The sequence below is a fragment of the Massilia sp. genome (assembly GCF_031995545.1).
Classification (GTDB): Bacteria; Pseudomonadota; Gammaproteobacteria; order Burkholderiales; family Burkholderiaceae_D; genus Telluria.
The window spans coordinates 168,157-283,499 of record NZ_DAMAGA010000003.1; the positions used below are offsets into that span (position 1 = coordinate 168,157).

The window sequence follows — 115,343 nt, forward strand, 5'->3', positions numbered from 1 at the left end:
GCGCGGATCTGCTTGGCCTGCTCGTTGGCCTGGTCGATGCGCGCCTTGTCGCCTTCGGTGACGGCATCGGTCAGGGCGCCGGTGACGGCGGCGACGTCGAGCGACAGGGCCTTGGCGGCATCGAGCACCGGATAGTCGACGCTCTCGGTGGTGGTGATCGAGTCCAGCGCGTCGCTGGCGATATAGGCGCTGGCGCCGGCCCCGAGGCCGAAGATGATGGCGGATATGACGGGCAGTGCCCAGATCCTGCGCTTGATGCTCATGCTTGTCTCCAGAATGTGCTTGCCGCGGCCGGCATGGTCACCGGCCGCAGGCGCAAAAATGCGCCGCTTTCGGACAACGCTGGTCCGGAAGCGGCGCACGGCGTGGTATTACTGGACGGTGTAGACGACCTTCACCGTCGCGTCGACCGCGCTCTTGTCGATGTAGCCGATCGCCTTCGGATTGGCGGCGACCGCGGCCTTGACGGCGGCGTTGTCGGCGACTTCCTTCGGCATCGTGGCCTTGCCGGTGAATACCAGCTTCGACCACAGGGCCTTGGCCTGGGCCGGGTCCTTGTCGGCCACCTTCTTGTAGAACTCGGCACGCACGGCGGCGCTGTCGGCCTGGTCGATCGGCGTCAGCGCCGTCGATTTACCCAGGAACAGCTGGGCCACCTGGTCCTTGGTCAGCGACGATTCGGCGGCCTTGGGATTGACCACCACCGCCACTTCGGCCAGCGCCGGCAGCGAGAACGCGGATGCCGCGAGGGCAGGGATGAACAGCGTGAACAGCTTCTTCATGCGGCGCTCCTCAGAACACGAAGTCGAGGGCGACGGCGCCCACGGTGACCGGACCGGCGAAGCCGGGCTGGGCATTGATGAACAGGCCATTGCCGCGCGGCTTGACGCGGTCGATCTGCACCTTCAGCGCCACCGAACGGTAGAAGTCCCAGCGCACGCCGATCGTGTCGGTGGTCTGTTCGCCCTGGCCGATGCCGGTCACCGAAACGCGGCGCACGGCGTTGCCGAGCTGCTGCAGGGTAGCCGTGCAGGCGGCCGGATAGCCGGCCGGGCAGGCGCCCAGTGCCGCGGCGCTGACGGCGCCGTCGATCTTCAGCTCGGAACGGGTGTAGTAGGGCAGGAACTTGCCGATACGGTAGCCGCCCATCACGTACCACGAGGTGGTGTCGTTGATGTAGGTCTCGGTCTTGCGCTTGGCGTATTCGGTCTGGACCACGAAGTTGTTCCAGTCCATCGCCAGGCCGAGCGAGCTGAAGGTGCCCTTGGCATCCTTGGCTTCGATCTCGTCGGCCAGGGCATTCACCTGCGGCAGGCGGTAGCCGGTGCCGGCGGCGCGCAGCGAACCGACCAGGGTGTTGAGCGATGCCAGGTCGTCGATCGTGATCTTGGTGCGGGCATGGCCGGCGCGCAGCGTAAACGGACCGTTCTCGGCCACCAGGTTGAGGGCCACGATTTCCTTGCCGCGGGCATGGAAGCCGGTCAGCGGCGTCTTGATCTGGCCCACGGCCAGCTGCGAGGTCAGGCTGGTGTTGCCGAAATCACGGCGCCAGGTGACGTCGGCGCCGTCGACGCTGTTGAACGGCACCTGCGAATACAGTTCCGACGGCGGACGCAGCATGGTGTTGGCGTAGCCGACGTTGCGGTAGTCCGAGATCATGAACACCGGCAGGCCGATACGGCCGGCGCGCACGTTCAGGTTGTCCGAGATGCGGAACTTGGCGAATGCCCAGCTCAGTTCGGCGCCATAGTGTTCTTCGCCGTCCTTGCGTACCAGACCCTGGGCGGTCAGCGACAGCCAGTCGTTGACGGCGTAGTCGGCCTGCAGGCCAAGGTTGGAATCGACGCCGGTGCGGAAATTGTCGGCGGCGCCGCTGGGCTGGTTCGGGCGGGCGAATTCAGCGCGGTCGTCGTCCGTCCAGGTCAGGGCGGCAGTGCCGAAACCGCTGATCTTGACGGTGTCCTGCGCCATGGCTACAGGCGCGACCAGGGGGAGCGCCAGCAGGCTGGCGAGCATGGTTTTATTCATGATGGAGGATCGTTGCGTGGGCTGCTAAGAGTCGAGGCGGCAAGGGCAGCAGGCAGGCGTGCCGGTATTTACATGGGATTTATTCTATCCACATGGAAATGTTTCACACAACAAATTTATGACAATTGGTGACAGTCGTAGACGAATTGCGATGTCATGTAGTGAGAATGTCACATTACGTTGTCAAATTTAGTTCCACCAATGACAAGTACTGCCGGCAGTTGGCAAGCGTGCCTGGATTGCCTGGTGGATGATGCCCGCACTTTCTGCTTCCTCGGCGGTGAAGATGCGCGCATTGCCGGTCAGATGGTGACGGATATCGGTGGCAGTACCGGCCGCGCGCGTCGCTTCCAGGAATATGCTGGCGTAGCGCTCGGCATCGAAGTCGAGGCAGTCGCGCCACTCCGATACCCGTGCATGGTCGGCTGCCACCAGGTTGCCGAAGCCCCAGTGCAGCGGGTGGATCAGGAAACGCGTGCCGGGGCAGGCCAGGCGCCGCTGCCCGGCCAGGAAGATCACCACGCCGACCGATTCGACGCTGCCGATATTGTGGGTCGTGAGCGGAATCGGCAATGACTTCAGGAAGAAGTACAGCGCGAAGCCGGCCGTCATGTTGCCGCCCTCCGTGGACATGTGCAGATCGATCTCGGTCGCGCCTTTCTGCAGCGCTTCCAGACAGCAGTTGCGTACCGTGCAGGCGGAATTGTGGTTGATCGGTCCGATGAAATGAACGATGTGCAAGGCCATGGGTGCTCCGTGCGGCAGACGTCGATGCGGCCAGGCGCAGAATAGCAATTTCCGCTATTCGGCTGCGCTCCCTTCGGCGGACGCCGCGACTTTGCATGCCAGCCGGTCTGGCTCGTTCCTGAACGTAAGCCGCTGGCCGTCGACTTCCAGGTCGGCCACCAAGGGCGCCACCGGGCGCAGCCGGCCCTCGCGCATCGCCTGCAGCAGGGCCGGACAATCCGGCGGCAGCGACAGCTGGCCGGCGACGTCCCAGGCACCGGCGTCGTCCTGGCGCAGTACCGCGTTCTCGCGCATGTTGCTACCCAACAGGATGACTTCGGGCCGGGTGTCGCCGCCCAGGTCGAGCACGAAGGCGTCGCACGGCGCATTGCGCTGGCGCAGGCAGGCCGGCAGGCGGTAGACGGCGCCGTTGCGAGCCCAGTCGGTAGCAACGAAGCCGGGCGGGAGCGGTGTTCCGGCCGGCCAGACGCGCAGGTTGTCGGCCACCTTCAGGGCCGGGTCGGCCTTATTGGGATCGGGCGGCGTGCGCAAGCGCTCCAGTTCGCCGCGCAGCCAGGCAGCATCGGGACCGGTCACGCGCCGTTCCAGTCGCGCCAGCGCGGCCTGACCGTAACGCGCGCCGTGGTGGTGCAGGTAGGCGAGGTCGAGCTGGCGCAGCGTGATCCGGCCGGCGTCCAGGCGCGCCATCTGGCTGTTCACCGACAGCCGTGCCGGATCGAGCAGCGGCGAGAACAGCAGCGCCAGCACGGCCAGCACCACGCAGGCGGCGGCGACGTTGACCCCGGCCAGCGTCGGCAGCCAGCCGCGCCGCAGCGCCGCCGCCGCGTAGCCGCCGGCGTAGCAGGCCGCCACCGCCAGGCAGGCGCAGGCGACGATGCGGTCCACGCTCCAGCCATGCTCGATCACGCGCAGCGCCAGCGCGTAGCCGGCCAGCAGCACCAGCGGCACCAGCAGCAGGGCGGCGATGCGCGCGGCCAATGCGACCGGGCGCGCCACCGGCGTGGCCCCATCCTGCCACGCTGCATTGATCAGGATGACGAAGGCGCCGGCCGCCGTGAGCAGCAGGCCGGCGGCGCTGCGCGTGGCCCACAGCGGCGCCAGACCCGTGAAGACCAGGCTGGCCAGGAAGCCGGCCACCAGCACGGTGAGTACCGGCAGGATCCACGACAGCAGCACGTGCGCCAGGTTGCGGATGCCGCGCACGATGCCGGGCTTGACGTCGGTCAGGTGCATCGCGCTCGAGAAGGCGAAGGCGCTGACAGGAATCGCGAACCAGGATTGCTCGATCGTCTTGCGCAGGAATCCCAGCTTGACCAGGTCGAACAAGGTCGCGCCCAGCTGCAGCACCAGCCAGGTCGCGCCCACGAACAGGCCGCAGAAAGCGGTCTGCAAGCCGAGCTTCCAGGCGACATCGTAGTAGCTGGCATAAGACGCGATGCGGCGCCGCTCGCGCGCCCCGGCCAGCACCAGCGCATGGGCAATGAAGAAGCCGGCCACGCTGCACACCGCCAGCGCACCGGACGGCGCGCCCTGGCGCCATGCGTGCAAGCCGAGCGCGCGCCAGGCGTCGTAGGCGCCCAGCGCGGTCAGTACGGCGGCGGCAACGGCGGCCCACGCCAGCAACTGGCGCCGTGTCGTGTGACCGAGTCCATTGATGACGATGACCGGCACCAGCACCGCGACCAGCACCAGCGGCGTGAACAGGGGCGGCGCGGTCGCCGGCCACAGCTTGTTCTGCGCCGCCGTGTACAGCAGGTAGAGCAGCAGGCCCTGGGCCAGGCCGATGCCGATGCGGGCCGGGCCGAGCCAGGCCGGGGCGATGGAGGTGTCGGGGTCGAACGGTGTCAGGTCTGGAGCGTGCATGGTGCCCGGTGGTGTGGCGGCTTAGCTGCCGCGGTAGGTCGAGTACGACCACGGCGTCATCACCAGTGGCACGTGGTAGTTCCGCGCGGCGTCGGCGATGCCGAAGGCGATCACGATGCGGTCGAGGAAGCGCGGCGCCGGCAGCGCGACGCCGCGCGCCGCGTAGTAGTCGCCCGCGTGGAACACCAGTTCGTACTGGCCCGCGCGCATCGCCCCACCTTCGAGCAGGGGCGCGCCGCAGCGGCCGTCGTCGTTGGTGGTGCCGGAGGTGACCAGCGTGCGGCCACAGGCATCGATCGCATACAGATCGACCTTGATGCCGGCGCCGGGGCAGCCGTGCGCGGTGTCGAGTACGTGGGTGCTCAGTTTTGCCATTGCCTCTCCTGGACGCTACCATATTGACCGGTCGGGAAATCATAACCCGGATCGCCGCTGCCGCTGCACGGGCATGAGGGGCAAGAGGAGAGTGCGCGATTTCGTGATGCGATGCTGCGCTTCATCTTCACGAAATATTGCTTGTTTAGGCTATTGCTTTGTCAACGCCGGCCAGCCTTTTGGTGAGCCGCGTGACAGCCTATTACCAACTCCAAGAGTCGCAATGAACTTGAAACGAAGCCAGATCGCCAGCGCCGCCGCGCTGTGCGCATGCCATGCACTGGTTGGTGTGCATGCCCAGAATATCCCCCCATCTTCGGCGCCGCTCGCCGGCGAAGCGCAGGCCGTGATCGTCACCGGCACCCGCGCCGCCAACCGCACCCAGTTCGATACGCTGGCCCCGGTCGACGTCTTCACCCGCGAAGAAATCGCCGCCGTCGAGTCAAGTGACCTGAACGACGTGCTGGCGCAGCTGGTGCCGTCGTATGTGGTGCAGCGCCTGCCGATGGCCGACGGCCAGGTGTTCGTGCGTCCCGCCACGCTGCGCGGCCTGTCGCCCGACCAGACCCTGGTGCTGGTCAACGGCAAGCGGTTCCACCGCAGCGCCTTCCTCGGCGCGCGCGGCTCGCAGGCGGCCGACATGGCGCAAATCCCGACCAGCGCCATCAAGCGCATCGAAGTGCTGCGCGACGGCGCCTCGGCCCAGTACGGGTCGGACGCGATCGCCGGTGTGATCAACATCATCCTCGACGACAGCGTCGGCGGCGAGATCAACGCCCAGCATGCGCAGTACAAGGAAAACGACGGCAAATCGAACACGCTGCGCGCCAGATACGGCTTCGCCTTCGGCGACAGTGGCCGCCTGAACCTGTTCGCCGAAGCGGCCGAATCCGACCCGACCTCGCGCACCCGCCAGCGTCCTGACGCCATCGCCTTCCAGAACGCGCACCCGGAGCTGCAGGTGCCCAACCCGGTGCAGCGCTGGGGCCAGCCCGAGCTGGAAAGCCAGCGCCTCGGCTTCAACGCGAGCGTCGGCCTGGCCAACGACATCACGGCCTATGGCTACGGCCTGTTCAGCCACAGCGACGGCACGTCCGACTTCAACTGGCGCAATCCCGACACCAGCGGCAGCGTCTACAACCGCGTGGCGCTGTTCCCCGGCTGGGACGTGCGCAGCATCTATCCGCTCGGCTTCAGCCCGCAGTACGGCAACGAGCAGGACGACCTGCACCTGCTGGGCGGCGTGCGCGGGCACTTCAGCGACGACCTGTCGTGGGACCTGAGCGCTTCCTACGGCCGCAATCGCATCGACTACCGCCTGCACAACTCGATCAACGCGTCGCTCGGACCGCAAAGCCCGACTGCCTTCGACCTGGGCCGCCTGAGTCAGGAAGAAAAGCTGGTCAACGCCAACTTTAACTACACCTGGGGCGTGGCGGCGCTGGCGCAGCCGGTCAACGTCGGCTTCGGCCTCGAGTACCGCAACGAGCGCTATGGCGTGCGCGCCGGCGACCTAGCCTCCTATCAAGTGGGTCCGGGCGCCGCCTTCGGGCTGGATCCGGCTGCCAACGGCGCACCGGGCTTCAGCGACCGCCAGGCCGGACGCTGGGACCAGGATAGTTACGCCGCCTACGTCGACGTCGAGGTGCCGCTGACCGAGCGCCTGTCGATCGGCGCCGCCGCGCGCTACGAGGACTATTCGGAGTTCGGCGACAGCACCACCGGCAAGCTGTCGGCACGCTACGAAGTCTCGCCCGACGTCGCGCTGCGCGGCTCGTACTCGACCGGTTTCCGCGCGCCGACCCCGGGCCAGCTGAATACCAGCAGCACCAGCCAGGGCCTCGACACCCGAACCCTGCTGGTGTTCACGAGCGGCCGCCTGTCGACGGGCGACCCATTGGCGCTGGCGCTTGGCGCCCAGCCGCTGACGCCGGAAAAATCCAACAACCTGTCGCTCGGCCTGACCTTCAAGAGCAGCATGGGTCTCTCGGGATCGGTCGATCTGTACCGCATCAAGCTGCGCGATCGATTCAGTACGTCAGCCTCGTTCGCGGTGCCGGCCGGGATGGACAACCCGCTGCGCTACACCACGGTCAACTACTTCACCAACGACTTCGACACCACCACCCAGGGCATCGACGTCGTCGCCAGCCACCTGAGTTGGGTCGCGGACGGCAAGCTGAATCTGACCCTGGCCTACAACTACAACAAGACCGAAGTCGATGGCGGCCGCACCAGCGTCGCCGCCAACGAAACCCAGCGCACCATCTTCGAAGACCGCCTGCCGCGCCAGAAGGCGACGCTGAGCGCGGTCTACGAGCGCGGCGCCTGGAGCGGCATGGGCCGCATGCGCCACTACGGCGCCTGGACCGACAGCACCGGCAACGCGACCGGCGACATCTTCCAGCGGTTCGGCGCCATGCGCTTCTTCGACGCGGCGCTGAGCTACAAGGTCACGCTAAAGCAGACCTTGCGCTTCGGGGTCGACAACCTGTTCGACAAGTATCCGGACGAAGCGGTGTTTCAGGCCAGCCGCGGCCTGATCTACTCGCGCAACGCGCCATACGATACCGACGGCCGCAATCTGTACGTTGACTACACGGTGAAGTTTTGAGCGAGCCTGATGTGAAGCGGCGCGCCTGGCTGCGCGGGGCGGCCGCGCTGTCGCTGGCACCGGCCGGCGCAATGGCGGCGCCAGCCCTGCCTTCCTTGCCGGCGCTGCTGGCCGATCTGGCGCCGCCGGCCATGCCACCCGCCGCGCTGGCCCTTGATAACGGCTACTGGCGCCGCGTCGCGGCCCAGTACGACGTCACCGACCAGGTGGCGATGTTAGATAACGGCTACTGGGGCTCGATGGCGCGTCCAGTGCTGGCGGCGTACCAGCAGCACGTGGCGACGGTCAACCATGGCAACGCGTATTACGGCCGCCTGCAGTTCCCGCCCGAGTACGAAGCGGCGCGCGTCGCGGCAGCGCAGGCGCTGGGCGTGGAACGCGACGAGATCGTGCTCACGCGCGGCGCCACCGAGGCGCTGCAGGCGCTGATCGGCGGCTACAACCGCCTGCGTCCGGGCGACACGGTGCTGTGCGCCGATGTCGACTACGACAACATGATCACGGTGATGGGCTGGCTCAAGGCGCGCCGCGGCGTCGACGTGGTGCGCATCGCGCTGCCGGAGCCGGCCACGTACCAGTCGCTGATCGACACCTATGCGCAGGCCATGGCGCAGCATCCCAAGCTGCGCATGATGCTGCTCACTCACGTCAACCACCGCAACGGCATGGTGTTGCCGGTGGCCGAGATCGTCCGCATGGCTCGCTCGCGCGGCATCGACGCCATCATCGACACCGCGCACGGCTTCGGCCAGCTCGACATGAAGCTGCCGGATCTCGACGCCGACTTCGCCGGCATCAATCTGCACAAGTGGATCGGCGCGCCGGTAGGCGTCGGCGCGCTCTATATCCGGCGCGGGCGGGTGCGCGACATCGATCCCTACATGGGTGAGCCGGACGGCGACGACATCCGCACCCGGGTGCATACCGGCACCGTGAACTTCGCCGCGTATCTGGCATTGCCGCTGGCCCTGCAGATCCACGAGCGCATCGGCGTGGCCAACAAGGCAGCGCGCCTGCAGCGCCTGCGCAACCGCTGGGTGGAGGCGGCGCGCGGCATCGACGGCGTGCAGGTGCTGGCCTCGAACGACCCGCGCCTGACCAGCGCGATCGCGTCATTCCGCTTGCGCGGCAAGATTTCGTTGGCCGACAACGTGGCACTGTCCAAGCGGCTGCTGAAGGAACATGGCGTATTTGCTGTGCTGCGCGACGGCCTGGCGTCGGGCGCCTGCGTGCGGGTGACGCCGGCAATCTTCACCTCGGAACAGCAGGTCGATCGGTTGGCGATGGCGTTGAAAGATACAGTCGGATAATCAAACGAGGCATTGCCGGGTGAGGAGAAGCCGACGCACGATTCCGTTGTTGCAAAGGCAAAGTGCAAAACTCGGCGCATGAAATAGACTGGCATTCAGCCAGCTGCAAAATTCGCGAGGTAGTTGGGCTGAAAACGACAAACCCGCCGAGAGGCGGGTTTGTTCTGTATTCGGGGTGGTCCCGCAGTGCGGGACCAAAACTGACCTAGCGTCATCACCAGTATGGAGGTTGGGAGAGGACAGAGCCTAGGGCTGCATGTGGAGTATATCATCATCGTTCATCCGATCAAAGCTGACCTGCAATGAACTGGAGCGAACTCGAGCAACATTTTTCTTCTGCCCGGCTTGGGCGCTACCGTGCAGCCTACGGTGGCGACGAGGCGTTGGCGGCACAAGCCTACGTAACAAACATGCTCGTGGCGGAAGCGATGATGCCAATGCTGAGCGTCCTCGAAATCGCGCTGAAGAACGGGATACACCGGCGCCTTGGCATGATGTACAAGCGCGACGATTGGTGGGAGAGCTGGATAGGAGACCCTTCCTTCAGATGGCAGCTGCATGAGGTTTCTAATGCAAGCGCGAAATTGAAACGGCGCATGGAAGCGGTAACGCCGGACAAGATCATCGCGGAATTAGCTTTCGGTTTTTGGAGTTCTCTGTTCAACGTGCATTTTCAGGGATTGTTGTGGAAAGAACTTCGACTGGTTTTTCCACGATGTCCAAAGCCGCAACGCCAACGACACACTATTTCGTCTTCGCTCAATCAGATCCGTGATTTAAGAAATCGCGTGTTTCATCACGAGCAGCTCCTTTGGCTTCATCCTTCCTTGATTGAGCTGCACAGTAAAGGTATCGAGGTCATCGGTTGGCTCGATCCCCACCTGCCTACCTGGTTGGCGCCAAACGATCGGCTTCCCGCGATTTGGGCTACGATACGGCCGAGTCTCGCTGCAGCTTCCACGACTGGATGATCGCTATATGTAGGATGCGCATTGTCGTATGCGCCAGTCGATATACCGTTGTGATTTCTACAATATATGATCGGACCTATCGTCACTACAGGCGGCTGCCATGGACTCCTCTTATCCGCGCGACCTGGCCGGCTACGGCCGCAACCCGCCCCATGCGCGCTGGCCGGGCGGGGCGCGCATCGCGCTGCAGTTCGTGCTGAACTACGAAGAGGGCGCCGAGAATTGCGTGCTGCATGGCGACGCCGCTTCCGAAACCTTCCTGTCCGAGATCGTCGGCGCGGCCGCCTTCCCGATGCGGCACATGAGCATGGAGTCGCTGTACGAGTACGGTTCGCGCGCCGGACTGTGGCGGCTGCTGCGCGTGTTCGAGGAACGCCGTTTGCCGCTGACCGTGTTCGGGGTGGCGCAGGCGCTGCAACGCAATCCTGACGCGGTGGCGGCGTTTCGCGAACTGGGTCACGAGATCGCCTGCCACGGCCTGCGCTGGATCTCGTACCAGAACGTGGACGAGGCTACCGAACGTGCCCATATGGTCGAGGCGGTGGAGATCATGCGTGCGCTCACCGGCGCCGCGCCGCAGGGCTGGTACACCGGACGCGATTCGCCGAACACACGCCGCCTGGTGGTCGAGCATGGCGGTTTCGCCTACGACGCCGATCACTATGGCGACGACCTGCCGTTCTGGCAGCGCGTCGAGGTCAAGGGAGCGGATGGCTTTTCACGCACGGTCCCGCACCTGGTGGTGCCGTACACGCTCGACACCAACGACATGCGCTTCGCCACCGCCCAGGGTTTCAACTCGGGCGCCCAGTTCTTCGAATACCTGAAGGATGCCTTCGACGTGCTGTATGCCGAGGGCGACCCGGATGGCCTGGACCGGCCGAAGATGCTGTCGGTCGGCTTGCATTGCCGCCTGGCGGGACGGCCGGGACGTACCGCCGCGCTGGCGCGTTTTCTCGATTACGTCGCCAGCCACGAGCACGTCTGGGTAACGCGCCGCATCGATATCGCCAACCACTGGAAATCTATCCATCCGTGCGTAGAATGAGAAGCGCCGGGTTCCTATGCTGCCATCCGTGATATTGTAAATTGATGATGAGCGATATAAGAATGCGATTATAAGAGGGGCGATCGGAAGTGGTAGCCTTCCGCCCTTGGCCGATCGCCACCGTAGCGACTACAGCAGACCCCAACGACATGTCAGAACCGATCCGTTTCCTCCACCGCGGCCAGGTGCGCGAACTGCGCGACACCGAGCCGACGCAAACCATCCTGCAGCACCTGCGGGAGGATGTGCGCTGCACCGGCACCAAGGAAGGCTGCGCCGAGGGCGACTGCGGCGCCTGCACGGTGGTGGTCGGCTCGCTCGAGGATGGTGAGGTCAGGCTGAAAGCGGTCAACGCCTGCATCCAGTTCACGCCCACGCTCGACGGCAAGGCGCTGTTCACGGTGGAAGACCTGGCGCAGGCCGACGGCAGCCTGCATCCGGTACAGCGGGCGCTGGTCGAGTGCCATGGCTCGCAATGCGGCTTCTGCACGCCGGGCTTCGCGATGTCGCTGTGGGGCATGTACCTGAAGCAGGAAGGCCAGGCGCCGTCGCGCTGCCAGATCGACGACGCGCTGTCGGGTAACCTGTGCCGCTGCACCGGCTACCGCCCAATCATCGACGCCGCGCGCCGCATGACCGAGCTGCCGCCGGCACACTTCGACCGCGCCGCATTGGCGCAGCAGCTTGAAACGCTGCAGCGCGCGCAGGGCTTCACTTACAGCGCGCACGGCCGGCGCTTCCACGTGCCGCGCACGCTCGACGAACTGGCGCGCGTGCGCGCCGAGCATCCGGACGCGTTGCTGCTGGCCGGCTCCACCGACGTCGGCCTGTGGGTTACCAAGCAGCTGCGCGACCTGGGTGACGTGATCTACCTGGGCCAGGTGAGCGCATTGCAGACCGTGCGCGAGAGCGACGGCGCGATCGAGATCGGCGCCGGCGTGTCGCTGCAGGACGCCTACGCCGCGTTGTGCCACCACTATCCCGACGAATTGTCCGAACTCTGGCAGCGCTTCGCCTCGCTGCCGATCCGTAACGCCGGCACGCTGGGCGGCAACGTCGCCAACGGTTCGCCGATCGGCGATTCGATGCCGTGGCTGATCGTGCTCGGCGCGCAGGTCGTGCTGGGCAGCGCGGGCGGCACCCGCGAGCTGGCGCTGGAAGACTTCTACCTCGGCTACCAGCAAAAGGATCTGCAGGCCGGCGAATTCGTGCAGGGGCTGCGCGTGCCGCTGCCGCGCGCGGACGTGCACTTCCGTACCTGGAAGTTGGCCAAGCGCTTCGACCAGGACATTTCGGCCGTGTGCGCGGCGTTCGCCGTGACGCTGGACGGCGACACGGTCGTGGACGCGCGCATCGCCTTCGGCGGCATGGCCGCCACCCCGAAGCGCGCCACGCAGGCCGAAGCCGCCTTGACCGGCCAGCCGTGGAACGAAGCCACGCTTCGCGCCGGCATGGACGCATTGGCGCGCGACTATGCGCCGCTGAGCGATATGCGCGCCTCCAGCAGCTATCGCATGCGCACGGCGCAGAACCTGCTGCGCCGCTTCTGGCTCGAGACGCGTCTTGAAAATCCGCTGTCGGCCGGCGCGGTCAACGTCTTCGCCGGCGCTTGAGGAGAACCGCATGAACGACGCAGGCATCGCACGCGCAAGGGGCCAGATGGCCGCTCCGGTCTCGGACAACTGGGCCGAAGTAGGGCGCGCGCGCAAGCACGAATCGGCCGAGCTGCACGTGCGCGGCCAGGCCACCTACACCGACGACATCCCGGAACTGGCCGGCACGCTGCACGCCGCCCTCGGCCTGTCGGCGCGCGCGCATGCGCGCATCACGGCCATCGATGTCGCGGCAGTGAAGGCCGCGCCTGGCGTGGTGGCGGTGCTGCTGGCGCGCGACATTCCCGGCACCAACGATTGCGGCCCGATCATCCATGACGATCCGATCCTGGCCGATGGCCTGGTCCAGTACGTCGGCCAGCCGCTGTTCATCGTCGTCGCCGACAGTCACGATAACGCGCGCCGCGCCGCGCGCCTGGCCATCGTCGACTACGACGAGCTGCCGGCGATCCTGACCCCACAGGCGGCGCGCGCCGCCGAATCCTACGTGCTGCCGCCGATGCGCCTGGCGCGCGGCGATGCGGCCGGCGCCTTCGCCCGTGCTGCCCACGTGGTGCAGGGCGAATTGTCGGTCGGCGGCCAGGAACAGTTCTACCTCGAAGGCCAGATCGCCTACGCGATCCCCGGCGAAGACCGTGGCATGCACGTGTACTGCTCGACCCAGCACCCGAGCGAGATGCAGCACGTGGTGGCGCACGCGCTCGGCCTGCATTCGCACCACGTCAGCGTCGAGTGCCGCCGCATGGGCGGTGGCTTCGGCGGCAAGGAATCGCAGTCGGCATTGTGGGCCGCGGCCGCGGCGATCGCCGCCGTGCGTACTGGCCGCCCGGTCAAGCTGCGCGCCGACCGCGACGACGACATGCTGGTCACCGGCAAGCGTCACTGCTTCCACTACCTGTATCAAGTCGGCTACGACGACGACGGCCGCATCCTGGCCGCGAAGGTCGACATGGTCACGCGCGCCGGCTACTCGGCCGACCTGTCCGGGCCGGTGGCCACGCGCGCCGTCTGCCACTTCGACAATGCGTATTACCTGTCAGACGTCGAGATCCGCGCCGCCTGCGGCAAGACCAACACCCAGTCGAACACCGCCTTCCGTGGCTTCGGCGGACCACAGGGCGCGATCGCGATCGAGTACGTGCTGGACGAGATCGCGCGCAACCTGGGACGCGACCCGCTCGACATCCGGCGCCTGAATTTCTACGGCACCCAGGAACGCAACGTCACGCCGTATGGCCAGACCATCGTCGACAACGTGATCGGCAAACTGGTGGACGAGCTGGAAGCGTCGAGCGACTACAGCGCACGGCGCGCCGAAGTCGCCAGCTACAACCGTACCAGCCCCGTGCTGAAGAAAGGCCTGGCGCTGACGCCGCTGAAGTTCGGCATCGCCTTCAACGTCACCCACCTGAACCAGGCCGGCGCGCTGGTGCACGTGTACGTGGACGGCTCGGTGCTGGTCAACCACGGCGGCACCGAGATGGGGCAGGGCATCAACACCAAGGTGATGCAGGTGGTGGCGCACGAACTGGGCGTATCGCTGGAACGGGTGCGCGCCACCGCCACCAATACCTCCAAGGTCTCCAATACCTCGGCCACCGCCGCCTCCACCGGCGCCGACCTGAACGGCAAGGCGGCGCAGGATGCGGCGCGCACCATCCGCGAACGGCTGGCCGGTTTCGCCGCGCAGCAGTACGGTGGCGCGGCCAACGAGGTGCGCTTCGCGGCCGGCACCGTGTTCGTCGCGGGTCTCGCGCTGCCGTTCGAGGAACTGGTGGCCAAGGCCTATCTGGCGCGGGTGCAGCTGTGGTCGGACGGTTTTTATGCCACGCCCGGCCTGTCGTGGGATCCGAAGACCATGACCGGCCATCCGTTCTCGTACTTCGCCTACGGCGCGGCGGTGTCGGAAGTGGTGGTCGATACGCTCACCGGCGAATTCAAGCTGCTGCGCGTCGATGCGCTGTACGACGCCGGCCGCTCGCTCAACCCGGCGATCGACATCGGCCAGGTGGAAGGCGCCTTCATCCAGGGCATGGGCTGGCTCACCACCGAGGAACTATGGTGGAATGCTGCCGGCAAATTGATGACGCATGCGCCGTCGACCTACAAGATCCCCGGCGTCTCGGACTGTCCCGAAGACTTCCGCGTGCGCCTGTTCGACAACGCCAACGTCGAGGACAGCATCCACCGCTCCAAGGCGGTGGGTGAGCCGCCGCTGCTGCTGCCGTTCTCGGTGTTCTTCGCGATCCGGGACGCCATCTCGGCGGTGGGCGAGCACAAGGTCAATCCGCCGCTGCGTGCGCCGGCGACCTGTGAAGCGATCCTGGATGCGATCGACTTCGTCGAAGCGGCGGCGCGCGCATCATGAACGATTGGCTCAATGAGGCCGGCGGCATCCTGGTGACGGTGGCTGCCAGCAAGGGCTCGGTGCCGCGCGAACCGGGCGCGAAGATGCTGGTGCGTGTCGATGATTTCGACGGCACCATCGGCGGCGGCCACCTGGAGCACCGCGCGCTCGAGATTGCGCGCGCCATGCTGCAGCAGAATGCGCCGCGCCGCTTCGAGCGTTTCGCGCTGGGGCCGAGCCTCGGCCAGTGCTGCGGCGGCGTGGCCTGGCTCGCGTTCGAGCATGCCGATGCCGACCAGATGGCGGTGCTGCGTGCACGCCGCAATGACGATACCTGGCGCGTGATCACCCTCGACGGCGCGCATGACTGGGCGCTGTTCGACGCCGCCGGCAGCCAGCTGGCAGGCGGCGCCAACGCACCCGCATTCGACCGCGACACGGCCACGCGCGTGATCGAAGGCGAGGGCGGCCGCCGCTGGCTGGTCGATGCGGTGTTGGCGCCGCGCGCTCACCTGATGCTGTTCGGCGCCGGCCACGTCGGCGCCGCCATCGTGCGCGCACTGGGCGAGCTGCCGTGCCGCGTCACCTGGGTCGACGAACGCGACGATCTGTTCCCGCTGCAGATCCCGGCCAACGTGACGGTCGAAGCCACCGACAGCCCCGAGGCGCTGGTTGCAAACGCCGCCCCCGGCACCAGCTTCCTGGTCATGACCCACAGCCACGCCCTCGACCTGCGCCTGTGCCACGCGATCCTGTCGCGCTCCAGCCCCGACTGGTTCGGCCTGATCGGCTCCGCCACCAAGCGCAGCCAGTTCGAAGCACGCCTGCGCGAACGCGGCGTCAGCGAAACGCGTCTTGCTGGTATGGTATGCCCGATCGGCCTGCCCGGCATCGCCGGCAAGGCCCCGGCCGTGATCGCAGCGTCGGTCGCGGCCCAGCTGCTCTCCGTCTGGGAGTCGACCCTGGAGTCGACCCCGCAAGCAGCCTCCCCTGAAGAACAACTGGAATTCCACTGATGTCCACCGCACCACATTCCGTGCAAGCCTACCGTGCGAGCTTGCTGCACTTCCGCGCCGATCCGGCATTCGACGACCAGGCCGCACTTTGGCATGAAGACGGCCTGCTGGTCGTCGAGAACGGCCGCGTCAAGGCTGCCGGCGACTACGCCGCATTGATCGCCACGCTGCCGCCCGGCGTCGAACCGCGCGACTACCGCGGCAAGGTGATCGCCCCCGGCTTCATCGACACCCACCTGCATTACCCGCAAACCGACATGATCGCCTCGCCGGCGCCGGGCCTGCTGCCATGGCTCGACACCTATACCTTCCCGACCGAGCGCCAGTTCGAAGACCCGGCGCACGCGCGCGCCACCGCCGACTTCTTCCTCGACGAGCTGCTGCGCTGCGGCACCACCACCGCTGTGGTGTACTGCACCGTGCACCCGCAATCGGTCGACGCCTTCTTCGAAGCGAGCGAGGCGCGCAACCTGCGCATGGTCGCCGGCAAGGTGCTGATGGACCGCAACTGCCCCGACTTCCTGCGCGACCTCGAAGGTGGCCTGGGACAGAGCGAAGCGCTGATCGAGAAATGGCACAAGCGCGGCCGCGCGCTGTATGCGATCACGCCGCGCTTCGCCCCGACCTCGACCGATATCCAGTTGCGCCTGACCGGCGAACTGGCGGCGCGCCACCCGGACACCTTCATCCAGACCCACGTCTCGGAAAACAAGGACGAGTGCAGCTGGGTGAGCGAACTGTTCCCGCAGGCGCGCAGCTACCTCGACGTCTACGAACGCTTCGGCCTGATGCGCCCGCGCGCGCTGTTCGGCCACTGCATCTGGCTCGACGACGAAGACTTCGCACGCATGGCGGCCACCGGTTCGGCGGCGAGCGTGTGCCCGACCTCGAACCTGTTCCTGGGCAGCGGCCTGTTCGACTTCGAGCGCGCCGACGGCGCCAAGGCATTGCTCTCGCTCGGCACCGACGTCGGTGCCGGCACTTCGTTCTCGATGCTGCAAACGATGAACGAAGCTTATAAAGTGGCGCGCTTGAAGGGCAGTTACCTGCCGGCGCTACGCATGTTTTATCTGGCCACGCTGGGTGCCGCGCGCGCGATGCGCCTGGAAGACACGATCGGCAGCTTCGCTCCTGGCCTGGAAGCGGACTTCGTCGTGCTCGATCCGCAGGCCACGCCGTTGCTGGCGCGCCGCACCGGCCATTGCAACTCGCTCGAAGAACTGCTGTTCGCGCTGGCGCTGCTCGGCGACGACCGCACCGTCGCCGCCACCTATTCAGCCGGCAAGGCGGTCCATGTCCGGTAGGTTGGCGGCGCAGCCGCCAACCCCACGTTGCCAACAATGAACGAACGGTTTAGAGTTGCGCGATCGTCCGCCTGCGAGAGCGGTCGTCATTCATCGAGAAAGCACACCATGCACAAGAATCTGACCGCCGGCGCCTTGCTGGCGCTCGCCGTTGCCGGCGCGCCGGCCATGGCAAAAGAACCGGCCAGCGCCAACGAAGCGAAAACCGCGCATCATTACGCCGCCCTGATCGCGGGCGACCAGCCGAACCTGGCCGGCCTGACCATGTTCTTCACCCAGATGCCAAAAGGCGGCGACCTGCATCACCATTACTCGGGCGCGATCTACGCCGAGACCTACGTCGATTTCGTCGACAAGCAGGGCTTCTGCATCAACAAGAACACCTACCGCATCGAGACCGACAAGGCGGTCATCGCCGCCGAACGCGCCAAGCCGGCCGCGCAGCGCAGCTGCCTGTCGGGCGCCGAAGTGAACGCCGACGAAGACGTCTGGCGCGAGCTGGTCAAGCGCTGGTCGAACAAGGATTTCCACAATCATTCGTCGGCGCAGATCGCGCCGGACCGCCGTTTCTTCCACACCTTCGGCTACTTCGGCCCGGTCGCCAACGACAACCTGCACGAAGGCCTGCAAGAGATCAAACAGCGCGCCATCGCAGAGAATGTCGGCTACATCGAAACCATGTTCCTGCTGTCGCCGTTCGTGCCGGACGCCGGCTTCGATACCCAGGCATGGAACAACGTGGACGACGACAAGGCGCTCGACGCCGCCATGCGCGCCACCTTCGCGAAACTGGACAAGGACCCGGCCTTCAACAAGACCATCGACGATTTCGTCGCCGGCATCGTGAAAGCATCCGAGGGCATCGACGACGAACGCTTCACCATGCGCTACCAGAACTACGTGCTGCGTCTGCTGAACCCATCGATGGTGTTCTCGTCGATGATGTCGAGTTTCAAGGCCGCGCAAAAGAACCCGCGCATCGTCGGCGTGAATATCGTCGGCCAGGAAAGCCAGCACGTGCCGATGCGCGACTACGCGCTGCACATGAAGATGTTCCGCTTCATGAAGGCGATGTACCCGGACGTGAAAGTAGCGATGCACGCCGGCGAACTGGCGCTGGGCGACGTGCCGCCGGAAGGCCTGAAGTTCCACATCGACCAGGCCTTGAGCGTGGCCGGCGCGCACCGCATCGGCCATGGCCTCGACCTGGCGCATGAAGCCAATGCCCCTGCGATCATGAAGACCATGCGCGAGAAGGACATCCCGGTCGAGATCAACCTGACCTCGAACGCCTTCATCAGCGGCGTGGCCGGCGCCGACCACCCGATCAACCTGTACCGCCAGTACGGGGTGCCGTACGTGATCTCGACCGACGACGCCGGCGTGACGCGCCATACGCTGTCACACGAATACGTGCAGTTCGCCAGCCAGTTCAAGCCGAGCTACGCGGAAGTGAAAAAAGCTTCGTACGCCAGTATCCGCTACGCATTCCTGTCCGTCGCGGAAAAGCAACGACTGACGAGTCAGCTCGATCAGCGTTACAAAAAATTCGAAGCCGATATCGCCGCATTGGCCGCACGCGCGGTCTCCGCCAAATAAAGTCTGACCTCGGCAGTCCGGCGCTCGCCGGACTGCCTGCCTGTCATAATCGGCAGGCGATTGTTTGGCGATAAGTTAATCTAAAATTAACTTATGTCGCCTTCTCGCTACAAAAATCTTCGCTCCACAGCTACTTCCACCGAATTTTTTCCGAAAAAATTCCATTGAAGCATGCCGCACATATAATCCCGCCTTGTCATATTCCGGCTCCGATGGAGCGGATTGTGTCGCGTACAGACAACACTTGCGCGGCGATTTATATGCAAAAGCTCTAAAACCCTAAGCCAAAACGAATTTGTCGGCTTGTCGAAAGCTCATGCATATTGGCGGCATTCCGCTGTAAATCACCTCTTCACCGCGTCATTTTGTTGAAACATTGTAACGATACAATCGCAGCCGCTTGTCGGCTGAAACGCCGGCGCATCAAGCACAACAATAAGCTGTAAATCGTAGGGGAGGGCGTCCTTCCAGGGCGTCCAACAATCACTTGAAGTTCTTTTTGGGGTTATCAATGATCACTCAACAACAGATCCGGCTCACCAAGTTGGCGCTGGCTTTGTCCGTTGCACTGGCGGCTGCGCCGTCGTTTGCACAGAACACCACCTCGGCTATCGGCGGCCGTATTTCGGCTTCCAGCGGCGCGCCAGCTGCCGGCGCCCAGGTGACGATCACGCACGTCGAGTCGGGTTCTGTCAGCAATGTCGTCACTGACGCTGAAGGCCGCTACGTCGCACGCGGCCTGCGCGTGGGTGGTCCTTACACGATTACCATCACCAAGGACGGCATCACCGAGACCCGTACCGACGTCTTCACCGACCTGGCGCAAACCGCCGAAATCGACGCCACCCTGGGCCAGAAGATCCAGACCGTGGCCGTGACCGGCAGCGCCGCGCGCGCCGAGGTCTTCTCGCGCAGCGCCATGGGCGCCGGCACCGCGATCAGCAACACCGAACTGCAGACCCAGGCGTCGATCCAGCGTAACCTGCAGGACTACGCCCGTATCGATCCGCGCGTGTCGCAGACCGACAAGGACCGCGGCGAAATCTCCGTGGCCGGCCAGAACTCGCGCTACAACTCGATGACCATCGACGGCGTCGCGATCAACGACACCTTCGGCCTGGAATCGAACGGCAGCCCGACCGCGCGCCAGCCGATCTCGATCGAAGCGATCCAGTCCGTGCAAGTGAACGTCGCCAACTACGACGTCACCCAGAAGGGCTACACCGGCGCCAACATCAACGCCGTGACCAAGTCGGGTACCAACACCTACAAGGGTGGCGTGTACTACGTGTTCCGCAACGACACCATGTCGGGCGACCGTTACGACCCGATCACCGACACCTACAGCAATCCGCCGAAGTCGAAGGAAACCACCAAGGGTATCTGGGCATCCGGTCCGCTGATCCAGGACAAGCTGTTCATCTACGCTCTGGCTGAAAACTTCGAGAGCTCGCGTTCGAGTCCGGACTTCGGACCGATCGGCGCCGGTCTCGGCACCACCGTCGGCATTACCCAGTCGGCCATCAGCGAAGCACAGCGCATCGCCCAGAGCCAGTACGGCGTCGACATCGGCGGCGTCGCTTCGGGCGGCTCGCTGCTGACCTCGAAAGAGCGCATGGTGAAGTTCGACTGGAACATCACCGACGAACACCGCGCCAACCTGCGCTATGCCAAGACCGAACAGGGCGAGCCGTTCTATCCAGGCTATTCGGCCACCGAAGTCGGCCTGTCGTCGAGCTTCTACAACCAGGGCAAGTCGATCGAGACCGTGGTCGGCCAGGTGTTCTCGGACTGGACCCCGAACTTCTCGACCGAGCTGAAATTCTCGACCCGCGACTACGATTCGGTGCCGACCAATGCCACCCGCACCCCGGCAATGAGCCTGCAGTTCACCGGCGCCCTGCCGGAAGGCGCACCGTCGGGCACCTCGGACCGCGACCGCTTCCTGCGCTTCGGTACCGAACGTAGCCGTCACAACAACGTGTTGCGCAACAAGACCAAGGACTACTACGCCGGCGCCAACTGGATCCTGGGCGACCACGAAGTGAAGTTCGGTGTCGACCGCACCGAAAACAAGATCTACAACGCCTTCCTGCAAGACGTGTACGGCAACTACACCTTCGGCTGCACGCTGGCGAACTGCGCCACCGCAAGCGCCGCACAGATCGAAGCGTCGGTGCTGGAGAACTTCCGCCTCGGCCGTCCGACCAGCTACAGCGTGCAGCGCGCCGTGCCTGGCGGTTCGCTGGACAACGCCGTTGCCCAGTTCGAACTGAAGAACACCGGCCTGTTCCTGCAGGATACCTGGAGTGTCAACGACCAGCTGACCCTGACCTACGGCGTGCGTTACGACCGTAACGACGTCGGCGGCACGCCGCTGGCGAACGCCGCCGCGGCCCGGCCGCTGGTGGCAGGCAATCCGGCAACCAATACCCGCCAGAGCGGCGGCTTTGGTCTGGACAACACCCGCACCATCGACGGCACCGACCTGATCCAGCCGCGTTTCGGCTTCAACTACCGCTTCGACAAGGCGCCGCGTCCGACCCAGTTGCGCGGCGGCTTCGGCCTGTTCCAGGGCGCGGCGGCAACCGTGTGGATGTCGAACCCGTTCTCGAATCCTGGCGTGGCTGCACAGACCATCAGCTGCTCGGGTAGCGGCGCGACCCGCTGCCCGACCACCGGCAGCCTGATCAGCTTCAACCCGGATGGCCAGCCGGTCGTGGCCGGCGCCATCCCGGCAGCCAACGTGGACTTCCTGGATCCGGGCCTGCGTCAGCCGTCGATCTGGAAAGCCAACCTGGCGTTCGACACCGAACTGCCATGGTACGGCCTGGTGTTCGGCGCCGAAGCCCTGTACACCAAGAACAAGAACGGCATCTATTACGAACACCTGAACCTGGGCGCGGCAACCGCGACCGGTAGCGATGGCCGTCAGATTTTCTGGGACGCCGCCGGCCGCAGCGCCGCCTGCTACAACGTGGCCCGCAACGCCGCGACCCTGGTTAACAACTGCGCGACCAGCAAGGCGCTGAGCAACCGCAGCTACGGCAACGTGCTGGTGGCCCGCGATACCGACAAGGGCGATGCCAAGGTGCTGACCATGTCGCTGTCGAAGCCGCTGACGAAGGGCTTCGGCTGGTCGGTGGCCTACACCTACACCGATTCGACCGAAGTCTCGCCGCTGACCTCGTCGGTGTCGAACTCGAACTTCAACGGCCGTTCGGTGTTCAACCCGAACGAGGAAGAAGCTGCTACCTCGAGCTATGCCATCAAGAACCGTGTGAACGCCTTGATGAACTTCCAGAAGAAGTTCTTCGAGAACTACAACACCCGCCTGGGCATCTTCTACGAAGGTCGTGAAGGCCGTCCGTACAGCTGGACGATCAACAATGACCTGAACGGCGACGGACTGGCCGGCAACGACCTGATGTACATCCCGACCGCGTTCGGTTCCGGCGAAGTCGTGTTCGTGGGCGATACCGCGACCAACCGCGCCAACGAGCAGCGCTTCTGGGACGTGGTCAACGCCAACAAGGGCCTGCACGGTTCGGCTGGCGGTGTCGTGAAGCGTAACAACAGCACCTCGGAATGGGTCAACACCTTCGACGTGCGTATCAGCCAGGAAATCCCGGGCATCTTCGCGCGCAACAAGGCAACCTTCACGCTGGACTTCATGAACTTCGGTAACCTGCTGAACAAGAAGTGGGGCCGTACCGAAGAAATCAGCTTCCAGTCGAATGGCGGCATGGCGCGCAGCTTCGTCGACTATGCCGGTATCGACGAGCAAGGCCGTTACCGCTACGTCGTGCGCAACGAAGTCGAGCGTCAAGACCTGAAGCAGTCGAAGGGCGAGTCGCAGTGGGCCATCCAGGCAACCCTGCGTTACGAGTTCTAATCTCTCGACACGCAACATGAGTTGAGCCAGAACGGCCGGTGGAAACACCGGCCGTTTTTTCGTGCCGCTTTTCTTGCGCAAGTGAAGCAGACCAATGTAAGGATTTCCCGCGGCCGGGGCGCATGGGATAATCCTGGTTGCCGAGGTCGCTCGCACTTCCGCTTTTCCGGCCACCGCCATGGTGGCCCGCATTCAATAAAAGGTATTTCCCATGAACGCTTCGCGTCGCGCATACGCCGGCCTGTCCACCCTCACCATGGCGCTGCTGCTGTCGGCCTGCGCCAGCACGCCACAAGCCCCGGTGACCATCAACCTGGTTTCGCTGAACGATTTCCACGGCAACCTCGAGCCGAGCCGCTACACCATGAAAGACGTCGACGGCAAGGAACACGTGCTGCGCGCCGGCGGCGCCGAAGCGGTGGCTGCCGCGCTGCAGGCGTGGCGCAAGGAAGACAAGGACCTGCTGCTTGTCTCGACCGGCGACATCGTCGGCGCCAGCCCGGCGCTGTCCTCGCTGTGGGCCGACGAGCCGACGATCCAGGCCATGAACATGCTGGGCCTGCGCGCGAGCGCGGTCGGCAACCACGAATTCGACGGCGGCCGCAAGGAACTGCTGCGCCAGCAGCACGGCGGCTGCGACTCGTCGCGTCCGGCCAAGGCCTGCAAGTACGCCCCGACCTTCGGCGGCGCCAAATTCACGTACCTGGGCGCCAACGTGATCGACGCCGCCACCGGCAAGCCGTTCATCCCGGGCTACACCATCGAAACCGTGAAGGGCATCAAGGTCGGCCTGGTCGGCGTGGTGCTGCGTGATACCCCCAACATGGTGGTGGCGTCGGGCGTGGCCGGCTTGCGCTTCGGCGATGAAGCCGACGCCATCAACGCGCTGCTGCCGCAGATGCGCGCCGCCGGCGCCCAGGTGATCGTGGCGCTGGTGCACCAGGGCGGCCGCACCGTCGAGTCGCCATTCAAGACCGACTGCTCGCAGCTGACCGGCGACATCGTCGATGTCACCAAAAAGATCGACCCGTCGGTCAAGCTGGTGCTGACCGGCCACTCGCACCAGGGCTACCTGTGCGGCGTCGACGGCCGCGTCGTGACCCAGGCCGACACCGCCGGCCACCTGCTCACGCGCGTCTCGATGCAGGTCGAACCTGGCAGCGGCGCGGTGCGCGACCTGAAGGTCAGCAACGTGGTGATGAAGCCGGGCGAGTATCCGGCCGACGAGAAGATGGTGGCCTTCGTGGCCGAAGTGAAAGAGCGCAGCCAGGCCGCGCTGGCGCGTCCGATCGCGCGGGTAGCCGGCACGCCGCTGCTGAGGAAGCGCGACGCGAATGGCGAATCGACCATCGGCCGCCTGGTGGCCGATGCGGCGCTGGATTCGACCCGTCACCTGGGCGCGAAAATCGCCTTCATGAACAATGGCGGCGTGCGCCGCGACCTGGAAGCCGGTCCTGACGGCAGCGTCAACTTCGGCCAGGCCCAGGCCGTGCTCCCGTTCGGCAATACCATGGTGGTGATGGACCTGACCGGCGCCCAGATCAAGCGCCTGCTGGAACGCCAGTGGAACCAGCCCGAAGCGACGGGCGACGCCATCATGCACGTGTCGGAAGGCTTCAGCTACGCCTGGGATGCCAAGCGGCCGGTCGGCAGCCGCCTGGTGCCGGGCAGCGTCAAAATCGACGGCAAGGAAGTGCAGGACGGCGCGACCTACCGCATCGCCGCCAACAACTTCCTGGCCGAAGGCAGCGACGGCTATCCGGAATTCGCCCAGGGCACCAACCGCATCGACACCGGCATGATCGACCTGGAAGGCTTTACCGCCTACCTGAAGAAGATCGAAGGGCAGGGCGCGCCGAAGGCGACGCCGCGTATCCGCAAAGCCGACTGAGCGTAGTAAAGATCAAGGAATCATGATGAAGAAACTTGCATGCGCGCTGGCCCTGACTGCGGCCTTCGCATCGATGGCGGCGCCGGACGCCGCCGCCTGGGGCCGCGACGGCCACCGCGCCGTGGGCGCGATCGCCGACAAGCTGCTCAAGGGCAGCAATGCGCAAAAGCAGATTGCACTGCTGCTGCAGCCGGGCGAATCGCTGGAGTCGATCGCCAACTGGGCCGACTGCGTGAAGGGCACTTATTGCGGCCCGCAGACGCAGGAGATGATCGACTACGTCGAGGGCAATCCGCGCCACAGCGAATACCACTACACCAACACCCCGTTCCAGCTCGACCACTACCATGAGCACGGCGTGGGCACCAGCGACGTCGACATCGTGCAGACGCTGAAGCAGTGCATCGCCGTCCTGCAGGGTAAAACCGATCCGGCGCTGAACCCGCACAACTTCAGCAAGCGCCAGGCGCTGATCCTGCTGACCCACTTCGCCGGCGACATCCACCAGCCGCTGCACGTCGGTTCGGCGTTCGTGAGCAAGGACGGCAAGTTCGTGGTGCCGAAGAACCGCGCCGAAGTCGACGAAAGCCTGGTCTTCGATTCGCGCGGTGGCAACAACCTGCTGCTGGACGACGAGCGCCTGGTGGCGCTGTCGTCGAAGCTGATTCCTGCCGCAGACTTGGCCAATGCGCCGGTGGTGGTAAAAGAAGGCGTGCCCAAGGCGCTGACCAAGCCGTTCCACTCTTACTGGGACAGCACCACGGTCGACTACGCTTTCCGCCGCATCAAGACCCGCACCCCGGAACAGTTCGCGCAGGTGGCGATCGACAGCCATCCGCACGTCGCCACGCCGAAGGGCGACGTCTCGACCTGGCCGGTGCAGTGGGCCGACGACGGCCTGGTGGCGGCCAAGCTGGCCTACGCCGACGTGGTGCCGGGCAAGCTGACCCCGCAGACCAGCAAGAAGGGCGAGACCTACTACACCTTCGCGCTGGAAGTGCCGGACAACTATCCGGTGCCGAGCTCGGCGGTGGCGAAGACGCAGCTGATCAAGGGCGGGTACAACCTGGCGGCGATGCTGACCAAGATCTGGCCGTAAGCCGGCGCCGGTTTCATCGCAAACAGCAAAACGTCATCCTGCGCGATGACGTTTTTTTTGAGCGCCAACAGCCGGGTGATCGTGTGCTGAGCATGTGCGAACTCCGCTAGAATCGGTTCACCTCTTGATCCGATCCCGCACCCATGTCCCTTATTTCCAAGGCCGTCCTGGCCGCAGCCGGCCTGTCCCTGAGCGCGGCTTGCGCCTTCGCCCAATCCGCCGACGAAAGCCGGTTGCCGCTATGGGAATTCGGCGTCGGCGCCTTCGGCGTCAGCACGCCGGCCTACCCCGGCGCCGACGACCGCAGCGGCCGCGTGCTGGCCTTGCCTTACCTGCTGTACCGCGGCGAAGTGCTGCGCGCCGACCAGTCGGGCGTGGGGGCGCGCCTGTTCCGTTCCGAGCGCACCGAATTCGACATCGGCCTGGCCGGCGCGCTGCCGTCCGAATCCGACGACGTCGAAGCGCGCAGCGGCATGCCGGATCTGGGCACGCTGTTCGAGTTCGGTCCGCGCCTGAAGATCAAGCTGGCCGACCTCAGCCCCACCAGCCGGCTGCGCGCCGAACTGCCGCTGCGCGCGGTGATCGAGGCCAGGGGAGGGCTGCGGCGCCAGGGCTGGACCTTCGAGCCGCGGCTGGCCTATGAGACGCGCGGCCTGCCCGGCATGGCGGCGGGGCCCTGGTCGTTCGAAGCCAATGCCTCGGTGGTGTTCGGCGACAAGCGCCTGAATCGCTACTTCTACGAAGTGGCGCCGCAGTACGCCACGGCATCGCGCCCGGCCTATGAGGCCGACGCCGGCCTGGTGCTGGCCCGGGTCGGCCTGTTCGCCACGCGCCAGATGAATCCGGATGTGCGCGTGTTCGGCTTCGTGCGCTATGAGTCGTATGCCGGCAGCGCCAACCGCGACAGCCCGCTGCACCTGAAGAACAGCGGCGCCTCGGCCGGCATCGGCTTCGCCTGGACCTTGGCGCGCTCGAGCCGGTCGGCGGCGCGTTACGAACCGGTCGATCCGGTTACGCCATAAAAAAAACGCCGGGAAGCCCCGGCGTTTTGTCCAGCATGGGGCGGCAGCGCCGCCCGCGAACCGTGTTACGCGGTCAGCGCCGGACGCGCATTGTTGCGCAGTGCCGGACGGCCGCCGTGCGCCTGCGCGGCTTCGAAGCGGAAGGTCGACACCAGCTGCGCCAGCGCGTCGGCCTGTTCGCGCATCGCGCTCGAGGCGGCGGCGGCTTCTTCCACCAGCGCCGCGTTCTGCTGCGTCACCTGGTCCATCTGCGCGATGGCGCCGTTGACCTGCTCGATGCCGGCCGACTGCTCCTGGCTGGCCATAGCGATGTCCGACATGATGGTGGTCACGCGGTTGATGCTGTCCACGATTTCCTGCATGGTGCTGCCGGCGTCCGACACCAGGCGGCTGCCTTCCTCGACCTTGCCGGTCGAGTCGCCGATCAGGGTCTTGATTTCCTTGGCGGCGGCGGCCGAGCGCTGCGCCAGGTTGCGCACTTCCGATGCCACCACGGCGAAGCCGCGGCCCTGTTCGCCGGCACGCGCCGCTTCCACCGCGGCGTTCAGCGCCAGGATGTTGGTCTGGAAAGCGATGCCGTCGATGACGCCGGTGATGTCGCCGATCTTCTTCGACGAATCGGCGATCGCGGTCATGGTCTGCACCACGCGGCCGACGGTCTCGCCGCCGCGGCCGGCCACTTGCGAGGCGGCCTGTGCCAGCTGGTTGGCTTCGCGGGCATTGTCGGCGTTCTGGCGCACGGTCGAGGTCAGTTCTTCCATCGACGACGCGGTTTCTTCCAGCGCGCTGGCCTGTTGTTCGGTACGGGCCGACAGCTCCAGGTTGCCGGCCGAGATCTGGCTGGCCGCTTCGCCGATGGTTTCGGTACCGCTGCGCACCTGGCCGACGATGCTGACCAGGTTGTCGTTCATGTCGCGCAGCGCGCCCATCAGGGTGCCGGTCTCGTTGCTGCCCTGGACCACGATGCGGCTGGTCAGGTCGCCCTGGGCCACGGTCTGGGCCACCGACACCGCTTCGGTCAGCGGTGCGCTGATGCGGCGGCCGATCCACCAGGCGCAGACGCCGCCGAACAGCAGCGCGACGACGGTCAGCGCCAGCTGCAGGGTGAGGTTGGTCTGGAAGCCGGCGTCGATTTCCTGCGCGTCATGCGCCACCACGTCCTGCTGGTACTTGACGATCGCGCCCAGCGAATCGACATAGGCGCGCACGCGCGGCACCATGTCGGTATCCAGGAACTTGCGCACGGCCTCGGCTTCGCCGGCCGCCTTCTGCGCCATCACCGCCTTGCGCGCGGCGCGGTAGCCTTCGCGCTGCTCGTCCACCTTGCCGAACAAGGCGAAGGCGGTCGGGTCGGTCGACAGGGTTTCCTTGAGTTCCTTCTGCAGCACGTCGGAACGCTTCGACGAAAGAGCGATCGCATCCAGGAAGAATTTTTCGTCGGCCTGATCGGCCATCTTGATCGCCGCCAGCGTGCGCGCCGCGTTGGTCTCGATGATCGCCTGCCACTCCTGCAGCATGGCCAGGCGGCGCATGCTGTCGCCGGACAGCTTGTCGGTCAGCGCTTCGGCTTTCTGCATCTGCACCAGGCCGATGCCGACCAGCAGCACCATCATGGCGAGAATGGCGCCGAAGCCGCTGAACAGCAGCGTGCGTATTTTAACGTTCTGAATTTTCATATGTCCTCGCTGAGAAAGTGCAAAATCCGGTTCAGGCAGTAAATGTTGCCGTGAGGAACGCCATTCTCGCAGAGAAAGATGAAAAAAATCGATAAAATTGTGCGCCCGATAACGTGATTTTTCACACGGCGTGGCGTAGGGCCGACGCTTTGTTACATTCTAACAAGCGTGGCAGGGGGAAATGTCTATACAGGCAGGCGCTCCCTTGCGCGATGGCAGAGGGAGCGCCAGGATATCAAGGCGGGCTTAGCGCGACTTGACGAACGGCTTGCCGAGCGCTTTCGGCGCCACCGACTTGGCCATCAGGCCGGCCAGCACGACCACCGTGACGACGTACGGGATCATCTGGATCAGTGAACCCGGGATGCGGCCCACCACCGGCAGGTCGACGCCTTCGATCTGGATCTGGATCGCCGAGAAGAAGCCGAACATCAGGCAGCCGAGCACGGTCTGCAGCGGACGCCAGTTGCCGAACACCAGCGCGGTCAGGGCCAGGTAGCCGGCACCGGCCGACATGTCGCGCAAGAAGAAGCCGCTCTGCACGATCGACAGGTAGGCGCCCGAGAACGAGCACAGCACGCCGGCGATGATCATCGCCGTGTAGCGGGTGCGCTGGACCGAGATGCCGGCCGCGTCGGCGGCGTGCGGATTTTCTCCGCAGGCGCGCAGGCGCAGGCCGAAGCGGGTGTGGTACAGGGTCCAGTGCACGACCGGCAGCAGGGCGAAGGCGAGATACACCAGCACCGAATGGCCGCCGATCACGTGGCCATACAGCCAGCCCAGCACCGGCACGTCGGCCACCAGCTCGGTGCCCGGCAGCACCACGTCGGTCAGGCGCGCGTCGCCCAGCGCCGGCGTGCGTCCGCCCTGCTGGAAGAAGTACTGCGCCACCACGAAGGTCAGGCCGCTCATGGCGATGTTGATGGCGATGCCGGCCACCAGCTGGTTGCCCTTCTGGGTGATCGAGACGAAGGCCTGCAGCAGGGCCAGCGCCATCGAGGCCAGGATGCCGGCGCCGATGCCGAGCCACGGGTCCTGGAAGCTGTAGGCGACGCCGGCCGAGACGAAGGCCGAGGCCAGGATCTTGCCCTCGAGGCCGATGTCGACCACGCCGCTGCGTTCGGCGAACAGGCCGGCCATGGCCGCGAAGATCAGCACCGGCGCGTTGCGGATGGTGGAGACGACGATGCTGGCGAACTGGAAGTCATCCATGGCTTAACCTTTGATACTGTTGTTGCTGTTGTTACGGCGGGCGTTGATCAGCTTCAGGATCGCCGGTCCGTACATGCTTTCCATGGCGCCGCAGAACAGGATGATCAGGCCCTGGATGAAGACGATGGTCTCTTGCGGAATGTTCGGCTTTTCCAGCGACAGGTCGAACCCGCCCTGGATCAGCGCGCCGAACAGCACCGACGACAGCAGGATGCCGACCGGGTTCTGGCGCCCCATCAGCGCGATCGCGATGCCGATGAAGCCGGCGCCGGCCGGGAAGTTCAGGCTCAGGTAGTGGGTCGAACCCATGATCGAATTCACCGCCGCCAGGCCGGCCAGGGCGCCCGAGATCAGCATGGTGACAATGATGGTGCGGCTGATGCGCACGCCGGCGTAGTGGGCGGCGTGGGCATTCAGGCCAGTGGCCTGCAGCTTGTAGCCCCAGCTCGAGCGCGACACCGCCACGCCGTAGATCACCAGCGCCACCAGGGCCAGGATGAACGAGATGTTCAGCGGCGTGTCGCCCAGCGCCGGGAACCAGGTGTACAGGGTCGGCATCGCCGCCGCTTCGCTGAAGGTGCGGCTGGCCGGGTTCTGGTCGCCTTCCGGAATCAGGTGGCTGACGATGATGTAGTTCATCAGATTCGCCGCGATGAAGTTGAACATGATGGTCGTGACCACCACGTGACTGCCGCGCTTGGCCTGCAGGTAGCCGGGCAGGAAGGCCCAGCCGGCGCCGAATACCGCGCTGGCAACGATCGCCAGCGGGATCAGCAGCCACGGCGACATGCTCGCGTCGAAGCTGAGCATTACCAGCGTCAGGCCCAGGCCGCCCAGGTACATCTGGCCTTCGGCGCCGATGTTGAACAGGCCCGCCTTCATGGCGATCGAGACCGCCAGGCCGGTGAAGACAAAGGTCGAGGCGTAGAACAGCGTGTAGCTCAGGCCTTCCGGATTGATGACGGCGCTGTTGATCAGGATCTGCAGCGACTCGACCGGGCTTTCGCCCAGCAGGTGGATCACCAGGGCCGCCACCAGGAGGGCCGACAGCAGGTTCAGGACCGGCAGGACGAAGCCCGAGGCCCAGCGTGGGAGTTCAGTGGTTTTCATGATTTGTGCATCCCGCCCATCAGGAGGCCGATGCGGGTGGTATCGAATTCGTCAATATTGAGTTCGCCGGTGACGCGGCCGCCCGACATCACCACGATGCGGTCGGCCAGTGCGCGCACTTCTTCCAGCTCGGTCGACACCAGCAGGATCGCCACCCCTTCGTCGCGCAGGCGCAGCAGCTGGGTGTGGATGCTTTCGATGGTGCCGATGTCGACACCGCGGGTCGGCTGGCCGACCAGCATCAGCTTGGGCGCGCTCGAGACTTCGCGCGCGATCACCACCTTCTGCTGGTTGCCGCCCGAGAGCAGGCCGATGCGCACATTGGGGTCTTTCGGACGCACGTCGAATTCTTCCAGCAAGTGGGCGCAGCGCGCCGCGATGGCCTTGAAGTCGAACAGCCCGGCGCCGTTGGTGACGCGGTCCTGGTAGCCGAACACGGTGTTTTGCATCACCGAGAAATCCTTGATCACGCCGTCGCGCAGGCGGTCTTCCGGCACGTGGCCGATGCCGAGGTTGCGGAAGGTGGCAGGCAGGCCGTCGGCATTCGAGCGGCCGGCGAAGGGCAGGGGCTTGCCTTCCATCGTCACATTACCGGACGTCGGCAGGCGCATGCCGGACAGGATTTCCATCAGCTCGCTCTGGCCGTTGCCGGACACGCCGGCGATCGCGACGATTTCGCCGGCGCGCACGTTCAGGGCGATGTCGGCCAGCAGTTGCACGCCGTTCGAGTCCTTGAGCTGCAGGTTTTCCACCTGCAGCACCGGCGCGCCCGGTAAGTACGGTTTGCGCGGCAGGTTGCCCTCGATCGGACGGCCGACCATCATATTCGCCAGCTGCTCCTTCGAGGTGTCGACGGTGGCGACGGCGCCGGCCACGCGGCCCGCGCGCATCACCGTCACCTGGTCGGTGATTTCCATGATCTCGCCCAGCTTGTGGGTGATCAGGATGATGGTTTTGCCCTGCTCCTTGAACAGGCGCAGGATATCGAACAGCGAGGCGATTTCCTGCGTGGTGAGGACGGCGGTGGGCTCGTCCAGGATCAGGATTTCGGCGCTGCGGTAGATCTGTTTCAGGATTTCGACGCGCTGCTGGGCGCCGACCGACAGATCGGAAATGACGGCCAGCGGATCGACGTCGAGGCGGTAGCGGGTGCAGATCTCGCGCAGCTTGGCCTCGGTTTCGGCGCGTTTCTTCGACAGCTTGAAGCCACCCTCGGTGCCCAGCATCACGTTGTCGAGCACGGTCATGTTCTCGACCAGCATGAAGTGCTGGTGGACCATGCCGATGCCGAGTCCGATCGCTTCCTGGCTGGAGCGGATCTTTTGCTCGGCGCCGTTGATGACGAGCTGGCCGCTGTCGGCGTGGTAGTAGCCGTACAGGATGCTCATCAGGGTGGATTTGCCGGCGCCATTTTCGCCGATCACGCCATGGATCGAACCCTTGGCGATCGAGAAGCTGACGTCGGCGTTCGCCTGCACCGGCCCGAAGGCCTTGCTAATGTTGCGAAATTCTACGGCTGGCTGCATGGCGATCTGTCGTTAATTGGAGTGTGCATTCATTCAAAAGCGCGCCGGACCGGGATCAACCGGTGCGGCGCGCTTCGCGATGGGTATAAAGAATCAGACCGGGCAGCTGCTGCCGGCGCGGTAATCGATGACCTTGATCTTGCCGTTGATGATGTCGGTGCGCACGGCGTTCACGCGCTTCTCGATCTCTGGCGTGACGACCTTGCGGTTGTCCTTGTCCAGCACCCAGTCGACGCCGCCTTCTTTCAGGCCCTTATAGGTGACGCCGCCTTTCCAGGTGCCGTTCTGGACCGACTTGAACGAGTCGTAGATCGCCACGTCGACGCGTTTGACCATCGAGGTCAGCATGGTGCCCGGATGCAGGTAGTTCTGGTTCGAATCGACGCCGATCGCCAGCTTGCCCTTTTCCTTGGCCATCTGCAGCGCGCCCATGCCGCTGCCGCCGGCCACGGCGAACACCACGTCGACGCCGCGGTCGAACTGGGCACGCGCCAGTTCGCCACCCTTGGCCGGGTCGTTCCAGGCGGCGGCGGTGGTGCCGACCATGTTCTGGACGATCTCGGCCTTCGGCGCGGTGGCCTTGATGCCTTGCGCGTAGCCGCAGGCGAAGGCGCGGATCAGCGGAATGTCCATGCCGCCGACGAAGCCCAGCTTCTTGGTCTTGGACGCCATCGCGGCGGCGGTGCCGACCAGGTAGGAGCCTTCCTGTTCCTTGAACATCACCGAATTGACGTTCGGACCTTGCGCGATGCTGTCGATCAGCACGAAGCGCACGTTCGGGAATTCCTTGGCAACTTTTTGCACGGCCTGGGTCTGCGAGAAGCCGATCGCCGCGATCAGGTCGATCTTCTTGCGCGCCAGGCCACGCATGACCTGTTCCGCCTGCGTGTCGCTGTTGGCTTGCACTTCCAGTACCTTGATGCCGGTTTCCTTGCTAAAGCGCTGCAGGCCTTCGTAGGCGGACTGGTTGAACGACTTGTCGAACTTGCCGCCCGCATCGTAGACCACGCCGAACTTGGGCGCGGCGATCGGACCTGCGGTCGGCGCGGCAACCGCCGACGGAACCATCGCAGTGCCAACCACGGACAGCGCCGCAATGGTCATGCTGAGTTGCTTGAATTTCATGTATGGGCTCCTGGAATAGCGATATTGTACCCGCCGCACGGCTGGCGATGGGATGGGCTGCACGGCGGCATGGCGGTAACAACGCGACGGCAAGGGAAGCTGCCGCGTTGTTCCTGCTTTGCGCTGCGCGATTGTGTCAGCCCAAGAGACCGCTGGGGGTGTCGAATTGTATCTGGTGACCTATTTCTTCGGCGGAAATGTATATGTCGCATGTCAGCAACAAGGCTTTCCAGCGAACCTACGGCGCAGTGAGAGGGCCGATCGCATGGTGCACGGGCGGATACGGGTCATCACAGCGCAAGCTGTCAAATATGCATCAATCTACAAGTTGATGACAAATACGATTTTACTTCCCAATTTATTCGATGGAAATATAACTGCTGACAACTTTTGCAATTATTTTCTAAGCCGAGGCTTTTTCGGGCAGGTCGGGCGAGGGGAGGATGGGGGTATTTGCCGCCGGCGGGGTGACGCTGACGGTGATCGGCACGGCACTGGCCGCCGCAATGACGGGCTCTTCCGTCAATACGGTGGCCGGTGCTTCGGCCTTCTGGTCCGCCGCCGCAGCGGTGGCGGCGTCGAGCGGCTGGCTGAACTGGCGGGTGAGGAAGCCGGCGATCATGTCCTGGGTGGCATCCAGGTAGGGGATGTTCATGTGGTCCGAGTCGGGCACGGTGTCGTCCGCCACCAGCCGGCCCAGCTTGGCCACCAGCAGGTCGGTGTTCGCGTGCGGCACCACGTCGTCGCTGGCGGCGCGCAGCACATAGGTCGGCGCCTTGAGCGCGGGCGCGTGCTTGATCGACTCGAAGCGGTGGCGCAGCATGTACTCGATCGGCATCACGCGGAAGCGCCGCTTGGCGATCGCCAGGATCGAATCGTAGGGGGTAATCAGGACCACCGAGTGGGCCGGACGCTCCTTGGCCACCTGCACCGCCACGCCCGAACCCAGGCTGCGCCCGACCACGGCGATGCGGCGCGCGTCGACCTGGCCGCGCGTGGCCAGCCAGTCGAACAGCAGGCAGCCGTCCTCGATCATGTGGATCTCGGCCGGGATGCCCTGCGATTCGCCATAGCCGCGGTAGTTCATGGCCAGCACGGTCATGTTGGGGAACAGCTTGCCGGCATCGCGCACCACCCACGACACTTCTTCCGAGCGGCCGCCGAAGTACAGCACCGCGGGGCGCGGGCCGGGAATGGTCGGGGTCATCAGCCAGCCGCACAGGCGGGTGCCGTCCTTGGCGCGCAGCACCACCGGGCGGGTGCGGTGGCCGCTCGAGCGCGGGTGCTGGACTTCGCGTTCCAGGGTCGGATTGAACACCAGGCGGCGCTGGTTGGCCGCGACGGCAGCCGTCAGCCCCAGCCAGAGCATGCTGGCAAATCCGGTGATCCCTGCCGCCATTTTCTTCGAGGTGTCCATGGGTGCAGTCTACGCCTGCTCAGCCGTTTTTTTATGTGCGGCATGTAGCACTGTGGAATCAAACATGCGGAACGGGTCAAAAAGTTGTTTTAGTCCAACATTTCGGGCGTGTTGCCCGCTGTGGCTGCTGGCCTGACTCCGGCACCGATTGCGCACAACGTCTTCACGGCAGCACCTGCCACCCAATTCCAGTACCATCCACTCATCCCGGCACAGACCGCCACAACCTTGGAGACCTCCCGTGCACTACCTCCTGATGTACGACCTCGCCCCCGACTACCTCGAACGCCGCGGCGAATTCCGCGACGCCCACTTGAAGCTGGCCTGGGAGGCTCAGGAACGTGGCGAACTGATCCTGGCAGGCGCGGTGGCCGAACCGGCCGACAAGGCGGTGCTGGTATTCCAGGCCGACAGCGCCGAAACCGTGCAGCTGTTCGCCGCCAAGGACCCCTACGTCACCCACGGCCTGGTGCGCGCCTTCCATGTGCGCCAATGGAATACGGTGGTCGGCGACCTCGCCACCAATCCGGTCCGCCCCGACTGAAACTGCGGCAAGCCGCTCATGGACATCATGTAATATTGCCCGGCTTTCATAACCAGCCGGAGCGTTCATGGATTCAAGCGTCAACCTGTGGCCGCTGCTCGGTGTGGCAGTCGTGGTCGCGGGCTTTCTGTTGCGGGCCAACCCGGTGCTGGTCGCCGTGGCGGCCTGCGGCGTCACCGGCGCGGCCGCCGCCATGCCGTTCGTCGCCCTGCTCGAGTCGCTCGGCAACGCCTTCGTGAAGACCCGCAACCTGCCCTTGATCCTGCTGCTGCCGGTGGCCGCCATCGGCCTTTTGGAACGCTATGGCCTGCGCAACCGCGCCCAGGCCGTGATCGCCGGCGTCAAATCGGCCACCGCCGGGCGCCTGTTGATCGTCTACCTGCTCGCGCGCGAAAGCACTGCCGCCATGGGCTTGACCAGCCTCGGCGGCCACCCGAACATGGTGCGTCCGCTGGTGGCGCCGATGGCTGAAGCGGCCGCCGAGACCCAGTACGGCGCGCTGCCCGAATGCCTGCGCCACCGCATCCGCGCCATGTCGGCCGCCACCGACAACGTCGGCCTGTTCTTCGGCGAAGACATCTTCGTCGCCTTCGGCGCCATCGTGCTGATGCACACCATCCTGCAGGCCGAAGGCATCGAGGTCAATCCGCTGCACATCGCGCTGTGGGGCATCCCGACCGCGATCAGCGCCTTCATCATCCACGCCTGGAACCTGCGCCGCCTGGACGCCCAGCTGCGCCGTGAACTGGGTGCGCGCAAGGACGCCGCCGCAACGGTGGAGCAGGGCGCCGCATGACCCTCACCATCGACCACCTGTACATCGTCATCGGCCTGCTGCTGGGCGCGGTCGGCGTGATGAACCTGCTGGACCGCAGCAATCCGCGCCGTTTCACCACCGCGCTGTTCTGGGGCCTGTACGCCACCCTGTACCTGGCCGGCGAGCGCATCGCGCCGGCCTGGATCGGCGCCCTGATGATCGCGATGGCGCTGCTGGCCGGCTTCGGTGGCGTGCGTGCCGGCAAGCCTTCCGTGCTGTCCGATACGGCGCGCGCCGCCAGCGCCGCGCGCCTGGGCAACCGCCTGTTCATCCCGGCGCTGCTACTGCCATTGGTGACCGTGATCGGCGCCACGGTGCTCAGGGACGTGCAGATCGGCGGCCTGCCGCTGCTCGACCCGGCCCACCTGACCCTGGCCAGTCTCGGCTGCGGCGCGCTGGTGGCGCTCTTGACCGCCTGCTGGCTGACGCGCGCCACGCCGCTGCAGGGCGTGCGCGAAGCGCGGCGCCTGATCGACGCCATGGGCTGGGCGGTGGTGCTGCCGCACGTGCTGGCGGTGCTGGGGCTGCTGTTTTCCGAGGCCGGCGTCGGCAAGGCGGTGGCGCACCTGACCACCTCCTACATCGGCCTCGAGACGCGCTTCGTCGCGGCGGCCGTGTTCTGCATCGGCATGGCGCTGTTCACGATCGTGATGGGCAACGGCTTCGCGGCCTTCCCGGTGATGGCGGGCGGGGTCGGCATCCCGGTGCTGATCGGCGTGTTCGGCGCCAACCCGGCGGTGATGGCGGCGATCGGCATGTTCAGCGCGTATTGCGGTACCCTGATGACGCCGATGGCGGCCAACTTCAACATCGTCCCGGCGGCGCTGCTGGAACTGCCGGACAAGAACGCGGTGATCCGCGCCCAGATCCCGACCGCGCTGCCGCTCCTGGTGGTGAACATCTTCCTGCTCTACTTTTTGATGAACCGATGATCAAGACCGTACTGCTTACCGGCTTCGAGCCGTTCAACAAGGCCAGCATCAACCCGGCGTGGGAAGCGGTGCGCGCGCTGGAAGGCTGGCAGGGGGAGGCCGGCGGCCACCACTTCCGGGTCGAGGTGCGCCAGCTGCCGTGCGTGTTCGGCGACGCGAACGAGGCGATCGCGGCGATGGTCAATGAACTGCATCCCGATGTCGTGATCGCGGTGGGACAGGCCGGCGGGCGGGCCGAGATCTCGGTCGAGCGGGTGGCGATCAATGTCGACGATGCGTCGATCCTCGACAACGATGGGCAGCAGCCGGTCGATGCGCGCATCGCCGAAGACGGGCCGGCGGCGTATTTTTCGACGCTGCCGATCAAGGCCATCGTGCGGGCAATGCGTGCTAAAGGCTTGATCGCCGGGGTGTCGCAGACTGCCGGCACGTTCGTGTGCAACCACGTGTTCTATGGCCTGATGCACCACGTGGCGGGGCAGCAGATCAAGGCCGGCTTCATCCACGTGCCGTTCCTGCCGGAGCAGGCCGCCGCGCGCCCGGATGCGCCGCCGTCGATGGCGCTGGAGCAGATCGTGGCCGGTATCCGTACTGCCGTGGAGGTGACGCTGCAAACGGGCGAGGACGTTGTCGAGGCCGGTGGCGCGACCCACTGAGCGGAAGATTTGACATGCATGCAATGATGAAACCGTTGGCATTCGCGCTGTGTTTTCCGCTGTTGGCGCTGGCAGCGCCGGGCACTCCACCGTCTCTGACCGGCTCGCTCGACCGCATCATTGCGAGCCATCACGCGCCGGACATGCCGGGCGTCGCCGCCCTGGTGCTCCAGCAAGGCAAGCCGGTGCTGCGCAAAGGCTATGGCATGGCCAACCTGGAGCTGGGCGTCCGCGTCACGCCCGAGCATGTGTTTCGCATCGGCTCGACCACCAAGCTGTTCACGGCCACCGCCATCATGCTGCTGGTCGACGACGGCAAGCTTGCCCTGGACGCGCCGATCGCACGCTACTTCCCCGACGCGCCCGCGCAATGGGCCAAGGTCACGGTCGAGCATTTGCTGACGCACACCAGCGGCATTCCGGACGCATCGATGGATTCGGGCTACTGGCGCATCGGAGCCAGGCTGGACCACACGCCCGAGGAGCTGGTCGCGCCCGTGCGTTCGCGTCCGCTCGACTTCGAGCCGGGTACCCGCTTCGTCTACAACAACACGGGCTACAACCTGCTCGGGTTGCTGATCGAGAAGATCTCGGGCCAGGAGTTTTTTGCGTTCGTCGACGCACGCATCGTGCAGCCGCTGGGGCTGAAACATACCGCGAGCGGCAGCGACCAGCAGCTGATCCCGGGCCTGGTCACGGGCTACCGGGCCGGTCCCAAGCCTGCATGGCCGATCGCCACCGCCAATTTCTATGCGGCCGGCGGCCTGGTCAGCACGGTGGACGATCTGGCGGCGTTCATGCTGGCGTTGCAGGGCGGGAAAATCGTGTCGCGCGCCGGCGTGGAGCGGATGAATACCGGCTATGTCCTGGCCAATGGCAAGCAGACCGAATACGGATATGGCGAATGGGTCCGGCAAGTCAACGGCAAGCGCCTGGTCGGCCATGGCGGCTATATCTTCAGTTTTTATAGCCAGCTCGAGATGGACATCGATTCGGGCATCGTCGTCGTCACGCTTCATAACGGCGACCGGTTCGGCGGCGATAACGAGAAGATGAGCAAGCAGCTGATCATGGAAGTGCAGCGCCTGGTGCCTGCGGCATCGGTCGGCGCAAGTTCGTCGAAACTGTAAAAATTCACCGGCGATCCGCCTGTAGCACCCGCAGTAAGTACGCCCGCACGACAGCCCGCTACTGTTGTGCAGGATCGTTAAGAGTAAGTCACAATAAAGCGTAGTCTTTGTGAACGACTACTGTTGGACCACGTCATCACTATCCATTCAACAGGAGGCTTACTATGAACTGGGAAACACCTCAGGCAATCGATTTCCGTTGGGGTTTTGAAATCACGATGTACGTTTTCAACCGTTAATGCGCAAGTCCGGCAAGTGCCGATCGCTTGATCGGTGCTTGCTCGCAGGCTATGCGATCACCATGCCGAAAGGTGGGATGCGCCGTTGAAAATCCGTGTCTTAGGTTCCGCCGCCGGGGGAGGTTTCCCTCAGTGGAACTGCAATTGCCTGAACTGTGACGGCGTGCGCAATGGCACGATCCAGGCCGTCAGCCGTACCCAGTCGTCGATCGCCGTGAGCGACGATGGCGTCGACTGGTTGCTGGTCAACGCGTCGCCCGACATCCTGACGCAGATCCGCGCCACGCCCGCCCTGCAGCCTGCCCGCGCCGTACGCGATACCGGCATTGCTGCGGTGCTGTTGATGGATGCGCAGATCGACCACGTCACTGGCCTTCTGATGCTGCGCGAGCGCGGCGCGCCGCTACCCTTGTATGCAACCCAGGAAGTGCTGGCCGACCTGTCGCAAGCCTTGCCGCTGATCCGCGTGCTGAGTCACTACTGCGGCGTCGATGCGCGTGAGCTGGCGATCGATGGCGCGGCACTGTCGATTGCGCCGCTGCATAGCACGACCGTGCTGCCGGTCCCGCTGCTGAGCAAGGCGCCGCCGTATTCCTCGCACCGCGAGGACCCGCATCCGGGCGACAACATTGGACTCATGCTGCATGACGGCGCCAGCGGTGCGCGCGTGTTCTATGCGCCGGGCCTGGGCAATATGACCGAGGCGGTGGAAGCGGCGATGCGCCAGGCCGACGTGCTGCTGGTCGATGGCACCTGCTGGAGCGACGACGAAATGATCACGCTCGGCCTGTCGAAAAAGACGGCGCAGATGATGGGCCACCTGCCGCAATCGGGGCCGGGCGGCATGATCGACGTGCTGGACCGCATGCCGGCGCGGCGCAAGATTCTCATTCACATCAACAACAGCAATCCGATCCTGCGCGAGGATTCGCCCGAGCGCGCTGAATTGAACGCGCACGGCATCGAGGTGGCGTTCGACGGCATGGAAATCACGCTATGACGCTTTCCTTCAACAATGAGGCTGACCAGGCGCCCTGGTCGCGCGACGAATTCGAACGCCAGTTGCGGGCGATGGGAAAGAGCTACCATATCCATCACCCGTTCAACCTGCGCATGAATGCCGGCGAATGTTCGCCCGAGCAGATCCGCGGCTGGATCGCCAACCGCTTTTATTACCAGTTCATTATCCCGAAAAAGGATGCGGCGATCCTGTCCAATTGCGACGACCGCGCCACGCGTCGCCTGTGGATCGCGCGCATTCTGGATCATGACGGCTACGATGATTATCAGGGCGATGCTCAGGGCGGCATGGAAGCCTGGACCCAATTGGGCGAAGCGGCCGGCATTCCGCGCGCCGAGTTATGGTCGCTGCAGCACGTGGTGCCGGCGGTGCGATTCGCCTGTGACGCATATGTCGATTTCGCGCGCCGCGCGCCGTGGCAGGAGGCGGTCTGCTCGTCGCTGACCGAAATGTTCGCGCCGCAGATCCACAAGGACCGCCTGGCCGGCTGGCCGGCCCATTATCCGTGGGTCGAATCGGAAGGCCTGACGTATTTCCGCAGCCGCATTCCGCTGGCCCAGCGCGACGTCGAACATGGCTTGTCCGTGACCCTCGATTATTTCACCACGCGCCGGCAACAGCAGCGCGCACTCGATATCCTGAAATTCAAGCTGGATATCCTGTGGGCCATGCTGGACGCGATCGAAAAAGCCTACCCGACATGAGTGAACTACGATTTCCCGCCACCCCGGCCATGAGCCGGCGCTTTCGCCTGCAATGGGAAGACGCGCAGCAATGCCACGTGCTGCTGTACCCGGAAGGGATGGTGAAACTGAATGGCAGCGCCGCCGAAATCCTGAAATGCTGCGACGGCCAGACGCCGGTCGACCAGATCGTCAGCGACCTGGAAACCAAGTTCCAGCGAACCGGTCTGCGTCCCGACATCGAAGGCTTGCTGGCCCACGCTTACCAGCATAAATGGATCGAGTGATGCTGCCGATCCCTGCCGCTAAACCGGGTGCGTCGGCGGTATCGCCGCCGTTCTGGCTGTTGGCCGAACTGACCTATCAATGCCCGCTGCATTGCGCCTTCTGCTATAACCCGCTCGATTACGACGCCGTGCGCAATGAATTGACGACCGGCGATTGGGTGCGCGTGATGCGCGAGGCGCGCGCACTGGGCGCGGTGCAGCTGGGCTTTTCGGGCGGCGAGCCCTTGAATCGCGACGACCTCGAGGAACTGGTGGCCGAAGCGCGCCGCCTCGGCTTCTACAGCAACCTGATCACCTCAGGCGTCGGCCTGAATGAAACGCGCATCGCCGCGCTCAAGAACGCCGGGCTGGATCATATCCAGCTGTCGTTCCAGGATTCGACGCGCGAACTCAACGATTTCCTGAGCAGCACCAGGACTTTCGACCTCAAGATGAAAGTGGCGAAGCTGATCAAGCAATACGATTACCCGATGGTGATGAATTGCGTGCTGCACCGCTATAACCTGCCGCACGTCGGCAAGATCATCGACATGGCGCTGGCGCTCGGCGCCGAATACCTGGAGCTGGCCAATACCCAGTATTACGGCTGGGCGATGAAGAACCGCGCCCAGTTGATGCCGACGCTGGAGCAGGTGCGCGAAGCCGAACGCGTGGTGGAAGAATATCGCGCGCGTATCGGCGACGAATGCAAGCTGCTGTTCGTGGTGCCGGATTATTTCGAGAATCGCCCCAAGGCCTGCATGAATGGCTGGGGCTCGGTGTTTCTCGGCGTGGCGCCCGATGGCGCAGCGCTGCCGTGCCATAACGCGCGCGGCTTGCCGGGATTGAATCTGCCGAATGTGCGCGACATGGCGCTGAGCGAGATCTGGCGCGACAGCCATGCCTTCAATGCCTATCGCGGCAACGACTGGATGCAGGAACCCTGCCGCAGCTGCGATGAAAAGGGGCGCGACCTCGGCGGCTGCCGCTGCCAGGCGTTCATGATGGCCGGCGACGCGGCGGCGACCGATCCGGTGTGCAGCAAGTCGCCCAAGCGCGACCGGGTGGATCAGGTGATCCGTTTCGCCAGCCAACCCAATGCCGGGCTGGATGGCGCCGACATCGTCGAGCAGCCGATCCTGTTCCGCACGAATGCCAATTCGCGCAGCTTGGGTAGCGCGTGATTACTGCCCGAGGCAGATGATCCTGGTGTCGTATTCGTGGGCGTTGCCTTTCTTCCTGGTGGCCCACGCGATCGCTTCATTGGCTTCGGCGACCGTCATGACAGTCGCTTTTTCCTTGTTTTTGATAAAGGAAACGCCTTCGAATTTGCCTTCCTTGCTGCGCATGACCTTGGCGAATACGGGTGGGGATTTGCCGTCGTCGGTGCGCTTGTTTTGCTGGACGAGGTAACGCTGGTCGAGGTTTTCCATAACTGTGTTTCCGTGCTGGGGGATCAAGGCCGCATTGTACGGCGTCCCGGTCCCCGGCATGAAAAGGCGTTCAACCCACCAGCACGTCGCTGATCTGGATGATCGGCTTCTGGTTGGTGTAGTTGGGAATGTCGCCCATGATGGTCTTGGTGTGCGGGCCGAAGCCGGCCTGGAACGCATCGACCGAATCGCAGAACAGGTGTCCCATGGCGATATAGGGCGCATTGTTCTCGGGCGTGGCGGAGGAGGGCGCCCGGTCGACCGTATAGAACTTCAGATGATCGGCCATCAGCTCCTTCACCATGGGCATGTGCCGCTCGCAATAATAGGCCTCGTCGAAATGGGCGTCGGGACCGTTCGGGTACATCACGCTCACCTTGATCATCATCCTTCTCCTGGTTGAAGTGGTTCGGCTGGTCGATCTCATCGTGCGCCGTCGAGCGCGGCTTTGCAAGCGGCGCGCTGCAGTCTTGTCGCAGTCCGGGCGTGGAAATCGTTGCATTTTCGACGGCTGTTCCAATGCTATGCTCGCCGCTGCATGCGTCACGTGAGAATGTGGCCGTCACCAGTCAATCCGACAGTGTCCACCGTGTACAGCGCCAGCCTATGAAAATGAAGAATCTGCATGACCGCCTTCGTCTCTCCGCCATTGCCGCCTTGATCCTGGCAGCGGGCATACCAGCGTCGGCCGCTGATCTGATGAGCCAGGAAATATGCAAGGAAGTCGTGCCGCTGGTGGCCAGGCAGTTTGCCGGGACACTGCAGCCGATCCGGCGCGAGGGTCATTGCATGGCAGGCGACTTCAATGGCGATGGCACGCCGGATGTCATCATGGTGGTCAAGGTGCTGGTCGCCAAGGTGCCGGCCAACACTGGCATCAAAACCGTGAACACGTTCGGGGATAGCGGCGGTGGAAAAGACCGCCTGCAGTTTTTGGCGCTGCATTCGACGTCCAGTGTCGCCAACGCCAAATGGGACAAAAATTATGCCCGGCTACTGCTGGACGGCGATTCGCCGATCCTGGTCTTGCGCCGCGAAGAGATGACGTCCGACATGCGGCGCGTAACGGCACGCTCGCGCGAAGCGAAGGAATTACAGGTGCCGCGCGGCGCGATGCGCGGCGACGGCGTGCAGCTCGACACCGAAGCCGTCTCCGCCATTCTCTACTGGAATGGCAAGAAGTGGGTATTCCACGAGGATCCGGCAGGGCCCTAATCAGGCCGCCAGACCTTTTTGCAGCAACTCGGCCACTAGCTGGTTCATCTCGACGCCGCGCTCCTTGCTCTGCGCCTGCAGCTGCTGCACCAGTTCGCCATTGAGCTTGACGGCGAACGGCACCAGCCCCAGCGCGCGTTCACGCTCGCGCTGTTCGCGGCGGTCGAGCGCCGGCTTGGCGGCGGTACCAAACGCTGCGCCCTTGGCCGCCATCTGGTTCATGATTTTCTTGGCGTCGCTCTTTGCCAGGTCGGTTTTCTTCATCGCTTGCCTTCATTTCAATTGGATCGAGGCGGCATTTTACCTTCCGTGGTCAGGCGATCCGCCACCACCGCGGTGACCACCGCCTGCAGGACGTGCACCGCCCAGCGTTCGCCGGCCTTGCGCGGTCCCGCCTTGACTTCGCCTTCGGTAATGCCGAGCAGCGGTGCGATGGCGCCGATGTTCACGGCGTACAGGGCGGTGCCGTACAGCGTGCCGAGCGCCGCCGGTGACAGCGACGGCGCCAGTTCCCTCAGCTTCGGCACGGCGGCGGCGAATGCGGCTGATGCGCCCAGGTGGTTGACGAATTCGACCATGCTGGTGCCGCTGTCGCCGATCAGCGCGCGCGAGCCGCTCACGTCGTCGATCCAGTCCACCGCATCGCGGTCGAGCGTCTTGGTCAGCATGCCGCTCTTGCGGCCGGCCTTCATCACTGCCGTCGTCAGCACTCCTGCGATCAGGCCGCCGACGATCGCTGCCGGATATCGTTGCATGGTGTACTCCTTGAAAAAATATGGAATTGGCCGCCTGGTTCAGCGCAGCTTGACGGCGGCGCTGGCCGTTTCGCCGTTCACCGCGAACGCCGCCTCTTCGAAGCTCGGCGGACCGAAGCGGCCGCGCGCGTCGCGGCTGAAGCCGTAGTTTTCTTTCGGAATGCCGACCACGTTGCGGTCCAGCTTGCCGTTATCGTTCTCGTCCTGGTAGGACAGCACGGCCCAGGTGCCGGCCGGGACGTCCTTCACCGTGATCACGTTCTCGCCATCCTTCGCCGGGGCTGTTGCCGAGTACTTGCAATCCTTCAGGAAGGTGTCCTTGTCGCAGACGGCGACCGCCACCTTGCCCTTGCCGCCGACCACGCCGGTGACGCGCACCTCGATGGTGGCCGCGGACGCGGATGCGGTCGCGGCCAGCGCCGCCGAGATGAACAGGGAACGGCTGATAGAACGAAAGACCTTCATGAAGACTCCATTGGTTGAGCAGATTTAGTTGAGCAAACTATTCGTGTATCGCCTTTGACGGCGTTTGTTGTCGCTTTGTCCAGCCGTGCGCGTGGGCCGGCGTGATAGGCTGTGGGCAATCTCATTCCGCCTTCGCTGCCGACCACCCCATCATGCCCACCGTGCTGACAAACACGCTCATCGTCCTGGCCACCATCGCGTTCATGGAAGTGTTTTCCATCGTCGCGCACAAGTACGTGATGCATGGCTTCGGCTGGGGCTGGCATCGCTCGCACCACGAGCCGCGCACCGGCTGGTTCGAGAAGAACGACCTGTTCGCGGTCGTCTTCGCGGGCGTGGCCATCGCCCTGATCTGGTTCGGCACGCGCGGCTACCACCCGCTCGAATGGATCGGCGCCGGGATGACCGCCTACGGCGCCTTGTACTTCGTCGCCCACGACGGCCTGGTGCACCAGCGCTGGCCGTTCCGCTACGTGCCGAAGAGCGGCTACTTCAAGCGGCTGTACCAGGCGCACCGCATGCACCATGCGGTGCCGGGCAAGGACGGCGCGGTGTCGTTCGGCTTCCTGTACGCGCCGCCGGTCGCCAAGCTCAAGCGTCAACTGCAAGACCGCCAACCGCCATCGCTTCGGCACCGCGACCGGGACGCAGCCACAGACCGTCGCGCCGCGCCGGCGACCTCGCTCGAAGACGCGAGCTGAGCGCCTGGGCACCGCCCAGCGCCAGCAGGCGCAGCTTGGCCGCCTTCGACGTGCCGACCCGCTCATCCCACGCGCGCGCGCCGCGCCGTTTGACTTCCACCCCGATCTGGCGATAGACATTGCGCGCGGTGGCGATCGCCCACGCACTGCGTAGCGGCAGGGCGGCGATACCGGTCATCGCCGAGTCGTAATACGGCTCGGCGTAGTCGACCAGGCGCGCGGCCACCTGCGCCAGCGCCGCGCGGTGGCGCGGCAGGCCGATCTCTTCTTGCGGGATGCCCGCTTCGCGCAGCCACTGCGCCGGCAGGTAGCAGCGGCCAATGGCGGCGTCGTCGACGATGTCGCGCGCGATATTCGTCAGCTGGAAGGCCAGTCCCAGGTCGCAGGCGCGATCGAGCACCCGCTCGTCGCGGGCGCCCATGATCGACGCCATCATCAGGCCCACCACGCCGGCCACGTGGTAGCAGTAACGCAGCGTGTCGTCGATGGTCTCGTAGCGCGCCTGGCCCACGTCCATGGCGAAGCCGGCCAGGTGATCGAAGGCATAGCGCGGCGCGATGTGCGAGCCGAGCGCCACTTCCTGGAAGGCGGCGAACGCCGGAATCGGCATCGGCTCGCCCGCGTAGGCGCGCCGGGTCTGGTCGTAGAGCGAATCGAGTTCTGCGCGCGGATCGTGTGCAACCGGCGCCACGACGCCGAAGCCCAGCTCCTGGCCATCGACCACGTCGTCGCAGTGGCGGCACCAGGCATACAGCATCAGCACGCTGCGCCGGGTGGCGGGCGGGAACAGTTTTGCCGCCGCCGCGAAGCTTTTTGACCCGACCTCGATGGTCTGGGTCGCGTGCTGCATCAGCGCTTCGCTCATGCATGCACCTCGCTGAGCATCAGTCCCGCGGTGGCCTTGGCCGAGCCGATCACGCCCGGCACGCCGGCGCCGGGATGGGTACCGGCGCCGACCAGGTACAGGTTGGACAGCTCGGCGTCGCGGTTGTGCGGGCGGAACCACGCGCTCTGGGTCAGGATCGGCTCCAGCGAGAAGGCCGAACCCAGGTGAGCGTTGAGCTGGTCGCGGAAGTCGACAGGGGTGAAGAAGCGGCTGGTGACCAGCTGGCTGCGCAGGCCCGGCATGTAGCGCTTTTCAAGGTAGGCGAAGATGCGGTCGCGGTAGCGCGGGCCTTCCACCGCCCAGTCGATCGGCGCGTTGCCCAGGTGCGGCACCGGCGCCAGCACGTAGTGGCTGCCGCAACCGGGCGGCGCCAGCGAGGGATCGGTGACGCACGGCGCGTGCAGGTACAGCGAGAAGTCGTCGGCCAGGCGCGGGCCGTTGAAGATGTCCTTGATCAGGCCCTTGTAGCGCGCGCCGAAGCAGACGGTATGGTGCTGCAGCTGCTCGTGATGCTTGTCCAGGCCGAAGTACAGCACGAACAGCGAATTGCTCCAGCGTTTCTTGTCCATCGACGCCGCCTGGCTGACGCCGCGCGGGTGCTGGCCGAGCAGCTTGTCGTACGTGTGCATCACGTCGGCGTTCGAGGCCACCGTGTCGGCGCTGAACAGGCGGCCATCCTCGACGCGCACGCCGGTGACGCGGTTGCCCTGCGTCTCGATGCGCGCCACCGGGGCGTTCAGTTCGATCTTGCCGCCCATGTCCTGGAACAGCCGCACCAGGCCTTTGACCAGAGCGCCGGTGCCACCGCGCGGGAACCACACGCCCCAGCGCCGCTCGAGCGCATGGATCAGCGTGTAGATCGAGCTGGTGGCGAACGGATTGCCGCCCACCAGCAGCGAGTGGAACGAGAACGCCTGGCGCAGCTGCTCGTCCTTGACGAAGCGCGACACCATGCCGTACACGCTCTTCCACGCTTCCAGGCGCGCCAGCTGCGGGCCGGCCTGGATCATGTCGCGAAACGACAGGAACGGCACCGCGCCCAGCTTCAGGTAGCCCTCGTCGAACACCGCCTTCGAATACGCCAGGAAGCGCTGGTAGCCGGCCACGTCGTCGGGATTGCGCGCGTGGATCTGGCGGTCCAGTGCTTCCTGGTCGTTGGCGTAATCGAAGTGGCTGCCGTCTTCCCAGCACAGGCGGTAGAACGGCGCCACCGGCAGCATCTCGACATAATCCGACATCTGCTTGCCGCACAGTGTGAACAGCTCTTCGATCGCGGACGGATCGGTGATCACGGTGGGGCCGGCGTCGAACACGAAGCCCTGGTCTTCGTACACATAGGCGCGGCCGCCCGGCTTGTCGCGCTTTTCGAGCAGCGTGGTCTGCACGCCGGCGGCCTGCAGCCGGATGGCCAGGGCCAGTCCGCCGAAGCCGGCGCCGACGACGACGGCGGTCCTTGGATTGATGTTCATCTGGTTCATGCTGCTTTCCTGATCTGGTAAGGGTGTATTTTGCGGACCGCGGTGAAGGCTTCCAGCACCGGCACCGGCGGCTTGCCGGTCAACACGCGCGCCTTGTCGCCGAGGGTCAGGCTGCCGGCGTAGAAGCGCGCGATCAGCGGTGCGGGCAGGCGGTAGAAGCGCTGCATCACGCCCCAGCGGTTGTCGGGACTGCCGGCCAAAAACAGCATGCGGTTGAGCATGCGGAAGAAGCCTTGCCGGCGCCAGGCATCGCGCGCTTCGCTGCGGATCGTGTCGAACACGCTGGCGGCCGACAAATCGGGCAGGGCGGCGATGCGGTCGGCCAGGCGCGCCGCGTGCGGCAGCGAGTAGCCGGTGGTGGCGTGGAACAGGCCGGCGCGCAGGCCGACGCTGGGCTGGCCATCGAGTTCGTCCCAGAAGCGCTCGAAGTCGCCCGCCAGCACGATCGGCAGCGAGCCGGTTTCTTCGCGCAGCACCTGCTCGATCTGCCAGCCGCGCGCCTGCGCATAGGCCGCGATATTGGCGCGCAGGCGTTCCGGCTCCCAGGCGTCGCTGTCGACGTAATGGGTGTCTTCGATCAGCACCCGGTCCGGGCCGAACGGCAGCAGGTAGACGAAGCGGTAGCCGCCTTGCTGGGCGACGCTGGCGTCCATGATGGTGGGACGGGTGAGGCCGTGCGGCTGCGCCAGCCGCACTTCCTGGCCGAGGAAGGTCTGCCAGCCCAGCGCCAGGTGGCCGCTCGGGCGCATGCCGCGGCCGTCGATCACGGCGCGCGCGTGCAGGGTGCGGCCATCGGCCAACTGCACCGAGGTCGGCGTGAGCGACTCGATACGCACACCCGTCATGAGCGCGTCGCCCAGCATGGGCGTGAGGACGCGCGCGAAGTCGCTCGACTCGATGCTGGCGTAGCCGCCGTCGAGGGTGCGCGCGTGCTGCGGAAAGATCACGTCATAGCCCGGCCAGCGCTGCGTCACCAGCGGCGCGATCCAGCGCCGCTGCGCCGCATCGAGGTCGCTGTCGTGGAATGACCAGGTGTGGTTGCCGCCCAGGTGCGCGCCCTGTTCCAGCACCAGGATGCGTAAGGAAGGGCGCTCGGCGCGCAGGCGCCAGGCGATCAGGCCGTTGGCCAGGCCGCCGCCGGCCAGAATGAGATCGGCATCAACCATGGCTGGCCAGCGGCTGCGCTGCTGCTTGCAGGTCGAGCGCGCGTTCGACGATGTCGGCTGCGCGCACGGCGCCGCCGGCCTGGCGGATCTCGTCGGCCAGCGGCGCCATGCGCGCGGCGAACTGCGGCTCATTGAGCAAGCGGCGCAGCTGGTCGCGGATGCGGCCAGTACTCGACACGCGCGCCGAGGCGCGCAGGCCGATGCCGGCGTATTCGATGCGCGCCGCGGCGCCCGGCTGGTCGAAGGCGACCGGCAGCGCCAGGATCGGCGTACGCGCGGCGATCGCTTCCATCACCGTGTTCGAGCCGCCATGCGAGACGATCGCATCGGCGCGGTCCAGCACCTCGAGTTGCGGCACGAAGGCGCTGACGCGCGTGCTGCCGATGCGCTCCAGGGCGCGCGCTTGGCGCTCGTCCAGGCCGCCGCAGTGGGCAATCAGCAGCTGCACGCCGAGCTGGCGGCAGGCGTGGGCGATGCGGCGGAACAGTCCATAGCGCTGGCCCTGCAGCGTGCCGAGCGAAGCGAACACGAAGGGTTTATCGGGGTCGAGCGGCGGCAGGCCGGCATGATTCGGCGCGGCGCCGCCCGCGTTCAGTGGGCCGACATGGTGAAACTGCGGCGGCAGCGCGCGGCGCGGAAAATCGAAGGAGGGCACGGTCTGGCTGATCTGCGCCAGCGCCGACAGGCATTCGTGCAGATTGTCGCGCGGCGCCAGCCCGAAAGCGCGCGCCTGTTCGGCGATCACGCGCCGGTGCGGCCCCATCATCCAGTCATAGACTTTGGTGCTGCCCTCGACCATCTTGCGCGCGCGTTCGCTGTCCTCATACACGAAGGGCATCACCGGCAGCGGAATGTCCGGCTCGCGGTTTACCGGCAGTGCGCACGCCACCGAGATGAACGGCATCTTCAGACCCTCTGCCACCAGGCCGCCGGCCGCTTCCATCTGGTCGGCAATCAGGTAATCGACCTGCAGCGCCTTGAGCGCCGCCGGCAGTTCGCGGCACAGCATCGCGGTGCTCTCGGCCATGTCAAGAATCACGCGGCGCAGTCCGGGCGGGCTGCCCGGATTGGCGGCGCGGTGCAGCGATTCGCCCAGCGAGCCGGGAGGGTGGGTGTCGGCGCCGATCGCATGAAAACCGATGCGCGCGTCGCGCACGTAGACCGAGGCGTCGGGGCGGTGCAGGAAGGTGACACGGTGCCCGCGCCCAATCAGTTCGAGCGCGAGGACGGACAACGAGTTGAAGTGGCTGTAGAACGCGGGTGCGACCACGGCGAAGTGCGCCATGCAGAATCCTCTTTCGTGACTTGGCGGCGCGCCGCCGGTAGCGGCTTAGACGCGCAGTTCGGCCACGCGCAGTTCGCGTGCGACCGGTACCTCGGGCTTGATCTCGGGCTGCTGGCGCTTTTTCGAACCTTGCGCGAACAGGCTGGCCACGAAGCCGCGCGTGCGGCCCTTGGCGCCGACGGCCGCGCCCAGGCAGCGGTCGGCTTCCTGCAGGCAGGCCATCAGGCGGCGCTTGGCTTCGTCGTGGCCGAGGGTATTGATCAGGGTGGCCTTGCCGACATCCTTGCCGGTGTCCTTGCCGGTGACGGCGCTGTCGTTGCCGGCGCCGTCGAGGAAGTCGTCCTTGATCTGGAACGCCTGGCCGGCCGCCAGCGCGAAGGCGCGCAGCTGCTGCGCCACCCGTTCGTCGGCGTGGCAGATGATCGAGGCCATGTCGACCGCGACCCCCAGCAGCAGGCCGGTCTTGAGTTCATTGGTGGTGGCGATCTGCTCGGGCGTACGCGCGCCGCCGTGCAGGTCTTCGTACTGGCCGCGCACCAGGCCCTGGTCGCCCACGGTCTGGGCCAGCGCCGCGACCAGGCGCGAGCGGGTGGCGGGGGCGATGTCCTGGGCCTGGGCCAGCACGCCGAAGGCGCGGCTGAGCAGGGCCACCGAGGCCAGGATGGCGACGTCTTCGCCGTACTGAACGTGGATCGCAGGCTTGCCGCGGCGTAGGCTGGCGTCGTCCATGCAGGGCAGGTCATCCAGCACCAGCGAGGCGGCGTGCACCATCTCGACCGCGCAGGCGACGTCGATCAGGGCCGACGACGAGCAGCCGAGGTCGCGCGCCACCAGCATCAGGAGCAGTGGGCGCATGCGCTTGCCGGCGCTCAGGGCCGAGGTGCGCATGGCTTTCACCAGCATGTCGTTGCGCTCGCCGCTGCCGAGCAGCTGGTCGATGCGCAGTTCGATCGCATCGCGCATGCTGTCCAGGTCGGCGAGATTGTCGAAGTCATCGCGTGCAGGATCGTCGTATGTGTCGATGTCGAGCCCACCGTATCGCCGCGTCGCTGTAGTCATACGGAATCCTGTAAAAATTGATGAACTTGACAACCATCATACCGGAGGCAATGTTAAAAATTAGTTAATTGAACTCAATCGTGCGAGGGTTTAAGAGGGACGAGACGTGTATTTTTCAGGCAACAACGGGACAATGCTGGGACAGGAAAGCGCCAGAAATGCTTCGACCCGCACAAGGCGGGTCGAATCGGGTCAATCGTCGATACATGGAACTGTTCAGCCCGGCTGCTCGTCCGGGAACAGGATCTTGAGGAAGGCGCGCACCACCGGCGCATCGTCCTGCGAGGGATAGCTGATGTACAGGTTGGCCGACGGCGCGTTGGCGTGGATCGGCAGGAAGCGCACACCCGGCCAGCCGATGCGGCTGGTGGTCTCAGGCATCAGCGCCACGCCCAGGCCGGCACCGACCATGGCCAGCAGCGTCTGCGGTTCGGCCGCTTCCTGGAAGATGGTCGGCTCGAAGCCGGCATTCACGCAGCACTGGATCAGGTAGCGCGGCTCGGCCGACTGGTCCAGGTGCAGCGTCAATAAGGGCTCGCCGGCGATCTCCTGCAGCGCCACCGACGCGCGGCCGGCCAGCGGATGGCGTTCGTTAACCGCCACGCACACGTTCTCGCGGAAGCACAGCTCCTGGCGCAGGTTGGCCTGTTTCAGCACGTCGGCCTCGATGCGCGGCTCGCGCCAGAAGCCGACGTCGATCTGTTTATTGCGCAGCGCTTCCCACTGGTCGTTGGGACCGAGTTCGTGGATGGTCCAGGTCACGCGCGGGAACTGGGTCTGGAACTGTTCCAACAGTCCCGGGATCGGCCCCCACATCGCTGAACCGACGATGCCTACCCGCAGCCGTCCGACTTCGCCGCGGTCGATCTGGCGGATGGTCTCGATGGTCATGCGCATCTTGCCCAGCAGCTCGGCCGCTTCGACCATCAGCGCGCGCCCGGCCACGGTCAGCTCGAAGCTGCGCGTGGTGCGCGTGAACAGGCGCACGCCCAGTTCGCTTTCCAGCTTCATGATCTGCTGCGAGAGCGGCGGCTGCGAGATGTGCAGGCGCTCGGCGGCGCGGCTGAAGCTTTTTTCTTCGGCCACCGCCAGGAAGTATTTCAGCTGTTTCAGGTCGATCGACATGTGGGGTGCGCAGGGAGGTGAATCAGGCCGCTTTGTGATTGAGCGCCACCGCCAGGCGCGCGCCGACCAGGGCGTTGTGCTTGACCAGCGCGATATTCGTGGCCAGGCTGCGGCCTTCGGTCAGCTCCTTGATGCGCGCCAGCAGGAACGGCGTCACCGATTTGCCGCTCACGTTCTGCTGCTCCGCTTCCTGCAGCGCCTGGGCGATGATGGCATCGATCTCGCTTGGCTCCATCGCTGATTCGGCAGGTACCGGATTGGCCACCACCACGCCGCCGTCCAGGCCGAGTTGCCACTTGGTGCGGATGAAGGCTGCCTGCGCCTCTGGTGCGTCGAGCTGGAAATCGGCCTTGAAGCCGCTCTCGCGCGTAAAGAAGGCCGGGAAGCCCGGCTGGCCGACGCTGACCACCGGCACGCCGTGGGTCTCGAGGTATTCGAGCGTCAGGCCGATGTCGAGGATCGACTTCACACCGGCGCACACCACCGCGACGCTGGTCTGTGCCAGTTCCTGCAGGTCGGCCGAGATGTCGAAGCTGGTCTCGGCGCCGCGGTGCACGCCGCCGATGCCGCCGGTGACGAACACTTCGATGCCGGCCAGTTGGGCGCAGATCATGGTCGCGGCCACGGTGGTGGCGCCCAGCAGGCCTTGCGACAGCACGAACGGCAGGTCGCGCCGGCTGACCTTGATCGCGTCAGGGGAGGAGCCGAGCGTCTCGAGCTGTTCTTCCGACAGGCCGACGCAGATCTTGCCCTTGATGATGGCGATGGTGGCCGGCACCGCGCCGGCGTCGCGGATCACCTGTTCCACTTCGCGTGCGGTCTGCACGTTCTGCGGGTACGGCATGCCGTGCGAGATGATGGTCGATTCGAGCGCCACGATCGGTTTGCCGGCGGTACGCGCGGCCGCCACTTCGGGCGAGAACAGGAGGAAGGATTGCATGGTCAATTCGTGAGGAGTGGTTCGTGGAAGCCGTCGAGACGGCTGAAGTCGGGTTGCGTACAGACGGTCTGCTCGCAAGAGATGGTCATGGCGGACAATTCCAGGCCGCGGCGGCAGGCACGCGCCAGGTCGGTTTCGCCTTCGTACAGCGACCACACGACGGCGGCGGCGAAGGCGTCGCCGGCACCGGTGACGTCGACGATGTTCACGCGCGGCGGCGGCAGGGTACTCAGGCCGCCCGGGATGGTGAAGCTGACGCCGGCCGCGCCGCGGGTAACGATCACGTCCTGCACGCCGTCCTTGCGCAGCTGCTCGCAGGCGCGCGCGATGTCGGCGTTGTTCGCCAGCTTACGGCCGACGCGCGCGGCCAGTTCGCCTTCGTTCAGGATCAAGAGGCGCAGGCCATACAGCTCTTGCGGCAGGCGCTCGATCTTCGGTTCGGACACGGCCACCACCACCATCGGCACGCCGTCATTGCGCGCGCCTTCCAGCAGGGCGGCGACGGCGTCGTGCGGCAGGTTCAGGTCGGCCACGATCAGGGCCGCGCCAGCGCGCTGCTGTTCGCGGCTGGCGAAGAAGTCGGGGGTGAGGGCGTCATTGATCGCCATGTCGGCCAGCGCCACGCGCATTTCGCCGTCATGGTCCAGCACCGCGGTATAGGTGCCGCTGGCGGCGCCGTCGATGCGCAGCGCGCCGCGGGTGTCGATCCCGGCTTCGTCGGCATGCGCCAGCAGCGAGCGGCCCGAGGCGTCGCCGCCGACCGCCGTGATCAGGGCCGCCGGCGCGCCCAGGCGCACCAGGTTCTCGGCGATGTTGCGCGCCACGCCACCGAAGGATTCGGCCTGGCGCGCGGGATTCGAGGTGCCCAGGCTCAATGGCCCGAGCGTGCGCAGCTTGCGGTCGAGATTCGCGGCGCCGATGCAGAGCACCGGACGGTGGTCGGGCAGCACGTAGGCGCGCCCGAGAATGCGGCGTTCGCGCACCAAGGTGGCGATGTAATTGGCAACTGCGGAGCGCGACAGGCCGAGCTGGGTTGCCAGATCCTGCTGCGAGATGAAGGGGTTGGAGCGGATCAGCTCGAATAATTGTTCTTTTTTGGGCATCGCGCTCAAGCTCGGCTTTCTGACATTTGTTTGTCCATCCTAGGCATTTGTTTGAATTGTGTCAACGACCCGGTGCAGCTGTAATCAAAGTGCTTGAGTCAGTGTATGCATAGCAACAATTTCTGACCAGACTTATCTATAAAAGATATAAATCGCCAAGAAATTCGGTATTTGCCATACATATCGACCTTCATGCATAGTTATAATAGTTAGCTGACCACAGTCTTACGCCCATGCAATTTCCGGGCCACAGGCTCTCGCTCCGTCCTCCAATACCCCATACCGTTCATCGACAAGGAATATCATGTCCAGCAATACTCCATTCGAAGCCGCCGACATCATCCGCGCCCGCAAGCCGGGCTTTACGCCGCGCGTGGCGCTGATCCTCGGTTCCGGCCTGGGCGTGCTGGCCGAGCAGCTCACCGACGCCGTGTCGATCGGCTATGCCGACCTGCCGGGCTTCCCGATCAGCACCGTGCACGGCCACGCCGGCGAACTGGTGCTGGGTGAGATGAACGGCGTGCCGGTCGCCTGCATGAAAGGCCGTGGCCACTTCTACGAAGGCTACGGCCCGGGCGTGATGACCTCGGCGATCCGCACCCTGAAACAGATCGGCTGCGAACTGCTGTTCGTCACCAACGCCGCCGGTTCGCTCAACGTCGAAGCCGACGCCGGCAGCCTGGTCGCGATCACCGACCACATCAACTTCCTGCCGGGCAGCCCGATGGCCGGTCCGAACGACGACCGTTTCGGCCCGCGCTTCTTCAGCATGTCGAACGCGTACGACGCCGAGACCCGCGAACAGGTGAAAGCCGCCGCGCAGGAGAAGGGCATCACCCTGCACGAAGGCGTGTACCTGGCCGCGGCCGGCCCGCACTTCGAGACCGTCGCCGAAATCCGCGCCTTTAAAACGCTGGGCGCCGACGTGGTCGGCATGTCGCTGATCCCGGAAGTGATCGCCGCGCGCCACTGTGGCCTGAAAGTGACCGCCGTGTCGGCGATCACCAACCTGGCTGAAGGCCTGTCGCCGTTCGCGCTGTCGCACGATCAGACCCTGAAGTACGCGGCGATCGCGGCCCAGGACATGGTCGCGCTGATCCCGGCCTTCATCGAGCGTTTCGGCCAGAGCCCACGCACTGACGCCTAATCCATTCAGACTGAGAAAGCGAAGACCATGTCACGCGCATTCATCCTCCTGCTTGATTCCTTCGGCATGGGCGCCTTGCCCGATGCCGATAAATACGGCGACGCGGGTACCAATACCTTCGGCCACATCGCGCAATGGGCGGCGAAAGAAGGTAAACCAATGTCGCTGCCGCACCTGGAGCAACTGGGCCTGGCCGCCGCTGCCCACAAGGCCAGCGGCGAATGGGCTGCCGGCTTCGACCGGCGCGACGGTTTTAGCGGCGCCTGGGGCGTCGCCCGCGAGCAGTCGACCGGCAAGGACACGCAGAGCGGTCACTGGGAAATCGCCGGCGTGCCGGTGCTGTTCGACTGGGGTTACTTCCCGAAGACGGTGCCGACCTTCCCGGCCGAACTGACCGACAAGCTGCAGGCCTTGAGCGGCGTGCCGGGATGGCTGGGCAACTGCCACGCCTCGGGCACCACCATCATCAACGAGCTGGGCGATGAGCACGTCGCGACCGGCAAACCGATCCTGTACACCTCGGCCGACTCGGTGCTGCAGATCGCCGCGCACGAAGAGCACTTCGGCCTGGAGCGCCTGTACCAGCTGTGCGAAGCGGCCTATGAACTGGTCAAGCCGTACAACATCGGCCGCGTGATCGCACGCCCGTTCGTCGGCGCCAACGGCGACTACAAGCGCACCGCCAACCGCCATGACTACGCAGTGCCGCCGACCAGCCCGACGCTGCTGGATCACGTCAAGGACGCCGGCGCCGAAGTCATCGCACTGGGCAAGATCAGCGACATCTTCGCCGGCCAGGGCGTGACGCGCCTGGTGAAAGGCCCTGACAATATGGCGCTGTTCGACCGCCTGCTGGAAGTGGCCGACGAGGCGCCCAGTAAATCGCTGACGTTCGTGAACTTCGTCGACTTCGACATGCACTTCGGTCACCGCCGCGACGTCGCCGGCTACTCGAACGCGCTGCACGAACTCGATGCGCGCCTGCCGGAATTCATGGCCAAGCTGCAGCCGGACGACCTGGTGGTGATCACCGCCGACCATGGCTGCGACCCGACCGCGCCGGGCTCGGACCACACCCGCGAACACATCCCGATGATCTTCTTCGGTCCGAACGTCAAGCCGCAGGAACTGCCGACGGCGAATACCTTCTCGGACATCGGCGCCACCCTGGCCAAGCACCTCGGCGTCAAACCACTTTCGAACGGAACCGCACTGCTATGACCCAGCCGCTGGACTTCAAACGCAACATCGCCATTCCCCTGGACCTGGGCCTGGTCAACAGTATCAAGGTCAACCGCAACGCCGCCGATCGCCGCGCCGCCAGCCTGGCGAATCGCCGCACGGTCAAGAAGGAATACCAGGCCGCCTGGCTGGTGCGCGCCATCGAATGCATGGACCTGACCACGCTGTCGGGCGACGACACCCCGGGCCGCGTCGAGCGCCTGTGCATGAAGGCGATGCGCCCGCTGCGCACCGACTTGATGCAGGCTCTGGGTCTGGATAGCCTGAGCACCGGCGCCGTGTGCGTGTACCATGAGATGATCACCCCGGCCGTCAAGGTGCTGCAGGGCCGTCTCCCGATCGCCGCCGTGTCGACCGCATTCCCGGCCGGCCTGTCGAGCATGGAAACCAAGCTGCGCGAGATCGAGCTGTCGGTGGCCGCCGGCGCGACCGAGATCGATATCGTCATCACCCGCCAGCACGTGTTGACCGGCAACTGGCAGGCGCTGTACGACGAGATGGTCGCTTACCGCAAAGCCTGCGGCGACGCGCACGTGAAGGCGATCCTGGCCACCGGCGACCTGGTGACGCTGGAGAACGTGGCCAAGGCTTCGTGGGTCTGCATGATGGCAGGCGCGGACTTCATCAAGACCTCGACCGGCAAGGAAGGCGTCAACGCCACCATCCCGGTTTCCTTGGTCATGGTGCGCGCGATCCGCGACTACTACGAGCAGACCGGCTTCCAGGTCGGCTACAAGCCGGCCGGCGGCGTCTCGACCGCCAAGTCGGCGCTGCAATACCTGACCGTGATGAAGGAAGAACTGGGCAACGACTGGCTGCAGCCGCACCTGTTCCGCATCGGCGCATCGAGCCTGCTGACCGACATCGAGCGCCAGCTGGAACACTACGTGACCGGTAACTACTCGGCCGCTCACCGCCACGCGCAACCCTAATTTTCCGGATTCGTCATGCCAACAATTAAAGAGATTCTTCAGACCATGGATTACGGCCCCGCTCTCGAGACCACCAAGGAAGCGCTCGCGTGGCTGGACCAGCACGGCCGCCGTTTCGGCCTGTTCATCGACAACGCCTGGAGCGACGCGGGCGAGACCTTCGCCACCAATAACCCGGCCGACGGCGCCGAACTGGCGCAGGTAACGCAAGCCACCAATGACGACGTCGAACGCGCCGTCGCCGCCGCCCGCCGCGCCCAGCCGGGCTGGGTCGCCCTGGGTGGCCATGGCCGCGCCAAGATCATGTACGCGCTCTCGCGCCTGCTGCAAAAGCACGCGCGCCTGTTCGCGGTGCTCGAAACGCTCGACAACGGCAAGACCATCCGCGAAACCCGCGATGCCGACCTGCCGCTGGCCGCGCGCCACTTCTATCATCACGCCGGCTGGGCCCAGCTGCAGTCGGAAGAATTCGCCGACTACCGCGCCGTCGGCGTGGTCGGCCAGATCGTGCCGTGGAACTTCCCGCTGTTGATGTTGGCGTGGAAGATCGCACCGGCGCTGGCCGCCGGTAACACGGTGGTATTCAAGCCGGCCGAGTACACGCCGCTCACCGCCTTGCTGTTCGCCGAGATCTGCCAGCGCGCCGGCGTGCCGGCCGGTGTCGTCAACATCGTCACCGGCGATGGCCGCGTGGGCGAAGCGATCGTGAATCACCCTGGCATCGACAAGCTGGCCTTCACCGGCTCGACCGAAGTCGGTCGCCTGATCCGCAAGGCGACTGCCGGCAGCGGCAAGAAACTGTCGCTGGAACTGGGCGGCAAGTCGCCGTTCATCGTGTTCGATGACGCGGACCTGGATGCCGCCGTCGAAGGCCTGGTCGATTCGATCTGGTTCAACCAGGGGCAGGTGTGCTGCGCCGGTTCGCGTTTGCTGGTGCAGGAATCGATCTACGAGCGCTTCATCGTCAAGGTGAAGGCGCGCATGCAGAACCTGCGCGTCGGCTCGCCGCTGGATAAATCGAACGATATCGGCGCGCTGGTCGATCCGGTGCAGCAGCAGCGCATCCACGGCCTGGTCGAATCGGCGCGTGCCGAAGGTTGCGAAGTGTGGCAGCCGGATGTCGAGCTGTCGACGACCGGCTCGTGGTACCTGCCGACCCTGATCACCGGCGCCTCGACCTCGGCCGCCGTGGCGCAGGCCGAGATCTTCGGACCGGTGCTGGTGGCGATGAGCTTCCGCACCCCGGGCGAAGCGGTGCAGCTGGCGAACAACACCGTGTACGGCCTGGCGGCCTGCGTGTGGAGCGAGTCGATCAGCCTGGCGCTGGACGTGGCGCCGCAGATCAAGGCCGGTGTGGTGTGGATCAACACCGCCAACCAGTTCGATGCGGCGTGCGGCTTCGGCGGCGTGAAGGAATCGGGCTTTGGCCGCGAAGGCGGCAAGGAAGGCATGTACGAATACCTGGTGCCGCTTGCCGAAGATGCGCGCCCAAGCGCACCGGTCGTGGCGCAGAAGGGCAGCGTCAAGCAGTCGGACGAAGGCAGCCCGTTCGCCGTCGACCGCACCGCCAAGATCTACATCGGCGGCAAGCAGGCGCGCCCCGACGGTGCCTACAGCCGCGCGATCAACGGCGCCAATGGCGAGTTCCTGGCCGACGTCGGCGAGGGCAGCCGCAAGGACATCCGCAACGCCGTGGAAGCGGCGCACAAGGCGTCCGGCTGGGCCAAGGCCACCGCGCACAACCGCGCGCAGGTGCTGTACTACATCGCCGAGAACCTGGCGATCCGCGCCGACGAATTCGCCCAGCGCATCGCGCAGCAAACCGGTTCGAAGGATGCCGCGCGGGAAGTAGCTGCCTCGATCGAACGCCTGTTCTACTGGGCCGCATGGTGCGACAAGTACGACGGCGCGGCGCACCAGCCGCCGATGCACGGCATCACCGTGGCGCTGAACGAACCGGTCGGCGTGATCGGCGTCGTGTGCCCGAACGAGAACCCGCTGCTGGGATTCATCTCGCTGGTGGCACCTGCGCTGGCACTGGGCAACCGCGTGGTGGCGGTGCCGTCGCAAGCGTATCCGCTGTCGGCCACCGACCTGTACCAGGTGCTGGACACCTCGGACCTGCCGGGCGGCGCGCTGAACATCGTCACCGGATCGAGCGACGAACTGGCGCGTACGCTGGCGTCGCACCATGACGTGGATGCGGTGTGGCGGCATGACGGTTCGGCGGAAGGCTGTGCTGAAGTCGAGCGGCTGTCGGCTGAATCGCTCAAGCGTACCTGGGTCGGCGGCGCCAAGGGCCGCGACTGGTTCGATGCCAAGCAGGCGTGCGGCCGCACGGTGCTGCAGCATGCGAGCCAGGTGAAGAATGTCTGGATTCCGTACGGCGTTTAATTCAGTGCCCGGGATTTTGTAGGGTTGGCGGCTCTGCCGCCGACGCGGTGATTGGTAGCGGCTCCGTTCTCGTGCAGGGACCGGGACCAGTTAACTATCACCGCGTCGGCGGCGAAGCCGCCAACCCTACGTTTTTGAAAGATACGTTTATGTTCCTCCCCCAAGAAATCATCCGCAAAAAGCGCGATGGCGGCATCCTCAGCGCCGAGGAAATCCAGTTTTTTGTCCGCGGCATCCCTGACGGCAGCGTCACCGAAGGCCAGATCGCCGCACTGGCGATGGCCGTCTACTTCAACGACATGACCATGGACGAGCGCGTCGCCTTTACCCTGGCGATGCGCGATTCGGGCCAGGTCATGGAGTGGAAGTCCCTGAACCTGCCCGGCCCGGTGGTCGACAAGCACTCGACCGGCGGCGTCGGCGACGTGGTCTCGCTGATGCTGGGACCGATGATCGCGGCCTGCGGCGGCTTCGTGCCGATGATCTCGGGCCGCGGCCTGGGCCACACCGGCGGCACGCTCGACAAGTTCGATTCGATCCCGGGCTACAGCACCGTGCCCGATCCGGATAAATTCCGTGAAGTGGTGAAAGACGTCGGTGTGGCCATCATCGGCCAGACCGCTCAGCTGGCGCCGGCCGACAAGCGCTTCTACAGCATCCGCGACACCACGGCGACCGTGGAATCGGTGGCCATGATCACCGGCTCGATCCTGTCGAAGAAGCTGTCGGCCGGCCTCGATGCGCTGGTGATGGACGTGAAAGTCGGCAGCGGCGCCTTCATGCCGACCCCGGAAAAGTCGCTCGAACTGGCCGAGAGCATCGTCACCGTCGGCAACGGCGCGGGCACGCGCACCTCGGCGATCCTGACCGGCATGAACGAGTCGCTGTGCCACGCGGCCGGCAACGCGGTCGAAGTGCGCGTCGCGATCGACTACCTGACCGGCAAGTCGCGTCCCGCGCGCCTGCACGAAGTGACGATGGCGCTGTGCGCCGAGATGCTGGTGATTTCAAGCCTGGCCGCGAGCGACGAGGAGGCACGCGCCAAGCTGCAGGCCGTGCTGGATTCGGGCGAAGCGGCCGAGCGGTTCGCGCGCATGGTCAGCGCCCTGGGCGGCCCGGCCGACCTGATGGACAAGCCGGACGCGCACCTGGAAACCGCGCCGGTCATCGTGCCGGTGCCGAGCATGCAGGCCGGCTACGCATCGTCGGTCGACACCCGTGGCCTGGGCCTGGCGGTAGTGGCGCTGGGTGGCGGACGGGTGCGTCCGCAGGATACGATCGACTTCGCGGTCGGCCTGACTGATCTGGTGGAACTGGGCGAGCAGATCGCCGTCGGCCAGCCGCTGGCGACCGTGCATGCGCGTACCCAGGCTGCCGCCGAGCAGGCGATCCGCCAGGTACAGGCCGCCTACGCGATCGGCCCTGAGAAGCCGGCCGCCGAGCCGATGATCCACCGCACCATTCGCCCGTAAGAGGCCTGTCATGAAATACACGAAACTGATCGACGAAGCGCGCGCGGCGCGCGAACTGGCCTATGCTCCCTATTCGAAGTTCAAGGTGGGTGCGGCGCTGGAATGCAGGGATGGGCGCATCTTCCCCGGCTGTAATGTGGAAAATGCCGCCTACGGCCTGTGCAACTGCGCCGAGCGCACCGCGTTCTTCAGCGCCATCGCGGCCGGCTACCAGCCGGGCGACTTCGCTGCGCTGGCCGTGATCGGCCAGACCGACGGCCCGATCGCACCGTGCGGCGCGTGCCGCCAGGTAATCCTGGAGTTGGGTGGGAATGAACTGCCGGTGGTGCTGACCAACCTGAAAGGGGATGTGTTCGAGACCACGGCTGCCGAGCAGCTGCCGAATGCGTTTGGCGGACGTGATCTGAACCCGTAACGGTTCAATGATGCGGTGCGCGCGCCGATAGCCGGCCGCGCACCGCAGGCATCACCACATCAGATCGTCCGGAATCTTGAAGTCCGCGTACGGATCGTCCTCTTCCACTTCCTGCACTTTTTTCTTGATCTGCACCACGATCGATGCGTCGCGCTGGGCGATCTTTTCGCCGATCACGCGCGGCACCAGCTCGAAGCTGCCGTTCATGTGCACGATCACCAGGCGGCCGGCCACCAGATGCTCGACGATCTGCGACGTCACGTGGATGCGCTCGATCTTGGTGCCGAAGGTGAAGTTGTAGGGCACGTCGCCCTTGCCCTTGGGCTGCTTGTTCTGCTGCACCAGCTGGGCGATCTGCGCCAGGATCGCCTTCTGCGTCGCGGCGGCGTCGCGCTGGGCGTTCAGCTCGCGCGCGCGTTCAGCGTTCTTGCGCTGCATTTCCAGCGCCGCTTCGCGCGACTCGTTGACCTTGTCGACGCCGGTGCGCAGCGCTTCCTTGTGTTGCTTGCTCTTGTCCTGGTTGGCCAGCTTGACCTTTTTCTTGTCGACCAGGCCGGCTTTCAGTAACTGCTCTTGCAGCGAGACCATATTCTGCTTCCTTCGAAATGTATCCGGCCGCTCGCTGGGAGCGGCGCCAGGGCGCTAGCATAGCAAACAAGCGCCGCCGCAAGCGAATCTCGGCCCGACTTCCGATCGCCTTTCAGCCGGCCCACGGATCGTAGGTGCCGACCTGCCACACATGGCCCTCCGGATCGCGGCACGAGAACGCACGCCCGCCCTGCGGCACGTCGCCGATGGTCTGCAGGATGGCGGCGCCGCTTTCCACCACGCGCGAATAGACCTCGTCCGCGTTCTCCACGTGCAGCCAGATGGTCTGCGTCTGCAGTCCGCCCGTCTTTTCGGGCGTGGTCAGCAGGGCGCCATAGGTGTCGTCGGCATGGGTGCCAAGCATCAGGAGGCCACCGCCCAGCGCCAGTTCGGCATGGGCGACCGAATCGTCCGCGCCCGGCACCACCAGTCGCCGCTCGAAGCCAAAGTTGCTGCACAGCCAGTCGATCATCGCCGGCGTATCGCGGTAGCGCAGGCTGGGAACCACGGTCGAGTTCATCGCATCTCCTGGAACGGTTGATCGGAAACCAATGGTAGCAGTGCGCCGCTGAACTTGAAATCGCGATGACTGATCCACAACATAGGGTGTATCCGAACCGTCCAACAGGAGCCCCACCATGAATGCATCCGACACACAAAAGTTGCAAGATTTCCTGAACCAGCTGGTCCAGGCGCGCGGCGTGGCGAAAGACCCGGAAGCCGACGCGCTGATCCAGCGCGCCGTGGCCCAGCAGCCGGACGCCGCCTACCTGCTGGTGCAACGCGCCTTACTGGTGGAACAGGCCCTGGGCAATGCCCAGAACCGCATTGCCGAGCTGGAAAACCAGGGCGGACGCAGCGCCGGCGGCTTCCTCGATCCGAACGCCTGGGGCAACTCGGCGCAGACGCGTCCGTCGAACCCGGTGCCTGGCATGGAAGGCGGCCGCTACCAGCCGGGAGCATCGGGCCAGCAGACTGCGCCGGGGGCACAGGCTGCACCGGCGCAGGACGGCTTCATGCGCGGCGGCGCCGGCAGCATGCTGGGTACGGTCGCGGCGACGGCGGCCGGCGTGGCAGCCGGCAGCTTCCTGTTCCACGGGATCGGCAATCTGCTCGGCAACAATGGCAATGATGCGTCGAACCACTTGCTGGCAGATAACGCGGCCGGTGGCGCGGGAGCGGACAGTGTGGCCGACCAGTCCGGCAGCCCGCTGGCCGACCAGGCCGGGCTGGGCGCGATCGACGAACCCGGCGGCGGGCTGGATGACAGCCTGGCCGACAATGTCGACGACGAACCGGGCGGCTTCTTCGACGGCGACGGTTCGGATGAAGGTTTGTTCGGCTGACGGATGAGAAACGTGTCGGCGCTCAAGAGAGCATGAAAATACAAGGCATCCGGTGGGGCAAGTCAGCAGAATAGGGCCGGTCAATGCGGCCCTATCGCCAACTCACCTGGAACCTGTATGAACACATCTGCTTCGCTCGAGAAAAAAGTCGCCAACCACGGTGTCGCCTGGGAAGACATCTACGGCTATTGCCAGGCCGTGCAGGTCAAGGACGTCATCTACGTGTCCGGCCAGCTCGCCCACGACCGCGAAGGCGGGCTGGTCGCGCCGGCCCCGCTCGACGACGATGGAAAACCTGCTGACTTTTCCAACATGGAACCGCAGATGCGCCAGACCTACCTGAACGCCGCCGCATTGCTGGCCGAGTTCGGCGCTACGCTGGACGATGTGGTGGAAGAGACGCTGTACGTGCTCGACGTCGATGCCGCCTTCGCCGTGGCCGGCAAGGTTCGCAAGGAACAGTATGGCGTCGCGCGTCCGCAGTGCGCCAGCAACCTGATCGGCGTGTCGCGGCTGGCGTTTCCGGCGCAGCTGATCGAAGTGACGCTCCGCGCGATCGTGAAGTAAAACAGTCGCTGCGGTTGGTTTCAGGCGGCCTGCGCCTGCGGCGCCAGCGCGCGTTCGAGTGCGGCGAAGCAGTCCGAATCGAGCGCCGTGCCGACCGTCTTTTTCATCATTTCCAGCGCCTGCGGCACGGGAATGGCCGCGCGATACGGCCGCTCGGCGGTAATGGCATCGAAGATGTCGGCGGTGGTGATGATGCGCGTCTCGAGCGCGATGTCCTGCGCCGCCAGGCCGCGCGGGTAGCCGCTGCCGTCGAGCCGCTCATGGTGCGCGCCGGCGATCGTCGCCAGCTCGGAAAAGGCGCGCACGCGCGCCAGGATGCGCTCGCTGTAGACCGCGTGCTGCTTGACCGCGTCCCACTCGTCGCGATCCAGCGCGCCCGGCTTGTCGAGCACGCTATTGCTCACGCCCAGCTTGCCGACGTCGTGCAGCAGGGCGCCACGGCGCAGCCAGCGGCGCCGTGCCTGCGGCAAGCCCAGGCCTTCGGCGATCAGGTCGGTGTAGTGCGCCACGCGCGCGCTGTGGCCGCTCGTGTACGGACTCTTGGCGTCGACCACCTGGCCGAAAGCGGCGGCGGTGTCGTCGAGGTAGTCGTCGTCGACCGGCAGCTCGCGCTCGGCCTGGACCAGGTCGGCCACCGCGCGCTCCAGTCCCGGGTCGGCCAGGCCGTCCCACAGCGCGTCGCTCGCGGCCACGGTCTCGAACGCCTCCACCAGGCGCGGGTCGAACCAGCGGCCGTTGCGGCGTTTGACTTCGGCCATCGCCGCCGCACGTCCGCCCGAGGTGTGGAACACGTCCACCACCTGGGCCAGCAGGGCGATGCGCGAATATACCGGAATGCGCTCGCCGCGCACGCGGTTCGGGCGGCCCTTGCCGTTGTAGTGCTTGTCCAGGCCGAAGATGCCCTGGGCCACGCTTTCCGGAAAGCGCAGCAGACGCGCGATCTCCGCGCCGCGCTGGCAGCGCGTGCTGACCAGTTCGCAGGCCAGGCGTTCGCCGCCGGCCACCACTTTCAGGATGCTCAGAAAGCGCTGCGCCAGCGGCGCCTGCAGGCCGGCATGCGACAGCACGAACGACAGCGCCTCGGGCAGGCTGTCGCCCATGCTCATGTAGTCATGCTTGAACCGGCGGTCGTCGATCATGTACAGCTCGAAGATGCGCGCCGCGTTGCTGCTGCAGCCGAGGTCTTTCAGCAGGATCGTGTAGTACAGCTCGCGCAGCTGCGACGGCGACAGGCCGGCTTCGCGGCCGATGTGCACGCCGATCCAGCAGGCGCGCATGCAATGTCCTTCGGGCTGGCCCTCGGTGATGTCGAGCGCGTAGCTGAACGCGCTCATCAGTTCGGACAGGCGCAAGGTGACGCCGCCGACGGCGGAAAAGGGAGGAACGGCGAGGGATGTCATAAACAAAACTATTGATGCTATTTAGAAATTTTTCAGATTCTATACTGAATCTGAAAATAATGGTTTTCAGTTTGAATCAGTCGGACTCCGTTGCATTGCCTGGTGGACGACGCGCTTTACCACGGAGCGCTATGCTGTTGCGCTTGTCATCGATAGGAGCACTTCATGGCTGGTCAATACACTGCGCTGGTAGTCGGCGCGAGCGGCATCATCGGCAACGCGGTCGTGCGCGAGCTGAAGGGGCGTCCGGACTGGCAGGTACGCGCCTTGCCGCGCACCTTCGTCGACGGCGTCGAGACGATCAAGGTCGACCTGCTGGACCCGCAAGCCACCGCCCGTGCTCTGGAAGGCGCGCGCGACACCACCCACGTGTTCTACGCGGCCCTCAAGGGCGGCACCGACCTGCTCGACGAAGAGCGCATCAACGGCGGCATGCTGCGCAACCTGCTCGACGGCCTGAAGGCAGTCGGCGCGCCGCTGCAGCGCGTGGTGCACTACCAGGGCGCCAAGGTCTACGGCGTGCATCTGGGGCCGGCGCAGGCGCCGTTCTACGAGGACGATCCGCGCCACATGACGCCCAATTTCTACTATGCCCAGGAAGACCTGCTGCGCGAGCGCGGCGCCGCCGGCGACTTCGAATGGTCGATCCTGCGGCCCGACGTGGTGGTGGGCGACATCGCCGGCAACCCGATGAACATCGTGATGGTGATGGGCGTGTTCGCCGCGCTGAGCAAGGCGGCGGGCGTGCCGCTGCGCTTCCCGGGTAGCAGCAAGGTGTATTCCGGCGTGCTGGCGCAGACCACCGACGCCGACTGGATGGCGCGCGCCAGCGTGTGGGCGGCGCTCGATCCTGCCGCAAGCGGCGAAGCCTTCAACCTGGTCAACGAGCCGTTCCGCTGGGAGCGTGTGTGGAAGCACGTTGCTGCGGTGTTCGACATGGAAGTCGGCACGCCGCAGCCATTCTCGCTGGCCAAGCAGATGCCGCTCAAGGCGGATGCATGGCAGCGGCTGGTGCAACAGCATGGGCTGCAGTCGCTGCCTTACGAGAAGCTGGTGGGGTGGTGGTTCGGGGACTTCGTGTTCAATACCGAGTTCGATATGGTGTCGGACATGGGCAAGATCCGGCGTGCCGGGTTTACCGAGGCGGTGCAGACCGAGGCGACGATTGTCACGGCGATCGAACGGCTGCGGGCTGCGAAACATTTGGCTTGATATCCGACCTCATCTAGATTCATGCCGGCTGAGTTGACGCTTGTGGACCCAGATATTACCAAGTCGCTTCGTTGTCAGATTCCTGTGCCGACTTTTGACTAAAGAGCAGAAAGTGATAGCCCATGTGTGCCTCAAACTTGTCGCGCTGAATCTCATCAAGGTTTTCTATCGGGAGCCTGGCGTCCGCTTTGATTCCCAAATCAAGCGCTATCTTTTTAATTCTTAAGTTAAATCTGATCACGTAGCCATCTTTAGTTTTCTCGAAACTTAGCAGGTGTCGATCGAAGAGTTTGTCGACATGCGCCGCGAGCAGCAGTCCATTGGCAGGATCGAGACGCTGATTATCGTCTGAATCCTTCCATGCGCGGATATGCGAAGCAATAAGAAGTTCTGGCACGGCGATGCCAGTGACTGCACAAGCCTCGCCGTTTTTCCATGCATGCGTAACGCCGGCGCGGAATTTTCCTTGACCAACGCGTGCCAAGATCTGGGTCGGCCTTTCTGTATCTGCGATCGAGCCCTCAATGACGGCGATGTCATTCACTAGTTCAGCCGTTAACTTCTCGACTTCGGTTGGATATATGGTTAACACGACATTGCGGGCTGGGCCGTTATAGTTGTTGATTTCATTATCTTTCCATACCGCTCTATGTAACGCCTTTTTCGAAAGGTCAATCTCAATCGTCGATTTTCCCCACGAATCATTGCTGACCTCTTGATTGCGGAATTTATCGTAATCTAACGTCAGTAACATTGATTGATCTGTATGGGAATAATTCAGAATTACTGCTTCGTACGTATGTTCATCATCCTCGCCTATCCGATGTTCGGTTGTGGTTAATAACTTCCCTAGTGTGGGTTGTGATGTGGTGTCCAGAACGATGCTTTCGATTGAATATTGCCAAGTGATTTGAATGTTAAAAATTGGCATGTGTCATCTCCGGTAAGGTCGAGTAGCTGTGATTATGGAGAAAAGTGCCGTCAGCGCAGCGCACGCCAGTAAGAAGACTATATAAATTTCTTGTACTAAATCTGTTTGTTTGGCAATATTTTCGCTTATGCCGACATCCTTCTATCTCGACGTCACCCCGCAACTCGCCGCTGGCGTCTATCTCCACGATTCCGCCCAGGTCATTGGCAGCGTCCGCATCGGTCCCGATTCGTCGGTCTGGTGCAACGCCGTTCTGCGCGGCGACGTCAACGACATCGTCATCGGCCATTCGACCAACATCCAGGACCTGACCGTGGGCCACGTTGCCCATCGCACCCCGCACAAGCCGCAGGGCTCGCCCTTGATCATCGGGGACTACGTCACCGTTGGCCACTCGGCGATCCTGCACGGTTGCCGCATCGGCAATGACTGCCTGATCGGCATGGGCAGCATTCTGATGGATGACGTGGTAGTCGAAGACCTGGTGATGCTCGGCGCCGGCAGCCTGGTCCCGCCCGGCAAGACGCTGGAAAGCGGCTTCCTGTACATGGGGCGGCCGGCCGAGAAGGTGCGGCCGTTGACCGATGCCGAGAAGGCCTGGCTGCGCTACTCGGCCGAGCACTATGTGCGGGTCAAGAACAATTATCTGAATCCAGCCAATCAGACGTAGAGCGCCTGACTTTACACACCCGCCGCCGGTAGCGTCTGCGCAAACTGCGAGATGCCGTCGAGGTTGAACAGCTCGACCTTCATCGCCTTGGTGCGAGGGTCGATATTGATCTCACCAAAGAACTGGTAGCCAGCAAATGGCGAGGAGTTCTGGATCAGCGGGCTTTTCGAAAATACCGCGGTGGGGCCGAAGGTTTTGTCGAGCACGCCCGGGCCGAAGGTGCCGGCATTCATTGGGCCAGCGACGAATTCCCAGAATGGCGAAAAGTTCGTGAACCGGGCTTGGGCGGGATCGTAATAGTGGGCGGCGCAATAGTGGACGTCGGTGGTAATCCAGACCACGTTCGGGACTGCCTTGATACCGCTGAGCAGGCGGGCCATTTCGAGTTCGCGGCCGAGCGGAACGCCGTCGTTGCCGTTGGCGAGCGCTTCCCACAAGGCTTCACCCTGGGCATTGTTGCCGTCGCCGACATTCAGGCCGATGGGCATGTCGGCGGAGATGACTTTCCAGGTTGCTTTCGAGGCCTTCAGCTTTGCGATCAGCCATTCCACCTGTTCCCTCCCGAGAAATGCCGAACTGGCGTCTTCCACGGTTTGCAGGTTGGTACTGTTCGGACCACGGTAGGTGCGCATGTCCACGACGAAGACGTCCAGCAGTGGGCCGTGCGAGATGGCGCGGTATATGCGTTGCGGTTCGCTTTGCTTGTAATAGCGCATCGGCGCATATTCGAGGAAGGCGCGACGGCCGCGGGTAGTGAGGGTGGCAATGCTTTTTTCGGTGTAACGCGCATCGCTCGATAGGTCCTTGGCGGCGCTGTAGTTATTCGTGACTTCGTGATCGTCCCATTGCCAGATCTGCGGTACCTGAGCCGCGAACTTGCGGAAGTTCGCGTCCATCATGTTGTAGGCATGGCGGCCACGGTATTCCTTCAGCGTTTCCGCGACCTTGCTGACTTCTTCGGTGACCAGATTACGCCATACTTTTCCGTTTTCCGCGGTTACCTGGGTCAGGATAGGGCCGTCGGCATAAATCGTGTCGCCGTTGTGGATGAAAAAATCCGGGTCGCGCAAACGCATCGCTTCATAGATTTTCATGCCGCCAAAGTCGGCGTTGATACCCCAGCCCTGGCCGCACTGGTCGCCGCTCCAGTGAACACGCACGGGCCGGATTGCATCGGCGGGCGGCGTGGTCCTGAACTGCCCCGAGAGGGTTTCGCTTTCGATTTTGGGATTGTGGGGATCCACATAGCGCACACGGACGAATACCGTTTGCCCGGCCGGCAAGCCGCTCAAGTCGACACGGGTCGTGAAATCGGTGGCGTCGCTGGCAGTGGGGCCAACGATGCGGTTCGGATTGGTGAAACGGTCGCTGGTATCGTATTCGACGATCATCTGCGCATTGCGATCGCTTCGGCTCCAGATGATCGCCCGGTTATCCGTGATGTCGCCGAACTGTATTCCCGACGGCATCCTGGGCCGCTCGCTCTCGCTGACACCGATTGACGCGTGGCTGCGGCTGCCGCCGCAACCCTCGAGCAGCAGGGAAGCGCCCAATGCCGAACTGCCCACCAAGGCCCCGCTCTGGGACAGGAAACTGCGACGCGAAATCGATGAAGTCATGCTGGGCTCCGATATTTGAGTGCGAGCCAGCTTATTTTTTTAATATGACGTGACGATGAAATCGGCTAATCAACCGGAAGGCAGAGGAGGCACACCGAAGCCGAACCCGTGATCACAGCCATGGGTTCGTTGACGCACGGCGCGGCCGGTACTACCAGTCTAACCTTGAATCCACGATCTACTGGATCGTCACATTTTCACAAGGAAACTTAGCTGTTAAAGAAAGAGATAACATGTCAATTGAATCCAAACAAGCATTGCTGCACCGTATGGTCACGCCAGAACATATTTGTCCATTTGGCGTCAAGTCGCTGGAATTATTACAACGGGCGGGTTACCAGGTTGAGGATCATCAGTTGGCTACCCGAAGCGAAGTAGATGCCTTCATGCAGGAGGAGGGAGTCCAGACCACGCCGCAGACCTATATTGACGGGAAGCGCATAGGCGGATATGACGAACTTGTCGTGTTTTTAGGCGAGAAGTAAAGGAAAACCGCCCGGCCGGGCAGCTCCATGCATGCCCTCGGCTGCCCGAATCCTTGATCACATCTGCTGGAACAGCGCCCCGTGATTGCGGCTCACTTCCAGCTCTTGCGCACAATCGCGCAACCGCAGCATCTGCCGCCCACGCATATCGCGCCGCACTTCGAGAATGGCGTCGACCCGCACCAGGGTCGAGCGATGAATGCGCCAGAACTCGTCCGGATCCAGCTCTTCCTCCAGCTCCTTGAGCGTCTTGCGGATCAGGTGCTGGGCGGTGGCGGTCTGCACCCGCGTGTACTTTTCGTCCGACTGGAAGAACAGCACTTCACGCGTGCTCACCATGCGCAGGCTCTGGCCGGACTGGGCCTGGATCCAGCGCAGGTAAGGGCGCTTGGCATCCGGCGGATCGGGCTGCAGCAGGCGCTGCCCCAACGCGGTCAATTGCGCCAGTTGCGCCAGCTGCGCACCGATATCCTGCGGCTGCTTTTCCAGACGACGCTTGAGACGCGACACCGTGGTCGCGAGCCGGTCCGGCGTCACCGGCTTGAGCAGATAGTCGATCGCACCATGCTCGAAGGCGTCGATCGCGTACTGATCGTAAGCGGTGACGAACACGATGTGGCAGCGGTCATACAGCTGGCGCGCCGCATCGATGCCACCCAGGCCCGGCATGCGGATGTCGAGAAACACGATGTCGGGCTGAAGTTCGCCAGCCATTGCCACCGCTTCGGCGCCGTTGCTGGCCTCGGCCACGATGCGCAGTTCGGGCCAGGCCTGCAGCAGGCGCACGCGCAACTGGTCGCGCATCGGCGCTTCGTCGTCGGCAATCAGGGCGGTCGGAGCAATCGTCGACATGGTGCGTTCAGTCATCCTCGGTCATGCGATACGGCAGCCGGATCGACACGCAGGCACCGCCGCCAGGCGGAATCTCGATCGCCAGTTCCGCCGCTTTCCCATACAGCAGCGCCAGGCGCTCGCGGATATTCGCCAGCCCCACGCCTTCGCCCGCATGCAGGTCGATGCCGACGCCATCGTCGCACACGTCCACATGCAGCGTGGCGCCGACCACCTGCGCGCGCACCAGGATCGTGCCGCCGCTGACCTTCGGCTCCAGGCCGTGCTTGATCGCGTTCTCGATCAGCGTCTGCAGCATCATCGGCGGAAACGGCGCGCTGCCGAGGAAGTCGGGCACCTCGAAGCGCACGGCCAGCCGCTCCTTCATCCTCGCCTGCATGATGGCGAGATAGGCACGGGACAGCTCGACCTGCTTGCCGAGCGTGCCGCCGCTGCCTTTGCCGTTCCTGCTGCGCATCTGCGGCAGCGAGGCGCGCAGGTATTCGATCAGGAAGCCGTGCACGCGCGCCGCTTCCTTCTGGTCGGTCTCGATCAGCTGGCCGATCAGGGCCAGGGTGTTGAACAGGAAGTGCGGTTCGACCTGGGCCTGGAGCGTGGCCATCTGCGCTTCCATCAGCCGCCGTTCCAGCGTGGCGACATTGGCCTTGTCCGACGCTTCACGCGCCAGCAGTTCGGCGCGGCGCTTGCCGCCGGCCAGCACCTTGACGCCGAACGAGATCAGTACGAACCAGATCGCCGGCTCGGAGACGGCGAAGAAGAAACCGGTGACCAGCGCCAGGAACCAGATCAGGTACAGCTGGCGCCATTCGACCAGCGCCAGCCAGTCGAAGAAGCGCCACCACAGCGCGCCGGCTTCGCGCACGGCATCGTGCACGAAGTCGAGCGCGCGGTTGATCTGGGTGGCTGCCATGTTTCGCTTATCCCTGCGACTGAGAACTGTGCTGCGGATCGTGTGGTTTATAGACCTCGATATCGCGCGGCCCGCGGTTGAACACGATGCCGGCGACAAACTTCAGCACCAGCAAGGCAATGAACAGTCCCAGCACCAGCGGCACGATGGTCACCAGCGCGGCCAGCGCGATCGCGGCCACCAGCAGCACCGGCCACGGCATGCGGCTAAGTGTACGGGCGCCGGACTTGGCCAGGCGCCAGCCGGCGCGGCCGGCGACTTCCATGTCGCGCAGGATCGATTTGAAACGGCTGGAGGGCGTATGGATGGTTTTCATGCGAGCGTATCCTTCTCGGTGGACGATGAGGTTACTCTAGGGGCGCGCGCCGGCCGGGCCAAGCCCGATCCGACGAAGCGCATGCCGATCGGGTTTAACGGTCGTTTGGGCGGATGAACGGGAATGCCCGGGCGGCGTCAATACGACCGCGGCGCCCCTTATTCTTCGATCAGCTTGAGCGCTTCCTGGCGCATCACGTCCAGCATGCCGGACGCCGGCGTACGCGCGCAGGCCGCCACCGTGGCGTCGATCAGCGGCTCGACCGCCGGGAACGAGCGCTGGGTACCGGCGCGGTGCAGGCTGTAGATCAGCATGCCGATGCTCTCGACCATCACCGGCATCTCACGCAGCCGGCGCTCGGGGAAGGTGGCGGCCTGGTAGGCGGCGTCGACGTTGAAGTCGGCGCAGGTCTTGGTGGCGACCGTGGTGCTGTGGTCCTTCAGGAAGCGCACCCGCACCAGGCCGCTGGCACCATCAAGCGCGGCGATGTCCATGCGCTTGGCCATCGTCACCGCCAGCGCGTCCAGCTCGGCCGAACGCGACGAGGTGCGGACCGTGGCCGTGCGCTCGCGCGCCTCCGCGTCCACGGTGAGTTCGACCACCGCTTCGCCCTGCACGCCGCGGCGCGCCAGCGCCGCCGGATAGGCGGCGTCGGCCGCATACACCACCACGTCGCGCCAGGCCGGCACCGTGGCCTGGGCCGCCACCGATGGCGCCGCGCCGGCCAAAGCCGCCAGTGTCAATGCCGCGCATGCCGTCAAGGTCTTCATCGTCTCGCTCCGCATCGTCATCCGCGCACCGCCTTGCGTTCGTCCCAATAGCTGCGCAGCAGGCCGTAGTTCACCGTGTCGGCATACTGGCCATGCACCAGCCAGCGCTGCGGCATGTAGCCTTCCTTGCGAAAGCCGAGCTTTTCCAGCACCCGGCCGGATGCTTCGTTGCGCGGGTCGATGTCGGCTTCCACCCGGTTCAGGCCGACCTCGCGGAAGCCATGGTCGAGCGCCGCTTCGATCGCCTCGCTGGCATAGCCCTTGCCCCAATGCGCGCTGGCGACCGCGTAACCCAGTTCGCAGCGGTGGTTCTGGTTGAAGAAGTGGTGCAGCTTGACGGTGCCGATCAGCTGTCCGCCACGCACCAGTTCGACCGCGAAATGGATGTCGGTTTCGTCGCGGTAGCCTTCCAGTGCCCTGGCGATGGCGGTCTCGGCGAACGAGATGTCGGTCCAGGCCTCGGCACTCCAGAAGCGCACCACGGCGGGGTCGGAAAAGATGGCGAACAGGCCGGCGGCATCGTCCGTCTTCAGCGGGCGCAGCACCAGGCGTTCGGTGGTCAGGACAGGGGTGAAATAGGTCGACATGCTCGGCGTTGTCAATGTGGTAAGCGGTAGCATACCATTGCTGTGCGCCATGTGAACAACGGTGTTGGAGAGTGCCGGGCGGTTGCAGCGCCGTTGTGATTGCCAGAAGCCCGAATATTGTTCAAACTGCATTGATGCCGGCGTCACCGGGTCGAGGAGAACAGCATGAACCAGTCCAGGCCGCACTCGATGTCATCCTTCTGGATGCCGTTCACCAACAACCGCGACTTCAAGCGCGACCCGCGCCTGCTCGTGGCGGCCGAAGGCATGTACTACCGCGACGTCGACGGCAACCAGATTCTGGACGGCGCTGCCGGCCTGTGGTGCGTGCCGTGCGGGCACGGCCAGCCGAAAATCGCGCAGGCGATCGCCGCCATGGCCGGCCAGCTCGACTACGCGCCCACGTTCCAGATGGGCCACCCGGCCGCCTTCGAGCTGGCCGAGGCGCTGATGGAATTCAGCGGCCACCGCTTCGGCCATGTGTTCTATACCGGCTCCGGTTCCGAGGCGGTGGACACGGCGCTCAAGATCGCGCTGGCCTACCACAAGGCGCGCGGGGAGGGCGGGCGCACGCGCCTGATCGGACGCGAGCGCGGCTACCACGGCGTCGGCTTCGGCGGTCTGAGCGTGGGCGGCATCGGCGCCAACCGCAAGAACTTCGGCCCGCTGCTGCCGGGGGCCGACCACTTGCGCCACACCCACGACCTGGAGCGCAATGCCTACTCGCGCGGCGAACCGGCGTTCGGCGCCGAACTGGCCGACGACCTGGAACGCCTGGTGGCGCTGCACGATCCGTCCACCATCGCCGCCGTGATCGTCGAGCCGGTGTCCGGTTCCACCGGCGTGCTGATTCCGCCCAAGGGCTACCTGCAGCGCCTGCGCGACATCTGCGACCGCCACGGCATCCTGCTGATCTTCGACGAGGTGATCACCGGCTTCGGGCGACTGGGCACGCCGTTCGCGGGCGACTATTTTCGTGTCGAGCCGGACCTGATGTGCGCCGCCAAGGGCATCACCAACGGCGCGGTGCCGATGGGCGCCGTGTTCAGCAAGGGCTTCATCCACGACGCATTCATGGACGCGCCGCCGGGCATCGAGCTGTTCCACGGCTATACCTATTCCGGACACCCGCTGGCCTGCGCCGCCGCGCTGGCCACGCTGGACGTGTTCCGCGAGCAGGGCGTGATGGAGAATGCGCGCGCGATGCAGCCGTACTTCGAGGATGCGCTGCACGCGCTGCGCGGACTGCCGCACGTGATCGACCTGCGCTCGATCGGCATGATCGGGGCCGTCGAATTGGAACCGATCCCCGGCAAGCCCGGCGCGCGCGGCTATGCGGCGCTGAAGGCGGCTTTCGCAGATGGCCTGCTGATCCGCACCACCGGCGACATCATCGCGCTGTCGCCGCCGCTGGTGCTAAGCCGCCAGCATGTCGACGAGTTGTTCGGCAAGCTGGCGGCGGTACTGAAACGCCTGGAATAGCACCTCACCAAGGCCGCAACGAACGGCCCGACCCATCTCCGGCCAACACCAACAAGAAAGAGAGAGAAGATGATCGCATTGACCGAACCGCAGGCCGTGGCCGTGCCGGCTGCTTTGCAGACCGCCGCGCAATCGACGTACCTGCGGCTGGAGCCGGCCGCGCCGACCGGCAAGCTGGTCGCCGTGGTCGGCGCCGGTCCGTCCGGCACCGCCTGCGCGCACCGCCTCGCCATGCTCGGCAACGACGTGCTGTTATACGAGGCGCGCTCGCGCGAGCGCATGGCGCAGACGCCGTCGCCGCTGGATCCGCCCAAGGCGGAAGAGTTCGCGCGCCTGCTGGCGGCGGGCCGCATCCGCGTCGAGTACGGGCGCAAGCTGGGCGACAACCTCGACCTGGCCGCGCTGCATCTGGCGTACGACGCCGTCTACCTGGGCGTCGGCCTGGCGATGGCGCGCGTGCTGGGTCTGAGCGGCTTCGATGCGGCCGGCCTGGCCGACGCAGGGCGCCAGGTCGCCGCCGTGGTTGCGAGCGAAGACTTGCCGGCACTGGCGCTGCTGCCGATGCAGCGCGCGGTGGTGATCGGCGCCAGTCGCGGCGCGCTGGCGCTGGCATTGCGCCTGAAGGCGCTCGGCGCGCAGGACGTGACGCTGGCGCTGCGTCATGCGCTGGCGCCCGACGGCGATGAGATGCAGGCCGCGCGCGAACACTTCATTCGCGTGCGGCCGTGGGTGGCACCGCTCGACGTGCTGCACGATGAAGATGGCGCGGTCGAAGCCGTGCGCTTCGAGCAGACCCGCCTGCTGGACGGCTGCGTGGTCAACACCGGCGGCTTCACCGAGATCGCCGCGCATGCGGTGTTCAAGGCGGTCGGGCGCGCCACGCTGGCGCCGGACGGCGCCCTGCGGCGTCTGTCGTGCGAAGGCGACCGGATCCAGGTGGACGGGTGCTTTCGCACCGCGTTGCCGGGCATGTATGCCGGCGGCGACTGCATCGCCTCCCGGCTGGAAGCGGTGGATGCGCTGCGCCACGGCGAGCGCGCGGCGCGCGTGATCCACGCCGACCTGCAGGCTTGATGAGCACGCGGCGGCAGGCCGGGTGAACGGGGCACGCCGTATTGACCTTTCGGGTACACTCGCGCGCACCGTTTTTGAAAGGCCCGCCTCGTGACCATGCCCGACCATATTGCCGCCGCCGATCCCGACCTCTGGAACCACGACCTGGCGCCGACCACGCCCGCCCAGCGCACCTGGCGCTGGTACCACTTCGCCGCGCTGTGGGTCGGCATGGTCATGTGCATCCCGGCCTACACCTTGTCGGCCAGCCTGGTGGAAGAGGGCATGTCCGGCCGCCAGGCGGTGCTGACGGTGTTCCTGGCCAATGCCATCGTGCTACTGCCGATGCTCTTGATCGGCCACGCCGGCGCCAAGTACGGCATCCCGTACGCGGTGCTGGCACGGACCTCGTTCGGCACGCGCGGCGCGCGGCTGCCGGCGCTGATGCGCGCCATCGTCGCCTGCGGCTGGTACGGCATCCAGACCTGGTTCGGCGGCAGCATGATCTACACGCTGCTGGGCGTGATGAACGGTTCGCCGATCGGTGGCGCGCCCTTGGCCTGGCTCGGCATCAACCTGGCGCAGCTGGGCTGCTTCCTGGCGTTCTGGGCGATCCAGCTGTACTTCGTGGTGCACGGAATGGAATCGATCCGCAAGCTCGAGACCTGGACCGCGCCGCTGAAGATCGCGATCTGCTTCGTGTTGCTGTGGTGGGTGCATGACAAGGCGGGCGGCTTCGGCCCGCTGCTCGACCAGCCCTCGCAGTTCGCCCCGGGCGGCAAGCGTGAAGGCGAATTCTGGATCGCATTCTGGCCTTCGCTCACCGCAATGATCGGCTTCTGGGCCACGCTGGCGCTGAACATTCCCGACTTCACCCGCTTCGCCAGATCGCAGCGCGACCAGGTGCTGGGCCAGGCGATCGGCCTGCCGGCGCCGATGGGCTTACTCGCCGCGCTGGCCGTGATCGTCACCTCGGCCACCGTGGTCCTGTACGGCAAGGCGCTGTGGGACCCGGTCGACCTGGCCAGCCGCATGACCGGCATCGCGGTGCTGGTGGCGCTGATCGTGCTGCTGGTCGATACCGTCAGCGTTAACCTGGCCGCCAACCTGGTGGGGCCGGCCTACGACTTCTCGGCGCTGGCGCCGCGCCGCATCAGCTACCGCAGCGGCGGCTACATCACGGCCGGCCTGGCGCTGGTGATGATGCCGTGGAAGATCTTGGAATCGACCCAGAACTACATCTTCACCTGGCTGGTCGGCTACTCGGCGCTGCTGGGGCCGATCGCCGGCATCCTGATCGTCGACTACTACCTGATGCGCAAGACCGTGCTCGATGTCGACCAGCTGTACCGCCACGATGGCGCGTACTCGTTCGGCAATGGCTGGAACATGGCGGCGGTCGCGGCGTTCATTCTTGGCGTTGCGCCCAACATCCCGGGCTTCCTCAACGCCGCCTTCCCGAGCGCGTTTCCGGATGTCGGCGACGCGTTCAAGACCATCTATACCTATGCCTGGTTCGTCGGTGTCGCTATCGCAGCGGTGGTGTACGGCGCGATGATGGCAGGACGCGCACGGCGATGACCGTGCTGCTGCGCCCCGGAGAGTTCTACGGTGTGCGGCAGGAACGCACGCACGGCGGGGTGTTCGAACTCGGCCTGCTGCAGGCGCAGGCGCCCGAGCACGACGTGCAGCTGCACCTGCACCAGGAAGCGCACTTCGTGCTGGTGCTGGCCGGGGTCTACCTCTCGAGCGCGCGCGGCGCGCCGGAATTCGCGCCGGCGCCGGCGCTGGTCTACAACGCGCCCGGCACCGTGCACCGCGACCGCTTTCTCGGTGGGCAGGGACGCTTCCTGACGGTGTCGATCGACCCGGCGCGGCTGGACGGCGGCGAGGCGCTGCGTGCCATCCCTCCCGGGGCCAGCTATCTGCGCCAGCCGGCCTGCCTGCGCAGCGCCTTCGGCCTGGCGCGCGCCATGCAGGGCGTGCCCGATGCGGCGCTGCTCGAATCCGGGGTGTGGGAATTGCTGGCGCAGAGCGACGCCACGCCGCCGCGCGCGCCGAACCGGCCGCCGGCTTGGTTGCACCGCGCCTTCGAGGCGGTGATGGATGGCGCGGGCGACGCCAGGCTGTCGATCGCCGCGGTGGCAGCAGGCAGCGGCGTGCATCCGGTGCACCTGGCGCGCGTATTCCGCGATCTGCTCGGCTGCTCGCCCGGAGAGCTGCTGCGCTGGCGCCGCATCGAGCGCGCCTGCACCACGCTGCGCCAGCCCGGCCGCAGCGTGGCCGATATCGCGCTGGAAGCCGGCTTCGTCGACCAGAGCCACATGACCCATGCCTTCCGCCAGCGCTTCGGCATGCCGCCCGGCGTGCTGCGGCGCAGGATGTTTGAAACGTACAAGACGAGGTCGAACGCGCAGGACTAAGCTGTAACTTTCCACGGAAGGGAGGCGGGCATGTTGCGATATGCGGGAACCCTGGGACTGGGACTGGCGTCGATACTGGTGATGGCGCAGGCCGGCGCGGCGCCGTTCGACAAGGTGACGGCCGACATCGAGGCCGGCGACTTCAAGCAGATCACCAGCGTGCTGGTGGCGCGCCACGGCAAGGTGATCTACGAGCGCTATTTCGACGAAGGCCGCGGCAAGGATGGCGGCGCCGAAGCGCTGCGCAACACGCGTTCGGTGACCAAGACCGTGGGCGGCATGCTGGTCGGCGCCGCCATCGAACGCGGTCTGCTGCGCCTCGACAGCCCGGTGCTGCCGTTCTTCCAGGACCGCATGCCGCTGGCCCAGCCCGACCCGCGCAAGGCGCGCATCACGGTCGAAGACCTGATCACCATGAGTTCTCTGCTCGAATGCGACGACGACAACGCGTTCTCGCGCGGGAACGAGGAGCGCATGTACCTGGTCGAGGACTGGAGCCGCTTCTATCTCGAACTGCCGGTGCGGGGCTTCCCGGACTGGGTGCCCAAGCCCGAGCAGCAGCCCTACGGACGCGCCTTCAGCTACTGCACCGCGGGCACGACGCTGCTCGGCCCGATCCTGGAGCGCGCCACGCGGCGTAGCGTGCCCGATTTCGCCGACGAGGTGCTGTTCAAGCCGCTCGGCATCGGCAAGGTGCGCTGGCAGCTGCAGCCGCTGGGCGCGGCGATGACCGGCGGCGGCCTGGGGTTGCGTACGCGTGACCTGTACAAGCTCGGCCAGCTGTACCTGAACGGTGGCGCGTGGAAAGGGCGGCAGGTGCTCGCGCGCGCCTGGGTGCAGCGCTCGATCGCGCCGCATGCCCAGGTGCGCGAGGGCGTCGACTACGGCTACCTGTGGTGGCTGCAGCCGTTCGAGACGAACGGACGCGAGGTGGCCAGCTACGCGATGTCCGGGATGGGCGGCAACAAGGTCTACGTGCTGCCGGAGCTCGACAGCGTGGTGGTGATCACCACCACCAATTTCAACGTGCGGGCGCCGCATCCGCTGACCGAGAAGCTGCTCACCACCCTGATCCTGCCGGCGATCGCGGCCGACTGAAGCCTCGGGCGATGACGGCCCGGCCGGCTCGCAGCGGCTTGGTGTGGTTCATCCGAAGTTGCGCAGGAAGTCGAGCAGCACCTGGCCGGCGATCCCGGCGTCGTCGGCAGTCATGGTCTCGAGCGGGTTGTGGCTGATGCCGCCGTTGCCGCAGCGGACGAACAGCATCGCCACCTCGGTAATGCGCGCCATGCGCATGGCGTCGTGGCCGGCGCCGGACGGCAGGTTGAGACGCGGCAGGCCGGCGCGTTCGATCGCGGCGCCCAGGCCGTCCATCAGATGCGGCGCGCATGGCGCGGCGTCGATCTCAAGCAGCTTCCATAACCGTTCGCCGATGCCGCGCCGGGCGCAGATGGCGCTTATCCCGGCCAGGATGTCGTCCACCGCCGCCAGGCGCACGGCATCGTCGCCGGCGCGGATGTCGAGCGACAGGCGGCAGGCGCCGGGAATCACGTTGACCGAGCCGCCCGGCACCTCGAGCTGGCCGACGGTGCCGACCAGCGCACCCTGGCCGCTGCAGCGCTGTTCGATCAGCAGCACGATTTCGGCGGCGGCCGCCGCGGCGTCGCGCCGCATCGCCATCGGCGTGGTGCCGGCATGGCCGGCGACGCCGCTCAGTTCGACCAGGTAGCGCGAGCTGCCGGCGATCGCGTTCACCACGCCCAGCGGCAGGCCGCGTTCGAGCAGCACCGGGCCCTGCTCGATATGCACCTCGACGAAACCGAGCAGGGACGCCGGATCGCGCGCGGTGGCGGGAATCGCCGCCGGATCGTGGCCGGCGTCCGCCAGCGCAGCGCGCAATGTGACGCCGTCGGCATCGACTGCATCGAGCAGGCCGGGGTCGAAATCGCCGGCCAGCGCGCTGCTGCCCAGGAAAGTGCTGCGAAAGCGCACGCCTTCTTCTTCGGCGAAGGCGACCACTTCCAGGTCGTACGGCAGGCGTTCGCCACGCGCATGCAGCTGGCGTACCAGCGCGATCGGCAGCAGGATCCCGAGCCGGCCGTCGTACTTGCCGCCGTTACGCACGGTGTCGTAGTGCGAGCCGGTGACCAGGGTGCGCGCGCCCGCCTGTGCCGCGCCGAAGCGCCCGACCACGTTGCCGACCGCGTCGATGTGGACCGCCATGCCGGCGTCCCGCATCCACCCCGCGATGAGTTTAGCCGTGCGCCGGTGCGCGAGTGTCAAGTAGGCGCAGGTGAGGCTGGATGCGTCGTCGCTGATGGCGCCGAGCTGCTCGGCCCAGTCCATCACGAGCGCGCCGATGGCCGGCTCGATCTTGAGCAGCGCGTTGAGACGGATCTCGGCAATGCGGTGCACCTGGCGCAGCGCTTCGGCCAGTTCGTCGGGCGGTTGACCCTGCAGGCGGCGGGTGAAGGTGTCGATGATGGTCTGGCGCGTCAGGCCTTGTCCGGTCGGGCCCTTGACCGCGAGGATGAAGGGAAAACCGAAGCGTTCGTTGTAGCGCGCATTGAGTTCGTGCAGCAGCGCGTATTCCCCGGGCGAGCAGCGGTCCAGGCCGGAGCTGGCCTGTTCGCCGTTCGATTCCGCAGTCAGCGCGCCGGCGATGGCGGCCTTGCCGGCCAGTTCGGGGTGGGCGCGCAGCAGGGACAGGCGTTCGTCCGGCGAGGCGGCATCGACCGCATCCTGCAAGGCCAGCTTGAGCGCGGCCAGGCTGGCGAATGGGCGGCGGGCGGCGGCCCGCTCGGGAATCCAGGGCGAGTGCTCGTAGATGCCGCGCAGCGTGTCGACAAAGGCGGATGCATCGCAACTGTTCAGGCTCTGGATCGTGATCATGGCAACTCCGTGGTCGAAGCGATCAATGGTACGTCCTGCTCGTCCGGCCCGGCATATCGGCGCCGGCATGACCGCGCTCGGTGCGCGGATATATCCCTGCTAGTCCTGTACCAGCGCGCGCGCCGCGCCGCTGACCTGGTCGCGCAGCCATTTGTGCTCGGTCGACTGGTGCACGCGCTGGTGCCACAGCTGATAGAAGCGCATCGGCGGGAACTTGAGCGGCACCGTGAAGCTTTTCAGCGGCAGTGTCTTTTCGAACGCGCGGATGAACTGGCGCCCGGTGGTGAGCACCAGGTCGCTCTGGGTCAGCATATAAGGGATCACGCCGAAATAGGGCGACTCCACCGCCACCTTGCGCTGCAGGCCCTGGCGCTCGAGGAAGGCGTCGATCACGCCGTGGTAGCCGGGCAGCATCTGGGTCGGGGCCACGTGCGGCAGGCCGAGGTAGTCTTCGAGCGTCATGGCGTCAACGGCGGTGCGCTTGGCGTAGGGACTGTCGGCGCGCATGGTGCAGATGATTGGGTCTTCGAACAGCTTCGAGATGTGCAGGTGCGCCGGCGGCTCGTCCCAGTTGGCGATCACCAGGTCCATCTCGCCGTCGGACAGCATGCGCAGATAGTCGGTGCCTGGTCCCAGGCTGTGGATCACCACCTTGCTGTTGGGCGAACCGCGCCGCACCGCCGCCACCACGTTCGGCAGGAAGCGCATGTCGAGGTAGTCCGGCGCGGCGATGTGGAAGGTGCGCGCCGCCTCTTCCGGCAGGAACGGCGCCTTGCGCACGAACAGGCTCTCGGCTTCGTCGAGGATGCGCTTGGCGGGTTTCAGCAGGCTTTCGCCGTGCTGGGTCGGCACCATACCGCGCGCGCCGCGCACCAGCAGCGGGTCGCCGGTGAGGTCACGGAGTTTGCGCAGCGAGGCCGAGATCGAGGGCTGCGGCTGGTTCAGCTTGAGCGCCACGCGCGACACATTTTTTTCCACCAGCAGCAGGTACAGGATGCGGATCAGATGCAGGTCGAGGTGCTGGGGCAGGCTGGCCATGGCGGTAGTAGATGCGTGTGTATATCGAACGAGATATGTCGAATATACGCTAGTTTCATGTTGCTGAAATTGAAATCGGCGTATCTTCAACGCACTGCAAGCGCCGGCGCGCGCCATGCCGGCGGCATTGGCGGCACCAATTCAATCGAAGGGAAACGCATGGATTTCGGATACCTGGCGCCGTACGGTCTCGAGTGGCTCAACCTGCTGGTGCGCTGGCTGCACATCATCGCCGGCATTGCCTGGATCGGCGCGTCGTTCTATTTCGTTTGGCTCGATAACTCGATCCGCCCGCCGGCGCCCGATTCCGAGCTGGCGAAGAAGGGCGTGGCCGGCGAACTGTGGGCGGTGCACGGCGGCGGCTTCTACAACCCGCAGAAGTATCTGGTGGCGCCGGGCGAACTGCCGAAGGAGCTGCACTGGTTCAAGTGGGAGGCGTATACCACCTGGCTGTCCGGCTTCGCGCTCTTGGTGATCGTCTACTACCTGAACGCGCGCGCGATGATGGTCGACCGCAGCGTGGCTGACCTGAGTTCAGCACAAGCGGTCGGCATCGGGCTGGGCAGTCTGGTCGTGGGCTGGATCGTCTATGACCTGCTGTGCCGCTCGCCGCTGGGAAATCGTCCGCTGGTCTTCGGCGTCGTCATCTGGCTGTTCCTGGTCGCCAGCAGCTGGGTGCTGACGCAGTTATTGAGCGGGCGTGCGGCCTATCTGCACGTGGGCGCGATGATCGGCACCATGATGGTGGCCAACGTGGCGATGCTGATCATCCCGGGCCAGCGCAAGATGGTCAATGCCATGCTGGCGGGCCAGAAGCCCGACCCGGTGCACGGCATCAAGGCCAAGCAGCGCAGCGTCCACAACAACTACTTCACGCTGCCGGTGCTGTTCATCATGATCAGCAATCACTATGCGATGACCTACAACCATCCGGACGCATGGGTGGTGCTCGGCGCCATCATGCTGGCCGGGGTGTTGATCCGCCACTTCTTCAATCTGCGCCACAAGGGACGCATCGAGTGGAAGTATCCGGCGGCCGGCGTGGCCGTGCTGCTGGTGCTGTCGGTGCTGCTGGCGCCGAACGCGCCCGCGCGGGTCGAGGCGGCGCCGCTGGCCAGCGGCGAGGCGGCGCGCTTCGCCCAGGTGCGCACCATCATGGACCAGCGCTGCGTGTCCTGCCACGCGGCCCAGCCAACCCAGCCCGGTTTCGCCGCGCCGCCTGCCGGCGTGATGCTGGACTCGCCCGAGCTGGTGAGCCAGCATGCGGCGCGCATCTATCAGCAGACGGTGCAACTGAAGGCGATGCCGCTGGCGAACCTGACCCATATGACCGATGCCGAACGGGCCCAGGTCGGCGCGTGGTTCGAGGCCGGCGCACATACCGGAGCAGGCCGATGAACGCGGATTTGCAAGCCAGATTGCTGGCCTGGATCGACGCCCACTTCGACGACGAGGTGGCCTTCCTGCAGCAGGTGGTGCGCATCCCGACCGACACGCCGCCGGGCGACAACGCGCCGCATGCCGACGCCGTGGCCGCGCTGCTGGAAAGCGCGGGCTGGCCGGTCGAGCGCCATCCGGTGCCGCTTCAGCAGGTGCACGAGCATGGCCTGGCCAGCATCACCAATCTGGTGGTGCGCCGCCCATATGGCGCGGGCGGGCCGACGCTGGCGCTCAACGCCCACGGCGACGTGGTACCGCCCGGGGAAGGATGGACGCGGCCGCCGTATGGCGCAGCGATCGAAGAAGGCTATCTGTACGGGCGCGCGGCGGCGGTGTCGAAGAGCGACTTCGCCACCTACGTGTTCGCGGTGCGCGCGTTGGAATCCCTCGGCGTGCCGCTGGCCGGCGCGGTGGAACTGCACTTCACCTACGACGAGGAAGTCGGCGGCCTGCTGGGACCGGCCTGGCTGCTGGAACGCGGCATCGTGCGGCCAGACTACGTGATCGCGGCCGGCTTCAGCTACAGTATCGTCACCGCGCACAACGCCTGCCTGCAGTTGGAGGTTACGGTGCACGGCAAGGCGGGGCATGGCGCGATGCCGGAGCTGGCGGTCGACGCGCTGCAGGCGGCGACGCGCATCCTGAATGCGATCTATGGCGAACTGCCGGAATTGAAGAAGATACGCAGCAGCGTGGCCGGCATCGGTTCGCCAACCATGATCGTCGGGCGTATCGATGGCGGTACCAATACCAATGTGGTGCCGGGGATGGTGACGCTGAAGCTGGATCGGCGCATGATTCCCGAGGAGGACCCGGCGCAGGTGGAGGCGCGCGTGCGTTCCTTGATCGAGGACGCGGTGCGCGATGTTCCCGGAATCACGCTGTCGATCCGGCGCCTGCTGCTGTCGCAGGCGCTACGGCCTTTGCCTGGCGTGGATCCGCTGGTGGAGAGTCTGCAGCATCATGGACGCGCCGTCATCGGCGAAGAAATTCCGGCGGTGGGGACGCCGCTGTATGCGGATGCGCGGCTGTATGGCGAATACGGCATCCCGGCGGTGCTGTACGGCGCCGGGCCGCGCACGGTGGAGGAGGCGAATGCCAAGAAGGCCGATGAACGCCTGTTGCTGGAAGACTTGCGGCGTGCCACCAAGGTGGTGGCGCTGATGCTGCTTGATTTCCTCGGGCCGGGTTAACTGAAGCATGCCATTGCGGCGATCCCGGTGCGCGCGCCGTCGCGCACCTGAATCAGCGCCTTACCGACACCCCGAACGCCAGGCTCAGTCCCGGCGTATTCCGGTTCAAGCCACGCACCACCATCGCATCGACCTGGCAGTCCTTGTTCAGCAGCCAGCTCATTCCCGCGTCGACCTGCATCCGGTTGCCGCCGTGCGATGCAGACGCGATCTGCGGCGCCGCCACTTCAAGGAATCCGCCGGCGTGCTCGGTCAACTTCTTGCCCAGCGACGCCGCCAGAATCCCGTAACCGTAACGCGCACCATGATCGTCCAGATCACCGCCGGCGCCCGGCGACACTGCCAGCGACCAGCCTTGCGGCAGCTCCCACTCGGCCGCCAGCGCCACCTGCGGCAGCAGGCCCCGGCCGCGCAGCGCCGAGCTACCGGTCGGCAGCGCCACTTTGCCGATCAGGCCCAGTGACGGATGGCTGCCTTCGCCGTCGGCGAAGTGCCACTTGAAGCCGATCGAGGTGTCGTTCCAGCCCGCGCTCGTGCTGTGCGTGCCGCTGGCCGGATCGAAGCCGTGCTCGATGCTGCGGCCGTCGGTCTCGACGCGCAGTTCGGTCGTCTCGCCCAGGCCGATCCGCAGCAGCGCCGGCGTGGTCACGGTGCGCAGGTGCGGGTCGTCGCTGCGCTGGCGATCCCAGTTGGCGCCAACCTCGAGCTGCACGCGGCCCTGGCCAACCACCTGGCTGGAATTGGCGACATTGGGACGGTCGGGATTGATGGCATCGTCGTCACCGGCGTGGGCCGACTGGGCACCGCAAGCCAGTACCAGGAGAGCCGCCTGAAGGCGCAGGCGAGCAAGGAGCGGATAAATATTCATACGATCAAATAAAGATAGCTTCAAAATAACGCGTCGAAACCGCTCACTGCGCATCCGCGCCGCCACGCGGCACGATCGCAAACTGCGGCGCCCCACTGTAATCCGGCTTCACCGCGCGCGCCATGAACTTGTTCCACGCCTTGCGGCCCGGTTCCCCAAGCGCATCGACCGCATACGCCAGCGCCGGCTGCATGTTGGATGGATACCCGATCGCCGAGCTGGCATAGCCGCTCATCTCGCCCACCTTCAGCTTGAGCGCCGCCGCCATCTCGCCGCTGGCGCATGGCAGCGATGCGATTTCCGGCGCGCGGTTGGCGCGGAACACCTCGCCGATGGTCTTGAAGTAGGGCGCCTTGGCGTGCTCGCGCACCGGCAGGTTGTAGTTGGCGGCGTCGATCCAGCAGAAGCCTTCGCCGACCATGCGCGCCACCGGGAATCTGGCCTTCCAGCGCAGCAGCGGTTTGGCTTTGGCGAAGCCGAGATCGGCCGCGTGGCCGACGGCCTGGGTGAAGAAGTCGTCCTGCCACGGCGCCAGGGCGGTGGCCTTGCGGTAGACGATCGCCGGGCCGCCGGCGATGAAGCCGAGCGCGTTGGCGTCCGGGTTGTTCGGGTATTCGGCGTTGTACCAGTCCAGGTTGCTGTTCACGATCTCGGTGAACGCGGCCTTGAGCGGATGGTTGTCGGGCGTGATGTAGGCCGCCTCCGCCAGCGAGCGCAGCGACCAAGCCTGGCCGCGCACCTGGCCCGGCTTGAGCAGGCCCTTGCGGTTCTCGCGGTAATTCGGGTTCGACGAGAACGCGTTGTACTGGGCCCAGAACTGCAGCTCTTCGAGATAGTAGTAGTCGCCGCTGAGCAGGTAGGGCAGATAGGCGAAGTTCGGCTGGTGCGAGGTGTCGTGGAAGTTGGCGTTCTTGCAGGCGTCCTTCTGGGCGCAGGGCGGGAATTTCTCGCTCTTGCGCGTCACCGGATTGCGCGTGTCGGCGACCGTGCCGACGATGGTCATGTACGGATAGTCGAGCAGGCTGACCGGATTGCCGGTGCGGCGGTCGCGGTAGTGGATCGACCAGCTGCCGGCCAGGTCGGCGGTGCCCATGGTGACCGTCGCCGCGCGCGGGTCCATGCTCAGCAGGTGCATCACTGCCCAGCCGGGCAGCAGGCCGATGTCGATGCGCCCGCCGGTGGTCGGCATGCCTGGCAGCGCCAGGCCGACGCCCATCGGCTCGGTCCTGGCGCCTTCCCAGCGCGACATCAGCCTGGCCAGCGCGCCCTCGTTGATCCGTAGGGCCGGGTCGTAGTTGGGCAGCGCCAGGGTGTCGATCAGCTGGCGCGGATCGTGGCGCAGGTAGAGCGCCGGCTCGCCGCCCCACCACGCCACCTTGCGCCAGCGCGCGTGGTGGAAGTGTTTCAGGTCGCTCTTCGCGTAGACCTGCTTGCCGCCCACCGTCACTTCGGTATCGTAGGTGAACGCCTGCGGATCGGGCTCGAAGGCCCAGTTGTTCTCGACCGTGACGTCGACGCGCGCTTTCTTGAGCGCCGGATACCACCGCACCGCGAAGCGCGCGGCCAGGTGCGGGTGTTCCTTGCCGTCGGCGGTCGCGAGCGGCGCGCTGGCGTGCCATTCCTGCGCCACCGGGCCGGCCAGCCACACCGCCGGCTTGCCACGCGCCAGCAGCTTGTCGAGCGAGGCGCCGTAGGCAGTGCCGTCGACGGTGGCCTTGACGCCGGCAGTAAGGCCGGCGCGCAGCAGCGCGGCGACGGTGGCATCGTCCTTCGACGCATCGGCGCCAGCGTCGGCCTTGACCAGTCCCAGCGCGACCGGCTTGTCCTTCGGCGCAGGCAGGATGGCGGACACGATCGCGTGCCGCACCGAGCCGTCCGCATGGCGCGCCTTGACGTCGGTCTGCAGCGCCACTGTGTCGCCGTCGGCCAGCTTGCCTGTCAGGCGCGCGCCGCGCGGCAGGGCGCCGGGTGCGAATACCTGGCCGAAGGTGAGCGGGACGCGCGTTTCGTCGGCCTTGCCGCTGCGTTCGAGCCAGACGGTGGCGAGTGCGCCCTTGATGCGGGCCGGAGCGGCCGGCATCGGCCTGGACGCCGGCGCCTCGCGCGCAGGCGCTGCCGCCGACGCCTTGGGCGCGGCCGCCGCGTCGGACGGTTCGCGCGGCGCTGCGGCGCGCGACGATGCCTTGGGCGCCGCCTTGGCCGATTCGCCGTAGCGCAGCTCCATGACCCGCTGCGCATCGAGTCCGCCGCCGCCGGGCAAGCCCTTGAAGTTCGGATCGGCGGTCTGGAACGCGTGCGCCGGCATGGTGGCGGCCAGCAGGGCGGTGAGGAGGAGAGTGGTGTTCGGGCGTGGCATCGGCATGCGTATAAGAAGACGTTCGGCAATGAAAAAGGCGCCCCGCGGGGCGCCTCGATCTTACCGTGTTACTGCTCGGCCGGCTTTTTAAGCGTGCGCTCGAACAGCTGGTAGATGCGGCGGTACTGGTCGTACCAGGCTTCCGGCTGCACGTAGCCATGGCGCTCGAGCGGGTAGCTGGCCAGCTCCCAGTGGTCCTTCTTCATTTCGATCAGGCGCTGCGCCATGCGCACCGAGTCCTGGTAGAACACGTTATCGTCGATCATGCCGTGCGCGATCAGCAGGTGGCCTTTCAGGTTCGCAGCGTACTCGATCGGCGACGATTTCTTGTACGCTTCCGGATCGATGTCCGGCGTGTTCAGGATGTTGGCGGTGTAGCCGTGGTTGTAGGTGGTCCAGTCGGTGACGGGACGCAGCGCGGCGCCGGCCTTGAAGGTGTCCGGGGCGCGCATCAGCGCCATGAAGGTCATGAAGCCGCCGTAGCTGCCGCCGTACACGCCGACGTTGGATGCGTCGCCCTGCTGCTGATTGACCATGTACTTGACGCCGTCCAGGTAGTCGTCCAGTTCCGGGTGGCCCATCTGGCGGTAGATCGCGGTGCGCCATGCGCTGCCGTAGCCCTTCGAGGCGCGGTAGTCCATGTCCAGCACCACGTAGCCCTTCTGCACCAGCAGGTTGTGGAACATCTGTTCGCGGAAGTAGTTCGAGTAGCGCTTGCTCACGTTCTGCAGGTAGCCGGCGCCGTGCACGAACATCACGATCGGATATTTTTTACCTGCTTCCAGCTGGGCCGGACGATACAGCTTGGCCCATACCGGGTCGCCGCCGGCGCTGGACGGCACCGCGACGTATTGCGGTTCGATCCACTCGCGCGCCTTGAATTCGGCCGAGCGGGTGTCGGTCAGCTTGGTGGCGGCGCCGCCCGAGACGGGCACGGTCGCGATCTGTACCGGGGTGTAGCTGGCCGACCAGTGCACCAGCAGCTGGTTTTCGTTCGGCGACAGGGTGAATTTCTCGACGCCGTCCAGCTGCGTCACTTCGCGCACCGCGCCGCCCTTGGCATTGACGGCGCAGACTTCGTAGTCGCCCGGGGTGGCGCGGTTGCACAGCATGTAGGCGGTGCCGCCGTCGTGGGTCCAGCGCACGTCGCTGGCTTCCCACTTGCCGCCCGTCAGGGCACGCGTGGCCTTGGTGGCGCTATCGAGCATGTACAGGTGCGAGTAGCCGCTTTCCTCGGACAGGTACCACATCGTGCGGTTGTCCGGCAGCCAGCCGAATTCGGCGTTGTCGTAGTTGACCCAGGCCTTGTCGCTCAGGCGGTGCAGCGGCTGCAGCTTGGCGGCGGCCAGGTCGACACCGGCGATCCAGCGGTCCTTGTTGTCGACCGCACGCACCATCACGGCGACCTTGCTGCCGTCGGCACTCCATTCGATGGCGTCGGCGCCGTCGGCGATGCGCACCGGGCGGTTGCCTTTCAGCGGATCTTTCTTGGCGGCGGCGCGCAGGTCGGCCAGCGGGTCGACCGTGATGCCCGGCAGGGCGTCGAACGGCACGTCCTGCACCCGATTGGTACGCAGGTCGACCAGCTTGAGTTGCTGCGGCACCGGCATGTTGCGGCCGACGCGCACGCGCACGTCTTCGGTTTCCTCGTAGCCGGATTCGGTCACGTAGCGCGGCATCTTGCCGGCGCGGCCTTTATCGGCGCCCTTGGCGGCGGTGACCACCAGCAGCCAGCGGCCGTCGGGCGACAGCGAGCTGCCTTCGATGGTGACCTTGTCGCCGAAGTAGACCGGGGTCGGGGCGATCGAGCCGTCCACGCGGCGCAGTTCGTCGGTGCGCGCGCGCAGGGCGTCGCGCTCATCCTTCTGGCGCTGCAGGTGCCCGATCAGGCGCAGTTCGGTGGCGCGGTAGGGGTCGTCCTCGGCCGCGTTCGGATCCTTGGCGGCGCGCGGCAGGGCGGCCGGGCCGACCACCTTGGTGGCGCGGTCCCACACGTACCAGTCGCTGCCGATGCGGTATTGCACGGCGCGCTCGTCGGCGCTGTACTGCACCGCTTCGAGGCGTGCGGCGCCGCGCGTGATCTGGGTCAGCGCGCCGCTTTTCAGGTCGCGCTCGAACAGGTCGCCGTTGCGCAGCACCAGCATGCGCTTGTGGTCGCGGTCATAGGTGACGTCGGCGCTGTCGATCTTGCCCAGTTCGGCGTCCGCCACCAGGCGCGGCTTGCCGGCCGCGGCCAGGTACGTATCGCGCACGGGCGAGCCGGTGCGCTTCTGTTTGTAGTACACCTGCTTGCCGTCCCAGCTCCACCAGGCGGCTTCCACCGGGGTGCCGATCCAGTCGGGGTTGGACATGGCCTGGTCGAGGGTGATCGGCGTCGGGGCGGCGGCTGCGGGCAGCGCAATCAGGGCCGCGAGCAGGGTCGATAGGGTGAGAGCAGGTGTTCGCATCGTCGGGTCTTTACAGTGGAAGGATGGCTTTCTTGCTAGAAATGCGAGGGCATTCTAGCGCAGGCATCGCGCCAGACGAACGAATCGTGGAAGGTTTTTTTGCTGTAAAGACAAGCGCCCGCGGTACGTGAGTACGGCGGGCGCAGGGGAGGTGCGGCGTATTGCGCCGCAATGTCAGGTACTGCTGAACTGCTTAGATTGCCTTGAACGGACCTTTTGGCGGACGCGGCAGGAACATGGCGACGCGAGCGGCAACGGCGACGACGGCCAGGGCAACGGTGAGGTATTCGAGTGGATGCATGATATTAACCCCGCACTGCCGGAGCGTAGCCGCCGTGGGCGACGTAGAGTTCTTGCGAAAAGCTGCTGACGGCCGCGATGGCGGCGGCGATGAAGCTGATGCTCTTGATAGCTGCAGTCATGATTGACCTCCTGAAATAAAACCTGTGATGTTGCGTTGCAGTATAAAGAGACTCACGTCATAAACGAACTTTCTATTTATGATTCCAGCGATCACTATTGCGAATAATTGTTAAGTTGTTCTCAGGAAAGATATGCGTGCAGCGCATATCTGGAAAGTCAGCAAATGCATAAGAAGGGCATGGCGGATTGTGACCGCCGGTAGGTGGTGCGAATCTTGCATATCAGAAGCTTATGAAATCGCGAGACCAGTCTTCACCACCTTTGCGGATCGTTGTCGTGTTTTCCGCCACACCCGGCGCTTCCCGGCCCGGCACTGACCACGACCGCGACCACGACCAGGCCCAGGCGGCGCAGGCACGGCGCAGCACGGCCCTGCGCATCGGTCTGCTCGAATCGGGCTACGACCTGGTCGCCTCGCTGCCCGCCGACGTGTTCCTGCCCGAGCGCATCGCCCAGCTGCAGCCGGACCTGATCATCGCCGACAGCGAATCCGATGCACGCGACGTGCTGGAGCACATCGTGATCGCCACCCGCGATGCACGCCGCCCGATCGTGTTGTTCACCGAAGACGACGCGCCCAGCAGCATGGATGCGGCGCTGGAAGCCGGCGTGTCGGCATATATCGTGGCCGGGCTGCAGGCCGAACGGGTCAAGCCGGTGCTGGACGTGGCGCTGGCGCGCTTCCGGCGCGAGCAGCGACTGCTGGATGAACTGAGCGACACGCGCCAGAAGCTGCTTGATCGCAAGGTCTTGGACCGCGCCAAGGGCCTGTTGATGGCGCGTCACGGCCTGAGCGAAGAACAGGCCTACGCGCGCCTGCGCACGCTGGCGATGAACAAGAACCTGAAGCTGGCGGAAGTCGCGCAGCGCCTGATCGACGTGGAAGACCTGCTGGGCTGACGGCCCGCGACCTTCTCTAACAAGGAGACATATGACACTGGCAGGCAAGGGCGCATGGATCGCCGGCACCGACCGTCCCGAACTGGAAACCGTGCGCATCGGCTTCATGCCGCTGGCCGACTGCGCGCCGCTGGTGATGGCGTCGGTGCTGGGCTTCGACGAACAATACGGCGTGCGCTTCGCGCTCAGCCGCAAGATGTCCAGGACCGCCATGCGCGAGCGCCTGCTCGGCCAGCAGCTCGACGCGGCCCAGGTGCTGTATGGCCTGCTGTACGGCGTCCAGGCCGGCATCGGTACCCAGCAATGCGACATGGCGGTGCTGATGAACCTGAACCAGAACGGCCAGAACATCACGCTGGCGCGCGCCTTGTCGGCAGCAAGCCAGGACCCGGCCGCGCTGGCGCGCCTGGTGCATGAAGAGCGGCGCCGCCTGACGCTGGCGCATACCTTCCCGACCGGGAACCATGCGATGTTCCTGTCCTACTGGCTGGCTGCGGCGGGCGTCGATCCGCTGCGCGACTGCCAGCTGGTGACGGTGCCGCCGAACCAGATGGCGTCCAGCCTGGCGGCCGGGCACATGGACGGCTTCTGCGCCGGCGAGCCGTGGGGCCAGCGCGCGCTGCGCGACGGGGCCGGGATCCTGGCCGCATCCAGCGAGCAGGTATGGCCGAACCATCCGGGCAAGGCGCTCGGCACGCGCGCCAATTTCGCCGCGACCCACCCGAATACCTGCCGCGCCATGGTCGCCGCCCTGCTCGAAGCGGCGCGCTGGCTGGACGCGTCGCGCGCCAACCGCGAGGCGGCGGCCGAGGTGCTGGCCAGCCCGGCCTACGTCAACGCCAGCCGCGAGACGCTGCAGTTCTGCCTGGCCGGACGCCATGCCGACGACGCCCACTGGCAGGGCCGCGGCCACAACGGCCTGCGCTTCCACGCCGATGGCGAAGCCAACTTCCCATGGCTGTCGGACGGCATGTGGTTCATGACCCAGCACCGGCGCTGGGGCTTGGCGGTCGGCGCTTTGCCGGACTACCGCGCAGTGGCCGGGCAGGTCAACCGCATCGACCTGTACCGCGAGGCGGCCGAGCGCGCCGGCGTGACGCTGCCGGACGGCGTACTGCGCAGCTCGACCCTGATCGACGGCCGGGTGTGGGACGGCGGCGATCCCGCCGGCTACGTGGCGGGTTTCGGTGCGCCCGGATCTTGAACCGGTGCGTGGTCTTGCATCATTCTGGGGAATGGTGCACCGCAATGCAGCATCCAATCGGCATCAGGCAAGCGTCGCCCCAGTAACCGCCCGCTGGCACGGCTCTTGCAAACACTGTTGGCAGGATCAATGGCGATCCTCTTGAATTACCCGCCGGCCTAACGAGGGGCCGGCACCAGGACAAAGGCGTCCGCAGCTCCCTGCTTCATTGGCAGGAGCGCGGACGCCTTTTTGTTTTCATGAGCAGCTTATTGACGTACAGCCTTCAAAGGAAACGACATGGCCGGCAAAGCGGACAGCATCAAGCTCTTCTCGTTCCAGGGTGCGCCGATGCGCGCCTTCCACCTGACCTGGGTGGCCTTCTTCATCTGCTTCTTCGCCTGGTTCGCCTGCGCGCCGCTCATGCCGGTCATCAAGGGCGAGTTCGGACTGAGCGTCGAGCAGATCGCCAACATCAATATCGCGGCGGTGGCGATCACGATCTTCGTGCGGCTGCTGGTCGGTCCGCTGTGCGACCGCTACGGTCCGCGCAAAACCTACACTGGGCTGCTCCTCATCGGTGCGATTCCGGTGCTGGGCGTCGCCATGGCGCAGAGCTACGAAACCTTCCTGCTGGCGCGCCTGGGTATCGGCGCGGTTGGCGCCAGCTTCGTGATCACCCAGTACCACACCTCGGTCATGTTCGGACCGAAGGTAGTCGGCACCGCCAACGCGGCCGCCGCCGGCTGGGGCAATGCCGGCGGCGGCGCGGCGCAGGCGATCATGCCGCTGCTGCTGACCGCGGTCGTGATGCTGGGCGTGAGCCAGGCCATGAGCTGGCGCGTGGCGCTGGTGGTGCCGGGCGTGATGATGATCGTGATGGCGTTCTTCTACTGGCGCTATACCCAGGATTGCCCGGCCGGTAACTACGACGAGCTGCGCAAGACCGGGCAAATGCCGGAAGGAGGCAGCAAAGGAGGCTGGGCCAGCTTCGTCGAGGGCTGCCGCAACCACCGCGCCTGGCTGCTGTTCGTGACCTACGGCGCCTGCTTCGGCATCGAGATCTTCATCCACAACATCGCCGCCGTGTACTACGTCGAGCACTTCGACCTGACGCTGGCGCAGGCCGGGATGGCGGCCGGCAGCTTCGGCCTGCTGGCGCTGTTCGCGCGCGCCCTCGGCGGCTGGCTGTCGGACCACGCCGCCGCTAACGGCGACCTGAATCGGCGCGTGACCGTGCTGTTCGTGCTGATGCTCGGCGAAGGCCTGGGTCTGCTGTGGTTCGCCCAGGCTGACGCGGTGATGTTCGCGGTGGTCGCAATGCTGGTGTTCGGCCTGTTCACCCACATGGCGTGCGGCGCGACCTATGCGCTGGTGCCGTTCGTGGCGCCCAAGGCGCTGGGCGGCGTGGCCGGCATCGTCGGCGCCGGCGGCAACGTCGGTGCGGTGGCGGCGGGCTTCCTGATGAAGGGCACCGGCGACATCAAGCAGACCCTGACCATCCTGGGCGGCCTGGTGCTGGTGGCCAGCCTGTGCGCGGTGGCGGCGCGCTTCGGCAGGGTGGCGGACGGCGCACCGGCCGTCGCCGCAGCATAAACAAAGGAGCAGCAACATGCATATCGTCGTCATCGGCCACGGCATGGTGGGCCACAAATTCGTCGAGACGCTCGCCGCCAGCGGCCGCTCCGACCTGCGCTTGACGGTGCTGGGCGAGGAACCGCGCCCGGCCTACGACCGCGTGCACCTGTCCGAATTCTTTGCCGGGAAAAGCGCGGACGACCTGTCCCTGGTGGCACCGGGCTTCTTCGAACGGGATAGTCTGGTCCTGCGCCTGAACAGCAAGGTGGTGGCGATCGACCGCGCCGCGCGCAGCGTCACGCTGGCGGACGGTTCATCCGTGGTGTACGACCGGCTGGTGCTGGCGACCGGCTCGTATCCGTTCGTTCCGCCAGTCCCTGGCGCGGACCGCAAGGACTGCTTCGTGTACCGCACCATCGAAGACCTGGAAGCGATGCAGGAAGCGGGTGCGCGTTCGCGCAGCGGCGTAGTGGTCGGTGGCGGCCTGCTCGGCCTCGAATGCGCCAAGGCGCTGCGCGACCTCGGCCTGCAGGCGCACGTGGTCGAATTCGCGCCGCGTCTGATGGCGGTGCAGGTCGACGATCCCGGCGCGCGCGTGCTGCGTACCCGCATCGAGGAACTGGGCGTCGGCGTGCATACCGGGAAGAACACCCTGGCGATCGTCGATGGCATCGATGCCACGCACCGCATGCAGTTCGCCGATGGCAGCCACCTGGACACCGACATGATCGTGTTCTCGGCCGGTATCCGTCCGCGCGACGAGCTGGCGCGCGCGGCCGGTCTACAGATCGGGGCGCGCGGCGGCATCGCCATCGACGAGCGTTGCCTGACGTCCGACCCTGCGATCTATGCGATCGGTGAGTGCGCCTTATGGAACGGCCAGCTGTTCGGCCTCGTCGCGCCGGGCTACGACATGGCGCGCACCGCCGCGCGCCATGTGCTGGGTGCTGAAGGCTCCTTCGCCGGCGCCGACATGAGTACCAAGCTCAAACTGATGGGCGTGGACGTGGCCAGCATCGGCGACGCCCACGGCGCCACGCCGGGCAGCCGCAGCTACCAGTTCACCGACGAACGGCGCCAGACCTACCGCAAGATCGTGGTGTCGAGCTGCGGCAAGTACCTGCTGGGTGGGGTGCTGGTGGGCGATGCGGCGGCTTACGGCACGCTGTTGCAAACAATGCTGAACCGGATCGAGCTGCCGGAAGCGCCGGAATATCTGATCCTGCCGGAGACCGGCGCGGCGCGTCCGGCGATCGGCGTCGACAAGTTGCCGGCGACGGCGCAGGTGTGCTCGTGCAACGACATTAGCAAAGGCGCCTTGTGCGAAGCAGTGGCCGGCGGCGCCACCACCGTCGCCGCGCTGAAAAGCTGCACCTCGGCCGGCACCGCCTGCGGCGGCTGCGTGCCGCTGGTGACGCAGGTGCTCAACGCCGAACTGAAAAAGCTCGGCGTGGCCGTCAACAACCACCTGTGCGAGCACTTCGCCTATTCGCGCCAGGAGCTGTACCACCTGGTGCGCGTCGAAGGCATCAAGGATTTCGGCGAACTGCTGGCGCGTCACGGCAAGGGCCTCGGCTGCGACATCTGCAAGCCGACCGCCGCCAACATCCTGGCCTCGGTATGGAACGACTTCGTGTTGAAACCGAAGCACGCCAGCCTGCAGGATTCGAACGACTACTTCCTCGGCAACATCCAGAAAGACGGCACCTATTCCGTGGTGCCGCGCATGCCGGGCGGCGAAGTCACCGCCGATGGCCTGATCGCGGTCGGCATGGTGGCCAAGAAGTACGGCCTGTACACCAAGATCACCGGCGGCCAGCGGGTGGACCTGTTCGGCGCGCGCGTCGAGCAGCTGCCTGCGATCTGGGAAGAACTGATCGCGGCCGGCTTCGAGTCGGGCCACGCCTACGGCAAGTCGCTGCGCACGGTGAAATCCTGCGTCGGCTCAACCTGGTGCCGCTATGGCGTGGGAGACAGCGTGGGCTTCGCCATCGCGCTCGAGAACCGCTACAAGGGCTTGCGCGCGCCGCACAAGATCAAGTTCGGCGTCTCGGGCTGCACCCGCGAATGCGCCGAGGCCCAGGGCAAGGACGTCGGCCTGATCGCCACCGACAAGGGCTGGAACCTGTACGTGTGCGGCAACGGCGGCATGAAGCCGCGCCACGCCGAACTGATAGCCTCCAATCTCACCGAGGAAGACGTGGTGCGCCTGACCGACCGCTTCCTGATGTTCTACGTGCGCACCGCCGAACGCCTGCAGCGCACCAGCACCTGGCGCGAGAACCTGGAAGGTGGCCTGGACTACCTGAAGGCGGTGGTGGTCGAGGACAGCCTGGGCATCGCGAATGAACTCGAGGCGCAGATGCAGCACGTGGTTGACACCTATGCCTGCGAATGGAAGGAAGCCGTCACTAATCCGGAGGTGCGGCGCCGCTTCCGCCACTTCGTCAACAGCGCGGAGGCCGACAGCAACGTGGTGTTCGTGCCGGAGCGCGGCCAGGTGCGGCCTGCTACATCCGAAGAACGGCGCCGCGTGATCCCCATCGCCAGCGCAGCTTGAATCTCAGGAGAACGACATGCAGCGAGACCTTCAACTCGACAACTGGACCGCCGTCTGCAGCTTGGACGAGATCGTGCCCGACACCGGCGTGTGCGCCCTATTGAACGGACGCCAGGTGGCGGTGTTCCGCGTCGGCGACGCCGCACCGCGCGTGTTCGCGATCGACAACCACGATCCGATCTCGGACGCCGCCGTGCTGTCGCGCGGCCTGGTCGGCAGCATCGGCGAGCGCATCGTGGTCGCGTCGCCGATCTACAAGCAGCACTTCGACCTGCAGAGTGGCGAATGCCTGGAAGCGCCGGCGCAGTCGGTGGCCAGCTATCCGGCGCGCATCGACGGGGGCAGGGTATGGGTCGCGGCCTGAAGCCCTCCCTGGTTGTGGTGGGCAACGGCATGGCCGGCATGCGCACGGTGGAAGAGCTGCTGGCGCTGGATGCCGGCATGTACGACATCACCGTGTTCGGCGCCGAGCCGCGCGTCAATTACAACCGCATCATGCTCTCGCCGGTGCTGGCGGGCGAGAAGACGGCGGACGAGATCGTGCTGCATCCGCGCAGCTGGTACCAGCAGCACGGCATCACCCTGCACGCGGGCGACCCGGTGGTGGCGATCGACCGCCGCCGCCGGGTCGTGCGCGCGCGTTCGGGCCTGGAGGTCGCCTATGACCGCCTGCTGCTGGCGACCGGCTCGCAACCATTCATCGTGCCGGTGCCGGGCGCGCAGTTGCCCGGCGTGGTCGGCTTTCGCGACCTGGACGATGTCGACACCATGCTGGCCGCCGCGCAGCAGGGCGGGCATGCGGTGGTAATCGGCGGCGGCTTGCTGGGACTGGAAGCTGCCAACGGCCTGCTCAAGCGCGGCATGGCGGTCACGGTGGTGCACCTGACCGGCAGCCTGTTGAACCAGCAGCTCGACGGCGACGCGTCGCTGCTCCTGAAAGCCGCGCTCGAGCACCGCGGCCTGCGCATCCTGCTCGGCGTGCAGACCGCCGCCATCCTCGGCGACGATAGGGTGAGCGGCGTGCGCTTTACCGATGGCCGGGAAACCCCGGCCGACCTGGTGGTGATGGCGGCGGGCGTGCGTCCCAACGTGGCGCTGGCGCGCGACTGCGGGCTGCACGTCGAGCGCGCGATCGTGGTCGACGACACGCTGCAAAGCTACGACCCGCGCGTGTACGCGGTGGGCGAATGCGTGCAGCACCGCAAGGCCACCTTCGGCCTGGTGGCGCCGATCTGGGACCAGGCGCGCGTGTGCGCCGCCCACCTGGCCGGCTTCGGACATCGCCGCTACGTGCAGCAGGCCACCGCCACCAAATTGAAAGTCACCGGTATCGACCTGTACTCGGCCGGCGACATCGTCGGCGGACCGGGTACCGAAGACCTGGTGCTGCGCGACCGCCGTGCCGGCGTCTACAAGCGCCTGGTACTGGCCGGTTCACGCCTGACCGGCGCGGTGCTGTACGGCGACGTCGCCGACGGTCCCTGGTATTTCGACCTGATCCAGCGCGGCGCCGACGTCTCGGCGCTGCGCGACCGCCTGTTGTTCGGCCCCGCGCTGTGCGAAGCGCAGGCCGCCTGAAGAAAGCCACCATGTTCATGCCGATCATCCCGCAAGGAATGCGCACCACCTGTCCGTATTGCGGCGTCGGCTGCGGCGTCAAGGCTACACCGCTCGATGGCGGCGGCGCGTTGATCGAAGGCGACAACGACCACGCCGCCAACCGCGGCCGCCTGTGCGTCAAGGGTTCGGCCCTCGGCGAGACGCTCGGCCTCGACGGACGCCTGCTGCATCCGATGCTGCACCGCGACGGTGCGCTGGCGCGCGCCGGCTGGGACCAGGCGCTCGATACGGTGGCCGCGGGCTTTGCGCGCATCGTCGCAGAACATGGGCCGGATGCGGTGGCGCTGTACGTCTCGGGCCAGATCCTGACCGAGGATTACTACGTCGCGAACAAGTTCATGAAGGGCTACGTCGGCAGCGCCAACATCGACACCAATTCGCGCCTGTGCATGTCGTCCGCCGTGGCCGGCCACAAGCGCGCCTTCGGCGAAGACATCGTGCCGGGTTGTTATGAAGACTTCGAGCTGGCCGATGCGATCGTGCTGGTCGGCTCGAACGCGGCCTGGTGCCATCCGACGCTGTTCCAGCGCATCGTCAAGGCCAAGGAAGCGCGCCCGGAACTGCGCATCGTGGTGCTCGATCCGCGCCGCACCGCCACCTGCGAGCTGGCCGACCTGCACCTGCCGCTGAAACCGGGCAGCGACGTGCGGCTGTTCAACGGGCTGCTGGCTTATCTGGCCGCCGAAGGCGCTGCCGACCAGGGCTTCATCGACGCCCATACCAATGGCATCGGGGTCGCGCTCGACGTCGCACGCGCGGGCGGCGATGTCGACGAGGTGGCGCGCGCCTGCGGCATCGATGCCGGCCAGCTGCGCGAGTTCTATGCGCTGTTCGCACGCACCGGCAAGGTCGTCACCGCCTTCTCGATGGGCGTGAACCAGTCCAGCAGCGGCACCGACAAGGTCAATGCCATTATCAACTGCCACCTGTTCACCGGCCGCATCGGCCAGCCGGGCATGGGACCATTCTCGCTGACCGGCCAGCCGAACGCGATGGGCGGGCGCGAAGTAGGGGGCCTGGCCAACATGCTGGCCAGCCACCTCGACCTGGACAACGCGCAGCACCGCGACGCCGTGCGCAGCTTCTGGGACGCGCCGCGCATCGCCGGCAAGCCGGGACTGAAGGCGGTCGACCTGTTCCGCGCGGTGGAAGCGGGCAAGGTCAAGGCGGTGTGGATCATGGCCACCAACCCGGTGGTGAGCATGCCGGACGCCGACCAGGTGCGGCGTGCGCTGGCCGCGTGCGAACTGGTGGTGGTGTCGGACGTGGTGGCGCAGGCCGACCTCGCACCCTACGCGCACGTGATGCTGCCGGCGCTGGCTTGGGGCGAGAAGGATGGCACGGTGACCAATTCCGAGCGCCGCATCTCGCGCCAGCGCGCGTTCTTGCCGGCGCCGGGCGAGGCGCGCGCCGACTGGCGGGCGCTGTGCGGCGTGGCGCGGCGCATGGGATATGCGGGCTTCGATTACACCGGCGCGCACCAGATCTTCGATGAGCATGCGCGATTGTCGGTGTGGCGCAATAGCGAGGGAGCTTGCGAGCGCCGCTTCCGGCTCGATGCGCTGGTCGGCATGGACCAAGCCGCGTATGACGCACTCGAACCGGTGCAGTGGCCTTTGCCGGTGCATGGCGGCGGCACGCCGCGCCTGTTTGGCGACGGCCGTTTCTCTCACCCGGACGGCAAGGCGCGCTTCATCGCGACCGCTCCGCGCACGCCGGTGAATGCGCCCGGCGGCGAGTATCCGCTGGTGCTCAACACCGGCCGCCTGCGCGACCAGTGGCATACGATGACGCGCACCGGCAAGTCGCCGCGCCTGGCCGGCCATGCGCCGGAACCGTTCATCGACCTGCACCCGCACGACGCCCTGCTGGCCGGCGTGCGCGAGGGCGAGCTGGCGCGCGTGACGTCGCGCTGGGGCGCGATGGTGGCGCGCGTGGCGCATGGCGGCGGCATCGCGCGCGGCGCGGCGTTCGTGCCGATCCACTGGAACGGCAGCAACGCGTCCGATGCGCGCGTCGGCGCCGTCGTCAATCCGGAAGTCGATCCGGTGTCGGGCGAGCCGGAATTCAAGCACACGCCGGTGCGGATCGAGCCGTTCGGCGTGGCCTGGTACGGCTTCATCTTGAGTCGCGCTGAATTGAACCTGGAGCGCGTGGCGCACTGGACCCGCGTGCGCGGCAGCGGTTTCGTGCGCTATGAGCTGGGCGGACGCGAGGCGATGTCGTTCGAGACGGCGCGCGCGCTGCTCGGTGCGGATGAGGACAGCGACTGGATCGAATACCAGGACCATTCGGAAGGCACGCTGCGCGCGGCGCTGGTGGTGGATGGGCGGCTGCAGGCCTGCCTGTTCGTGTCGCGCCGGCCCGACTTGCCGGCGCGTGCCTGGCTGGGCGGATTGTTCGCGCAAGGGGAGTTGGGAGCACGCGAGCGGGCCATGCTGCTGGCCGGGCGCGCGCCGGCGCAAGGGGCCGATCCGGGACCGACCGTGTGTTCCTGCTTCGGTGTCGGCCGCAATACGATCTGCGCCGCGATCCGCGACCAGGACCTCAAGACGGCGTCCGATGTCACCGCCTGCCTGCGCGCCGGCGGCAACTGCGGCTCGTGCGTGCCGGAGATCAAGACGCTGCTGCTGCAGGCGCGCAGCAGCGTGCCCGCCTGACGGCTTGCACCGTCAGGCGCTGTCTCGTTTTAGCGCAGGGTGCACGCGAAGAACTCGTCGGTACGGCTGTTGGCCAGCTGCGTCGCGGCTGCGTCGTAGTGGCTGCCGCCCGGACGGGCGAAGGCGTGGTCGCAGCCCGGGTAGATGTGCACCTCGGCGTCCTGCTTGTCGGCCAGCGCGGCCTTGATCTGTTCCTGGGCTTCCGGCTTCAGGTAGTCGTCGGCGCCGGCCAGGTGGTAGATGATCGGCGCGCCGATGTTCTTGGCTTCCGCCAGGTACTGGTCGGTGCCGCCGCCGTAGTAGGCCGCGAAGGCGTCGGCGTCGGTGCGCGCCGCGCTCAGGTAAGTCATCAGGCCGCCCAGGCAGTAACCGGTGACGCCGACCTTGCCGCTGGCGCCTTCCAGCGTGCGCGCCGCGCTGATGGTGGCGGCAATATCTTGCACACCCTTGTCGAAGTCATAGGCCTGGTACAGCGCGAAGCCCCTGGCCCAGTCGCCTTCGACCGCTTCCGACATCGACAGGCCCGGCTCGGAACGCCAGAACAGGTCCGGCGCCACCGCGATATAGCCCTTGGCGGCATAGCTGTCGGCGATGCTGCGGATGCCTTCGTTCACGCCAAAAATTTCCTGCAGAACGATGATTACCGGATAGGTGCCAACGACGTCGGGGCGGGCCACGTAGCAGTCGAAGCTGCCTTCGGCGGTGGTGATGACGAGTTTTTCGGACATGGTGTTCCTTGTGGTTGAGGTTGCAATCGGTTGGATGCCAGCCGGCAAAGTGAATGGTGCCGGCCGAGTCTTCCTATGATACGGCGAGTCGCGATCTTGCGTCAGCGGTGCGCCATGAGCGGCCGCATGTGAGGATGCGCGAATGCTCTCTCGAATACCCGCGCATTTCAAGCTTTAAGGAAATAACGGTATTTCCTTAAAGCTCCTTCTTAAAAGAATCTATGTCGCTTGTAAGCCAAATTGAATTCATAGCTTGAGCGTGCGCAGAGATTTAAAGATGGCCTTTCTTAATATATCTTCAACGGAATGAGATGCGTCGTCACTCCACGTAATGGAAAACCATGCGTGCGATACTGTCCCCGGTGTTGTTGATAATGGGAAATTTCCGACCCGCTCAGACGAGAAATTTCATTACCTTCGTCATGATCTTCAGCTTTTTGGTCTTCGATAAATTATTTCGAAATAAGTCTCGAGATTGCTGGTGCCGATATGAAAATGAACGACCCTTTAGGCAGGGCTGTAAATTCGGAAAAACTATTGGAAATGGCGGGCGGGCCGGCGAATATCGAAGCGGCTGCGGTAAAGGCCAGGAATTTGAGGATCAGTCTTAAACAATGGAAGATGTTTAATGCGGTAATCGATTTCGACGGCTTTTTCGGGGCGGCCGATAATCTGCACGTGACCCAGTCGACCATCAGCCACGCCATCGCCAAGCTGCAGGAGCAGCTTGGCTTGCCCCTGCTCGAGCTGAAAGGACGCAAGGCGCACATCACCGAAGAAGGAAAGATTCTGCTCGAACGATCGCGTGACCTGATCCGCCATGCGATCGAACTCGAAGAGCTGGCGGACCATCTGCGGCAAGGGTGGGGACCCGAAATCCGCCTGGTGGTCGATCCCAGCTTCCCGCCCGACCTGCTTACACTGGCGCTGCGCAAGACCTCGCCGGTGGCACGCGGTATCCGGCTGCGAGTCAAGGAAGCGACGCCGGAACAGGCCAACCAGGCGCTGCGCGACAACACGGCCGATCTGGCGATCAGCAGCCGGGTGGCGTTCGGTTTCATCGGCAGGCCCCTGATCGACATCGAATACATCGCGGTGGCCCATCCCGACAATGTGCTGTTCGGCCTCAGGCGCGAGCTCACCATGCACGACCTCGGCACCCAGTGCCAGCTGGTGATCTCGGACTCCAACGATTATTTCCCGGTCGAGGCCGACAGCCAGGCCGCGCGCCATGCACGGCCCTGGAGCGTGACCAGCCTCGAACGGGCAATTGGCGTGCTCAAGCAAGGCACCGGCTACGCCTGGCTGCCGCGCCATTTGGTGCAGGACAGCGTCGACGCTGGCCAGCTGCGCGTCTTGCCGGTCGCCAGCGGCTGCAGTTACACGACGCCCCTGTATCTCAGCATGGGACGGCCGTCGGCCGCCGATTCGGCCGCGCGCGGCTTCGCCCAGTCGCTGCACGCCTGCAGCGAGCGCTATTCATAAGGCAGAGGGGCGTGAGCCCCGGCGCCGTGTCAATGCGCCGGAGGCGCTTCCCGAAACCTGGTGGCAGCAACCGCATTCCTTCCCGTCGTGGCTTTTTCAACCGCATCCAGTAACGTCGATCGATCATGAACAGATATCTGCAACAGTTGCGGAAAAAAGGCAGGGATGGGGGCAGATTGCCCGAGTCGGTTTTGCAGTATGGCGACATCTTCAGGAACATCTGGCTGATCGCAGCCGTAGCATCGATTGTCGCTGTCGTGGGCATCCTGTATGCGCTGACCGTGACGCCGATGTATGAAGCGAATATCCTGCTCCAGATAAAGCGCAATGCACCGCCGTCGGGCGAATTCCAGGTCGACGTTCCGGCCGCGACCGAAGTGGAAATACTGCGCTCGCGCTCGATCCTGACCCGCGTCGTCAGTTCCCTGAAACTCGATATGAGCGTGGAGCCGAAACGTTTTCCGGTCCTGGGCGCCTTCGTGGCGAGTCAGAACGGACGTATTTCGACCCCGGGATTGTTCGGCTATGGCGGTTATGTATGGGGTGCCGACAATGTGCAGATTGCATCGATGAAGGTGCCGGATGCCATGTTGCGCAAGCCCTTCGTGCTGACCGTCACGGCTGGTCAGGGCTTCACCCTCGTCCAGGAAGAGCTCGGCTTTCGCCTGAACGGACGCACCGGCCACGTCGCGCGCGCCGGCACCAGGTATGGCGCGGTCGAGATCCTGGTGGCGGCGGTCCATGCGAAACCCGGTGCGCAATTCGTGGTGACGCGCAGTTCCACGGTCCAGATCGTCGAACAGCTGCAGCGCTCGCTCGCGATCTCGGAAAGGGGAAAGCAGTCGAACGTGATCGGCGTGGCGCTGCGCGGCTCGAAACCCGAGATGATCAGCCTGATCCTCAATGCGCTCGGCAAGGAATACATCCAGCAGCAGGCTGCCCAGAAAACGTTCGAGGCCAAAAGCCAGCTGCAGTTCTACGACCAGCAGGTCGAGGAATCGAAGCAGCGCCTGCAAAAGCTGGACGCGCGCCTGAGCGAAGTGCTGCGCCTGCATGGCACGTCGGACCTGAGCGAAGAGGCCAGGATTCTTTCCCAGCAGTCGGTGGCGCTGCAGGCCAAGCTGGCCGAGCGCGAGCAGCGCAAGGTGGAATTGTCAAGCCGCTTCGCCGAGCTGCATCCGGAGGTGGTCACGGTAAGCAAGCATATCCATGAGCTGCAGCGCGACCTGGAGGATATCGAGGCCAAACGCAAGACCATCGCATCGGCCCAGCAAGAGGTCGTGACCGTCAACCGCGACAAGCAGATCAACAACGAGATGAATATCGCCTTGCTGAACGCCCGCCACAAGCTCGACGCCCTGGCGCTGTCGAACAATGTGAACGTGCGCCTGATCGACCGCGCCGAGGTGCCGACCCAGCCGGTGACGCTGGGCCTGCCGACCCGGATCCTCATGGCGTGTTTCCTGGGCGTGCTGCTCGGCGTCATGGCGTCGATCCTGAAGAAAGCCATCGTCGGCAGACAGCATGGAGCGCGCGAGTTCGACAGCGTGCGCCGGCTGATGGCCAGCGCCGGCGTGGCCGATGGCGGCGATGGCGAAGCGCGCCAGAAGAAATCCGCGGAAGACTGACGGCGGCGACCGTGCGCCTGCCGCGTCGTGCTCGATGCGGCAGTGTGGCGTGATTGCTGCCATTGGATTTGTTTAACCTTTTAAACGTCGTCGGCACTACATTTCTCTTCTGCGCTTAATTCGTTATTCCTGCGGCGCAGCAACGCTTTTCATTTTCCTCACCTCTTGATCTCACGTTCGTCGAATCATCGATGAACGGCGGCCGGCTGCGTCTATCTTTTCAAATACGCCTTCCAAATGGATTGCATGAAGCTCAGCAATATTTTTCTTTTGTGAACCGATTATAAAAAACCATGTGACCTCGATGATCCAGTCATCAAGGATCGATTTTTCCAACCTTTTGCCGCGAGTCGCTTTGCTAAAGTAATGCTGTGCAGGAGATTTAAAAACATTTGCACCGAGTTAAACGTTGCGTGAACGTGCAGTGATCGTCACAACACCAGCCGGCGCAGATATATCGTCCAGATATGCTGCGCCAGTCAATGTCGAAACTCGGAGGCGCAATCATGGAGCTTGCCATGGCAGTCGAGGGCGCGATTTACCGTGGGGTTGAATTGGCATTCCTTGAATTATTTTCCTCAGGCCTGATTGAAACTTTCCTGATCGCTTTATTAGTCAGCCTGATCGTGTGTTCCCTGAATATCGTCACCGAGCGCTGGCATGGTCGCTATTCCTTCGATGTCGATGTCAATGGCGTCCAGAAAGTGCACAAGCAACTGGTGTCGCGTACCGGCGGCATTGCCTTGCTGTCCGGCGTGCTGGCGGTGCCCGTGTTCGGTCATTTCGACTACTACCCGGTCGCCGTGCGCGAAGAGACCAGGCTGATCATCCTCAAGTTCCTGCTGGCGGCCACGCCTGCTTTCCTGGCAGGCATCATCGAAGACCTAACCAAGAAGGTGTCGGTGCGCACCCGTCTGTGTTCGGTCTTCGTCAGCGCCTTCCTCGCAGCCTGGCTGCTGGGCGCGCACTTGCCGCGCCTCGACATCTGGATCCTGGACGGGGTGCTCGACTGGGTGCCGCTGTCGCTGGCCGTGACCGCCTTCGCGGTCGTCGGGGTGACCAATTCGATCAATATCGTCGACGGCTTCCATGGCGTCGCCGGCGGCACCGTGGTCGTGATCCTGGCCGGCGCCGGCTACCTGTCCTGGAAAGGCGGCGACGTGCTGGTCACGCAGCTGGCCCTGGCCGGGATGGGCGCGACCATCGGCTTCCTGCTGTTGAACTACCCGACCGGACGCCTGTTCATGGGCGACGGCGGCGCCTACTTCATCGGCTTCTGGGCGGCCGAAGTGGCGGTGCTGACGATCGTCCGTAATCCCGGAATCAATGCCTGGCAAATCCTGGCGATCTACGCCTACCCAGTGATCGAAGTACTGTTCAGCATGTACCGCCGCAAGATGCTGCGCAACGCACTGGTCGGCGCGCCCGACCGCCTGCACCTGCACTCGCTGTTCTACCGGCGCGTCGCCTGCCACCGGATCAGGGCCGACAAGTATCCATGGATGCGCAATGCCGGCGTGGCCTGCTTCGTGACCGGCTGGCTGGTGACGGCCACGGTCTGCGCGGTCCTGCTCGGCGAGAGCACCGGCGCCGCCGTCATGCTGGTGCTGGTGCAGATACTGGCCTACGTGGCGGTGTACATGCGGCTGGTGCGCGGGCACTGGGGCCGCTGCCGCAATCCGGCGGTGATTCTGGGACTGCGGCCACAGCCCCGCAGCAGGGCGATCTGATGCACGGCGCGGACGTCCACCACGCTGACATGGGCCAATCTTGGGCCGGTCTGTTTTTCGTTCGATGCGCACATATGACAGGGATAGATTCATGACCAAATTTGAATGGATTAAATCAAACCTGCGGGCAAACCCAAAGAAATGGCTGGTGACAGGTTGCGCGGGCTTCATCGGCTCCAACCTGCTTGAAATGCTGCTCAGCCTGGACCAGACGGTTATCGGGCTCGACAATCTGTCGACCGGGCATGCCTACAATCTCGACGAAGTGCGCGAGCAGGTCAGCGAAGCCCAATGGCGGCGCTTCGGTTTCATCCGCGCCGACGTGCGCGACATCAGTGCGTGCAGGGAAGCCGTGGCCGGTGTCGACAACGTGCTGCACCAGGCTGCGCTGGGCTCGGTGCCACGCTCGGTGCAAGACCCGATCGTCACCAACGATTCCAACGTCAATGGATTCCTGAACATGCTGGTCGCTGCGCGCGACGCGCCGGTGAAGTCCTTCGTGTACGCGGCCTCGAGCTCGACCTATGGCGACCACCCGGCCTTACCCAAGGTCGAAGCGCATATCGGCCGGCCGCTGTCGCCGTATGCCGTTACCAAATACGTCAACGAGTTGTATGCCGATGTGTTCTCGCGCTGCTACGGCTTCCGAACGACGGGCCTGCGCTACTTCAATGTATTCGGAAAACGCCAGGATCCGAACGGCGCCTACGCCGCAGTGATTCCAAAATGGATCGCGTCGATGCTGGACGACAAGCAGGTGATCATCAATGGCGACGGCAATACCAGCCGCGACTTCTGCTACGTCGCCAATGCGGTGCAGGCCAATCTGCTGGCCTCGATGGCGACCGGCGACGACCTCAGCGAGGTCTACAACGTCGCGGTCAGCGATGCGACCACCCTGAACCAGTTGTTCGATCACCTGCGCGAGATCCTCGACGCCAATGGCGTCGCCGTCAGCAGGAACCCGGCCTACACCGCCTTCCGCAATGGCGACGTGCGCCATTCGCAGGCGGACATCGGCAAGGCCAAGCGCAAGCTCGGCTACGCGCCCGAATACCGGCTGTATGACGGGCTGAAGGTCACCATTCCCTGGTACATCGAACGTCAGCAACAGGAAGCGCCTGCAGCAGCGGGCGTCCAGGCGGTCGCTGCCGGCTTGATGTCCCTCGATGCCGACATCCTCGGCATGCGAGCGTCTCTGCCACACAACGTTTGATGCGCAACGCCAGATGCGAACAACGGGAGAGCGCAGCAATGCAGGGCGAGGGAACGACGTGAATCTGTTGAACGTTCTCGGCACGCGCTTCAGGACGGCCGATCCGCATCACGCGGCCATCCTGAAAGGGATGCTGACGGTCGTACTGTTCACTTTGCTGGGCAAGTTGATGAGCGCGGGTAAGGAAATGGCGGTGGCCTATCGCTATGGCCTGGCGGCCGAGGTCGACGCCTACCAGTTCATCTATAACCTGGTGGCCTGGCCGATCGGCATCTGGACCAGCGTGCTGACTGCCGTGCTGGTCCCGCTGGCGGCGCGCATGCGCATGGCCGAGCCGGAGGCGATGCCGCGTTTCCGCGCCGAGCTGTTTGGATTCGCGCTGCTGCTGGGACTCGGCCTGGCCGTGCTGGCCTGGGCCGGCATCGGTGCGATGCTGTCGCTGGAGCGCAGCGGCTTGCCGCCGCATTCGGCGCAGCTGGCGCAGGCCGCGCTGCCCGGGCTGGTCCTGTTGCTGCCGCTCGGCCTGCTCATCGCGCTGCAGTCGGCCTGGATGCTGTCCGCCAGCCGCCATCTCAACACGTTGCTGGACAGCGTCCCGACCATCTTCATCGCCGCAGCGGTCCTGGCCTTCGCCAATCCCGGTATCGAGCCGCTGGTCTGGGGCACCGTCGTCGGCGGCGTGTTCCACCTGATCTCTTTGCTGGTTCCGAACGCACGCCGCGGCGAGCTGGAGCCGCCCGCATTCGGCCGCACCGCACCCGAATGGCGGGCGTTCTGGCAGGGCTTCGGCATCATGCTCGCCGGCCAGGCGCTGATGAGCTTTACGGTGATCATCGACCAGTTCTACGCGGCGCGGCTCGGTACCGGCTCGATCGCCACCCTCGGTTACGCCAACCGCATCCTGTCGCTGATCCTGAGCCTGGCGGCGATCGCCGTCTCGCGCGCCACGCTGCCGGTCTTCTCGCAGTCCAGGTCGGACCAGAACGGCGACGTGTACCGCGTCGCCATCCATTGGGCGCGCCTGATGTTCATGGCGGGCATTGCCGCGATGTTGCTGGGCTATGTCCTGGCGCCGGCAATCATCGGGCTCCTGTTCGAGCGCGGCCAGTTCGGGGCCGACGACACCCAGGTCGTGGCCGACGTGCTGCGCTATGGATTGCCGCAGCTGCCGTTTTATTTTTCGTCGATGGTGCTGGTCAGTTATGCGCTGAGCCAGCGCCGCTACATGCTGATTTTCTGGTCAGGTGTCATCGGTTGCGCCGGCAAGGTGCTCGGCAACATCCTGCTGGTGCCCGGTCTCGGCATCAATGGCATCGCGCTGGCGGCGATGCTGGTCTACGGGCTGAATGCGGCCTTCTTCTGGCTCATCTTGCGGCGCGCCTGAGCGCGGACGGCCACCGGCATTTCTTCAGCGAGCGATCCCATTGAAAATCCTTCTGTTCACCAATAACCTGGCCGGCGGCGGCGCCGAGCGCGCCGCTGCGACACTGGCCAACTTCTGGGCGCGCCAGGGGCAGGAGGTGACCGTCGTGACCCTGCAGCGCGCGGACGACGACTTTTACCGGCTCGATGCGCAGGTCAGGCGCATCGCCCTGAACCTGTCGGCGGGCAGCGGCAATGTGCTGGCTGCCTTGTTGCACAATCTGCGCCGGGTGCTGGCGCTGCGCCGCATCCTGCGGCAACTGCGTCCTGCCGTCGCCGTCTCGTTGATGAGCACGCCAAATGTGCTGCTGGCCTTGGCTGCCGGCGGCTTGCCGCACCTGGCCACGATCGGCTCCGAGCGCGACTATCCCCCACATGCGCCGCTGGGCCTGATCTGGACCCGCTTGCGCAAGACGATGTATGGCCGGCTCACGGCGGTGGTCGCGTTGACCCATGAGTGCGCGCACTGGATCAAGAACAATTCATCGGCAAGGCGGGTGGTGGTGGTACCGAATGCCACCGTATGGCCCTTGCCCGATCAGCCGCCGCGCATCGCTCCAGAGGCCGTGACGCCTCCCGAACGCAAGGTGCTGCTTGCCGTGGGGCGCCTGAACCGGGTCAAGAATTTGACCGCCTTGATCGACACTTTCGCGCAGCTCGCCGGCCGCCATTCCGACTGGGACCTGGTCATGCTCGGCGAAGGACCGGAGCGCTGCGCGCTGGAGGCGGCGGTGCAAGAGCACGGCCTGATGGGACGGGTGTTCATGCCGGGCATCGCCGGTAACATGAGCGAGTGGTACAGACGCGCCGACCTGTACGTGATGACGTCGCTGTCCGAGGGCTTTCCGAATACGCTGGCCGAAGCGCTGGCGCATGGACTGGCGGCGGTGAGCGTCGATTGCGATACCGGGCCGCGCGACATCATCCGGCACGACATCGACGGGCTGCTGGTGCCGCCGGGCGATATGCACGCCTTGCTGGGGGCACTCGACCGCCTGATGGAGGACGGTGGCTTGCGCATGCGCTTCGCCGCCAGGGCGAGGGAGGCCAGGGATCGCTTCTCGGTGGAGCGGATCGCGAGCCTGTGGCAAGCGCTGTTCGACGAACTGGCGCCGCCTGCGGCGACATATGCCGCCGGCACGGCATCGGCAATTACACCGGCAACCGCATCGGCAACCAAACCAGCATCCACACCGGCAACCGCATCGGCAACTGCGTCGGAAACCACACCGAAAACCACACCGGCAACCGCGTCGGCCATTTCATCCGCAACCACAACGGCAACGGGGGACGCATGAATCCCGGCGCCTTTCATCAGCAACCCTATACCGCGCAGCCGCCCCTGGTGGCACCGGCCACGAGCCATGGCGGTCGCTTGCTGGTCTGGTACCAGACGCTGCTACTGAGCGGCGCATTGGCTGCGATTTACCTGAACCTGCCAATTTATCTGTACGTATTGAATTCGGCGCTGCTTCCCAAATACATTTTCTTCGGCGTCTTCGCCCTGATTGCGCCTTTGTTCGTCATCCATTACCGGGCTCTTGGCGCCTATCTCGGTTCGCCATTCGTACTGTGGGCGAGTGTATTTCTCGTTTTGAATCTCATCCATCTGGCGAACTTCCCCGCAACAAACGATTTGGCGGGCAGTTATTTCGCCGATAACTATGGCGAGGCGCGCCAATCGCTGGTGACGACGCGCGCGCAATATGTGCTGTTTGCTCTCTTTCTCGGTTTCGCGATTTACGTATCGGCCCGAAAGACCTATCTGTACGTATTCGTGGCATTGACGATCCTGCTGCCGTGCGCCGTCATGTTCGACTTTGCCAGGCCCGGCGTACTGTATCCGCTGGATACGGGTGGCGCCGTGCTCGGGCGCGCCGCGGCCATGTTCATCAATCCCACCATGGCGGGCGAAGCCATCCTGCACGTGTTCCTGCTGGCGTGCGCGGTGACCGCACTCAGGTATCGCCTGCCGCTGTTCTTGCTGGCCGGGGCAGGGGTGATGGCGACGTTTTCGCGCTCGTCGATCATCGCCTGGGTGTTACTGTTATTCATGCTGGTCTTCAAAAAGACATTGCCCAAATCGGCATTCGTTACGACCGCCATTGTTTTCGGAATTTCCCTCGCCTTTGTCGGCCAATTCGAAAGCTATCTTCATTCGCGCCAGGAGTTCGAAGACGCCTCGAACAATCTCCTGTCTCGTCTCAATTTCTTCTCCAGTTTTACGTTCGATGATGACAGTTCCGAAGAGCGCGCCGATGTGATTCGCGCTAGTTGGGAAATGTTTTTACAGAATCCAATTTTTGGGGCGGGCGCCGGTGCCACGCAATATTGGGCGCATCGCGGCAGCACCCATAACCAGCTGCTGTTGCTCGCTGCCGAATATGGCATTTTCGGTATCGGCCTGTGGGCATGGCTGCTGGTGATTTTATGGAAAGGCTGCTTTTTCGATGACCGCGGATTGCAGTTGGCGCTGGCCTGCATCTTTGCCTTCATGTCGCTGTTCACGCACCTGATGTTCGATTCCGCGACCTATTGGTTGGCGACGTTCGCATTGATCTCGGTAAGGTACAAGACCTCCCCCATTCCATGGACCAACGGCCTGCCGCAAGGGCATTCCTGAACGCCTGTTCATTCAACGAACCAGTATCTGGCACGTATTCATGACTACTGCAAAATTCGTGATTTCGCTGGACTTCGAGCTGTTCTGGGGAGTCAGCAATACGCAGACGGTTGCCAGTTACGGCCGCAACGTGCTGGGCGAATGGCAGGCCATCCCGCGCCTGCTGGAACTGTTCGACCGCCACAAGCTGCGGGTGACCTGGGCCACCGTCGGGATGATCATGTGCCGCAACTACCGCCACTGGCGCGAAGTGCGGCCGGCCATCCTGCCCGACTACGTGCGTCCGGGCGTGTCGCCGTATGCGATGGACAGCCTGGTCAAGGAGCATGCCAAGCTGTTCTTCGCCCGCCCGCTGGTCGAACGCATCCTGGCGACCGGCGGGCAAGAGCTCGCATCGCACACCTACAGCCATTTCTATTGCAGCGAAGCGGGCGCGACGCCCGATCATTTCGCGGCCGACCTGGCTTGCGCCCAATCGATCGCCGCCGAGATGGGTGCCAGCATGCGCAGCCTGGTCTTGCCGCGTAACCAGATTGTCGCCGACTTCCTGACCGTGTTGCCTGGAGCCGGCATCGAGGTGTATCGCGGCAACGCCGAGCATTGGCTGTACCAGAACGGCGATGCGGTGGTCGGCGGCTTGGCCGGGCGGCTGGCGCGCTTTGCCGATGCCTGCCTGCCGCTGAGCGGGTCGCGCGCGGTGCGCGAACGGCGCCACGGGGCGCTGGTCAATCTGCCGGCCAGCATGTTCCTGTATCCCTGGACCGCGCGGCGCCGGCCATTCCTGGCGCTGTGCCAGCAGCGCCTCAAGCAGGGCATGACGACCGCGGCGCGCACCGGCGGCATTTTCCACCTGTGGTGGCATCCGCATAACTTCGGCATCCATCTCGACCAGAACCTGGCCCTGCTGGACGCCCTCGTGCGCCACTACCGCAAGCTGGCCGACGCCTACGGCATGCAGAGCCAGAACATGGGCGACTTCGCCGCGCCGCCACTGGCGGCCGGCTCGGCGGGCCAGCGTGCGCCGGCGGCCGGGGTTGCCAACGTTGCCGACGCAGCCAATGCGCCGGGCGCGGCCGCGCCCATCATCCATTCGAATCACCGGGATCTGCAATGACACGCCACATCCTGCATGTAATCACCGGCCTTGCGGTCGGCGGCGCCGAGACCGCGCTGTATCGTCTGATCCTCGAATTCCGCGGCAGCCAGTACACGCATACCGTGATCGCGCTGACGCCCGGCGGCGGCATGTATGCGCGCTTCGTCGAAGCCGGCATCAAGCTGATCGTCCTCGACGTCAGGCGCTCGCCGGTATCGCATTTCCTGCAGCTGTACCGCCTGGTGCGCACCATGCGACCCGACATCGTGCAGACCTGGCTGTATCACGCCGATTTCCTCGGCGGCCTGGCCGCGCGCATCGCGGGCAACCGCAACGTCATCTGGGGCGTGCGCACGACCGACGTCGACGGCGGCTGCGCGCGCGCCACCTCGGTCGTGCGCCAGCTGTGCGCTTCGTTGTCGCGCTGGATTCCGCACACCATCGTGTGCGTGGCCGAGGCGGCGCGGCGCTCGCATTCGCTGGTGGGCTACGACGCGGCGCGCATGGTGGTGGTCGGCAACGGCTTCGACCTGTCGACACTGGCCTCGAGCCGCGCGCAGCGCGGCCTGCTGCGCCGCCAGTGCGGCTTCGGCGACGACGACATCGTGCTCGGCACCCTGGGCCGCTTCAATCTCGACAAGGACCATGCCAATTTCGTGGCCGCCGCCGGCCAGCTGGCGCAGCGCCATGAGCGCCTGCGTTTCCTGATGGTCGGCAAGAACCTGGATGCCGGGAAT

General features: G+C 65.4%; 100 protein-coding genes (2 of these 100 only partly in view). 59 read left to right on the forward strand and 41 right to left on the reverse strand.

Annotated features, from left to right (window positions below; all coding sequences use genetic code 11):
• The 6 genes from RTQ83_RS04260 to uraH form a co-directional block, all read right to left on the reverse strand.
• Positions 1-263, reverse strand: partial view of a methyl-accepting chemotaxis protein gene (locus RTQ83_RS04260; RefSeq protein ID WP_312511442.1) — the 5' end (the start) only. 1,306 nt of this gene lie to the left of the window's left edge; the window shows 263 of its 1,569 coding nt (coding positions 1-263); its start codon is at positions 261-263; its stop codon lies beyond the left edge, outside the window.
• Between the two features lie 108 nt (positions 264-371).
• The gene (locus RTQ83_RS04265) at positions 372-782 is read right to left on the reverse strand and encodes a hypothetical protein (RefSeq protein WP_312511443.1); all 411 of its coding nucleotides are present in this window, start codon (positions 780-782) and stop codon (positions 372-374) included.
• A gap of 10 nt (positions 783-792) precedes the next feature.
• On the reverse strand, positions 793-2,028 hold the full coding sequence (locus RTQ83_RS04270; protein WP_312511444.1) for a porin: 1,236 nt from the start codon (positions 2,026-2,028) through the stop codon (positions 793-795).
• 189 nt (positions 2,029-2,217) lie between these two features.
• Positions 2,218-2,775: an ATP-dependent Clp protease proteolytic subunit gene (locus RTQ83_RS04275; RefSeq protein ID WP_312511445.1), complete on the reverse strand. Its 558-nt coding sequence runs from the start codon at positions 2,773-2,775 to the stop codon at positions 2,218-2,220.
• 54 nt (positions 2,776-2,829) lie between these two features.
• On the reverse strand, positions 2,830-4,638 hold the full coding sequence (locus RTQ83_RS04280; RefSeq protein ID WP_312511446.1) for a DUF4153 domain-containing protein: 1,809 nt from the start codon (positions 4,636-4,638) through the stop codon (positions 2,830-2,832).
• Between the two features lie 21 nt (positions 4,639-4,659).
• Positions 4,660-5,013 carry a hydroxyisourate hydrolase gene (uraH, locus tag RTQ83_RS04285; RefSeq protein ID WP_312511447.1) on the reverse strand — a complete coding sequence of 118 codons (354 nt, stop codon included), beginning with the start codon at positions 5,011-5,013 and terminating at the stop codon, positions 4,660-4,662.
• Positions 5,014-5,236: 223 nt separating this feature from the next.
• Between uraH and RTQ83_RS04290 the strand changes: the two genes are divergently transcribed.
• The 13 genes from RTQ83_RS04290 to RTQ83_RS04350 all read left to right on the forward strand — a co-directional run bounded on the left by RTQ83_RS04290 (position 5,237) and on the right by RTQ83_RS04350 (position 26,742).
• Positions 5,237-7,627 (forward strand): TonB-dependent receptor, encoded by a 2,391-nt coding sequence (locus RTQ83_RS04290; protein WP_312511448.1) that lies wholly within the window; start codon positions 5,237-5,239, stop codon positions 7,625-7,627.
• Positions 7,624-8,937, forward strand: coding sequence for an aminotransferase class V-fold PLP-dependent enzyme (locus tag RTQ83_RS04295; protein WP_312511449.1), 1,314 nt, complete (start codon positions 7,624-7,626; stop codon positions 8,935-8,937). Before RTQ83_RS04290 ends, RTQ83_RS04295 begins: the two co-directional genes overlap by 4 nt.
• A 302-nt stretch (positions 8,938-9,239) precedes the next feature.
• The gene (locus tag RTQ83_RS04300) at positions 9,240-9,908 is read left to right on the forward strand and encodes a hypothetical protein (protein ID WP_312511450.1); all 669 of its coding nucleotides are present in this window, start codon (positions 9,240-9,242) and stop codon (positions 9,906-9,908) included.
• A gap of 100 nt (positions 9,909-10,008) precedes the next feature.
• Positions 10,009-10,956, forward strand: coding sequence for an allantoinase PuuE (gene puuE / locus RTQ83_RS04305; protein ID WP_312511451.1), 948 nt, complete (start codon positions 10,009-10,011; stop codon positions 10,954-10,956).
• Positions 10,957-11,105: 149 nt separating this feature from the next.
• The gene (xdhA, locus tag RTQ83_RS04310; protein ID WP_312511452.1) at positions 11,106-12,569 is read left to right on the forward strand and encodes a xanthine dehydrogenase small subunit; all 1,464 of its coding nucleotides are present in this window, start codon (positions 11,106-11,108) and stop codon (positions 12,567-12,569) included.
• 10 nt (positions 12,570-12,579) lie between these two features.
• Positions 12,580-14,937 (forward strand): xanthine dehydrogenase molybdopterin binding subunit, encoded by a 2,358-nt coding sequence (gene xdhB, locus RTQ83_RS04315; RefSeq protein ID WP_409456075.1) that lies wholly within the window; start codon positions 12,580-12,582, stop codon positions 14,935-14,937.
• The gene (xdhC, locus tag RTQ83_RS04320) at positions 14,934-15,932 is read left to right on the forward strand and encodes a xanthine dehydrogenase accessory protein XdhC (RefSeq protein WP_312511453.1); all 999 of its coding nucleotides are present in this window, start codon (positions 14,934-14,936) and stop codon (positions 15,930-15,932) included. Before xdhB ends, xdhC begins: the two co-directional genes overlap by 4 nt.
• Positions 15,932-17,236, forward strand: a complete 1,305-nt coding sequence (gene guaD / locus RTQ83_RS04325) for a guanine deaminase (protein WP_312511454.1) — start codon at positions 15,932-15,934, stop codon at positions 17,234-17,236. The genes xdhC and guaD overlap by 1 nt, the downstream gene beginning before the upstream one ends.
• Before the next feature lie 108 nt (positions 17,237-17,344).
• Entirely contained in the window at positions 17,345-18,835 is a 1,491-nt protein-coding gene (locus RTQ83_RS04330; protein ID WP_312511455.1) for an adenosine deaminase, read from the forward strand.
• Between the two features lie 511 nt (positions 18,836-19,346).
• Positions 19,347-22,730, forward strand: coding sequence for a TonB-dependent receptor domain-containing protein (locus RTQ83_RS04335; protein WP_312511456.1), 3,384 nt, complete (start codon positions 19,347-19,349; stop codon positions 22,728-22,730).
• A 211-nt stretch (positions 22,731-22,941) separates the two neighbouring features.
• Positions 22,942-24,621 carry a bifunctional metallophosphatase/5'-nucleotidase gene (locus tag RTQ83_RS04340; RefSeq protein WP_312511457.1) on the forward strand — a complete coding sequence of 560 codons (1,680 nt, stop codon included), beginning with the start codon at positions 22,942-22,944 and terminating at the stop codon, positions 24,619-24,621.
• Positions 24,622-24,646: 25 nt separating this feature from the next.
• On the forward strand, positions 24,647-25,720 hold the full coding sequence (locus RTQ83_RS04345; protein WP_312511578.1) for a S1/P1 nuclease: 1,074 nt from the start codon (positions 24,647-24,649) through the stop codon (positions 25,718-25,720).
• 143 nt (positions 25,721-25,863) lie between these two features.
• Positions 25,864-26,742: a MipA/OmpV family protein gene (locus RTQ83_RS04350; RefSeq protein WP_312511458.1), complete on the forward strand. Its 879-nt coding sequence runs from the start codon at positions 25,864-25,866 to the stop codon at positions 26,740-26,742.
• 65 nt (positions 26,743-26,807) lie between these two features.
• Here RTQ83_RS04350 and RTQ83_RS04355 read toward each other — a convergent pair whose 3' ends face one another.
• The 6 genes from RTQ83_RS04355 to RTQ83_RS04380 form a co-directional block, all read right to left on the reverse strand.
• Complete coding sequence (locus RTQ83_RS04355) at positions 26,808-28,418, reverse strand: methyl-accepting chemotaxis protein (RefSeq protein ID WP_312511459.1); 1,611 nt, start codon at positions 28,416-28,418, stop codon at positions 26,808-26,810.
• A gap of 246 nt (positions 28,419-28,664) precedes the next feature.
• Positions 28,665-29,630, reverse strand: a complete 966-nt coding sequence (locus RTQ83_RS04360) for an ABC transporter permease (protein ID WP_312511460.1) — start codon at positions 29,628-29,630, stop codon at positions 28,665-28,667.
• A 3-nt stretch (positions 29,631-29,633) separates the two neighbouring features.
• Complete coding sequence (locus RTQ83_RS04365) at positions 29,634-30,740, reverse strand: ABC transporter permease (protein ID WP_312511461.1); 1,107 nt, start codon at positions 30,738-30,740, stop codon at positions 29,634-29,636.
• Positions 30,737-32,266, reverse strand: a complete 1,530-nt coding sequence (locus RTQ83_RS04370) for an ABC transporter ATP-binding protein (protein WP_312511462.1) — start codon at positions 32,264-32,266, stop codon at positions 30,737-30,739. The genes RTQ83_RS04365 and RTQ83_RS04370 overlap by 4 nt, the downstream gene beginning before the upstream one ends.
• A gap of 93 nt (positions 32,267-32,359) precedes the next feature.
• Positions 32,360-33,391: a BMP family ABC transporter substrate-binding protein gene (locus tag RTQ83_RS04375; RefSeq protein WP_312511463.1), complete on the reverse strand. Its 1,032-nt coding sequence runs from the start codon at positions 33,389-33,391 to the stop codon at positions 32,360-32,362.
• Positions 33,392-33,794: 403 nt separating this feature from the next.
• On the reverse strand, positions 33,795-34,808 hold the full coding sequence (locus tag RTQ83_RS04380) for an alpha/beta hydrolase (RefSeq protein WP_312511464.1): 1,014 nt from the start codon (positions 34,806-34,808) through the stop codon (positions 33,795-33,797).
• A gap of 241 nt (positions 34,809-35,049) precedes the next feature.
• On the opposite strand from RTQ83_RS04380, the gene RTQ83_RS04385 reads away from it, so the two are divergent.
• The 10 genes from RTQ83_RS04385 to pqqE all read left to right on the forward strand — a co-directional run bounded on the left by RTQ83_RS04385 (position 35,050) and on the right by pqqE (position 42,280).
• Positions 35,050-35,352 carry a YciI-like protein gene (locus tag RTQ83_RS04385; protein WP_312511465.1) on the forward strand — a complete coding sequence of 101 codons (303 nt, stop codon included), beginning with the start codon at positions 35,050-35,052 and terminating at the stop codon, positions 35,350-35,352.
• 67 nt (positions 35,353-35,419) lie between these two features.
• On the forward strand, positions 35,420-36,148 hold the full coding sequence (locus RTQ83_RS04390; protein WP_312511466.1) for a DUF969 domain-containing protein: 729 nt from the start codon (positions 35,420-35,422) through the stop codon (positions 36,146-36,148).
• A complete protein-coding gene (locus RTQ83_RS04395; protein WP_312511467.1) occupies positions 36,145-37,101 on the forward strand; it encodes a DUF979 domain-containing protein in 957 nt (318 codons plus the stop codon). Before RTQ83_RS04390 ends, RTQ83_RS04395 begins: the two co-directional genes overlap by 4 nt.
• A complete protein-coding gene (gene pcp / locus RTQ83_RS04400; protein WP_312511581.1) occupies positions 37,101-37,757 on the forward strand; it encodes a pyroglutamyl-peptidase I in 657 nt (218 codons plus the stop codon). The genes RTQ83_RS04395 and pcp overlap by 1 nt, the downstream gene beginning before the upstream one ends.
• 23 nt (positions 37,758-37,780) lie before the next feature.
• Positions 37,781-38,887, forward strand: a complete 1,107-nt coding sequence (locus RTQ83_RS04405; RefSeq protein ID WP_312511468.1) for a serine hydrolase domain-containing protein — start codon at positions 37,781-37,783, stop codon at positions 38,885-38,887.
• A gap of 164 nt (positions 38,888-39,051) precedes the next feature.
• A complete protein-coding gene (gene pqqA / locus RTQ83_RS24280; protein ID WP_409456078.1) occupies positions 39,052-39,126 on the forward strand; it encodes a pyrroloquinoline quinone precursor peptide PqqA in 75 nt (24 codons plus the stop codon).
• Between the two features lie 85 nt (positions 39,127-39,211).
• Positions 39,212-40,126, forward strand: coding sequence for a pyrroloquinoline quinone biosynthesis protein PqqB (pqqB, locus tag RTQ83_RS04410; protein WP_312511470.1), 915 nt, complete (start codon positions 39,212-39,214; stop codon positions 40,124-40,126).
• Positions 40,123-40,851 (forward strand): pyrroloquinoline-quinone synthase PqqC, encoded by a 729-nt coding sequence (pqqC, locus tag RTQ83_RS04415; RefSeq protein WP_312511472.1) that lies wholly within the window; start codon positions 40,123-40,125, stop codon positions 40,849-40,851. Before pqqB ends, pqqC begins: the two co-directional genes overlap by 4 nt.
• Positions 40,848-41,117, forward strand: a complete 270-nt coding sequence (gene pqqD, locus RTQ83_RS04420) for a pyrroloquinoline quinone biosynthesis peptide chaperone PqqD (RefSeq protein WP_312511474.1) — start codon at positions 40,848-40,850, stop codon at positions 41,115-41,117. Before pqqC ends, pqqD begins: the two co-directional genes overlap by 4 nt.
• Positions 41,117-42,280 carry a pyrroloquinoline quinone biosynthesis protein PqqE gene (gene pqqE / locus RTQ83_RS04425; RefSeq protein WP_312511475.1) on the forward strand — a complete coding sequence of 388 codons (1,164 nt, stop codon included), beginning with the start codon at positions 41,117-41,119 and terminating at the stop codon, positions 42,278-42,280. The genes pqqD and pqqE overlap by 1 nt, the downstream gene beginning before the upstream one ends.
• Here the strand turns inward: pqqE and RTQ83_RS04430 are convergent, their stop codons facing one another.
• Both RTQ83_RS04430 and RTQ83_RS04435 read right to left on the reverse strand, forming a co-directional pair.
• On the reverse strand, positions 42,281-42,529 hold the full coding sequence (locus RTQ83_RS04430; RefSeq protein ID WP_312511476.1) for a hypothetical protein: 249 nt from the start codon (positions 42,527-42,529) through the stop codon (positions 42,281-42,283). It abuts the gene before it with no gap.
• Between the two features lie 70 nt (positions 42,530-42,599).
• Positions 42,600-42,917 carry an EthD family reductase gene (locus tag RTQ83_RS04435; RefSeq protein ID WP_312511477.1) on the reverse strand — a complete coding sequence of 106 codons (318 nt, stop codon included), beginning with the start codon at positions 42,915-42,917 and terminating at the stop codon, positions 42,600-42,602.
• 98 nt (positions 42,918-43,015) lie between these two features.
• Between RTQ83_RS04435 and RTQ83_RS04440 the strand changes: the two genes are divergently transcribed.
• Positions 43,016-43,744 carry a hypothetical protein gene (locus tag RTQ83_RS04440; protein ID WP_312511478.1) on the forward strand — a complete coding sequence of 243 codons (729 nt, stop codon included), beginning with the start codon at positions 43,016-43,018 and terminating at the stop codon, positions 43,742-43,744.
• Here the strand turns inward: RTQ83_RS04440 and RTQ83_RS04445 are convergent, their stop codons facing one another.
• From RTQ83_RS04445 to RTQ83_RS04455, 3 genes are read right to left on the reverse strand one after another with little or no spacing between them, the layout of a single operon-like run.
• Positions 43,745-44,008, reverse strand: coding sequence for a hypothetical protein (locus tag RTQ83_RS04445; RefSeq protein WP_312511479.1), 264 nt, complete (start codon positions 44,006-44,008; stop codon positions 43,745-43,747).
• 14 nt (positions 44,009-44,022) lie between these two features.
• Positions 44,023-44,499, reverse strand: coding sequence for a hypothetical protein (locus RTQ83_RS04450; protein WP_312511481.1), 477 nt, complete (start codon positions 44,497-44,499; stop codon positions 44,023-44,025).
• 39 nt (positions 44,500-44,538) lie between these two features.
• Positions 44,539-44,964, reverse strand: coding sequence for a DUF2141 domain-containing protein (locus RTQ83_RS04455; RefSeq protein ID WP_312511482.1), 426 nt, complete (start codon positions 44,962-44,964; stop codon positions 44,539-44,541).
• A 152-nt stretch (positions 44,965-45,116) separates the two neighbouring features.
• On the opposite strand from RTQ83_RS04455, the gene RTQ83_RS04460 reads away from it, so the two are divergent.
• Entirely contained in the window at positions 45,117-45,665 is a 549-nt protein-coding gene (locus RTQ83_RS04460) for a sterol desaturase family protein (protein ID WP_312511483.1), read from the forward strand.
• Here RTQ83_RS04460 and crtB read toward each other — a convergent pair.
• The 8 genes from crtB to RTQ83_RS04500 all read right to left on the reverse strand — a co-directional run bounded on the left by crtB (position 45,556) and on the right by RTQ83_RS04500 (position 54,707).
• The gene (gene crtB / locus RTQ83_RS04465) at positions 45,556-46,530 is read right to left on the reverse strand and encodes a 15-cis-phytoene synthase CrtB (RefSeq protein ID WP_312511485.1); all 975 of its coding nucleotides are present in this window, start codon (positions 46,528-46,530) and stop codon (positions 45,556-45,558) included. The two genes, RTQ83_RS04460 and crtB, sit on opposite strands and share 110 nt — an antisense overlap.
• Entirely contained in the window at positions 46,527-48,029 is a 1,503-nt protein-coding gene (locus RTQ83_RS04470) for a phytoene desaturase (RefSeq protein ID WP_312511487.1), read from the reverse strand. The genes crtB and RTQ83_RS04470 overlap by 4 nt, the downstream gene beginning before the upstream one ends.
• Positions 48,026-49,195 carry a lycopene beta-cyclase CrtY gene (gene crtY / locus RTQ83_RS04475; RefSeq protein ID WP_312511489.1) on the reverse strand — a complete coding sequence of 390 codons (1,170 nt, stop codon included), beginning with the start codon at positions 49,193-49,195 and terminating at the stop codon, positions 48,026-48,028. Before crtY ends, RTQ83_RS04470 begins: the two co-directional genes overlap by 4 nt.
• Positions 49,188-50,480, reverse strand: a complete 1,293-nt coding sequence (locus RTQ83_RS04480; RefSeq protein ID WP_312511490.1) for a glycosyltransferase — start codon at positions 50,478-50,480, stop codon at positions 49,188-49,190. Before RTQ83_RS04480 ends, crtY begins: the two co-directional genes overlap by 8 nt.
• 45 nt (positions 50,481-50,525) lie before the next feature.
• Positions 50,526-51,539 carry a polyprenyl synthetase family protein gene (locus RTQ83_RS04485; protein ID WP_312511492.1) on the reverse strand — a complete coding sequence of 338 codons (1,014 nt, stop codon included), beginning with the start codon at positions 51,537-51,539 and terminating at the stop codon, positions 50,526-50,528.
• A 216-nt stretch (positions 51,540-51,755) separates the two neighbouring features.
• Positions 51,756-52,664: a LysR family transcriptional regulator gene (locus RTQ83_RS04490; RefSeq protein ID WP_312511494.1), complete on the reverse strand. Its 909-nt coding sequence runs from the start codon at positions 52,662-52,664 to the stop codon at positions 51,756-51,758.
• Between the two features lie 22 nt (positions 52,665-52,686).
• The gene (locus RTQ83_RS04495) at positions 52,687-53,604 is read right to left on the reverse strand and encodes a pseudouridine-5'-phosphate glycosidase (protein ID WP_312511495.1); all 918 of its coding nucleotides are present in this window, start codon (positions 53,602-53,604) and stop codon (positions 52,687-52,689) included.
• Positions 53,605-53,606: 2 nt separating this feature from the next.
• Complete coding sequence (locus tag RTQ83_RS04500; RefSeq protein ID WP_409456079.1) at positions 53,607-54,707, reverse strand: carbohydrate kinase; 1,101 nt, start codon at positions 54,705-54,707, stop codon at positions 53,607-53,609.
• 304 nt (positions 54,708-55,011) lie between these two features.
• On the opposite strand from RTQ83_RS04500, the gene xapA reads away from it, so the two are divergent.
• From xapA to RTQ83_RS04530, 6 genes are all read left to right on the forward strand, one after another.
• A complete protein-coding gene (gene xapA, locus RTQ83_RS04505) occupies positions 55,012-55,854 on the forward strand; it encodes a xanthosine phosphorylase (RefSeq protein ID WP_312511497.1) in 843 nt (280 codons plus the stop codon).
• Positions 55,855-55,881: 27 nt separating this feature from the next.
• The gene (locus tag RTQ83_RS04510; RefSeq protein ID WP_312511498.1) at positions 55,882-57,075 is read left to right on the forward strand and encodes a phosphopentomutase; all 1,194 of its coding nucleotides are present in this window, start codon (positions 55,882-55,884) and stop codon (positions 57,073-57,075) included.
• Complete coding sequence (deoC, locus tag RTQ83_RS04515; protein ID WP_312511499.1) at positions 57,072-58,028, forward strand: deoxyribose-phosphate aldolase; 957 nt, start codon at positions 57,072-57,074, stop codon at positions 58,026-58,028. The genes RTQ83_RS04510 and deoC overlap by 4 nt, the downstream gene beginning before the upstream one ends.
• Before the next feature lie 15 nt (positions 58,029-58,043).
• Entirely contained in the window at positions 58,044-60,422 is a 2,379-nt protein-coding gene (locus RTQ83_RS04520; protein WP_409456076.1) for an aldehyde dehydrogenase family protein, read from the forward strand.
• Positions 60,423-60,571: 149 nt separating this feature from the next.
• Positions 60,572-61,894 (forward strand): thymidine phosphorylase, encoded by a 1,323-nt coding sequence (gene deoA / locus RTQ83_RS04525; protein ID WP_312511500.1) that lies wholly within the window; start codon positions 60,572-60,574, stop codon positions 61,892-61,894.
• A 10-nt stretch (positions 61,895-61,904) separates the two neighbouring features.
• Positions 61,905-62,309 carry a cytidine deaminase gene (locus RTQ83_RS04530; RefSeq protein WP_312511501.1) on the forward strand — a complete coding sequence of 135 codons (405 nt, stop codon included), beginning with the start codon at positions 61,905-61,907 and terminating at the stop codon, positions 62,307-62,309.
• Between the two features lie 51 nt (positions 62,310-62,360).
• Here RTQ83_RS04530 and RTQ83_RS04535 read toward each other — a convergent pair whose 3' ends face one another.
• Positions 62,361-62,897 carry a DUF2058 domain-containing protein gene (locus tag RTQ83_RS04535; protein ID WP_290416846.1) on the reverse strand — a complete coding sequence of 179 codons (537 nt, stop codon included), beginning with the start codon at positions 62,895-62,897 and terminating at the stop codon, positions 62,361-62,363.
• A 112-nt stretch (positions 62,898-63,009) separates the two neighbouring features.
• Entirely contained in the window at positions 63,010-63,417 is a 408-nt protein-coding gene (locus tag RTQ83_RS04540; protein ID WP_312511504.1) for a VOC family protein, read from the reverse strand.
• 118 nt (positions 63,418-63,535) lie between these two features.
• On the opposite strand from RTQ83_RS04540, the gene RTQ83_RS04545 reads away from it, so the two are divergent.
• Positions 63,536-64,243, forward strand: a complete 708-nt coding sequence (locus RTQ83_RS04545; RefSeq protein WP_312511506.1) for a DUF2076 family protein — start codon at positions 63,536-63,538, stop codon at positions 64,241-64,243.
• Positions 64,244-64,360: 117 nt separating this feature from the next.
• Positions 64,361-64,810 (forward strand): Rid family hydrolase, encoded by a 450-nt coding sequence (locus RTQ83_RS04550; protein ID WP_312511508.1) that lies wholly within the window; start codon positions 64,361-64,363, stop codon positions 64,808-64,810.
• A 20-nt stretch (positions 64,811-64,830) separates the two neighbouring features.
• On the opposite strand, the gene RTQ83_RS04555 is transcribed toward RTQ83_RS04550, so the two are convergent.
• Positions 64,831-66,210: an HD domain-containing phosphohydrolase gene (locus RTQ83_RS04555; protein ID WP_312511509.1), complete on the reverse strand. Its 1,380-nt coding sequence runs from the start codon at positions 66,208-66,210 to the stop codon at positions 64,831-64,833.
• A gap of 165 nt (positions 66,211-66,375) precedes the next feature.
• Between RTQ83_RS04555 and RTQ83_RS04560 the strand changes: the two genes are divergently transcribed.
• Complete coding sequence (locus tag RTQ83_RS04560; RefSeq protein ID WP_312511510.1) at positions 66,376-67,422, forward strand: SDR family oxidoreductase; 1,047 nt, start codon at positions 66,376-66,378, stop codon at positions 67,420-67,422.
• A gap of 55 nt (positions 67,423-67,477) precedes the next feature.
• Here the strand turns inward: RTQ83_RS04560 and RTQ83_RS04565 are convergent, their stop codons facing one another.
• Positions 67,478-68,353, reverse strand: a complete 876-nt coding sequence (locus RTQ83_RS04565; protein WP_312511511.1) for an HNH endonuclease signature motif containing protein — start codon at positions 68,351-68,353, stop codon at positions 67,478-67,480.
• 127 nt (positions 68,354-68,480) lie between these two features.
• On the opposite strand from RTQ83_RS04565, the gene RTQ83_RS04570 reads away from it, so the two are divergent.
• The gene (locus tag RTQ83_RS04570; RefSeq protein WP_312511512.1) at positions 68,481-69,023 is read left to right on the forward strand and encodes a gamma carbonic anhydrase family protein; all 543 of its coding nucleotides are present in this window, start codon (positions 68,481-68,483) and stop codon (positions 69,021-69,023) included.
• An 11-nt stretch (positions 69,024-69,034) separates the two neighbouring features.
• Here RTQ83_RS04570 and RTQ83_RS04575 read toward each other — a convergent pair whose 3' ends face one another.
• On the reverse strand, positions 69,035-70,642 hold the full coding sequence (locus RTQ83_RS04575) for an alkaline phosphatase D family protein (protein ID WP_312511513.1): 1,608 nt from the start codon (positions 70,640-70,642) through the stop codon (positions 69,035-69,037).
• 233 nt (positions 70,643-70,875) lie between these two features.
• On the opposite strand from RTQ83_RS04575, the gene RTQ83_RS04580 reads away from it, so the two are divergent.
• Complete coding sequence (locus RTQ83_RS04580) at positions 70,876-71,127, forward strand: glutaredoxin domain-containing protein (RefSeq protein ID WP_312511515.1); 252 nt, start codon at positions 70,876-70,878, stop codon at positions 71,125-71,127.
• A 57-nt stretch (positions 71,128-71,184) separates the two neighbouring features.
• Here the strand turns inward: RTQ83_RS04580 and RTQ83_RS04585 are convergent, their stop codons facing one another.
• The 5 genes from RTQ83_RS04585 to RTQ83_RS04605 all read right to left on the reverse strand — a co-directional run bounded on the left by RTQ83_RS04585 (position 71,185) and on the right by RTQ83_RS04605 (position 74,562).
• On the reverse strand, positions 71,185-71,979 hold the full coding sequence (locus RTQ83_RS04585; RefSeq protein WP_312511517.1) for a LytTR family transcriptional regulator DNA-binding domain-containing protein: 795 nt from the start codon (positions 71,977-71,979) through the stop codon (positions 71,185-71,187).
• A 7-nt stretch (positions 71,980-71,986) separates the two neighbouring features.
• Positions 71,987-72,889, reverse strand: a complete 903-nt coding sequence (locus RTQ83_RS04590; RefSeq protein ID WP_312511519.1) for a histidine kinase — start codon at positions 72,887-72,889, stop codon at positions 71,987-71,989.
• 7 nt (positions 72,890-72,896) lie between these two features.
• Positions 72,897-73,205 (reverse strand): hypothetical protein, encoded by a 309-nt coding sequence (locus RTQ83_RS04595; RefSeq protein ID WP_312511521.1) that lies wholly within the window; start codon positions 73,203-73,205, stop codon positions 72,897-72,899.
• 158 nt (positions 73,206-73,363) lie between these two features.
• Entirely contained in the window at positions 73,364-73,975 is a 612-nt protein-coding gene (locus RTQ83_RS04600; protein WP_312511522.1) for an energy transducer TonB, read from the reverse strand.
• A 17-nt stretch (positions 73,976-73,992) separates the two neighbouring features.
• The gene (locus tag RTQ83_RS04605) at positions 73,993-74,562 is read right to left on the reverse strand and encodes a GNAT family N-acetyltransferase (RefSeq protein ID WP_312511524.1); all 570 of its coding nucleotides are present in this window, start codon (positions 74,560-74,562) and stop codon (positions 73,993-73,995) included.
• 165 nt (positions 74,563-74,727) lie between these two features.
• Here RTQ83_RS04605 and RTQ83_RS04610 point away from each other — a divergent pair, with 165 nt between their 5' ends.
• The 5 genes from RTQ83_RS04610 to RTQ83_RS04630 all read left to right on the forward strand — a co-directional run bounded on the left by RTQ83_RS04610 (position 74,728) and on the right by RTQ83_RS04630 (position 80,618).
• Positions 74,728-76,044 (forward strand): aspartate aminotransferase family protein, encoded by a 1,317-nt coding sequence (locus RTQ83_RS04610; RefSeq protein WP_312511526.1) that lies wholly within the window; start codon positions 74,728-74,730, stop codon positions 76,042-76,044.
• Positions 76,045-76,113: 69 nt separating this feature from the next.
• Positions 76,114-77,118, forward strand: coding sequence for an FAD-dependent oxidoreductase (locus RTQ83_RS04615; protein WP_312511527.1), 1,005 nt, complete (start codon positions 76,114-76,116; stop codon positions 77,116-77,118).
• 96 nt (positions 77,119-77,214) lie between these two features.
• Complete coding sequence (locus tag RTQ83_RS04620) at positions 77,215-78,678, forward strand: NCS1 family nucleobase:cation symporter-1 (protein WP_312511585.1); 1,464 nt, start codon at positions 77,215-77,217, stop codon at positions 78,676-78,678.
• Positions 78,675-79,520 (forward strand): AraC family transcriptional regulator, encoded by an 846-nt coding sequence (locus tag RTQ83_RS04625; RefSeq protein WP_312511528.1) that lies wholly within the window; start codon positions 78,675-78,677, stop codon positions 79,518-79,520. The genes RTQ83_RS04620 and RTQ83_RS04625 overlap by 4 nt, the downstream gene beginning before the upstream one ends.
• 30 nt (positions 79,521-79,550) lie before the next feature.
• The gene (locus RTQ83_RS04630; protein WP_312511530.1) at positions 79,551-80,618 is read left to right on the forward strand and encodes a serine hydrolase; all 1,068 of its coding nucleotides are present in this window, start codon (positions 79,551-79,553) and stop codon (positions 80,616-80,618) included.
• A 48-nt stretch (positions 80,619-80,666) separates the two neighbouring features.
• On the opposite strand, the gene RTQ83_RS04635 is transcribed toward RTQ83_RS04630, so the two are convergent.
• On the reverse strand, positions 80,667-82,412 hold the full coding sequence (locus RTQ83_RS04635; RefSeq protein ID WP_312511531.1) for an allantoate amidohydrolase: 1,746 nt from the start codon (positions 82,410-82,412) through the stop codon (positions 80,667-80,669).
• Between the two features lie 99 nt (positions 82,413-82,511).
• Entirely contained in the window at positions 82,512-83,450 is a 939-nt protein-coding gene (locus RTQ83_RS04640) for a LysR family transcriptional regulator (protein WP_312511532.1), read from the reverse strand.
• 159 nt (positions 83,451-83,609) lie between these two features.
• On the opposite strand from RTQ83_RS04640, the gene RTQ83_RS04645 reads away from it, so the two are divergent.
• On the forward strand, positions 83,610-84,848 hold the full coding sequence (locus RTQ83_RS04645) for a urate hydroxylase PuuD (protein ID WP_312511534.1): 1,239 nt from the start codon (positions 83,610-83,612) through the stop codon (positions 84,846-84,848).
• Positions 84,845-86,083, forward strand: coding sequence for a M20/M25/M40 family metallo-hydrolase (locus RTQ83_RS04650; protein WP_312511535.1), 1,239 nt, complete (start codon positions 84,845-84,847; stop codon positions 86,081-86,083). Before RTQ83_RS04645 ends, RTQ83_RS04650 begins: the two co-directional genes overlap by 4 nt.
• Positions 86,084-86,135: 52 nt before the next feature.
• On the opposite strand, the gene RTQ83_RS04655 is transcribed toward RTQ83_RS04650, so the two are convergent.
• From RTQ83_RS04655 to RTQ83_RS04665, 3 genes are all read right to left on the reverse strand, one after another.
• Positions 86,136-86,951 carry a transporter gene (locus tag RTQ83_RS04655; protein WP_312511536.1) on the reverse strand — a complete coding sequence of 272 codons (816 nt, stop codon included), beginning with the start codon at positions 86,949-86,951 and terminating at the stop codon, positions 86,136-86,138.
• A 43-nt stretch (positions 86,952-86,994) separates the two neighbouring features.
• Entirely contained in the window at positions 86,995-89,307 is a 2,313-nt protein-coding gene (locus RTQ83_RS04660; protein WP_312511538.1) for a hypothetical protein, read from the reverse strand.
• A gap of 68 nt (positions 89,308-89,375) precedes the next feature.
• Positions 89,376-91,754 (reverse strand): prolyl oligopeptidase family serine peptidase, encoded by a 2,379-nt coding sequence (locus RTQ83_RS04665; RefSeq protein WP_312511540.1) that lies wholly within the window; start codon positions 91,752-91,754, stop codon positions 89,376-89,378.
• A gap of 654 nt (positions 91,755-92,408) precedes the next feature.
• Between RTQ83_RS04665 and RTQ83_RS04670 the strand changes: the two genes are divergently transcribed.
• From RTQ83_RS04670 to RTQ83_RS04700, 7 genes are all read left to right on the forward strand, one after another.
• Positions 92,409-93,077: an ANTAR domain-containing protein gene (locus tag RTQ83_RS04670; protein ID WP_312511542.1), complete on the forward strand. Its 669-nt coding sequence runs from the start codon at positions 92,409-92,411 to the stop codon at positions 93,075-93,077.
• Between the two features lie 31 nt (positions 93,078-93,108).
• A complete protein-coding gene (locus RTQ83_RS04675; RefSeq protein WP_312511543.1) occupies positions 93,109-94,281 on the forward strand; it encodes a CmpA/NrtA family ABC transporter substrate-binding protein in 1,173 nt (390 codons plus the stop codon).
• 279 nt (positions 94,282-94,560) lie between these two features.
• Positions 94,561-95,856, forward strand: coding sequence for an MFS transporter (locus tag RTQ83_RS04680; protein ID WP_312511544.1), 1,296 nt, complete (start codon positions 94,561-94,563; stop codon positions 95,854-95,856).
• Positions 95,857-95,872: 16 nt separating this feature from the next.
• The gene (gene nirB / locus RTQ83_RS04685; RefSeq protein ID WP_312511545.1) at positions 95,873-98,398 is read left to right on the forward strand and encodes a nitrite reductase large subunit NirB; all 2,526 of its coding nucleotides are present in this window, start codon (positions 95,873-95,875) and stop codon (positions 98,396-98,398) included.
• 16 nt (positions 98,399-98,414) lie between these two features.
• Positions 98,415-98,762, forward strand: coding sequence for a nitrite reductase small subunit NirD (gene nirD / locus RTQ83_RS04690; RefSeq protein WP_312511547.1), 348 nt, complete (start codon positions 98,415-98,417; stop codon positions 98,760-98,762).
• Positions 98,747-99,976, forward strand: a complete 1,230-nt coding sequence (locus tag RTQ83_RS04695; protein ID WP_312511549.1) for an FAD-dependent oxidoreductase — start codon at positions 98,747-98,749, stop codon at positions 99,974-99,976. Before nirD ends, RTQ83_RS04695 begins: the two co-directional genes overlap by 16 nt.
• Positions 99,977-99,987: 11 nt before the next feature.
• Positions 99,988-102,678 (forward strand): molybdopterin-dependent oxidoreductase, encoded by a 2,691-nt coding sequence (locus RTQ83_RS04700; protein ID WP_312511550.1) that lies wholly within the window; start codon positions 99,988-99,990, stop codon positions 102,676-102,678.
• A 29-nt stretch (positions 102,679-102,707) separates the two neighbouring features.
• On the opposite strand, the gene RTQ83_RS04705 is transcribed toward RTQ83_RS04700, so the two are convergent.
• Positions 102,708-103,406 (reverse strand): dienelactone hydrolase family protein, encoded by a 699-nt coding sequence (locus RTQ83_RS04705; protein ID WP_312511551.1) that lies wholly within the window; start codon positions 103,404-103,406, stop codon positions 102,708-102,710.
• Between the two features lie 543 nt (positions 103,407-103,949).
• Here RTQ83_RS04705 and RTQ83_RS04710 point away from each other — a divergent pair.
• The 9 genes from RTQ83_RS04710 to RTQ83_RS04750 form a co-directional block, all read left to right on the forward strand.
• Positions 103,950-104,891: a LysR family transcriptional regulator gene (locus tag RTQ83_RS04710; protein ID WP_312511587.1), complete on the forward strand. Its 942-nt coding sequence runs from the start codon at positions 103,950-103,952 to the stop codon at positions 104,889-104,891.
• A 176-nt stretch (positions 104,892-105,067) separates the two neighbouring features.
• Positions 105,068-106,519, forward strand: coding sequence for a GNVR domain-containing protein (locus RTQ83_RS04715; RefSeq protein WP_312511552.1), 1,452 nt, complete (start codon positions 105,068-105,070; stop codon positions 106,517-106,519).
• Positions 106,520-107,145: 626 nt separating this feature from the next.
• Positions 107,146-108,249, forward strand: a complete 1,104-nt coding sequence (locus RTQ83_RS04720) for a glycosyltransferase (RefSeq protein WP_312511553.1) — start codon at positions 107,146-107,148, stop codon at positions 108,247-108,249.
• A gap of 91 nt (positions 108,250-108,340) precedes the next feature.
• Positions 108,341-109,465 (forward strand): NAD-dependent epimerase/dehydratase family protein, encoded by a 1,125-nt coding sequence (locus RTQ83_RS04725; protein ID WP_312511554.1) that lies wholly within the window; start codon positions 108,341-108,343, stop codon positions 109,463-109,465.
• Between the two features lie 58 nt (positions 109,466-109,523).
• Entirely contained in the window at positions 109,524-110,849 is a 1,326-nt protein-coding gene (murJ, locus tag RTQ83_RS04730; protein ID WP_312511555.1) for a lipid II flippase MurJ, read from the forward strand.
• Complete coding sequence (locus RTQ83_RS04735) at positions 110,812-112,185, forward strand: glycosyltransferase family 4 protein (protein WP_312511556.1); 1,374 nt, start codon at positions 110,812-110,814, stop codon at positions 112,183-112,185. The genes murJ and RTQ83_RS04735 overlap by 38 nt, the downstream gene beginning before the upstream one ends.
• Positions 112,186-112,790: 605 nt before the next feature.
• Positions 112,791-113,510 (forward strand): O-antigen ligase family protein, encoded by a 720-nt coding sequence (locus RTQ83_RS04740; protein WP_312511589.1) that lies wholly within the window; start codon positions 112,791-112,793, stop codon positions 113,508-113,510.
• Positions 113,511-113,550: 40 nt separating this feature from the next.
• Positions 113,551-114,624 (forward strand): polysaccharide deacetylase family protein, encoded by a 1,074-nt coding sequence (locus RTQ83_RS04745; protein ID WP_312511557.1) that lies wholly within the window; start codon positions 113,551-113,553, stop codon positions 114,622-114,624.
• Positions 114,621-115,343, forward strand: the 5' portion of a protein-coding gene (locus RTQ83_RS04750) for a glycosyltransferase (protein ID WP_312511558.1). Its footprint extends 414 nt past the window's final position; 723 of the gene's 1,137 nt are visible here — the first part of the coding sequence; the start codon lies at positions 114,621-114,623; its stop codon lies beyond the right edge, outside the window. The genes RTQ83_RS04745 and RTQ83_RS04750 overlap by 4 nt, the downstream gene beginning before the upstream one ends.

Excerpts from the sequence above, each read along its gene's own strand:
- RTQ83_RS04265 (WP_312511443.1), bottom strand. The coding sequence starts at position 782 with ATGAAGAAGCTGTTCACGCTGTTCATCCCTGCCCTCGCGGCATCCGCG.
- RTQ83_RS04270 (WP_312511444.1), bottom strand. The coding sequence starts at position 2,028 with ATGAATAAAACCATGCTCGCCAGCCTGCTGGCGCTCCCCCTGGTCGCG.
- RTQ83_RS04275 (WP_312511445.1), bottom strand. The coding sequence starts at position 2,775 with ATGGCCTTGCACATCGTTCATTTCATCGGACCGATCAACCACAATTCC.
- RTQ83_RS04280 (WP_312511446.1), bottom strand. The coding sequence starts at position 4,638 with ATGCACGCTCCAGACCTGACACCGTTCGACCCCGACACCTCCATCGCC.
- uraH (WP_312511447.1), bottom strand. The coding sequence starts at position 5,013 with ATGGCAAAACTGAGCACCCACGTACTCGACACCGCGCACGGCTGCCCC.
- RTQ83_RS04290 (WP_312511448.1), top strand. The coding sequence starts at position 5,237 with ATGAACTTGAAACGAAGCCAGATCGCCAGCGCCGCCGCGCTGTGCGCA.
- RTQ83_RS04300 (WP_312511450.1), top strand. The coding sequence starts at position 9,240 with ATGAACTGGAGCGAACTCGAGCAACATTTTTCTTCTGCCCGGCTTGGG.
- puuE (WP_312511451.1), top strand. The coding sequence starts at position 10,009 with ATGGACTCCTCTTATCCGCGCGACCTGGCCGGCTACGGCCGCAACCCG.
- xdhA (WP_312511452.1), top strand. The coding sequence starts at position 11,106 with ATGTCAGAACCGATCCGTTTCCTCCACCGCGGCCAGGTGCGCGAACTG.
- xdhB (WP_409456075.1), top strand. The coding sequence starts at position 12,580 with ATGAACGACGCAGGCATCGCACGCGCAAGGGGCCAGATGGCCGCTCCG.
- xdhC (WP_312511453.1), top strand. The coding sequence starts at position 14,934 with ATGAACGATTGGCTCAATGAGGCCGGCGGCATCCTGGTGACGGTGGCT.
- guaD (WP_312511454.1), top strand. The coding sequence starts at position 15,932 with ATGTCCACCGCACCACATTCCGTGCAAGCCTACCGTGCGAGCTTGCTG.
- RTQ83_RS04330 (WP_312511455.1), top strand. The coding sequence starts at position 17,345 with ATGCACAAGAATCTGACCGCCGGCGCCTTGCTGGCGCTCGCCGTTGCC.
- RTQ83_RS04335 (WP_312511456.1), top strand. The coding sequence starts at position 19,347 with ATGATCACTCAACAACAGATCCGGCTCACCAAGTTGGCGCTGGCTTTG.
- RTQ83_RS04340 (WP_312511457.1), top strand. The coding sequence starts at position 22,942 with ATGAACGCTTCGCGTCGCGCATACGCCGGCCTGTCCACCCTCACCATG.
- RTQ83_RS04345 (WP_312511578.1), top strand. The coding sequence starts at position 24,647 with ATGAAGAAACTTGCATGCGCGCTGGCCCTGACTGCGGCCTTCGCATCG.
- RTQ83_RS04350 (WP_312511458.1), top strand. The coding sequence starts at position 25,864 with ATGTCCCTTATTTCCAAGGCCGTCCTGGCCGCAGCCGGCCTGTCCCTG.
- RTQ83_RS04355 (WP_312511459.1), bottom strand. The coding sequence starts at position 28,418 with ATGAAAATTCAGAACGTTAAAATACGCACGCTGCTGTTCAGCGGCTTC.
- RTQ83_RS04360 (WP_312511460.1), bottom strand. The coding sequence starts at position 29,630 with ATGGATGACTTCCAGTTCGCCAGCATCGTCGTCTCCACCATCCGCAAC.
- RTQ83_RS04365 (WP_312511461.1), bottom strand. The coding sequence starts at position 30,740 with ATGAAAACCACTGAACTCCCACGCTGGGCCTCGGGCTTCGTCCTGCCG.
- RTQ83_RS04370 (WP_312511462.1), bottom strand. The coding sequence starts at position 32,266 with ATGCAGCCAGCCGTAGAATTTCGCAACATTAGCAAGGCCTTCGGGCCG.
- RTQ83_RS04375 (WP_312511463.1), bottom strand. The coding sequence starts at position 33,391 with ATGAAATTCAAGCAACTCAGCATGACCATTGCGGCGCTGTCCGTGGTT.
- RTQ83_RS04380 (WP_312511464.1), bottom strand. The coding sequence starts at position 34,808 with ATGGACACCTCGAAGAAAATGGCGGCAGGGATCACCGGATTTGCCAGC.
- RTQ83_RS04390 (WP_312511466.1), top strand. The coding sequence starts at position 35,420 with ATGGATTCAAGCGTCAACCTGTGGCCGCTGCTCGGTGTGGCAGTCGTG.
- RTQ83_RS04395 (WP_312511467.1), top strand. The coding sequence starts at position 36,145 with ATGACCCTCACCATCGACCACCTGTACATCGTCATCGGCCTGCTGCTG.
- RTQ83_RS04405 (WP_312511468.1), top strand. The coding sequence starts at position 37,781 with ATGATGAAACCGTTGGCATTCGCGCTGTGTTTTCCGCTGTTGGCGCTG.
- pqqC (WP_312511472.1), top strand. The coding sequence starts at position 40,123 with ATGACGCTTTCCTTCAACAATGAGGCTGACCAGGCGCCCTGGTCGCGC.
- pqqD (WP_312511474.1), top strand. The coding sequence starts at position 40,848 with ATGAGTGAACTACGATTTCCCGCCACCCCGGCCATGAGCCGGCGCTTT.
- pqqE (WP_312511475.1), top strand. The coding sequence starts at position 41,117 with ATGCTGCCGATCCCTGCCGCTAAACCGGGTGCGTCGGCGGTATCGCCG.
- RTQ83_RS04430 (WP_312511476.1), bottom strand. The coding sequence starts at position 42,529 with ATGGAAAACCTCGACCAGCGTTACCTCGTCCAGCAAAACAAGCGCACC.
- RTQ83_RS04435 (WP_312511477.1), bottom strand. The coding sequence starts at position 42,917 with ATGATGATCAAGGTGAGCGTGATGTACCCGAACGGTCCCGACGCCCAT.
- RTQ83_RS04445 (WP_312511479.1), bottom strand. The coding sequence starts at position 44,008 with ATGAAGAAAACCGACCTGGCAAAGAGCGACGCCAAGAAAATCATGAAC.
- RTQ83_RS04450 (WP_312511481.1), bottom strand. The coding sequence starts at position 44,499 with ATGCAACGATATCCGGCAGCGATCGTCGGCGGCCTGATCGCAGGAGTG.
- RTQ83_RS04455 (WP_312511482.1), bottom strand. The coding sequence starts at position 44,964 with ATGAAGGTCTTTCGTTCTATCAGCCGTTCCCTGTTCATCTCGGCGGCG.
- RTQ83_RS04460 (WP_312511483.1), top strand. The coding sequence starts at position 45,117 with ATGCCCACCGTGCTGACAAACACGCTCATCGTCCTGGCCACCATCGCG.
- crtB (WP_312511485.1), bottom strand. The coding sequence starts at position 46,530 with ATGAGCGAAGCGCTGATGCAGCACGCGACCCAGACCATCGAGGTCGGG.
- RTQ83_RS04470 (WP_312511487.1), bottom strand. The coding sequence starts at position 48,029 with ATGAACCAGATGAACATCAATCCAAGGACCGCCGTCGTCGTCGGCGCC.
- crtY (WP_312511489.1), bottom strand. The coding sequence starts at position 49,195 with ATGGTTGATGCCGATCTCATTCTGGCCGGCGGCGGCCTGGCCAACGGC.
- RTQ83_RS04480 (WP_312511490.1), bottom strand. The coding sequence starts at position 50,480 with ATGGCGCACTTCGCCGTGGTCGCACCCGCGTTCTACAGCCACTTCAAC.
- RTQ83_RS04485 (WP_312511492.1), bottom strand. The coding sequence starts at position 51,539 with ATGACTACAGCGACGCGGCGATACGGTGGGCTCGACATCGACACATAC.
- RTQ83_RS04490 (WP_312511494.1), bottom strand. The coding sequence starts at position 52,664 with ATGTCGATCGACCTGAAACAGCTGAAATACTTCCTGGCGGTGGCCGAA.
- RTQ83_RS04495 (WP_312511495.1), bottom strand. The coding sequence starts at position 53,604 with ATGCAATCCTTCCTCCTGTTCTCGCCCGAAGTGGCGGCCGCGCGTACC.
- RTQ83_RS04500 (WP_409456079.1), bottom strand. The coding sequence starts at position 54,707 with ATGCCCAAAAAAGAACAATTATTCGAGCTGATCCGCTCCAACCCCTTC.
- xapA (WP_312511497.1), top strand. The coding sequence starts at position 55,012 with ATGTCCAGCAATACTCCATTCGAAGCCGCCGACATCATCCGCGCCCGC.
- RTQ83_RS04510 (WP_312511498.1), top strand. The coding sequence starts at position 55,882 with ATGTCACGCGCATTCATCCTCCTGCTTGATTCCTTCGGCATGGGCGCC.
- deoC (WP_312511499.1), top strand. The coding sequence starts at position 57,072 with ATGACCCAGCCGCTGGACTTCAAACGCAACATCGCCATTCCCCTGGAC.
- RTQ83_RS04520 (WP_409456076.1), top strand. The coding sequence starts at position 58,044 with ATGCCAACAATTAAAGAGATTCTTCAGACCATGGATTACGGCCCCGCT.
- deoA (WP_312511500.1), top strand. The coding sequence starts at position 60,572 with ATGTTCCTCCCCCAAGAAATCATCCGCAAAAAGCGCGATGGCGGCATC.
- RTQ83_RS04530 (WP_312511501.1), top strand. The coding sequence starts at position 61,905 with ATGAAATACACGAAACTGATCGACGAAGCGCGCGCGGCGCGCGAACTG.
- RTQ83_RS04535 (WP_290416846.1), bottom strand. The coding sequence starts at position 62,897 with ATGGTCTCGCTGCAAGAGCAGTTACTGAAAGCCGGCCTGGTCGACAAG.
- RTQ83_RS04540 (WP_312511504.1), bottom strand. The coding sequence starts at position 63,417 with ATGAACTCGACCGTGGTTCCCAGCCTGCGCTACCGCGATACGCCGGCG.
- RTQ83_RS04545 (WP_312511506.1), top strand. The coding sequence starts at position 63,536 with ATGAATGCATCCGACACACAAAAGTTGCAAGATTTCCTGAACCAGCTG.
- RTQ83_RS04550 (WP_312511508.1), top strand. The coding sequence starts at position 64,361 with ATGAACACATCTGCTTCGCTCGAGAAAAAAGTCGCCAACCACGGTGTC.
- RTQ83_RS04555 (WP_312511509.1), bottom strand. The coding sequence starts at position 66,210 with ATGACATCCCTCGCCGTTCCTCCCTTTTCCGCCGTCGGCGGCGTCACC.
- RTQ83_RS04560 (WP_312511510.1), top strand. The coding sequence starts at position 66,376 with ATGGCTGGTCAATACACTGCGCTGGTAGTCGGCGCGAGCGGCATCATC.
- RTQ83_RS04565 (WP_312511511.1), bottom strand. The coding sequence starts at position 68,353 with ATGCCAATTTTTAACATTCAAATCACTTGGCAATATTCAATCGAAAGC.
- RTQ83_RS04570 (WP_312511512.1), top strand. The coding sequence starts at position 68,481 with ATGCCGACATCCTTCTATCTCGACGTCACCCCGCAACTCGCCGCTGGC.
- RTQ83_RS04575 (WP_312511513.1), bottom strand. The coding sequence starts at position 70,642 with ATGACTTCATCGATTTCGCGTCGCAGTTTCCTGTCCCAGAGCGGGGCC.
- RTQ83_RS04580 (WP_312511515.1), top strand. The coding sequence starts at position 70,876 with ATGTCAATTGAATCCAAACAAGCATTGCTGCACCGTATGGTCACGCCA.
- RTQ83_RS04585 (WP_312511517.1), bottom strand. The coding sequence starts at position 71,979 with ATGTCGACGATTGCTCCGACCGCCCTGATTGCCGACGACGAAGCGCCG.
- RTQ83_RS04590 (WP_312511519.1), bottom strand. The coding sequence starts at position 72,889 with ATGGCAGCCACCCAGATCAACCGCGCGCTCGACTTCGTGCACGATGCC.
- RTQ83_RS04595 (WP_312511521.1), bottom strand. The coding sequence starts at position 73,205 with ATGAAAACCATCCATACGCCCTCCAGCCGTTTCAAATCGATCCTGCGC.
- RTQ83_RS04600 (WP_312511522.1), bottom strand. The coding sequence starts at position 73,975 with ATGAAGACCTTGACGGCATGCGCGGCATTGACACTGGCGGCTTTGGCC.
- RTQ83_RS04605 (WP_312511524.1), bottom strand. The coding sequence starts at position 74,562 with ATGTCGACCTATTTCACCCCTGTCCTGACCACCGAACGCCTGGTGCTG.
- RTQ83_RS04610 (WP_312511526.1), top strand. The coding sequence starts at position 74,728 with ATGAACCAGTCCAGGCCGCACTCGATGTCATCCTTCTGGATGCCGTTC.
- RTQ83_RS04615 (WP_312511527.1), top strand. The coding sequence starts at position 76,114 with ATGATCGCATTGACCGAACCGCAGGCCGTGGCCGTGCCGGCTGCTTTG.
- RTQ83_RS04620 (WP_312511585.1), top strand. The coding sequence starts at position 77,215 with ATGCCCGACCATATTGCCGCCGCCGATCCCGACCTCTGGAACCACGAC.
- RTQ83_RS04625 (WP_312511528.1), top strand. The coding sequence starts at position 78,675 with ATGACCGTGCTGCTGCGCCCCGGAGAGTTCTACGGTGTGCGGCAGGAA.
- RTQ83_RS04630 (WP_312511530.1), top strand. The coding sequence starts at position 79,551 with ATGTTGCGATATGCGGGAACCCTGGGACTGGGACTGGCGTCGATACTG.
- RTQ83_RS04635 (WP_312511531.1), bottom strand. The coding sequence starts at position 82,412 with ATGATCACGATCCAGAGCCTGAACAGTTGCGATGCATCCGCCTTTGTC.
- RTQ83_RS04640 (WP_312511532.1), bottom strand. The coding sequence starts at position 83,450 with ATGGCCAGCCTGCCCCAGCACCTCGACCTGCATCTGATCCGCATCCTG.
- RTQ83_RS04645 (WP_312511534.1), top strand. The coding sequence starts at position 83,610 with ATGGATTTCGGATACCTGGCGCCGTACGGTCTCGAGTGGCTCAACCTG.
- RTQ83_RS04650 (WP_312511535.1), top strand. The coding sequence starts at position 84,845 with ATGAACGCGGATTTGCAAGCCAGATTGCTGGCCTGGATCGACGCCCAC.
- RTQ83_RS04655 (WP_312511536.1), bottom strand. The coding sequence starts at position 86,951 with ATGAATATTTATCCGCTCCTTGCTCGCCTGCGCCTTCAGGCGGCTCTC.
- RTQ83_RS04660 (WP_312511538.1), bottom strand. The coding sequence starts at position 89,307 with ATGCCACGCCCGAACACCACTCTCCTCCTCACCGCCCTGCTGGCCGCC.
- RTQ83_RS04665 (WP_312511540.1), bottom strand. The coding sequence starts at position 91,754 with ATGCGAACACCTGCTCTCACCCTATCGACCCTGCTCGCGGCCCTGATT.
- RTQ83_RS04670 (WP_312511542.1), top strand. The coding sequence starts at position 92,409 with ATGAAATCGCGAGACCAGTCTTCACCACCTTTGCGGATCGTTGTCGTG.
- RTQ83_RS04675 (WP_312511543.1), top strand. The coding sequence starts at position 93,109 with ATGACACTGGCAGGCAAGGGCGCATGGATCGCCGGCACCGACCGTCCC.
- RTQ83_RS04680 (WP_312511544.1), top strand. The coding sequence starts at position 94,561 with ATGGCCGGCAAAGCGGACAGCATCAAGCTCTTCTCGTTCCAGGGTGCG.
- nirB (WP_312511545.1), top strand. The coding sequence starts at position 95,873 with ATGCATATCGTCGTCATCGGCCACGGCATGGTGGGCCACAAATTCGTC.
- nirD (WP_312511547.1), top strand. The coding sequence starts at position 98,415 with ATGCAGCGAGACCTTCAACTCGACAACTGGACCGCCGTCTGCAGCTTG.
- RTQ83_RS04695 (WP_312511549.1), top strand. The coding sequence starts at position 98,747 with ATGGGTCGCGGCCTGAAGCCCTCCCTGGTTGTGGTGGGCAACGGCATG.
- RTQ83_RS04700 (WP_312511550.1), top strand. The coding sequence starts at position 99,988 with ATGTTCATGCCGATCATCCCGCAAGGAATGCGCACCACCTGTCCGTAT.
- RTQ83_RS04705 (WP_312511551.1), bottom strand. The coding sequence starts at position 103,406 with ATGTCCGAAAAACTCGTCATCACCACCGCCGAAGGCAGCTTCGACTGC.
- RTQ83_RS04710 (WP_312511587.1), top strand. The coding sequence starts at position 103,950 with ATGGCGGGCGGGCCGGCGAATATCGAAGCGGCTGCGGTAAAGGCCAGG.
- RTQ83_RS04725 (WP_312511554.1), top strand. The coding sequence starts at position 108,341 with ATGACCAAATTTGAATGGATTAAATCAAACCTGCGGGCAAACCCAAAG.
- RTQ83_RS04735 (WP_312511556.1), top strand. The coding sequence starts at position 110,812 with ATGCGGCCTTCTTCTGGCTCATCTTGCGGCGCGCCTGAGCGCGGACGG.
- RTQ83_RS04740 (WP_312511589.1), top strand. The coding sequence starts at position 112,791 with ATGGCGGGCGAAGCCATCCTGCACGTGTTCCTGCTGGCGTGCGCGGTG.
- RTQ83_RS04745 (WP_312511557.1), top strand. The coding sequence starts at position 113,551 with ATGACTACTGCAAAATTCGTGATTTCGCTGGACTTCGAGCTGTTCTGG.